Raw genomic sequence first — 115,343 nt, 5'->3', positions numbered from 1 at the left:
CAAGACGCGCATCGTAGCCAGCAACGACCTCGAAGAGAACCTCATTACCAGCCTCAAGCTGCAAGGCGCCCGTATCGACACATGGGGTATTGGTACGCAGCTGGTTACGGCCTACAACCAAGCCGCGCTTGGCGGCGTGTACAAGCTGGCCGCGTTGCGCAACGCCGACAATACGGCTTGGGACTTCACCCTGAAGCTTTCCGAGCAGCTCGCCAAAACCAGCATCCCCGGCATCTTGCAAGTGCGGCGCTACCTCAACGACAAGGGCCACCCCCGCGCCGACATGCTCTACAATACCACCGAGCCTCTGCCCGAGCAACTCACCATCGTAGACCCGCTGGACCCAACGCGCCGCCGTCCTATCCGCTCCACCAACTTCCGGGAACTGTTGGAGCCCGTGTTCCGCCAGGGCCGCCGCATACTCGACCTGCCTACCTTGGCCGAAAGCCGTGCCCACGCCCAGCGCGAAGTGCAGAGCCTCGACTCCAGCATCCGCCGGTTCCTAAATCCGCATACCTACCCCGTAGGCCTAGAGGAAAGCCTCAACACTTTCCGCACCAACCTGATTCTGGAAAAACGCCCCCTGCGGCCGGCGTAGGAAAGCAGCAGAATGAAAAGCAAAAGGGCTTGACCAATCAGGTAGTCAAGCCCTTTTGCTTTTCATCTTAGCGTGATTGTTCGTGGATCTTCTACAATAGCAGTTCTTAAGCTATCCTCATGCTGGAATAGTGGATATGCTAGTTCAATACAAGTGCCGCCTCGCATCACATGACGCTTTATTACATCATAGGCCAGGGCAAGAACTGACGCATAAAAGCCACTAGTATGAATAAAGATTGGTGCACTGTTGCAAGACATAGCATATAAGAAAACTACTTGCTTCTGCTGAAACCTCAGTTCTTGCAATACTGAATCAATCTTTATGGATTCGTTATGCTTGTTTTCTATAGCGAAAAAATTCTGTGCTTGCTCATCTGTTAGGCCTACTGCTCTGAAATAGTCGGCTACTTTCCAGGGCTTGAAAAATCTAAAGAGGTTCTGTGTTTGCAGTGGCCGAACAGGGCGAATTTTAGCTTGTACTGCATTCTTCAGTATACACTTTGCTACTGCCTGCCGTAAGTCATACTCAAGAAACCCCATTTCTATTCTGACGAACTCGCCCTCTATAAAACTGATAGGCGGAATTGTTACGAGATTAACTCTGGTTTCAGGCAATTCATAGATCTTCATTCAATGTCTTTATAGTGGATAATCTACAACGGGTACCGAGATGCAACTCTAAGACAGTAAGCATACTACTGCCACCTGCATTCGGCGTGTAGACTTATGTATTGAACTTAGCCCACAACCGAGGGAACATAGTTGGTAGTTGTTCTTCAGTCCAGTCATCTCCTTTGGTAAAAGAGCCAAAGTCATAATCCAGACCACGAGCAGAGGCTACTCCTCTAGGGAAGACATCCTCTTTATCATCATTTTCTTTTTTACCGGTGCGTTGCTCGTATGCCGCAGTAGCGACGTAAAGCAATTCTTCAAAGTCCTGATACGGTTCGTCCATGACATCTGCTAGCGTGTCAGGGTCATGAAGCGCACTCATAAATACCTCTCGCCCTTGCCCGATTAGCCAGCAGCGGAAATATAAGTAAGGATCATCTATTACGTATCCATCAATAATTTTCTGTGCAGCAATGATTTTGAAGTCATCGGCCTCAATTAAGTACTCACGAAGGATACATTCAAACTCCACTATCTCGTCAAGCAGGCATTCTGTTAAGCTGCTAATAAGCAATTGCTCTTGTAGTGTTCGGTTGCCTTTTGACTTTTCCTTGGCTTTGTCAATCAACCACCAAAATTCATTGTTATCCATTTTTTGTATTTGCTCGAGCTGACGTATAAGTTGTAATTACCACTAGCTAAATACACCAAAACTCTACACTTCGGCAACCAAAGCGTATACCTCTCAACCCTGCACTCGCAGCTACTTTTGCTGTGCTTTTCTATTTTAGCAGTACTTCATACACCCCTAGCCGCTTCCAGTCAGTTAGGTTCAACTAGCCATCCATCATGCCTACCCTACAATTCAAAACCAGCATCAACTGCGCCAACTGTTTGCGCGCCGTTACGCCTTTCCTCGACGCCGAAGCCAGCGTAAAGAAGTGGAACGTTGACACCAACAATCCCGATAAAGTGTTGACGGTGGAAGGCGAAAACGTCATTCCCGAACTAGTAATGAAAGCCGTAGCGCAAGCGGGCTTTGATATAGAACCTGTGGCGAAATAAGCGCCCTGACGTACTTTTGCGCGGTCTGATGGCTACTTGGGTAGCTGTCAGACCGTTTTTGTTTTTATGTCGTGTAGCCAAGCAGTTCTTAAAAATTTGGTGGAAACTGGCTGACCTTCAGGACTGCCAGCTAGCCTTCTGAAGCTAAACTATACACCAGTAGCACGAGCTAGCCGCTTTGTTGAAAGTGCTGGCTTATGGTATACCTCCTGTTCTGTGATGCGTAAAAAGCTGCAAACGCTCTATCACATGTCTGCCCCCACCCTCTTTCCCTCTCTCGCCCATGAAAGTTTACCTTCTCTTCTTGCTGATGCTGCTAGGCGGCACAGCAGGTGCCCAAGAAGCGCCGTTTAGGTTTTCGCCGCTTCCCCTAAACACGACGACCAATACGGCAGTCTACACCGCCGTCATACCAGTAACCGACACTACTAAAGATCAGCTTTTCACACGGGCCAAACAGTGGGTGTCGAAAGTGGCTCCAACTTACAAAGCGTCGGCCCACCACATTAATCCGGAAACTGGCGCCCTACAGTTCCGCGGTAGAATCAAGAAGGGACAGGAATCGTTTGGGTTCCAACTGGCGGTTGCGGTCGAAGATGGTAGCTACACCTACCAACTCGACAACATCACGCACACGCAGCCCCAGAATGCCCGCCAAGGCAAGTACAGCTCACCCGACCCAGTAACCACCCCCATTGAGGCGCTCGTGTATACTAGGCCCCGCAAGAGCCGAGACAAAAAGCTCACGCAGATTGATACGCATCTACGGGCAGTGCTCGACAGCCTCAACTTAGCCATGCAAGGCAAACCGACCGGCCTTACTACGCAACTGTAGCCATAATTCAACTAGACGCACAAAGCCAGCACTCCGAGCGGAATGCTGGCTTTGTGTTGATAGCTAAGTTTGTTGTAGTGATGGCCGTAGCAACGGCCGTTGAGGTTGCCTCAGCGCGTGTACTTCTCGATAAGCGCTACACCAGCTCTTTGCGGTAGGTTTTCTCGAATTCCTCGTCCACGTGATAAGTAGATTCCTCGTGCTGGCTCAAGTCGAGGCCGAGCTCTTCGTCGGCTTCTTTCACCCGCAGGCCGAATAGCGCGTCGGTTAGCTTTAGCAGCACCCACGATACAATGGCCGTGTAACCAATCACGATAGCCAGGCCTATCAGGTGATAGTTGAAGATGGTGGCCGTGCCGTTTACCAAGCCCACTTTGGCCGCAAACACACCGGTCAGCAACATCCCAACGATACCGCCCAGGCCGTGGCAGGGAAATACGTCCAGTGTATCGTCGATGCTCGTGCGGTTGTTTTTCCAATGCACGCCCATGAAGCTGATGGTAGAAGCCACCACCCCAATCAGGATGCTTTGCCCGTAGTCTACGTAACCGGCGGCAGGTGTAATGGCCACCAAGCCAACTACTGCCCCAATGCAGGCGCCCATAGCCGTGGGCTTACCGCCGCGGGCCACTTCAATCAGCATCCAAGCTACCAGCGCCGCTGCCGATGCCAAGTTGGTGTTAACAAACGACAGCGAAGCCATTTCATTAGCACCAAGGGCCGAGCCGGCATTGAAGCCAAACCAGCCAAACCACAGCAAGCCCGTGCCGAGCAGCACGAAGGGTACGTTAGGCGTAGAGAAAGACTGCCCCCGGTGCGTTTTGCGCGGACCAAGTACCAAGGCCCCCACCAAAGCCGCTACCCCCGCCGAAATGTGTACTACCGTACCCCCAGCGAAGTCGAGCACGCCCCACTTGCGCAGGAAGCCTTCGGGGTGCCAGGTCCAGTGGGCCAGCGGGCAATAGATGAAGAGGCAGAACAGAATGATAAACGCCAAATAACCCTTGAACCGCACTCGCTCGGCAAACGAACCGGTGATAAGCGCCGGCGTGATGATGGCAAACTTGAGCTGAAAAGCGAAGAACAGAATCAGCGGAATGGTGGGCGACAACGTAGGGTGCGTAGCCGTTCCCACATTTTTTAGCAGCAGGAACGTGCGTGGGTCACCAATGATGCCACCGAACGAATCGCCGTAAGCCAGCGAAAAACCCACGAAATACCACACCAAAGAAATTACGCCGAGGGCCACAAAGCTCTGCAGCATTGTGGAAATCAGATTTTTGGGCCGCACCATGCCGCCGTAGAAGAACGACAAACCCGGCGTCATGAGCAGCACGAAGGCCGAAGCCGTCAGCATCCAAGCCACATCAGCCCCGTTGATGGTGTCCGGCGCTGCCGCAGGGTGTTCCACTTTCACAAACGCCGCAATGCCCCCCAGAACGAATAAGACGAGGAGTGCCAGCGTCCCGTAATTGAATTTAGATGGTAATGACTTTTCCATGGTCAGTGAATTGGGTAATGTACTACAGGCTTTTCAGGTGAAATGAACTGTTTGTGTGAGGGTTACGCCATGCTGAAGCAGGCTTTTGCTTGCCTTGCCAACTAGAATTTGTAGACGGCTGCCAGCAAAGCACTCACCGTGGTTTTCTTGAGGCTGCCCGATTTATTGATAAATAAATCCGACTCTACATCGCCATTATCGAGGCGCAGTTCCGGGATGATAGTGAGGTTATCAATCTTGAAATTCGAGGAAAGCGTGGTTTCAAACACGTTTCCATTGAATCCTATTAGAGCCTTTTTGTCGCCGAAGTACTCGCCGCGTAAGGTCATCCCGAACCAGGGCGCCGGGTCCAGATTCACATATAAGGCGCTGCCCCACCACGCGTTGTAGTCACCCCAGCCGGTTTCGCCCCGGAACTGCCGGTACTGCACGGTGCCATTGTAGGAGAAGCTGAGCTGGCTGGACAGAGCGTATGTTAGTACTAAGTCGCCTTGCTGCACGCGCAGCGAATCGTGCTGCGCACCTCCCTGGTAGTTGAAATAGGCCTTTATCTTGTCGTCAGGTGTACCGGTGGCCAACTGCGCAATAAAGGTTTTGGGCATGCTGCTGGCGCTTTTCAAGTCGGTTGGGTTAGCTACGCCCACCATTAGGTTTGTTTTCTCGCCAAGCCCGAAATCGGCTTTTATCCCCGTATGAAAAAAGGGACCATACGAGAACATATAGCTCATGCTGTAATTCCTGTTCAGGTACGGGTCCACCGATTCGTACCCAATATGGGTGGCCCAGCTACCACCCGTCAGCTTGATTTTGGCCGTGGGCGAATAGGTGATGAACAGCTGCTTGATGGCAAAGCGTGTGTTGTCGTCGTTATAAGAAAATTCTTCGGCCCGCCGCCCGAAGCCCAAATCCGCCACCAAGCCTACTTTACCAATGGTGTGCTCGGCTTTCACCGAAATCATACCCAGCTCAAAGGATTTGTGGCTGTTCGTGAAGCTCGTCAGGTTGTTGTAAGGGGCCTCACCAGGGTTGTTGAAGTTGTAGCGATAGTACGCGTCGGCGTAGCCGGAAATCTTAAAAGCCGAAGTCTTAACGGAATCTGGCGAGGAAGTCTTAACAGAATCCCCCGGTTGGGAGGCAAGCGGTGCGCACAAAGCAATGGCAGCGGTAAAAAGCAGCATACTATTCGGATTATGAGTGATTAATGGCAAAGTGTAGCGCGAATGGGCATACCGGCATAAGCCACTCATGCGTGCGTGTTACTTTCATCATTACTCCCCGAAAAAACAGGATGCGGCGTAGCAGTTGCTTGTTCTACCACACCCCGTACCTAGTTCGGGAAGCACACTTATTACTCTCCTTGAAAACGCTTCTTCTATTGACTCACGCAATTGGGTTGTGAGTCGGTAGCCGTCATTTCTAGCGCTTGCTAGAAGTACCAGCGTTACTGTTAAGCTAGAGCGCCTAGTTTGCTAGAGCAGCTAAAACAATAACAGTTTGTGCAACACATTCTACTATCCCCTATAATTCTAAGGCCAATATATACAAACGTCATATTAAATACAGCATATACCTATGAAATTTTAGGTATATCACGCCGATTGTTGCAATAAAAACCAAAAACACCCCTAAAAATTGAACCTCGTAGTATAGGCTCAGTGCTTTTCTAAAGCTTCGTACTCTCTTTGTACATGTTGCCTGTTGCAAGTGCTCATGCCATGTAAAAGAAGAAGCCTGACATCTAGTAGATGTCAGGCTTCTTCTTTGAGAGACAATTTTCTTAGTAATCAAACTTACTGCCTTTACTAGCCGTGTCAGATACTCATATCTTATCTGATCTTGCTAGCTTAGTTCAGCTGATACAGGCTCTCGGTGCAGGCTTACCCTTCGTAGCTCAACTCGCCAGCTCCTACCCGCAAGCGGACACCCGGCTCAGCGGTAATGCGGCCAGCTACTTGGGCTTGATAGCCACTTGCTTGAAGTTGGGCAGCTACAGCTTCGGCTTGGTCTTCGTCCGTCACAAGCAGCATGCCGTTGCCCATGTTCCAATAGAGGTAAGCCTCTGTGGGCGTGATACCGGCCAGCTCGGCCAGTTGCTGCATAGCAGGCAGCGGCTCGAACAGATTCGTTAGCTCAGCCCCCACTCCATTTTTGAGCACGCGCTTGAAGTTGTCGGCAATGCCACCGCCGGTGATGTGCGCGGCGGCGTGCAGGGGCAGGCCTGCATCCAGTACCGCTCCTACACCAGGCGAGAAGATAAGCGAGGGAGCCAGCATCACCTCACCCCACGTGTTGCCCATTTCGGCGGCATCGGAGCCGGTGTAGGGAGCCGTATGCCACGCTTCACCGAAAGCTTTGGTGAGGGCCCGGCGGGCCAGCGAGTAGCCATTGGAGCGGAACGAAGGCGAGCGAAGCGCCACCACCGCCTGGCCGGCACGCACATTGGCTCCGCTGAGCGGACGCTCCAAACTAGGATGCAGCACGCCCACAGCCGTCGAGCACCAGTTGAAGTTCATGCGGGCGCCAGGGTAACCGCCGATGCGGTTGCCCAATTCGGCAATTTCGCCACCCGTTACAGCAATCTGACTGAACTGTGCCGCGTCGTGCAGGCCACGCATGAGTTCATCCACTACCTCGTAGTTGAGCGTGTTCACGTCGATGATATTCGACAGGTTGGTGGGAATGAAGCCCGCTACCACCAAGTCGTCGGCCACCATGGCAATCAGGTCGTAGCCTAGCGTGTCGTAGCGGTCCGTACGTTCAGCTACTTCAATCTTAGTCCCAATTCCATCAGAACCGATACCCAGCCGCTCACTGCCAAAGCGGATTTCATTGGAGAAGCCTCCGGCCAAGTCCTGAGCTGGCTCGCCTGGCTTGCCAGCGCGGGTACCGAAGGTTTTCTGCGCCCAATGGTATGCATTTTTGGAAGCGGCATTGCCTTCTTCAATGGAGTAGCCGGCGGTTTCTTTAATGTTGGGTTCGGCAGAAGTCTGGCTCATGGCGGGGTAAAGTCAATGGGAATGCTTTGTCTGTTTCGTTTGGCATCCGGAGGCGGTAGCCGTAGGACCTTCTCACACCTCGACGTCAGCCATTGCAGCGGCTTGTTCCGTGGGCATAAGGTCCTTCGGCTACCGCCTCCGGATGACAGATTCCAGACAGTAAGAATTTTGGTTTAATGTTCGGTTGGCTCAGGAGCCTTGGCGCTTACAGAAGTTATGGCTTCGGTAGGCTCTTTCTTGCGGTGGCTCTGGCGCTCTTCCTGAATGTGACGCAGGTACTTCGTAACGTCGCCGGTAGGATAGTTGCCGGTGAAGCACGCGAAGCAGCTGCCGCCGTGGCCTTTCTCTTCCGAGAACAGCTCCTGCAAATCTTCCAGTGACTGGTAGATAACCCGGTCGGCCTCGATGAACTGGCAGATTTCCTGCTCGGTGTAGTTGGCGGCAATCAGCTCGGTGCTCATGGCCATATCGATGCCGTAGATGCAGGGGCTCACGATGGGCGGCGCGCTGGAAATAAAGTACACTTCCTTGGCACCAGCCTCGCGCAAAATGCGCACAATGCGCCGCGAAGTGGTGCCGCGCACAATGCTGTCATCGACTACCGCTACCTTCTTGCCTTCCACAAACTCCCGGATGGGGTTCAGCTTCTTCTTTACCACGTCTTCGCGGCCAGCTTGGCTGCTCACGATAAAGGAGCGCCCCATGTGGTTGTTCTTTACCAGGGCGCGCCGGTACGGCACGCCGATAGCCTCCGCCAAACCCGACGCCGCAAAGTACCCCGACGACGGCACGTCAATCACCATATCCGGCTGGATACCTGACTCAATCACCTTGCGCGCCAGCATCTTGCCCAAGCGCACCCGCTCCCGGGCCACCAAGCGGCCGTGGATAGTGGAGTCTTCGCGAGCAAAGTAGATGTGTTCGAAAACGCAGAAGTTCTTAGGCTGATTGTACGGGTTCTTGTAGTGAACCTTGAAGTCGTTGTCGATAAACACGGCTTGTCCTGGCCCAACGTTCTTAATGAAGTCGAAGCCCAAGTAGTCGAAGCAAGTGCTTTCCGAGGCAAAGGCATAAACCGGGCCCCGCGGCGTTTCGCGGCGGCCGAGCACCAGCGGCCGGATTCCCAACGGGTCGTTGAAGGCCAGCAGGCCGTGGCCGGCAATAATGGTGATGGTGGCGTAAGCTCCCTTTACTAGCTCTTGCGTGGTCTCAACGGCATCGAAAATATCTACCACCGAAAGGCGGTCGAGATTCTTGAGGCGCAGCTCCGACGCAAAGGTGTACATGATGAGCTCCAGGTCGTTGCTGGTTTTGGGCAGCACGTGGTACTTCTCGTGCAGGCGCTTGGCTACCTGCCGGAAGTTGATAACGTTGCCATTGTGCACCATGCTTAGCCCAAAGGGGTAGCTGGTGGTAAACGGCTGCGCCAGCTCGGTATCGTTGGAGCCTTGGGTGGTGTAGCGCGCGTGCCCAATGCCGATGTTGCCCTTCAGCTTCTTGAGCTGCTTGGGTTTGAACACGTCATTGATGAGACCGTTGCCTTTATGTAAATGGAAATTATCGTCGAAGGTGGCGATACCCGCGGCATCCTGCCCCCGATGCTGGAGGGCGGTGAGGCCAATCACGATGTCCTGAACAACGTTATCGGGGCCGTAAAAACCTACTATTCCGCACATGGCGAGTTCAATTAGAAATTGAGAGTTAAAAACTAAAAATTGAGCGGTGAACTGTGTCTTCTCTGACCGTCATGCTTCGGCTGCGCTCAGCATGACGGTCTTTAATGACCATTTTTCATTTTTAACTCTCAATTTTTAATTCACTGCGAAGCAGCTTAGCAAGCGTGTTAGCGTACAGTTCGTGTTCCACTATCAGCCCGCGCCGCTCCACTTCCGACAACGTGTCGGCCCCGCGCAAATCCACTGTGCGCTGAGCCAGGATGGGACCTGTGTCGAGGCCCTCATCAACCATATGTACCGTGATTTTGGTTTCCGAAAGCTTGTTATTAAATGCCCATTCGTAGGCGTGAAGTCCTTGATGCTGATGCGTATCTGCCGGGTGTATATTCAGGATGCGTCCCGCAAACGCCTGAATGAACACCGGCGACAAAATCCGCATGTAGCCGGCCAGCACCACGTAATCGGGTTGGTAGGTTTGCAGCAGTTTCACTACCTCGGCATCGTATTCGGCACGCTTGAGACCTTGGGAGGCGAGGCTAGCTGTTGGGCAGCCTAGCTCTGCCGCCGTGGCTAGACCAGGGGCATCGGGCTTGTTGCTGAACACGACGGCTACTTCGGCCAGCCCGTGTAGCTCGCCGTGCTGCACAGCTTTTACCAAGGCCACCATGTTGGAGCCCCGGCCCGAAAGCAAAATGGCTAAGCGTTTGGGTGCGTCCAACTGTTCCCCTTCTTTGACGAGAAGAGAGCCGGGAGCCGACGTTTCAGCAGCGCTATGGTTTGGTAACTGGCTCAACGTACTTGATTGAAAGCAATTTCGGGAGTGGGCCGTTGGCCAATATCACTCCGAATATAAGCATCTTGAAAGTTAACTTTTCCTACTTCGCTGTACACAAGCTGCACTGCCTCTTCCAGCTCCTGCCCATGGGCCACTAGCACCATTACCCGGCCGCCGCTGGTCACCAGCTGGCCGCCTTGCTGACGGGTGGCGCCGTGGAAAGCAAGAATGTTGGGGTGCAATTCATCGAGGCCGGTGATGGGGAAACCGGTAGGAAACTTCGCGGCCGGATAGCCGCCCGAGGCCAGCACCACGCCCACATAGTAACCGGGCCGTTGCCAAACAGTGGTTTGGGCCAGGTTGCCATCGAGAGTAGCTTCAATGAGTTCGAGCAAGCTGCTTTCCAGAGCAGGCAGCAGTACTTCCGCTTCCGGGTCGCCGAGACGGACGTTGTATTCCAGCAGCTTCGGGCCCTGCGGCGAAAGCATGATGCCGAAATACAGGAAGCCTTTGAAATCAAACGGCTCACTTTGCAAACCGAGCAAGGTCGGATCTACTATGTCGGTGCGGATAGCGGCCAGTATGTTGTCGTCGGCGAAGGGCACGGGGCAGTAGGCGCCCATGCCACCAGTGTTGGGGCCTTTGTCGCCGGCCAGCAGTTGCTTGTGGTCTTGCGAAGGTGCCAGCAACCGAATCCGGTTGCCATCGGTGATACCAATGATACTGATTTCGGGGCCAGTCAGTTTTTCTTCCAGCAGGAAGCTAAACCAGCCGGTGTGCTCGGCCTGCAAATCGGTAAGGGCCTGCTCGGCTTCCGCAATAGAGGAGCACACATACACGCCTTTGCCAGCCGCTAAGCCGTCGTACTTCACTACTACCTGCCCGTCCAGCTCCGCCGCTTTAGCGCGAGCCTCGTCCAGCTGGTCGCTCCGGTACTGCCATGACATGGCCGTGGCCACCCCGTGCCGCCGCATAAAGTTCTTGCTCCACACCTTGGAGCTTTCCAGCACTGCTCCCGCCCTGCTCGGCCCGAACACCCGAATGTCGGAACCAGCAAAGTAGTCCGTCACGCCTGCCGCCAGCGGCGCCTCGGGGCCCACCACAATCAGCTTCACGTCGTGGGCTTCACAAAAGCTTTGCACGGCCGGAAAATCGGTGGCGCTGATGTCGGGGTGGCTGTTGGGAATGCCGCCATTGCCGGGCAGCACGTGCACCGTGGCCCCGTCGCGGGTCAGCTTCCACGCCATGGCGTGTTCACGGGCCCCGCCGCCGAGGAGTACTATGGTTTTAGGAGTTGCTGACTTCATGTTGTGCCGAGAGAACCAGTTGGTACGTCAGTTCTGTGATGTTCTGTATTTTGAAACCAAGCCTTTGGTACAGCTTTAATGCGCTTTTGTTCACCTGTAATACATCCAGGCGAACCGACTTATTAGCTGCCAAAGCCTTCGTTATAAACTCGTTTAAAAGAGCAGTGCCAATTCCTTTACCCTGAAATTCAGGTGTAAGTAGTAAGCTCTGAATGAAAAAGCTGTCAGGTTCTTCTGCCGCTTCCACAAGGCCAATTTCTCGTCCTTCGTGTAGGAGCAGCGTGGTGCTATTGGGCTTAAAGTTCTCGGAGTGAAAGGCTTGTTGGAACTCATCCTCCCATCCCCACACCTGCTCTATATAAGGACCAAGGGCTTGCTTCTTAATAGCTAGCGTAACCTCGAAATCTGCGGGTGTGGCCGGACGCCGAGCAAGCTGAACCAGACTCTCGGGCCCTGTGGCCTTTAAGACTTGGGTTTCCACCTGCAACGCGTCTTTCTGGCCGCTCATCCCGATTAGCTAATGTCTTCGATTGAAAGAATCTTGCCGTCTTCCAACTCGAAAACCGACTTGCCCTGCATGCGCAAGGTGTCGCCGGGTTTCAAGCCGTTCGGAAATTCGATGGCTGCCACGCCGGTGTAGTCAATCAGCACTTCCACGCGGTTGTCAGCTATTTGCCAATCGGTGACGCGCTGCTCCCGCTGAGAGAAATACTGCTTGGCCTGTTCGGCTTGCTGCCGGAAACTTTCCTTGCCGGTGGTCGTCAGGTCTACTTCGCCGCCGGTGATGTTTCTGAACACCACCTCGTCATGTAGGTCCGCCACCATGCTGTCCACATCGAAGCGGTTGTACGCTTCGATGTAGGCTAGCACAATTTGCTTAGGAGTAGCGGCGGTTTCCATGACGGCTTAAGAAAGTTCAGGCATCTTTCATGATGCCGGCGCGCACTAGGTTGCTTATGAGGCGGGCCTGTACGTCGCCATCGGTAGTGGTTCCGTTGCCGGTTTGCAGCGGAGCACCCGTGATACGCTCGTAGATATCGAGGTAGCGGCGGGTGGCTTCGGCCGATACTTCGGGCGTGAGGGCGCGGGGGTACTGGCCGTCCTGCTTGTTGGCAATCAGCCACTGGCGTACGTACTCCTTGTCCATCTGCTCGGCCGTTTCCGGGTTCTTGGAGTAGTCTTCGGCGCTCCAGAACCGCGACGAATCCGGCGTGTGGATTTCGTCAATCAGAATCAGCTCACCGTTCAGCAAACCGAACTCGTACTTGGTGTCCACCAGGATGATGCCGCGCTCCGCCATCCACTGCGAAGCGAAGTTGAACAGCTCCAGCGCCTTCACCCGCATCTTCTCGTACAGCTCAGCCGATACCCACCCTTCCGATACCAAGTTTTCGGGCGTGATTTCACGGTCCGACTCCTCTTTGGTGGTCGGCGTTACAATCGGCTCGGGGAACTGCTGGTGCTTGGTCAATCCATCCGGCACGGTTACGCCCGAGAACGTGCGCTGGCCATTCAGGTAGCCGCGCAGCATCGAGCCCGTGAGGTAGTTGCGCACCACCATCTCCACCCGAATCGGCTCGGCTTCCTTGGCCAACGTTACGTTGGGGTCGAGCAGGCTGATAACGTGGTTGGGAATGATGTGCTGCGTTTTGTCGAACCAGAAAGCCGCCAGCCCGTTCAGCACCGCGCCTTTGTGGGCAATCGGGGTTTCCAGCACCGAGTCGAAGGCCGACAAACGGTCGGTAACGACGATGAGCCGCTCGCCCGAGGGGGCCCGGTACGAATCACGGACTTTGCCGCGGTGCAGGAGCTCGAGCTGAGGGGTATCGAAGTGGTTGAGGGTGTTCATAGAAAAGGTGTCAACGGGAAGGCCGATGAACTGCGAGGGAATCTTAAGATGAAAACTGGCTGGCTTCCTGCGGCGAAACGGCGGTCTGGCGCTGGCTCTGCACGTGCTCCACAATGTTGCGGAACAAGCGCAGCCCGTCACCTTCCTCACTCAAACCGAGGTTGAGGCGCTTGCGCCGGGCCCAATCGGGGTGGTTATACAAGGAGAGGAACGCCTCGGGGTGCGGCATCAGCCCGAATACCTGGCCGGTGGTATCGGTCAGGCCGGCGCAGTTGAGGTCGGCACCGTTAGGGTTGTGCGGGTACACGTCGGTTGGCGAACCGTCGAAATCGGTGTAGGACAGGCAGTTGAGCGCCTGCTCTTCGATATGAGCCAGCGTGTCGGTGCCCGAGATGATGAGGCGGCCTTCGCCGTGGCGCACAGGCACTTCCATGGTGTCGAGGCCCTTGAGGAAAGGCGAGTTCGACTTCGGGTTGACTTTCAGCCGCACCCACCGGTCTTCGTAGCGGCCCGAGGCGTTGTGCGTCAGAGTTACTTCGGGGGTCACGTTGCCGCTCAGGTTGGGGAGCAGCCCGAGCTTCACCAGTACCTGGAAGCCGTTGCAGATGCCCATCACAAACTTGCCATTGGCCACGAACTCCTTGATATCATCAAGCAGCGTGCGGCCTTCGGCGTTTTTGCGGTAGCGCAGCTTATTGGCCAGTACCACGCCGGAGCCCAAATCATCACCGAAGGAAAAGCCGCCGGGGAAGTTCAGGATGTCGTAGTCGTGGATGCTGACGTGGCCGTGCAGCACTTGGTTGAGGTGCACGATGGTTGCTTCGGCGCCCGCTAAGCGGTAAGCCGCGGCGTATTCTTCTTCGCAGTTGATGCCGAAGCCCGTGAGAATCAGGGCCTGGACTTTCTGGCTGGTATCGTTCATGTGTTGGTCGTTCATCGAGCCGACTCCTCTCCTACTGGCTGGCCGAAGCCAATGATACGGTTCACCGGGCCGTTGGTCCACTCGTGGCGCAGTACGGCCGTGCTGGCCGCAAGTACCGGCTGACCCGCGTGGCGCACCGTCAGTTGGCTGTCTGGCGTAACTACCCCGAGGCGAGTAGCGCGGGCTCCGAAGTGCTGCTCGAAAGCCACCACATCTTCGGGTGCTACCGTGGCCACAAACCGGGAGTGCGACTCCGAGAACAGCTGCACGTGTACCGGCAGGCTTTCCGGCAAATCAACCGTAGCACCATAGCCGTGGCCGAACGTGGCTTCCGCCAGTGCCACTGCCAAGCCACCATCCGACAGGTCGTGGCAGGACTGGATGAGGTGTTGGTCGTTGGCTTGGCCCATGAGGGTGTAGAGCTCCTTGGCTTTGTCGAAGCGCACTTGCGGCACGTTGGCGCCTAGCTCGCCGAACAGCTGGTAGAACTCCGAGCCGCCGAGTTCGTCGTAGGTTTCGCCTAGCAGATAGACAACGTCGTCGGCCTGCTTGAAGTCCGAGGTGATAGTCTGACGGACGTCTTCAATTTTGGCCGTCATTGAATACAGAACGGTTGGCGGCACGGAGATTTTCACGCCGTCGGCCTTGAAGTCGTTCTTCATCGAGTCTTTGCCGCTGGTGAGCGGGATGCAGTAAGCGGCCGTAGCGTCACGCAGGGCTTCGCACATCCGGACCAGCTTGGCTAGCTTGAGCTTACCATCGGGGTTGGTGGTGGCGTCGTACACCGAATCGGGTACGCAGAAGTTGTCGTTCACCGACCAGAAGTTGCTGTCGCCGTAGCTCAAGTTGGGCAGCTTGCCACCCACGGCTACAATCTGGCGCACCGCTTCATCGAAGGCACCAGCCGACATATGATAGGCGTCCAAATCACCGAAGCGGGGCAGGATGCCGTTACTCACGGCCACACCTTCCCAACTCTCGAAGTTGAAGCGCACCACGGCGGCATCTTGTGGGGCTTGGCCCGTGGCCCCCATCAACGGCTTGATGATGGTGCGGCCCTTCACCTCGTGGTCATACTGCCGAATCACCGACTCGCGGGAGCAGATGTTGAGGCTACCGAGCAGACGAGTCAGAACATCGGTGTAGTCGGTAGTGGCGGGCAGCGTTGGCTCCGCGGCTTGGGGCTTGCTCCACTCGGCTTCCAGCACTTTGCGCGGCACGCCGTTGTGCAGGAACTCCATGTTCAGGCGGGCCACTGAGTCGCCATCAAAGCGTACGTCAAGGTAGCCATCGGCGGTGAAGTACCCGATATCGGTCAGCTCCACTTCCATTTCGCGGCCCAACGCCAGCAGCTCGTCCATCTTAGCGGGCTCCACGGCCAGCGAGAAACGCTCCTGCGACTCACTCACGAAAATCTCCCACGGCCGCAGCCCCGGATATTTCAGTGGCACTTTCTCTAGCTCCACCACGGCCCCGCCGCTGATGGTGGCCAATTCGCCAATGCTGGACGACAAGCCGCCCGCACCGTTGTCGGTGCTGCACTTGATTAGGCCGCGGCGCGTAGCCAGCACCAGGAAATCCATGGCCAGCTTCTGCGTAATCGGTGAGCCAATTTGCACGGCCGTAGCCGGTGATGTTTCGTCTAGCTCGATAGAAGAGAACGTGGCGCCGTGGATACCGTCTTTGCCCACCCGGCCGCCAGCCATGATGATGCGGTCCTGTGCGTCAATCTTCTTCTCCCACGAGTCCAGTCCGGCCAGCTGCATCGGCATCACGGCGCCAGTGCCGCAATACACCAGCGGCTTACCCGCGTACCGGTCGTCGAACACGATGGCGCCGTTTACCGTTGGTACGCCCGATTTGTTGCCGCCGTCCTCAATGCCCTTGCGCACGCCTTCAAAAATGCGGCGTGGGTGCAGTTGGTTGCTCAGCAGTGTACCGTTGAACTCAGGGTTGCCGAAGCACAACACGTTGGTATTGAACAGCAACCGCGCGCCCCCAATACCAGTCGCCAATGGGTCGCGGTTGTTGCCCAAGATACCGGTAATGGCCCCGCCGTACGGGTCGATGGCCGAAGGCGAATTATGGGTTTCCACCTTCCACACAAACAACGACTCGGGATTGATACGCACCGCGCCGGCGTTGTCGCTGAACACCTTAATCAGCCAGTCGTTGCCGTTGGCTCGCAACTGGCGGTCTACTTCGGAGGTGGCGTTCTTGATATAGGTCTTGAACAGGCCGTCGATTTCGTGCTCTTCGCCGGTGTCCGCGTCCTTGTACTTGATAACGGCGCTGAACTCCTTGTGCTTGCAGTGCTCCGACCAGGTTTGGGCAATGATTTCCAGCTCGCAGTCAGTGGGGTCAGCGGGCAGGCCAGCGGCTTGGCGCTCGGGGGCAATGGCCACATAATGGTCACGCACCACCCGCATCTCCTCTAGGTTGAGGGCGTACAGGTTGTCTTTCGACAGCTGCACCAATTCGCTGTCCGCCAAGTTGGTGAGCGGCACCAGGTTGGTAATGGATTCGGCCCCACCACCGGGCCGCGGCGTGTAGTCGCGGATGTCGGTTATGGGGCCGGATTCGAAGCGGTTGATGAGCTTGTTGCCGAGCAGTTCTTCGGCTAAGCGGCGCAGGTCGGCGGCGGGCAACTCGTGCTCCAGAAAGTACAGCCGTTTGCTGAAGATGTGCTGCGTGTGCGTGTCGAGGGGCTGGTTCAGGAAGTCGCCGAGGGCATTCTGCGCCGATATGCCTTCGTCGTCGGTCACGCCGGGCAGCTTGGCTACCAGGATGTAGCTCTTGTACGTGGGCTCATGGCGGAACTCGTCGAGCGCCACATCGTGCAGCACCGGGTCTTGCAGGCAGTGGGTCGCGAAGTCGCGCAACTGCTCGTCGGTTACGGGGTAGCGCACCGTGTAGAGGGCGGTGCTTTGCACCCGGCCAGTCGTGAGGCCAAGGTGACGTTGGGCAACTTCTGCCACACGTTGGCCCTCGCCATCATGTTGGCCGGGCTTGAGCAGAAGCTGAATAGTTCTTTGGGTAGAGTCCAAAAGGAAATGGGTTATCTATTTTTCGGGTTTCCCACGCGCCGCAACTGGCAGCCGTGAGGAAGCATACCCGCGCAGAGTACGCCGAAAATGCCTTGCTCCTGCGCCGGTTGCGCCGAAGTAGGTTTAAGAAAACGCTTTTTCCGGCCGACTGCCGGGCTTCACCACCGGAATACCTGCCCGACACAGCGGGCAATCATCGGGTGCGTAGGTGGCCGCCGTTACCGGCAGCAGTGCAAAGTTCGGAAAAGTTAGCTCAGCTTTCCCACCCGTCCGGTCAATTAAACTTACCACGGCCAAAACTTTCGCGCCCAAGCCTTCCAGCACGCGCGCTACTTCGTTGGTGCTCTTGCCGGTAGTTACCACGTCTTCGGCAATAACTATTTTCTGCCCCGGCTCCACCGTGAAGCCCCGGCGCAAGGTCATCTGCCCGGAATCGTCGCGCTCCGTGAAGATGCCCGGCACGCCGAGTTGGCGAGCCAACTCGTAGCCAATCACCACGCCGCCCATGGCCGGACCTACCACCACATCGGGCTGCAAGCCAGCGGCCCGCAACTGTTCTGCTAGCTCAGCCGCGGCCGGTCCGGCCAAATCGGGGCGGCGCAGGAAACGGGCGCACTGCACGTAGGTATCGGAATGCAAGCCGGAGGAAAGCCGGAAGTGGCCGCGCAACAGGGCATCTTCCTGCACTAGTTGCTGCTCTAGGGTTTCGGGGGTAAGGGTGGTAGTCAAGAGGTGTTCAGGTATATAAATTCAAGAAGTTACAACGGCTGGCACTCAGCATTCCAACTGAAGCTAGACGCCTACCGGCCGCAGCTGGTTAATTTGAGCGGCCAGTTCTTTAGCCGCGGCTGCGGCATCTGAGGCTTGCCAGATAGCTCGCGAGGCGTTAATCAGCAGACCCTGCCCGTCGGCGCGCAAACCAGCATTCAAGGTGGCTGCCAAGTCGCCGCCCTGGGCACCGATGCCGGGTACCAAGAACCACTGCTGGGCACTGATGCTCCGGATGCGGGCTACGGCTTCGGCATTGGTAGCGCCTACTACCAGCCCGATGTTGTGGTGCTGCTCGTTGAGTTCCTGCGCCACACCGGTGGTGTAGTCGGCGAGGGTGCCGCCCTGGGTGAGGGTTATATCTTGCAGGGAGTGCGCAGGCTTGTTGGACGTTTTGGCCAGCACGAATACCATCTTGCTTTCGCGGGCGAAGGGAACAATGGAATCATCACCCATATAGGGGTTGACCGTCACCGAATCGGCCCCGACTACGTCGTAGGCGAAGCGGGCGTAGTGGTCGGCGGTGTTAGCAATGTCGCCGAACTTACCGTCCAGAATCACCAGTGCCTCCGTCGGAATCCGCTGCACTGTGCGCTGCAACAGTTCCACTCCACCCGGCCGGCTCAGAAAGAAAGCCAGGTTGGGCTTGAAGGCCGCTGCGTATTCCGCTGTCTGCTCAATGACTTCGGCCAGGCGGTTTTCCACTTGCGCGTCGTCGCCGACGGGGTCGAGCCCCACACAAAGCAGGGAGTTAACTTGCTGAACGCGGGCAGTGAGTTTGTTCATTGGGTGGTAACTGAGAAGGTGACTGCTCTGATTGAAGCTTAGCGGTTTACCATATTCGGGTTAGGCACTACGTGGGCACACTCGTGCGCCAACCGGGCTGATAGGCCAGGCTCCAGCCATTCGCCGCTGGCAATCTGCACGGCCGAAGCGCCGCACCGCAAATAATCCGTGACGTGGGCCGCCGTAAATACCCCGCCCGTTCCGAAGATGGGTAGCGTAATCCGCTCATCATGGGCCAGTTCCCACACGCACCGCAAGGCTACGGCCCGCAATGCCTCGCCCGACAAGCCCCCTACTAGAGGCTCGGCCGTGGCATCATCAGGTAGGTGTAGGGCCCTGAGCAGGTTGGTAGCGGCTAGCGCAGTAGCGCCGCCCTCCTGGGCACCTAGCGCGAGGCTGCGGATATGCTCGGGCCATGGGGGTAGCTTCACTACCACGGCGGCAGCGGGCCCTAGCTCGTTGCGCACTGCTTGGGTGGCTTCGCGCACAAACTTGGACGTGAGGTCTTGTCCGTTGGCGGTGTCGGGCGAGGCTATGTACACCTCCACCCCGGCTATCTGGTCGCCTACTTCGCGGGCTAGATACCGGGCAATCTTGCGGAAGCCAGGGATGCCCGGTGCCGTAATGCTTACAAACACGGGCACGCCAAAGCGGCGCAAATGGGGTAGGTGTTCGTTGGCCAGAATTTCTGCGCTTTCGGTGCGCATGTTGGTTGCGTTGAGCAGGGTCTGCTCGGCTACTTGCCAGACACCTTCCTCATACAGCCCAGGCTTGGGCTCCATGGTGACGGTTCGAGTGAAGATGCCGCCCAACCGCTCATACCCGAGTCCGTCGGGTAACTGCCAGCTGGCAGCGGCCAAACAAACGGGATTTTGCAAAGTGAGGGAACCGAGTTGCATAGCGTAGAAATTAAAAAGTCCGTCGGGACACGAAGGACTTTATTTCAAATATTGTTGTAGTGAAAATCTACCAGGGCCCAACCCAACCTAGAGTGGTTTAACGGCGCAACTTGCATCGAGCCATTTTCAGCGAAACACCCTGCCTTACTACCGCTCAGTAGCGGCACCTAAGTTAGCACTAGACTACTGCACACGTGCGACAAGCACACGTTACGCCTACGGTGTGCGACATGCTGTGGATGGTTACAAAGCCTTCCTGCTCACCGTACTTACGGGCACCGCGCAACATGGCATTCCATACGTTGACCACCGCCATCCACTTAGGATAGGCGCTCAAGTTGCGGTTGCCAGCGCGGGTGGCGGCAGCTACTTTGGAAGCAAGGGTGTTGGTATCCATTAAGCTTAACTGACTGTGAAGTAAGAGCTAAAAAGAGCGGGTGTGGGTGCTTTTTGCCGAGCATCCAAAATGGATTGGGCACAAAAAAACCGCTTCGGAAACCGGAGCGGCAAACGGGCTTAAAACTAGAAAAGCGAAAGAGTCAATGGCGGAAACAACCTTTCGGTTGTCTCGCAGGATAGCTTTTCGCTCGGTCCCGCGCTTCATCAAGCAAGTTTGATTTAGGTGAAGCACGTCGCAAAAGTACCAAACCATTTTACTGCCACCAAACAATCTGATTAATTATTTAATGCTCTAACAGTACTTTACCCCCTGTGAGGGCCTAGAAACGCAAGTAATTCAAAAACCCAAAATCATGTACATTCACTTGAATATCAATACTTTCATACGCATTCATTATTCATTCACCTAGCCACAGAATCTTCTCATGGTTTAAGAAAGATTCTTGCAAAGCCTAACCCACATTTTGAAAGCCCAAAACAGCTCATTAGATTTGTACAATTTAAAATCATACGTGCTATTATAGTATAGTATAGCGCATGACCAGAAATAACCAAGGTGCAACTCCACTATTAAGCACCATTAACTGAATTGTCAGCGGCGCATTAACAAAATGATAACCAACTCCAATAAATTCAATCCGCTTCTTAAACGGTAACTTTGCAATTACAGTCTTGCGACTTTTCGTTTTTACTATGAAACATTCTTTACTCAGCTTTCTATTTGTTGGCCTGTTGCTTTTCTCGAAAGCGGCTTATGCACAAGATTCTACGTCGGGCGGCCCCATCCAATACATTGAAAGAGTAGTGGACGACGAAGCTGAAGCGTCGGCACTTTACAAGCGCACCATAGACTGGAGTGAAAATCACTTTGCTTACACGCCCAAAGCCACGCTTAAAGCGGATGCCAGCAAAGGAGAAGTACGAATGACGGGCACTGTAAAAGTCAAGACCACTTCTACCTCAGGCCAATTACAGGAGCACCCAGTTCTTTTCGAATTTAATTTCCATGCGCTTCCTACTGGCGGCTACGAGTACAGCGTAGGGTTCTTTCGGGTGATTCTGGATACTCGCAAGCCCGACGAGATGCTGTCGGTCGAGGAGTATGTGACGCAGCTTGCCATGGACAAGAACAACGAGCGCACCCACAACGACCGGCGTATAACGGCTCAATCTAATTCCTTGGCCAGCGAAATAGCTATGTCGTTTCGTTCGTACATGAACAGCCGCCCCGCTGCTGGCGCCGTCGAATAAGCGGCTAAGGGACAAGTAGTGGAAACAAAGGAGCCAACGTGGCTAACTGTAATTCTTATGCAGTTAGCCACGTTGGCTCCTTTGTTTTTTAGCGTTCAAGAAGGCGGTGGGTCCGGGCGGGTAGTTCGCGCGCATCAAGCAGCAAAAGCCCGTCGAGAGCATTGCTGAAGTTGGGGTCGAGGTTGAAGCCGAGCAAGCGGGCGTTTTGTTTGAGGTACTGACGCAGCAGCACCGGAACCCCACTTCCCCCGGGTTCTAACCCACTAATGAACTGCTGCAAATCCTGCAAGCTGGTAAGCCCGGTTTGAAGCAGTTCGGGTGCTTCTCCTGTGTCCAAGGGCTTGTACCGAAACTGCTTGCGTGGCCTCACGTGTTGCGCCAATTCCACATCAAAGAAGTGGCGCGTTAGATAGTCGACCATCACAGCTTTCGAAGTAGCTGAGAACCGGTTGCTGATGCTGACCGGACCAATCAGGTAGCGGTACTCGGGGTGGGTGGCTAGGTACTCGGCAATACCTTTCCAGAGCAACGACAATGGCAGCGCCTGCCGCTGGTACTCCACCCGCACAAACGAGCGGCCCAACTCCAGCGACTGACGCAACAGCGGATTCAACTCTTTCTTTAACCGGAACAAGGAATGCAGATAAAAACCTCGACGGCCGTACTGCCGCAAAATCGCCCTTCCTAGCCCCAACCGATAGGCGCCAACAAGCAATTTCTTTTGACGGTCGTACAAGAACAGATGGCGGTAATATTGGTCGTAGGCATCGAGATCGGTGGGTTGTTGGGTGCCTTCCCCCTCGCGCCGAAATGTAAGCTCCCGCAGGCGGCCAATTTCACGCAACACATTGGGTATCTCACAGCGCTTCGCCACATACACTTCCCACCGGCCGCTCACGAGCAAGCACCGATCTGGGCGCAAAGCGGCAATATCGGCCTCAATAAGACTTGGCGAAGTTTCGGCAATGACGGGCAGCACAGGCAGCGGTGGCAGCATGGCGGCCAGGTAGCGCTCTGCCGAATTGCCGAGCGCATACACACGTGCCCGAAGATACGCTAGGCGGTCGGTGGCCGGTAGCCGATCCAAAACCACTGGGCTCACGGGCAGCCCAATTCTTACCTGAATGGTTTGACCGCGCTTATTGAGTAGTTCGGCTGGTAGCCGGGCCGTGCGCAGCAGTGGGTGCACAAGCCCTAATAAGCTAAAACCGGTGCTGTTTTGCCCACTCAGCCATATTGGCACCACTGGCACCCGAGCCGCGTCTAGCAACCGACCAGTTGTAGGGTTCCAGGCAGAATCAATGGCTGGGCGGAAAGGAATAGAGCTGTGGGCAACTTCGCCTGCGGGGAAGAAGAGCAATGGCACGTCGTTGTGCAAGTGGCGCAATAGGCGACGTACTCCCGGCACGTTCCGACCAGCTGCGGCCCTCTCGGGGCTAACCAATACTAATTGTGCCTCCAAATGCGGCAGCAACGGAGCTAGAAGCTCGTTGGCCACCGCACGCAGTTCAGGCCGCACCTTGCCTAGCACGTGCAACAGTACCATGCCATCAATTAGCCCGCACGGATGGTTGGCTACGGCTACGAAAGCCCCAGCAGGCAAGCGCCTCAATTCATTAGCATCATACTGAACGGTGATGCGAAGTTGCAGCAGTAGTTGCTCAACAAAAGCAAGTCCATTGTGCTGGCGACATTGCTCGTAAAGCTGCTGTAAGTCACGTAGATGGGCAAATTGCTCCCACAATGGACGCAGGAACTCGCGCGAACGGCGCAGAGCTCCTGGTAAAGACAAGTAGTAAGGGGGGAGCAATTCCATATAGAATATTTCGGGTAGAAGCAGATAGGGTAGCTTCTCAAACTTCCGAAATACAAATTAGTATCGCATTATGAGTTGATTACTAAAATATTAAGAATGGCACCTACTTTATAAAATCGAATTTAAAATGCAGAGAGCCGCGTTGCAGCGCGGCTCTCTAGTTTTTTCACCTTCTTATTTACTTCACTCACGACAAAAGTACGTGTTCAAACGATGATAAGTTAGGATAAAGAATTGGATAATAAAATGTTAATATCTGCTAGCTGTTACTGGGTTTGCCACTAAACTAGTTCTGCCGATGGTCGGCAAACAACTGGTGAAATAGAACAAATCAAGTTATGACCTTCTGACGAACAAGCACTTAACTTGTGGGCCCGGCGTCCACGCGGGCTTCAATAGTGCTCTGTACTGTGGCGTTTACCGCTGAGAGTAAATCGTAACCTGTTGCCTGCTCGATGGCGTTGATGGTAGTTCGGTAGGTACCCCAACTGGTATTCAGGTTGTTGTCGTTGGGCGTATCAATGGCGATGACTCGAGTGCTGGTGCTAACACGACTAGCATCAGATGAGCCGTTAGGCAGCACCACTATTACTTTCCAGCAACGTGCGGGTACTGTTACTTTACCGCCTGCCACCGTAGTGGCGTAGCCATTAGCCCCGGTTCCACCGCGTCCATAACTGCCGCAGATGATATACAACTCATTGCCCGCGTCGGCTAACGTGCGGCAGTAGTTTTCGAGGCCTGCCCAAGTACGTTGGTTATTGTTGGGAGCCTGCGGCATCATATTACTCATCAGAAATGTAGCCGTGTTGTCGGCAACCGAGCCAGTACGATCGGCAGACGGACAGTTATGGCCCCGATCGAAGCCTGAGCCGCTATAGCTACTGCTTATTGCTTTAAACCACCCCGTAGGCAGCGAATTATCGGGTGCGAAATTGTCTTGGCGCCGGGTACTACCCAACCAAGCGCTGCTCAAATGCCAGCTTACCCAGTTGGGGATGGCCCGGTCGCGGTGGTATGACATCGTAAACTGCGGCTTTACAAGCAAGTAGTTGGTGTACTGGGTAGTACTGGCTATTGCGCCGCTAGGATTACCCATTGCCAAGTTGCCGTCGCGCGTGGCCAGCACATCCGACGACTGAACCACCGTGTCGACCTGGGGAGTAACTGATTCGTCTTTGGCGCAGGAAACCGCTAGTACAGCAAGTGAGCTAATCGTTAGGAGTCGGTAAAGCGTACGATGCATGAGCTAAGTTGTTGAGGTTGGTGATAGTGAGCGGAATAGACGCGGCAAAGGTTGTTAATTACTCATGCCCAAACGTTATGAGCATATTACCATTGACTATCTATTGTCTCACACCACCCCTACCGCAGACTATATCCCCGACTTAGCGCGGTGCCTACCTCCTACTGCGCTCCTCAATTGGGTAACCAGTCAACAAACAGCCCATACCTAACTGCTACTACATCGCAAGGCCCCTGCCGGGAGCAACCAGCAGGGGCCTTGCGATGTAGTGGATACCGAATTTACTCGGTGGCCGGAATACCGTTGAAGGCAGTAATCGGCTGAGCAATACCATACGATTTGCCCGATGATCTTTTGCTGTATTCTTTCTTTAGATTTTTCAGGTCCGATGCAGCCGCCTGCAACTTAACTCTGAGTTCCTCAGCCGTGCGGTTGTACGGACTACGCTTGCCAGTCCAAGCCAAAAACTGTTTTATTTCCGCCTCAGCGAAGCCGAGCATGGTGGTGGCGTTTTGCAGGAACTCTTCTTCTACTTCCATAGGGTTAGCCAGCTCGTTTAAGCAGCTCGTATTGTTAAAACATATTGCAATATAAGAAGTCAATATGTATCTAACAAGGCCTAAACACGCATTTTATTACACTATATTTTTGAAAGTACAATTTCAAGATGCTATGTAATTATCGACCTGTAACTACCAGCTTTTGGGTGCCAAGGCGTTGGCCATGAGCTCCGGTTAGTACCAGATGGTAAAGCCCAGCCGGTAGTGAGGTATCCATTAATCGCACAGTCGATTCTGTAACTGAGATCTGCCGAAGCAAGTTTCCGTGCATGTTATAGACCGCTAGGGAAGCCGCTTTGCTTTCGAAAATACGTACCTGCACTTCGGCGAAAGTAGCAGCAGGGTTAGGATACACTTCTAGCTTCGCAGTCGCGGGCTCGCTTAATTCTACTACCGCTACTGGCGAGAAACTTTCCTTGCCGTCGGTGTCTACTTGGCGGAGGCGGTAATACAGCGTGGTAGCACCTAAGGTGGCGGTCGTTTCATCGTCGAAGCTGTAGCTCTTTCCGTTGGCACTCGTGCCAATTCCTGCTACTTGGCCCACAACTGTGAAGCCACCTTTCGTTTGCTGGGTACGCTCTATTACAAAGTAGCTGTTGTTGGCTTCCGAAGCCGTTTGCCATGCCAGCTCTACTCTGCGTCCAATAGCTTTGGCCTGAAAGAATTTTAACGTCACGGGCAAAGGAGCGGCCAGCGCGTTGATGGTAGTAGGAAAGCCTAGAGGCCGGTCTTGTGCAAATGCATAATAAATCCGCGTTTGGTCGAGGGCACTAACAGCATTGTTCACCTCGATTTCTACGCGCTGGAAATCTTGTGTGGTGCGGAAGAAAACCTCAGTACGGCCATCTGGCAGTAGCCCTTGTTGAAGTAAGCTTGCTCCGCTAGCCGTCTCTAGCAACTGATTTCCATTGGGGCCGCCGTAGGTACGCAAGGTAATACCGTTGAGTAGTTGTGTGTTGAGTAAGCCACTACCCTGATTAAGCACTACTCCCGCCGAATTGCCTGCCGCTCCTGCTCCATTCAAGTTCAAGCGAAGAGCTGTAGAGGTGAGGGCCCCAGCCAAGCCCGTACGCATAGTAGCATAATCGTTGACACTCATATTGTTGTCGGCAGCTCGCTCGGGGTTGAGGACGCTGGTGTTGGCGCATAACACACACACAACACCGTTAGAAGAAACATCAAACTGACCGGCACCACTTGAGAAGTTGGATAGAATCGGAGTTTGGTCCCGGAAAGCGCTAGGCTCTAACCCAAAGCCGTAATACAAGCTTAGGTTATCGAGGGCGCTAACAGCTGAGGAGCGCGTTATTTGCACCTCGTCGAAGGCCAATGTGGTGGGGAAGCTTACCTGTTGCTTGCCATCTGGCAGCACGGTTATTTGCAGTAGTTGGGCACCAGTAGCCGTTTCCTGTGCTATACCATTTTTGTAAGTGGTGATACGTAACCCGGTCAGGGCGCTCAAGTCAAGTACGCCCTGCTCGCCCACTACAAAGCCCGCGTAATAGCCAGCAGGCGAAGGCGCCTCCAACTTCACACGTAGCGTGCTAGGACAACTTACCCCGGCCAAGGTGGTGAAACTAGCATAGTTGGCCAACGTCTGATCTGCCGCATGCTGGGGGTTTAGCACGCCCGAGTTAGCACACACCGTTATGTTATTATCGATTACGGCCGTACTGTAGTTAACACCCTGAGTTGGCGTTGCGAAACGGGATACCACCCCACTAGCAGTTTCCACCAGATTGGCATCGATGCCATACGCATAGTATACCTTCACGTCGTAGCTCAGATTAAGCAAAGAGCCAACTTCAAGTTCGATTTTATCGAATGCTTCGGTAGCTAAAAACTCAATCCGCCCTGGCTGCGCCGAGCCTAGTACAGCTTGCGCAAGAGAGGTAACATCTAAAGTTTGTTTCTGGCTGGTTCCTAAGTAGGTATGTACCTTCACCGTACCGATAGCCGATAAGCCTGTAGCAGCCCCTATTACTACACCGGCCCGGTGGTTTTTGGGCACGATGCCGGACATATCCATCCGTAGCGCAACGGGTCCAAGCAAAATAGAAGAGCGTAATGTGGCAAAAGTGTCGAAATTTGCGTCTACAGCGCCAGCTTCATTGCTAATGCCTCCACAGGTAGCACCGCTGAGGATAGTGAGAGGGCATGTGCGGCTAAAGCTAGAGCGGCCCGTGTTAGCGTAATAGGCAGTATTTGTTTGTTGAGCCCGGACTTGCGACTTCCCAAACAGGCACAATACCAAAATGGGTAGAATGCGATAGTAAAGACCGTATTTCATTGCAATAGGGGTAGGAACTATAAATTTGATGTCCAGCCCTTTATAGAATACAAGTGAGTTGCCAGATTACAATTAATAATAAACGTATCTGACTGTCAGAATTTTACGTACATATGCTTTATCATATATTTTCTCCTTATTAGACACCATCTCCTAATTCGGGAAAATATGGTAAAGCCCACTTTTCCCTGTTATACTCGCACACTTCCTGCTTCACTTTCCCACCACCCCCCAGCTACGGAAACTTCCACAATCGTAATGTTACCTCCCACCCCTAAGCCTGTCTGCTGACAGTTTACAGACCGATTGCTTTCACTATTAGCTGGTAAAGCTTTTCCTCCCACAATGCCTACATCATTACCTGTTAACATTTTTATAGTAGAGGACAACGCCTGGTATGGCGAGTTGCTCGAATATAAATTAGCGCAGAATCCAGATTATCAGATTCAGCGTTTTACTACTGCTCAAGCTTGCCTTGCTCACCTCAACGAGCAGCCTGACCTCATCACTCTCGACTACAACTTGCCCGATGGCAAGGGCGACGAAGTGCTACGCCAAATCAAGGAGCGGCTACCCGACGTGGCCGTTATTGTCATTTCCGGCCAAGAAGATGTTCGTACGGCTATTGGCTTGCTCCGGCAGGGCGCCTACGACTACTTAGTTAAAGACGAAGAAACCGCTGACCGCCTATGGAACGTGGTAGGCAACGTGCGCAAGCAATTGCAACTACGCCGCGAAAACGAGCGATTGCGCGAGCAAATTGGCCTGAAGTATGATCCTAGCCGTGCCATCCTGGGCGAGAGTCCACAGATGCAACAGCTAGCCTCGCTTATCGAAAAGGCAGCCCGCACCAACATCACCGTTTCAGTTAGTGGCGAAACCGGGACCGGTAAAGAACTGGTAGCCAAAGCCATCCACTATCAGTCGGCTAGGCGCAACCGCGCTTTTGTAGCTGTAAACGTGGCGGCAATTCCGCACGAACTGCTAGAGAGTGAGTTGTTTGGGCACGAGAAGGGCGCTTTCACAGGGGCCATCAGCCGTCGGATCGGCCGGTTTGAAGAAGCGCACCAGGGCACCCTCTTTCTCGACGAAATTGGCGAGTTGCCTTTGGATCTGCAGGCCAAGCTCTTGCGCGTGTTACAAGAACGCGAAGTTCAGCGTGTAGGCGGTGGCCAACCTATTCCTTTCGATGCGCGCCTGATGGTGGCTACTCACCGCAACATGGCCGAAGAAGTGAAGAATGGTCGTTTTCGGGAGGACTTGTATTATCGCTTACTTGGGCTACCCATCGTGCTGCCTCCGTTGCGGGAGCGAGGCCAAGACATTTTGATGCTTGCCGAATCGTTCTTGAAAGACTTCTGCAACCAAAACAAAATGGCGCACTGCACCTTCTCGCCCGAAGCCCAGGAGTTGATGCTGCACTACCCTTTTCCGGGTAATGTGCGCGAACTGAAGGCCGTGGTGGAACTAGCTGCCGTGCTAGCTGAAAACGACACCATTCAGCCCCAGGACTTGTCGCTCCGTGCCCAAGCCAGTTCTAATGGCACTAGCCCGGCACCAACGAGCAACGAGTCGTTGCGGGTGCAAGTAGCTACCATTGTGCAGCGGTACCTCGATGCGCACCAAGGCAATATTTTGCAGGTGGCCGCTAAGTTGCAAATTGGGAAATCTACCATCTATCGAATGGCGCAAAACAACGAAGTCCGGCTTCGGTAGATTCGCCCCCATTATTTAGTGATATTCTATTCTCCTGTGGAGGTTTAGCTCTATAGTTATTGCCGGGCAGCGCCTATTTTTGTAATGGCTCCGCTACCCCGGGAAAATTCTTTTTGCCCTAGTGTTAGCGGAGCCTGACTCTACGTGTACCTCGTTATCGTATAATAGAAATAAGGTGCACCAATTTCAGTGACTATATACTATGACCTCTATAGCATACCGTCAGCAGCAACGTCAATTGCGGCAGGCACGAACTATGTACCAAGCTGCTCAGCAACAACTGCAGGAACTGCGGGAACAGTTGCGGCAGCAAAGTGAACAAGCAGCTAGCCAGCTAAAAGCCTTGCTCCAAACGATGAGTTCGGGCATTCTGGCACAGGATGCAAGCCTGCGTATAGTGCTCGTGAACGAGCGGTTGTGTGAACTACTGAACTTGCCAGAGCCTGCTGCTACGTATATCGGGCTAGAGCAAGAAAAATTCTTTTCGCAAGGAACCGAGTTTTGCAATGCCGAGCAGGTACGGCAGCAGGCTTGGCAGGCAATGCTAAGCCAACAGCGCGTTACGGAACTGATTCCGCTCACCAATGGCACCATCCTGCAACGAGAGTATTTGCCGTTGATGCAAGACGGTAATACCGTGCTGCACTTGTGGAGCTATGAGGACGTAACCGAACAGCAAAAAGTACTGGCGCGGGTGCGGGAACTCTCGCAACTAGCCGAGCAAAGCCCGGCACCCATTATTTGTTTTGGCAACGACGGGCAAGCGCGCTACGCCAACCCGGCGGCCAGCCATGTGTTAGAGGCGCTGGCCCTTCCAAAGTGGCGCGCTACGTATGACTTTATGCGGCAAGAGGTAGCAGAAGCGTTGGTAGACAACACGCCGCGCGCGGTAGAACATGGCCTCGCCGACCAGCATTACCTCTGGACTGTAGTGCCACTAGCAGGTGAAGAGGCCGCCAATATTTACCTCACGGATATTACGGCTCGCCGCCAGGCCGAAAGAGAGTTGCGGCACAGCCAGCTGTTTGCGTCCCGCATCAACGACACCCTCCCGGTTATTGTGTTGCTGTTCGATGTGCATGAGCAGCGCATCGTGTACGTCAATAAGCAGGTAAAGCGGGTAATGGGCTACTCCGAACAGGAGGTGCTGGACCTGGGAAGCGGCGTTGTCCCCTTTTTGCTAGATGAGGACGGTCAGCAGCAACTGCTGAGCTTGCCGGAGCGGGTTGCCACCCTTACCGACGATCAAACGATCAACTACGAGTTCTGGGTGCGGCACAAAAACGGCAGCTGGCGCTGGATGCGCATCCGGGGTAGCGCCTTTTTGCGCGACGCCGATGGCACAGTTAGGCAGTTGATAGGCAGCGCCGAAGACATGACGGAGCGCAAAGCCGCAGAAGAATCGTTGCGGCGCACTCGGCTGCGTCAGGAAAAAGTTGCCAATACCATTCCTAACCTAGTTTACATCTACGATTTCCCGAGGAAGCGCACAGTTTACTGCAACCGCTATATCGAAACCATTACGGGGTATACGGAAGCCGAAATTGTGGCCATGGGCGACGATGCTTTCCTGAAGCTAATGCCCGAAGCAGAAGCTCAGAAGCTGCGGCAACACATCATGCAAATGAGCGATGCCGAAGATGGGGAAGTGCTTACGCAGGAGTATCACCTAACCCACCTCAACGGCTCGGTACGCTGGCTACGCCTCACCACAACCCCATTCGAGCGCGACAAGGAAGGCCGGGTCCGACAAATTGTAGGCACGGCAGAAGACATTACTCGCTGGAAGGTAGCCGACGAGCAGCGGCGCACTGCCAACCGCCGCTTAGCCGAGCAAAACCGGCTGTTCCGCCAAGTAATTGATACCACGCCGCACCTTATTTATTTAAAAGACACGCAGGGTCACTACTTGCTGGCCAACCGAGCCACGGCCGAGTTGTATGGCATGACCCCGGCCCAAGTGGTAAACACACAGCTTGGCCAGCGGCCCATAAGTATGGCCGACAGCCAACGCTACCGCCGCCAAGACGAGCAAGTGATTCGCACGGGCAAAGAGCTGGCGCAAGAGGAAACCTTCACCCGCCCCGATGGTACGCTCGTGTGGTTTTACAGCGTGAAGCGGCCCTTTGTGTTGGCCGACGGCAGCGTGCAGGTGCTAGGCATTGACAGCAACATCACAGAGCTCAAGCGCATGCAGTTGGATCTGCGAGCGGCTAAAGAAGCGGCCGAAGAAAACGCGCAAGCCAAGCAGAACTTCTTGGCCAACATGAGCCACGAAATTCGGACTCCGCTTAATGGCATTCTTGGCATTGCGGGGTTGCTAGCCAAGACGCCACTCGATGACCAGCAAAGCCAGTATTTAGGCCACATTCGCCACTCCGCAGACCATTTGCTGGTGGTAATCAACGATGTGCTGGCCATGGCGCAGCTCGGCGCCGGAAAGATTCGGACGGAAACTATTCCGTTCGACCTGCGCGACGTGCTCCAGGCCAGTCAGGAGTCGTTGTTGCCGCGGGCACAGGAGAAGGGCATTACCCTTACGCTGAACCTCCCGCCCGCCGATGTGTCTACCACGGTTCTCGGCGACCCATACCGCTTGCGTCAGATTTTGCTTAACCTGCTATCCAATGCCGTCAAGTTCACGGAGCGAGGCCAAGTAAGCTTAACGTGCCGCCAATTAAGTGAGCCGGGCGAAAAGCAGTTCTTTCAGTTTTCGGTACAAGATACTGGCCCAGGTATTCCGGAGCACCAGTTGCAGGATATGTTCGAGCCCTTCACGCAGGCTTCCGCTAGCACAGCCCGCGAATACGGGGGGTCGGGCCTTGGCTTGAGTATTTCGCGCGGCCTTGTCGAGTTGATGGGCGGTACCATGACCGCCGAAAGCCAGTTGCATGAGGGCAGCACCTTTGTGTTTACGCTGCCATTCTCTTCTACAAAAGTTACCATTACCCAAGAACCGCACGTCCCTGCCCTTGACTTCCGGAGCCTAGGCCCGCGCCGGGTGCTGCTCGCCGAAGACAATGCCATCAACCAGTTTCTGGTGGAATCACTGCTGCGCAACTGGGGCTGGAGCGTAGATACGGCCAGCACCGGCCCGGAGGCGCTGACTTTGTTCGGGCGTAATTTCTATGATATTGTGTTGATGGACATTCAGATGCCAGGCATGGACGGTGAGACGGCCATGCGGCTACTGCGCCAACACCCCGAACCGGCCCGCGCTGCAACGCCCATCTTGGCTCTCACGGCCCACGCCTTGCGTGGCGAGGCGGAACGCTACTTGGCTTCCGGATTTTCCGGCTACCTCTCCAAGCCTTTTCGCGAAGAGGAGTTGTTTCAAACTATTTCCGCCGCGCTGGGTCAGCGACCAGCAGTACAGCCTGTTACCAAAGACGAAGCGCCTAAGGAGGCGGCTCCGGAGGCCTCGCTTTACAGCCTGAGCGGCATCCGGCGGCTGGCCCATGGCAACGAGGAGTTTGTCCGGCGGCTGGCGCAGCTTTTCGTTCAGACCACACCGCCGGCCGTGGAGGGTATGGAGCAGTACGCTTCCTCCGGCGACTGTCAGAAGCTTTCGGCCGCGGCGCACAATCTGAAAAGCTCGCTCGATGGGCTGCACATCCGCCAACTACACGCTCCTATCCGCCGGCTAGAAGCATGCCGCGACACCCCACTACCCGCAGAAGAGATTCAGCAGCTCGTGGCATTGGTTCGCAACGTGACGGAGAAGGTAATGGAAGGGCTACGGCAAGATTTCCCGGGGTTATAACCCTAGCTGCTAATAGCAAGTTTATGACTTACTATGCAGCAGCGCCGTAAGCTTTACCTTTCGCTGATTGTGGGGTTCAATAACGAGGCATGAGAAATATTGAAGTTCATACCCTTGTTGTTGGAGCAGGGCAAGCCGGCTTGGCTGCGGCCTATTACCTTCAAAAGCAGGGCGTAAACTTCGTAGTGCTGGATGAGCGCGCGGCTATAGGTGAGGTATGGGCTACTCGCTTCGATGCGTTGCGTCTCTTTTCGCCGGCTTGGGCTAGTGGCCTGCCTGGTCTTCCATGGTCTGGCTCTAAGCTACGCTACCCTTCTAAGGACGAAGCCGCTGCTTATTTGCGCGACTATGCTGCCCATTTCCACTTCCCGATTCACTTAGGCCAGCGAGCGGTTAGTTTGGTACCCGCTACTGCTGCTGGCTATATGGTCGAGACGGCGGCTGGGGCTACGTATCATGCCCAACACGTTATTATCAGCACGGGTGCTTATACGGCGCCCAAAATTCCCTCGTTCGCAGCTGACTTGCCGAGGCAGGTACAACAGATCCACAGCAGTCAGTACCACCGGCCTAGCCAAATTGCAGGCGCGGGTCCGGTAGCCGTAGTGGGCAGCGGTAACTCGGCGCTGCAAATAGCAGCCGACCTAGCCTCTACCGGCCAGCCGGTTTATGTGGCTTTTGACGAGAAAACCGGCGCTATGCCCAACAACCAGTTGATGTGGGTGCTGCTAAAGAGTACGGGGCTGTTGCGTCTGTCGCGCTCCAACTTTTTAGGCCGCTTTATGATGAACAGTCCCGAACCGATAGTAAGCGGCGACTTACAGCGACTACGGAGTTACACCAACGCCAAATTTATTGGCCGGGCCACGGGGGCTACGCCCGAAGGAGCTTTACAGGCTCAACGCAAAACTACGCCCCCATTGGAGGCTGTGGTGTGGGCCACTGGTTTTCAACCGGCTTACAACTGGGTTAAGCTGCCTATTTTCGATGCTACGGGAGCACCACGCCATCAGCGGGGACTAACCGACGCGCCGGGAATTGCCTTTCTCGGTTTGCCCTGGTTGGATAGTCGCGGCTCGGCACTTATGGGTGGCGCTGGAGTTGACGCCAAGTTTGTAGTGCAAAACTTATGAAAAGCACATAATTATACTGCAACTACTTATCCGTGTTTATGGTTAGCTTTACAGATGCCAACAACGGTACTGTGCGGTTTTGCAGCTTGAGTTGGTTGTTGTGTTTCTTTCGTCTTTTAATTCAATTCGTATGTCCCTGTTGATCTTTTTGGGCATTGCACTTGTCACTGCCTTACTTGCAATGAATACTTTCGACCAATTGAAAGCCTCATTGAAGCCTGTACCCGTGCGCGCTAAAAACAGCCGCTAGTTTTTGTAATACACTGCTTGCTCTCAAGGAGCAACCAACAAAAAGCCCCATCTGCTTGCAGACGGGGCTTTTTGTTGGTTGAGCGCCAACGTGGTAGCGGCACTCTAGCGGATTACTAGCTTGCGCATTTGGCTGGCATTGTCGCCTTCGAGCCGTACGTAGTACAAGCCAGTAGCAAACTTGCTTAGGTCGAGTGTTTTGGTGAACCGGTCGTTGAGCTCCGTAATGGCTTCGCGGTAGATAACCGAGCCAATTACATTTAGCACACGTAGCTCAAGTTTACGGCCCTCAAAACCATTGATGGCAATATGAACAATACCAGTGCTCGGGTTAGGATACACCAATAGATTCCGTTCTTCGTTGGGTTTACTTGTAGGCCTAGTACCCGCAACGCCGGGCTTGGCGAAAGCAGAAGGCAAGCTGCTGCTCAAGGGGCCAAAGGCCAGCAGTAGCGTTAAAAAAATGTAGCGTAAGCGTCTCATCATAAGGGGAATTAGAGCAGAAAAAATCAGCGCGCTCAGATAGTACCATAAAACGTTGTCTATCTGATTTGGTTTACAAAGATACCGGGGCAATCTTAATTAAGCACCTAAAATATAACACTTTCGCTACTAATCATTGTTTCTAGACCGATTATTCACCTCTTTTCTGGACAAAAAAAGTTGGACGTTCTTGTTATAGGTGGCGGACTTGGGGGGCTTACAGCAGCGCTCGACTTAAGGGCGCGGGGCCATGCGGTGACGGTGGTCGAAAAAAAGCAATATCCCTTCCATCGGGTGTGCGGCGAGTACGTCTCCAACGAAGTATTGCCGTACCTGCGCCGCCTCCAAGCCGATCCTGCTCCGTTGCGGCCGGCCCGTATAACACGCTTCCTACTTTCGTCGCCGGCTGGCCGCACGTTGTCGGCACCGCTCGATCTTGGTGGCTTCGGTATCAGCCGCTTCGCCCTCGACCATTATCTGTTTCAACTTGCCGAAGCACGCGGCATTACGGTGCTGCAGCGCGCTACGGTTGCGGCAGTAGCGTACAACCCAACCACGGATTCGCACACCACTACGTTGGCCGACGGCCGCACGCTAACGACTCGTGCTGTGCTTGGCGCCTACGGCAAGCGTAGTGCCCTCGACCGGGAGCGGCGCTTTTTCCAACAACGCTCGCCCTACCTCGGCGTAAAGCACCACCTGCGGCTCGACTATGCACCTGACTTGATTGCACTGCATAATTTTGCTGATGGGTACGCGGGAATTTCGGCGGTGGAAGATGGGCGCTACTGTTTCTGCTACCTCACCACCCGCCAAAACTTGAAGCAGCAAGGCACTATTGCGGCCTTGGAGCAGAACGTGCTGGCGGCCAACCCACTCCTGCGGGCTATCCTTACCGAAGCAGAATTTCTGTATCCGCAGCCCGAGGTCATCAATGAGATTTCCTTTGCTCCTAAGAGCAGCGTGGAAGACCATATCTTGCTGTGTGGTGATGCCGCGGGCCTGATTACGCCGCTTTGTGGCAACGGCATGGCCATGGCCATGCACGGGGCTCAGCTAGCCAGTGCCCACCTCCACGACTTTTTGCAGGGCCGAACTACCCGCGCTACTCTGGAGGCCCGCTACCGGCGCGACTGGCAAACGCAGTTTGGGCAGCGGCTGCAGGTGGGCCGGCTAGTACAGGGTCTGTTTGGCAAGCCATTGCTCAGCGAAGCCGTAGTAGGTAGCCTACGGCACTGGCCGGGTGGCGTCAGGGCATTGATGCGCCGCACCCACGGCCAAGAGTTCTAATGGCTAGTGGCTAGCAAGGCCCTAACGGGAATTAGCGAGTAACTACCCGTTGCCGCCCATGCTATATCTCGACCGTAGACAAGCCCTTGACATTTCTGTTAGTGTCAAGGGCTTGCTGCTTGGTTGGTGTCGATGGGCTATCTGGCCAGGATACTGCACATAGTTCCTCAGTCTCTCGCCCAAGTATTTCCGTATACTGCACTTAATGACCAGCTACCTTAGTGCCATTGGCACGGCCAACCCCACTCACCGTCTTCCGCAGGCTTCCATTGGCGAATTCATGGCGAAGGCCCTGCAATTCGATGAAGCGGCCACCCGCAAGCTGCGGGCCCTATACAGAGTTTCGGGCATTGGGCATCGGTATACAGCCCTACCCGACTATGGGCGCCAAAACGGCGACTTCACCTTTTTCCCGAACACCCCAGACCTAGAGCCCTTTCCCACGGTAGGCGCGCGCATGCAAGCTTACCGGCGCGAGGCGCTGCCCTTGGCAACTGCCGCGGCTGAAAGCTGCCTCCAGAACGCTCCTGAAATTGCGCCCGCCTCGCTCACGCACCTAATTTCGGTGAGCTGCACGGGTATGTACGCTCCCGGCCTCGATATTGAATTGGTAAACCGCCTCGGGCTGCGCCCAAATGTGCAGCGGACCTGCGTGAACTTCATGGGTTGTTACGCAGCTTTCAACGCCCTCAAACTAGCCGATGCTATTTGCCGCGCCGATGCAGAGGCGCGGGTGCTGGTGGTGTGCACCGAGCTATGCACCCTGCATTTTCAGAAGCACCACGAAGAAGACCATCTGGTTTCCAATGCGTTGTTCGGGGATGGTGCCGCTGCTGCGCTGGTGCTTGGCCGCCCCTCGGGCACAAGGCCGCACTTAGCTTTAGAAGCCTTTCACTGTGGCCTTGAGCCCGACGGCCACGCGGATATGGCCTGGCACGTCAACGACTTTGGTTTCGAAATGACGCTATCCTCGTACGTGCCCAAGCTGATACAGCGCGGTATCCGGCGGCTTACCGATGATTTGCTACGGCATCTGCCGGTCAAGCTTGCGGATATTCGGCACTTTGCTATTCACCCGGGTGGGCGGCGCATTCTGGAGACTATCGAGAAAGAACTCAACCTGACGCGGGCTGATAACGCCCCGGCTTACCATATCCTGCGAGAGTATGGCAACATGTCGTCGGCTACGGTACTATTTGTGTTGCGCGAGTTGCTGAATAGCTTCACCGCTTCCGACGTAGGGGCGCCTGTTCTTAGCTTTGCCTTCGGGCCAGGCCTGACACTGGAAGCCATGCTCTTGCGCGTGGTGTAGGTGGCAGAATAGGACCTGTGTAAGGAGCAACACAACGACTTGAAAATGCCAGATTTCACGCGCCGGGCCACGGAAGAAGAGCTGATGGACGACCACTCGCTGGCCACGGAGGCGTTGCGCCAGAACCTAGACGAGCTCGAAACCATCAACACCTGGCTTGGCGGCTATGCTCCCGTGCTGAATGCCTTGGAACGCCTGCGTCCGCAGTTCCCAACAGGACGGCCGCTACGCCTCGCTGACCTCGGTAGCGGCGGCGGCGATACCCTACGGCACATGGCCCGCTGGGTCCGCCGCCATAAGATCCTAGTCGAGCTAATTGGCATTGATGTCAATGCGTTCATGCTTGAGTACGCCGCTGATAAAGCGCGCGAATTCCCTGAAATCAGCTTCCAGCAACACGACATCTTTTCGCCTGCTTTTCAGCAACAGTCGTTTGATGTCATCACCTGCAGTTTGTTTTTGCACCACTTCCCTGACGGGGCTCTGGTGCAGCTACTTGCGCAGTGCCGGGCCCAAGCCACTACCGCCGTTATCATTAACGACCTGCACCGGCACCCGCTGGCTTATTACAGCATCAAATGGATTACGCGGCTGTTTGGTGGCTCGCACTTGGTACAGAATGACGCCCCGTTGTCGGTAGCCCGCTCCTTCAGCCGGCAAGACTGGCAGCGGCTGTTGCAGCAGGCAGGCATCAAGCGCTACACCTTGCGCTGGCGCTGGGCCTTCCGCTGGCAAGTGGTAATATGGTAAGCGGTGCAGATATGTAGCGCCGTTTTGCCTACAGTATCAAAACTACTTGCGCGGTCATTAGGCCACAAACCACCGGTTCAGCTCCACAGGTCGGCGGCTATGCGGAAGGTGTTGGCGTGGGCTTCGATAATATCGGCTATTCGCGGCGAGTAGCCGCCTCCCATGCACACAACTACGGGCAGGGCGTGACGGTGGCAGAGCTCGAGCACAAACTGGTCGCGCTGGCGGCAACCTACGCGGGTTAGCGCCAAGTGACCGAGCTTGTCGGTAGCCAGGACGTCGACTCCACTAAGGTAGAACACGAAGTCGGGCTGCACTTCGGCGAGCAGGCGCGGCAAGGTGCTAGTGAGCAACGCCAAGTAAGCGGCATCATCGGTGTTGTCGGGCAGCGGTAGGTCGAGGTCGGAGTGCTCTTTGCGGTGCGGGTAGTTGCGGGCGCCGTGCATCGAGAAGGTAAATACCCGGGGTTCGTGCTGAAAGATGGCCGCCGTACCATTGCCTTGGTGCACATCGAGGTCAACGATAAGCACTTTGCTAACGCCCAGAGCAGGGTTGGCGAGCAGGTAGTCGGCGGCGGCAGCTTGGTCGTTGAGCAAGCAGAATCCTTCACCACGGTTGCGAAATGCGTGGTGGGTGCCGCCCGCAATGTTGAGCGCAATACCACTACTCAGTGCCCGACGCGCGCATTCGAGGGTGCCGCCCAGAATAGTTACTTCCCGCTTAAACAGCTGCGGGCTCCACGGAAAGCCAGTGGCTCGTTCTTCCTGGCGGGTTAGGCCACCGGTGCGCAGCTTCTGATAGTACTCTTCGTCGTGGGTGCGCAGAATATCGGGGGTGGGTGGTGCCGAAGGGGCGAAAAAGGCGCTTTCGGGTACCGTGCCCTCACGCACAAGCTGCTCGGGAAGCAACTCATACTTCAGCATCGGGAAGCGGTGGTTATCGGGCAACGGATGGGCGTAGAGTGGTGCCCAAGCAATAGAAAGCATGCAGTAACAAGGGAGAGACTATGAGGCAACAGGCAACAGAGGAATATGGATGAGGTGACAAGAGAAATTAAGCAGGTTCCGTGTCCTTGTTGCTTGTTGCCTGTCTCCTTGCTCCCCCTCTGGCACTTGTCACTTCTTCCTCTAGCGCCTGAAGATTAACTGCCTGAAAACGATAATAACCGCCTTTTCAGACGGTTATTTCGGATTCGGTGCGATTTGCGTGGGGCGTACTGGGCTCGAACCAGTGACCCCTACCTTGTCGAGGTAGTGCTCTGAACCAACTGAGCTAACGCCCCGCAAATCGGCTGGCGGCGGCCGTAAAGAGCCAAAGATAGTAACTGTTCTTAGAGATGCTATCTACTTGGCGAAAACTTTTATGGCATGAAAATAAATGCCGCGCAACCTTACGTAACGCCCCTAGTATAGGCCCTTAGCTGGGCCCACTTTTCTCCACCCCTATGGGTTGGCCCAGCTTCATATTTTAACTGATGCCACCCATGAAAAAACTGTTTCTCTTACTCTCTATTTGCAGCTTCGGCTTTGCGGCAATGGCGCAGCAAAGTGTTGACGGCGTGCGCTCTTCCACCGACTACGCCCCTTCTACCAGCGACTCACGCAACAACGGCTTCGGTATCAAAGGCGGCCTCAACCTGATTGACTTACACGGCAGCGACACCGAGAACTACAGCGACCTATCCAACCTGAAGACCTACCATGTGGGCGTGTATGCCCAATTCGGCCTCAACGACAAGGTTTCTATTCAGCCCGAAATACTTTTCAGCCGCAAAGGCTTCGACGACCGGGCCAGCAGCACCGGCAGCTCCAACAACCCGGTGCGTGAAACGCGCCTCGACTACGTTCAGGTACCGGTGCTGTTCGTGTACAACTTCCTCGACAACGTGAGTGTGCATGTGGGGCCACAGGCTTCGTTGCTGGTGCGAGTTAAGGACCAGGATGTCGAGAAAAGCATAGACGGGGCCGGCTTTCACAGCCTCGACTACGGCGTAGTAGGCGGCCTCGAAGCCCGGGTAGGTCCGGCCCGCGTGGGCGCCCGCTATGATTTGGGGCTAGCCAAGATCTACGACGACCCTAGCGCCTCTGGCCGACAAGCTTTTAGCAACGTTAAGAACGGAGCCTTCCAGGTGTACGTGGGCATAGGCTTCACCAACTAATCTTATCTACTTGCTGCAACAACAAACAAAAGGGAAGCCGCACCGGCTTCCCTTTTGTTTGTTGTTGGGCTGTTGTACGTTGCTATCCTATGACCTTTCTTTTCCTCGATTTGTTGCCTGCCATCAACCACGGCCGCGAGCTGCTTGCCGAGCGTGGCATGGCTGTGCTCGGTACCTGGGCCCTACTCAACTTATTGATAAGCGGTTACTACGTGAACCGCTCGGGTGTACGGACCGAGGCCGTTTACTTTCACCAGATGAACCTGGGCTGGAACTTCGTGAACGTGGTGCTGGCAGTCTGGGGAATGTTGCAGGCGCACCCCAATCAGGTAGCAGGGCTCACGCTGGCAGACAGCCTCACGGCGCAATTCAACTTCGAGAAGATTCTGCTGTTCAACGCGGGGCTTGATGTAGCTTATGTCTGCGTGGGGAGCTGGCTCCGAGCACGGGCGGCCACCGCTCTTAAACTCCCTGAACGGCTTCTTGGCTTTGGCCGTTCATTGTGGCTCCAAGGCGCGTTCTTGCTGCTCTTCGACCTGGGCTTCTACTTTGTGTATCATCAACAGGCAGCCCGGTTGCTGGAGCTGCTGCCCTAAAGCAGAAAGACCTTGCCCAGTGGGGCAAGGTCTTGCAGTGTCATGGAGCCGTTGTTGCGCCGGCTCAGCGGGAATCGTAGGCTAGCTACGGGGGGCGTGGGCACCTTCCAGGATTTCCTCTACTATCTTCTTGTTGAAGGCAGGAATATCGTCGGGGTTGCGGCTGGTGATGAGGCCTTTGTCGACTACCACTTCCGAGTCTTCCCACTGGGCGCCGGCATTTTTAAGGTCGGTTTTGATGCTGGGGAAGCTGGTCATTCGCTTACCGTGCACGAGGCCCGTTTCGATGAGCGTCCAGGGGCCGTGGCAGATGGCGGCCACTACTTTGCCGGAGCGCATGAACTCACCCACAAAATTCACCACGTCTTGCTCGACGCGTAGCTTGTCGGGGTTGATTTGGCCGCCGGGCAGCACCAAGGCGTCGTAGTCGGCTACGCGTGCTTCGCTAATTACTTTATCCACGTCCACTTTGTCGCCCCAATCGGTTTTGTCCCAGCCTTTGATGGAGCCGCTTTTCAAGGAAATAACCTCTACCTCGGCGCCTTCGCCTTCGAGGTAGCTTTTAGGTTCGGTAAGCTCTACTTGCTCGAAACCATCGGTGGCTACGATGGCTATTTTCTTGCCTTTTAGTTTGTCGCTGCTGAAGATACTCATGCTATGTGTCCTTTAGAAAAAACGAGGCGGCGGTATGTCCGCGCTGGTTTTTCTTACGCCCAGCTTCTGTAGCAGGTTTACCTTAGGCGCCTTTCTGCCCGAGTTATGCACTCCTCTTGGCGCGCTACTCTTGGCGAAGTTGCTTGAGCTGTTTGCGCACCCGCTTCACCCGCTCATCGAAGCCGTCGGGGTCGTACTCAATGCCAGGCGCATCAAGTTCTTCCAGCATGTCCATCAGGTCGTCGGGGTGCTCGGTGCGGGTACCCGACTTCACCGACACAAAGGCCATTTCCGACCAAAGCAACGCCTTGAGGCGTTGCCCGTCTTCGCTCAGCATTTGCATTTCCACTACTAGGTTGGAGTTGTCGTAATGGATGAGCTGGCTGCGCACAAGCACTACTTCGCCGTGGTTGGCGGGGCGTAGATAGCTGATGTGGTGCTTAGTAATAACCCAGCTGGTTCCTAGCTCCCGCGTTAGCGCTCCGAGGTTGAGGGCGTAGTGCTGCGTGGTGTGTTCTTCGCGCGCATTCAGGAAATAGTCGAGGTAGCGGGCGTTGTTGAGGTGGCCCATCATGTCGCAGTCCTGGAAATGAATACGATGCGTGGTTTCGGGAGTGCGCAATAAAGGCATGAGGTCGGGGCTATGAGTCGGGTAAAAGTATGCGCTGGCAAAGAAACGAATACCAGGTGTCACCTTATGACAGGCTATGCACTCGACAACGGTAGACTCTGAAATAGAACATAACAAACCGTTGCTGCCAAATTCAATTTCAAGCCAAACAGCTCGCTTTAGATAGGGTACACGTCGGCCACAACTTGGTGGGCGGCGGGTTTACGGTCGTCGGTTGGGCTGTCGAACACGATAAGCACGTGTTTGTCGTCGAGCAGGGCCATGCCTTCGGCTTTGTCTTTGCCAGCCGTGGGGCCGAATCCGTGGGGCACATCGAAGAGACGCTGCAACTTATCGGGGCCCACAAGGCTATCTTCCTCGCAGCGGAGCGCGTCGGGCCAGCAGTACACGGCAATGGTACCGTCGAGGTCCATGGTAGGGCCGGCGAGCAGTAGCAGGTCGGAGCCACGCTGGCGTAGCTCGCGCAGTCCCATGCCGCCCAAGGCTAGGAAGTGTTTTTTATAATACTTCTCGGTGGCACCCGCTAGCTCGGCGAGGCGCAGGCGGCCGTGCTTGTCTTCGCGGGGCAGCAACTCCAGCACCACGGCCCACCCGCGCAGCACGGGGCCGCGCAAACCCACAAACAGCCGGCCGTCGGGAGCTACGGCCAGCCCCTCAATATCGAAGCCGTTGTCTTTGCCCGGAATCTGCATGAACGGTTTCAGGTGCGGGTCTTGGGCAAGGATTTCCAGCAGCTCGTTGCTGGTATCGGAGCCGTGAAGCTGGGCAGCACACAGCGTTTTGCCGGGTTCAGTGGGGTGCGGGGCCTCCCGAAACAGCTCATAGTCGCCGGTAGTGGGATTCTGCAGCAGGGGGATGCGGGCTAACAAGTAGCGGCTCGGCTCTTCTTTCACTTCGGCCAACCGGGCAATCTGCTTGGCCATGTCGTCGTCTTCGGGCTTGGGCTGCTTGCGCTTACGGCTGTGCGAGCCAATCACCCAGAGGTAGTGGTCGGACTCGGCCATGCCTTCGATGTCGATTTCCTCTTCGGCGTCTTCTCCCAGATCCAGCAGCTCACTTAGCTCGTAGCGGCAGTGGCCCTTGAACTCGTTTGGGGCGCTTAGGCGCAGCCGCTCGATGCTGGTGCGCTCGTCGCAGCTCACCCAGATGTTGTCACCGGTGCGTAATACCGTGGAGAGGCCGTCGCGGACGTGCTTGCCGTCGGCGTTGAGGCTGAGCTTGGGGTTGAAATGGAGCAGAGCTGACTGGCGGCGCACAGGTAGAATACTTAAGGTGGACGGAAAAGCTGTGCGAACGGCCCAGCCGCGTGGAATGTTGCGGGCGGGCTGCTAAGCGCCTGAAGCGGAGCACAGTTTGTGCTGATGCTAGGCGTTTTACCTGAAGTTAAGTATCTTATTTATTCTATCTTATGAATGTGCACACCTGAAAAGACGCATTCTGTTTCGCTTTGCCTGAATTGGTTGCGTAAAAATCTATTAGCGTTTCACATACAGTTGCCTTGGCTATGAATTCCGCTACTTCTTTCCACGCAGTGCAAGCTATTTTCGTCACCCTTAGCAAATCCTGCCAAGCTTCGGTGGCTGCTGGTTGCTTAGTTGGGTTGCTCTTTCTCTTCGGGTGTGACCGAGCTACCGCGCCTGCCAGGAAAGGGAAGCCATACAAGGCGCTGCAACTACAGGACCCGGGAAACCACGTGCGCAAGTACATGGCTTTGAATGAGCAGTTTTTAACCATTATGAGGCGTAACAGCCAGAACTCTCCTGAAGAGCAACGACGCCAAACAACTCGCCGTGACAGCCTTACCCGCCTACCTCGCACTCCTGAAGTAAGAGACCAGCTTGCTCAACTCATGGGATTTAGAAATGACCTGCAACAACAATACTTGTTGAATCAAATAAAATTGGAGCGCTACGAGATATACAAAACCAATCCTTCCTTCTTCACAAAATCCAGGCAAGCCCAGAAGAAATGGCTGCTTCTGTCGCAGGCGGGTAGCGGCAGTTACCGCGGCACTCCGGACTACGTGGACGTAGAATAGGCTTGCAACTACCGCTACGGCAATACTTGCGGCCTTCCCTGTTCTTATCAATACATATGATGTTTAGCCAGCAAGTGGTTTAGATTACGGGGGCTTCCACGGGTATCGGGGAGGCACTGGCTTTGGAATTTGCCCGGCAAGGCGCGCGACTGGTGCTATCGGCGCGCAATGTGGAGGCGCTGGAACGAGTGCAAGCCGCTTGTGCACCCGCTCAGGCGCTGGTGATTCCCCTGGACCTAACCGATGCTGCTAGCCTTCCGGCAGCGGTGGAACTAATGCTAGCGCATTACGGCCGCTTGGATGTGTTGGTCAACAATGCGGGCCTGAGCCAACGCTCTTTGGCCTTGGAAACCACTCTGGCCGTAGACCGGCAGCTCATGGAAGTAAACTACTTCGGCACAGTTGCGCTGACGAAAGCGGTGCTGCCGCACTTGCTCCAACAGGGCAGCGGGCGGATAGTAGTGGTGAGCAGCCTAGTGGGCAAGTTTGGCTCGCCATATCGGTCGGCCTACGCTGCTTCCAAGCATGCGCTCCACGGCTTTTTTGATTCACTACGGGCCGAGCTGACGGATACCGGACTAGGTGTTACTATCATCTGTCCGGGCTTTATCCGAACCAACATTTCCGTTAATGCCCTTACCGGCGACGGGGCACCCCTCGGAACCATGGACGATGCTACCAACCGCGGCATGGCGCCCGCCACGTTTGCCCGGCACGCCTTGCGCGCCGTGGCAAAGGGCAAAAACGAAGTGTATATCGGGGGCCGCGAAACCCTGGGCGTACTACTGAAACGACTAACCCCTGGGTTGTTTGCACGGCTCTTGACGAAGGCGAAAGTGCGCTAACCCATAGCAACTTAGCCCTCCACGCAGAGCAGCTGGCACCTATATAGCACTCGCCGCAGCGGCTACCAAAGTAGAAGCCTACTGACCCGACTTGCGGCTTTGCATTTCGGCTTGCATCTGGCGCTGCTTGGTTTTGAGCTGCTGGTATTGGGTAGGCGTGAGCACCTGCTGCATCTGTTGGTTGGAAGCCGTATTGATGCGCTTTAGCTCGGCCATCAGGGCTGGCCGGTTGGTGGCGTACTGCTTTTGGGCGGCATTGGCTTGCTCGGCGGTACTGGTCAGGATGGCTCGTACTTTCTGCTGCTGGTCGGGGCGCAGCTTCAGCTCGTCGGTCATCACGTCGGTAAGGTCGCGGGCGGCGGTGGGGGCTACCGTGGGGGCGGAAGCAGGAGCTACACTTACTGATTTAGCTTCGGGAATATTCTTGTTGCGACGGGCACAGCCAGTGGCCAGGGAAGCCAGCAAGCACAGGGCGAGAAGAGGGCGAGAAATGGACATAGAGCAGAAAAAGTATGAGTGTGTGTGGACCCCATACGCGAAAACCGCACCACTCGTCTATTTCGAATGCTCTATATCTTCTACCTCGACACTCAGGAAGCCGCAGCCGCAACAGACGCCGCCGCAGAAGAGCCAGCCATTGAGCCCGTTACTCCACTGGTTTTCAGGTGTTGCGCCGTGAAGTGCGCCAGCGCCATGGTGGTGAGCATAGGGTTTACGCCGCTGCAAGCCGGAAATGCCGATGCATCGGCCACGAACAGGTTGCGGACTTCGTACGTTTCGCCGGTCGGGCTAACGGGGTGGGTAAACGAGTCGCCACCCATGCGGCAAGTGCTCATTTGGTGGGCACTGTAGAGGCCGTACTGGTTGGGTCGCCAGCTTAGATGAGGCAGCCGTTCGAGCACTTCGGGATTCTGAATCTGGCCTTGCTTCGCGTGCAACGTAGGCAACGTACCGTGCGGCAAAAAGATGGTGTGTGCCCCGGCCGCCGCATGAATTTCGGCTGCCCCTCGCACACCTGCCAGCATATGCGCCCTGTCATACTCACTGAGAGCGTAATCGACCACCACATGACCGTGTTTGTCGATGTTGACCCGGCCCCCTTCCCGGTCCCGAGTCAAGACGATAAACGAACCCATGTGCGCCGCCTGCTGCATCAGTTTCTTGTGCTGCGCCCCCGACAGCCAGGGCAGCACCATGCTCATCAGGCCGGCGTGAGCGGGCGGCGTTTCCAGTTTGGCGCCGTAGTTGGTACCGCCCAGTTTCGTGAAGCTGTCGTTCACCACCGACATGCTGGGGCCAAACCACGGGTTCATGGCCTGCTCGTAGAGTGCCGATACCACCACCGTGGGGTGCAAATTGAGGTGGCGGCCCAGGTGTGGGTGCTTCAGGCCGCTGCGCAACAGCAAGGCTGGCGTTTGGATGGCGCCGCCTGCCACTACCACCCGCCGGGCCCGCACCGTTACACTTACTTCCCGGCCATCGGCCGTGGTATGTACGGCCACCGCACCCGTAGCCCGGTTGTTGGCTATGGTCACGCGCTCCACCCGGGTGTCGGCCAGCAGCCGGGCGCCGTGCTCGAACGCCTGCAATAAATAAGTGTTCAGGGTGCCTTGCTTGATACCGTAGGCGTCGCCCATGGTGCTGTAGCCCAGGCCCCGGAAGTGCGCTTCAGAATCGGTGAGACCCTTTTCGTTGCGCGGAATCAGCTTTACGTGCTGCCCCAGCTTGGTCGAACCATCCCACAGGGCTTGGTTTTGGCCGTTGTGGCGCGGGTAGTCAGTATTCACACTCAGCGCCTTACTTACGGCATCTACGCTTCTTTGAAAATCAGACGACGTGAAATGCGGCACCATATGCTCGCGCGCCCACTCCTGTAGCACGTAATCGGGAGTGCGGAAGGCGCCGGCCCAGTTGACGGTGGTACCCCCGCCCAGGCAGGACCCCGCCAGCAAGCTGATGCCGCCATCTTGGGTGCTGAGCGCGCCTTTACCGTCGTAGAGCTTGCCGAGCATATCAACCTCTCGTTGCGTGAAGTCGCAGCCGTGGCAGTACGGACCTTTCTCCAGCACCAGCACATCGTGGCCAGCGGCGGCTAGCTCGCCTGCTACCACGCCCCCACCCGCGCCACTCCCAATTACCAGCACCTCGCAGTCGTAGACTACATCTTCAGTCGGCTGCAAGGTCCGGATGGGTTTGGTGGTATCCACCACGGAATCAGAAGGCAGGGGGCCCGCGTAGCCGATGCTTTCCCACACCGGGTTGCCCGCTTCAGCCGAGGAGCTGCCGTAATACAAGAACACAAACAGCTTGCGCAACGCGTGAAAGCCTTTGCGCAGCTGCGGCAAGTTGCTCTGCGACCAGCTTTGCAGCATTTTCTCGCGCTGGGCGGGCTGCAAGTGGCTGAACGGCCGCAGCGGCCCAAACCAGGTCAAGCCCAGCGTCACGGTATCGAGCAAGTCCAGCAGCTTCAGAAACTCGGCTTGCGCCCCGGTGGGCTGCTCGTCTAGCACCTCCCCTATCTTATCGAGGTCCACTCCGTCGGAACCCCGACGCTGCCAGTAAGCGGCGTGTTCGGCGGGTCCGTCCATGGATGGAATGAAGGTATCGGCAAGGGCACGTAGCGTAACGCGCTGGGCTTCGGTGAAGAGCATACTATTTGAAAAGGCGAGGCGGGGAATTTGCCAGCTTCTGATAGCCGACCGGGTCTGGAAAATATAAGACCTTTTCGCCACAAATACTCGGCTTGCATACAAATAGCGTAGCGTTAAGCAGCGAACTGGCACATCAGCTGCCTTGGCTACGCAAGCTTGGCAGTCAGCACGTTAAACAGACCGCTTCGCTACTTCACCTCGTCTTCTCATAGCCAGCGCAGCAGCCAGCCCACCATGCGCTGCACCTTGGGCGTGTAAGGCGGGTAGAAGCTCTTAATACCCGTAAGGCCAGTGCGCTGCTTCAGCACCGATTTTTCGTTGGAGAAGGCCAGAAAGCCCGCGTAGCCGTGGGCCCGGCCGATGCCGCTGTTGCCGGCCCCACCGAAGGGCAGCTCTGGGTGAGCCAGTTGCAGAATGGTTTCGTTGACGGCCGCGCCGCCCGCCGGAATATTGCGCAGCAAGTAGCGCTGGTTTTCCTTGTTCTGGGTGAACACATACAGCGCCAGCGGCCGGGGCCGGGAGTTCACCTCGTCGGTGGCTTGCATGAGGGTGCGGAAGGTGCGAATAGGTAGCAGCGGCCCGAATATCTCCTCTTGCATCACGCGGCTGTCGGCGGCGGGGTTCAGCAATACGGTGGGTTCGATGAAGCGCTGCCGCGCATCGACGTGGCCGCCCATGGCTACGGTGGCGCCGTGTTGTTGCGCGTCTTCCAGCATGCCGGCCACCCGCTCGAAGTGGTGCTGGTTCACGATGCGCGCAAATGAATCGGAAGTGGCTACGCCTTGGCCAGTTGCATTGTAAAAGCGCTGCACTACGGCTTGCATTTCGGCCAGTAGGGGCTCCTGCACTGCTTCGTGCACCAGCAGGTAGTCGGGGGCCACGCAGGTTTGGCCGGCGTTGATGCCTTTGCCCCACACTATTTTTTCGGCCGCATCGCGCAGGTCGGCGGTTTCATCCACGATGACCGGACTTTTGCCGCCTAGCTCCAGCGTGACGCTGGTGAGGTGCTCGGCCGCGGCCCGCATCACTATTTTACCAACCTGGGGGCTGCCCGTGAAAAAGATGTGGTCGAAGGGCAGCTTGAGCAGTTTGGTAGCCACTTCTTTGTCGCCTTCCACTACGGCTACCTCTGCCGGATCGAACACCTCGCGGGCCATGCGGCTGAGCAAGGCGGCCACGCTAGGCGTCATTTCCGAAGGTTTGATGATGGCGCAGTTGCCTGCTGCCAAGGCCGAGATAAGCGGGTCGATGGCGAGGTAGAACGGGTAATTCCAAGGTGCCATGATCAGGCACACCCCTTTGGGCTCAGCTTGCTTCCAGCCGCGCGCGCCCATCAGTGCCAGCGGCGTATCTACCGGCTGAATGGAAGTCCACTGCTTGAGGTGTTTGAGCGTGTGCTTCAGCTCGGTTTGCGACGGCCAGATTTCGGTAACGTCGGTTTCGGTGGCGGGCTTGCGGAAGTCAGTATACAGCGCCTCCTGAATAGCCGTGCGGTTTTGCTCTATCCACTCGCCTAGTTTGCGCAGGCGCACGGCTCTTGGGCCGGCATCTTCGCGGCGCAGCGCCTCCGAACGAGCCTGCTGCCGTTTGAAAAGCTGCTGCAAGTCGGGCGTTTCGGACGAAGAATAAGGGGAGGCAACAAGAGGTTCCATACGAAGAGGTTGTGGACCGAGCGGTGGGTTGAGGTGCTACGTAAGGTTGGCAGCTTTTACTGAATTGCCAACTATTGTCTACCAGTCAAAGTTCGGCGCCTTTGTTAGCTTCTAGCCTAGACTTTGCGGCCACTATTTCACGGCGACAATTCCAGTACTCTAAACGCGCAAACAAAGTATTGTTCTGACCGTGAGCCAACTCCGCCAGGCAGTGCACTATTTATGTGGGCAGAACGTTTAGACAGCTTGTCTTTCCTTTTTTGAATGCCCGTTTTGCCTTTACGCTTCCTGTACCCTTTGCGCCAGCTTGGTCTGGCAACCTTCTTTTTAGTTTGTTCAGTATTGCTGTCGGCCGGCGCGCCCCCTCGCCCTAAGCTGGAACCCCTGCACCTGCGCGTACAGCGCATTGCCCCGGATGTATTTGTGCACACTTCCTACCGGCGCTACCCTGGCAACCCGGTGCCCGTGCCATCCAACGGCCTTATCATCAAAACCAAAACCGGCGCTCTGGTAGTGGACACGGCCTGGGACCCCGACCAAACCATGGAGCTGCTGCGCTGGGTGGCCGATACCTTGCACCAGCGGGTGCGCCTAGTGGTTATCACCCACGCGCACGAAGACCGACTAGGCGGCTTGCCCGTGCTAGAAGCCAACAATATCAAGGTGTACTGCACACCACCTACCGCCGAGCACGCCGCCACGCTGCCGTTCGGGGTACCCACGCCAGCTATCAAGCCCTACACCGTAATCCGGGCTGGTCGTACCCGGCTGGAGTTGTTTTATCCCGGCCCCGGTCACTCCCCCGATAATATGGTGGCCTGGCTCCCCAACCAGCACGTGCTTTTCGGGGGCTGCCTGATAAAAGGTGCCGACGCCACCACCCTCGGCAACATCGATGATGCCAACCTGAAGCAGTGGCCGGTGGCAGTTCGCGCGGTGGCAACACGCTACCCGAAGGCAGAGCTGGTGGTGCCCGGCCACGGCCAGTGGGGTGATGCCAGTATGTTCAGCCATACCCTAGAGCTATTACACTCGCCGAGCAGCAAACCGCAAACTGCACTCAGCGGCCAGCCGTAAGTGCTAGACTTATTTATAGAGAATAAAGCTCAGTTGCTCCTGCTACTAATAAAAACGGCGCTTGGTAAATACCAGCGCCGTTTTTATTGAACATATATTTCAGCTATTAACTAAAGCATACACCTCTTTCAAGTATAGCCTAGCAGATACCTAAATGGCTGGTCTTTACTGAATTCCACTAAGAAGCGCTGCTGAACATGGCTGTACAAAGCAGGTAAATACCCCGCGCCAGGCTAGCGGTGCAAATAGGGCCTACGCAGGTTTCTTAGTTTTTCACTTTCACTTTTCCGTCGTCGGCGTCGCGCTTCACTTTCGTGCCGTTCGGGTACTCCACTTTGGTGTCGCCGTCTTTGTCGATTTTCACGGTTTTGCCATTGGCGTACTTGATTTTGGTTTCGCCGTTGGCCTTCTTCTCGTACTTCTCAATGGCTGGGCCACGGCGGCGGGCAGGCGCCTCTGCCGCTGAGGCAGTAGCTGGCGCGGCGGCCGTGTAGGGCGTGCCATCGTAGTAGGTGGCGCGGTTGGCGGTGTAGGTGTCGTACTGGCCGGGGATGATGGTGCGCACCTGCTGGTCGGTTTCGTCGTTGATGGCGCGTAGTGCGGCGTAGCGGCCGGTGGTATCGGTGCTGTAGCGGGTGGTGGCCTCGTTGAGGCGGCGGCCCCGGGTGTAGTAGGTTTTCTCGATGCGCGTTACCACAACCGTATCCGTCAGCTTGAGGTCTTCGGCCACACGGGCAGCCAAAGCATCGGCATCGGTGCGGTAGGTTGCCGTATCGGTGTCGGCACCGTCGCGGCTTGCCACTACGGCCGTATCCGCCGACGGCGTGGTGGCAGCATCGACAGCAGCGGGTTTGTCTTGGGTGCATGAGGCAGCCGTGAAGGTGGCAGCGGCCGATAACAAAAGCAGGGTCTTCTGCATAAGTGTAAAATTCAAATGAAGTTGGATATAGCGGAGCAGCTATAGTGCCGGCTGTTACGGTGCAGCTTCAAGTGAGGTTGTGATGCCGCATAGCCGACCGTGCAACTCACTGAGTACTAAGCAGCGCAAATGGGCTTCCGTAAGGATTTCAGCAAACGGCGTAGGCAGCAGAAACACGACGCTCAGCTACACCGCTGCACCTGTGTTGAGGACAAGACAAATGGCGAAAGGGGACAAGCTGAACTTTCCGTATTTGCCGCAAACTCACTGAGTATGAATACTTAAAATCAGAAGGAAGCGAGTATTTCATCCGGCCTCTTACTGCTCGCCTTGCGTAGGGAAGCGTTCCAGTTCTTTGTTCTTACTCTTGCTATGAAACGCTTTTTACTTCCATTACTCGTTGCGCTGACCAGCTTGCCCTTACTAACCAGTTGCAACGACGACAACGACGAGCAGCCCGACACTCCTACCCTACCGGGCGCCACGCTGGCCCAAACGGCGACTTCGCAAGTTCAGTGGACTGGCGTGGCCGTGATGCGCGACGGCCGCATCTTCGCCAACTTCCCGCGGATGGAAACCGATACCGTCCCTTACTCAGTGGCCGAGATTCGCAACACGCAGGCTATTCCTTTTCCTGACACCACCTGGAACAACTGGAAATCCTCGTTGCCAGCCCAGAACCGCTTTGTGTGCGTGCAAAGTGTGTACACCGACCCCAACAACTTCTTGTGGGTGCTCGACGCAGGCTCGCCCCAGATGCGAGGCGTGGTGCGCGGCGGCGCCAAGCTGCTGAAGTTCGATTCCAACACCCGGCAGCTCGTACAGCGCATCGACTTCGATGAAACGGTGGCCTACCCAACCAGCTACCTCAACGACGTTCGAGTGGATACAGAACGCAATTTTGCGTACATCACCGACTCCAACCAAGGCGCCATCATTGTGGTGAACCTTGCCACGGGCCGCAGCCGACGCTTGCTAAGCAACAATCCGTCAACCAAATCCGAGAACCTGATTCTGACGGTTGAAGGCCGGGTGTGGCGCAACCGCAGCGGAAAGCTGCCCTCCCTCGACTCCGATGGCATTGCGCTTTCGCCGGACCGCGAATACCTCTACTACCACGCCCTCACGGCCCGTACGCTCTACCGCATTGGCACCCAATACCTGCGCGACGAGGCGTTGCCGGCCGCGCAGCTAAGCCAGCGCGTGGAGTTAATAGGTGATACTGGCCCCACCGATGGGATGATTTTCGACTCGGCGGGCAACCTGTATTTCACGTCTATCGAACTCAATGCCGTAACGCGGCTTACCACCGATGGCAAGCTTCAGATTGTAACCCGCGACCAACAGCTTAAGTGGCCCGACAGCTTCTCGTTTGGCCCCGATGGCGGACTGTACGTCACTACCTCGCAGCTGCACATTCCCCGCTCCCAGCGGACAGAGCCGTTTCAAATTTTCAAAATCACCCTGCCGCAGTAACCGCTTTTGGTGGCACTACACAGTAGCTAGAGGCTCGTGATGCGCAGCCGTGAGCTTCCCTCCCAACGAAAGGCGGCAAACGGCTAGTAGCTTTACAGCCTAGTCGGCAGCTTATTATGATAAAAACAGAAGTTTCGGAGAGTCCTACGGCCCAGCGGGCGCGCATTGCTATTGCGCTGTTTTTCTTTCTATCGGGGTTCGGCTTTTCAACGTGGGCTTCGCGTATTCCGACCATCCAACACCAATTGGGGCTTGATGAAGCCGAACTTGGCGGGGTGCTGTTTGCCTTGCCAATGGGTCTAATGCTCACGTTGCCCGTGACCAGCATTCTTTTGCAGCGCTTCAACAGCCGCCAAGTGATGTTGGTAGGCGCAGTGCTTTACAATGTGGCGCTGGCCTTGCTCGGCTTCGCGCAGGAAACCTGGCAGTTGGTCGCGCTGCTGTTTTGCTTCGGCTCTTCGCGCAATCTGCTCAATATTTCGGTGAACGCGCAGTCGGTGGGGGTGCAGGCCCTTTACGATAGGTCCATTATTGCCAGCTTTCATGGGGTGTGGAGCGTGGCCGGCTTTGCTGCCGCGGCCGTGGGTTCTGGTTTGGTAGCTGCCGGGGTGTTGCCGAAGTACCACTTTCTGGTGGTGGGAATAGTGCTTACGGCCGTGGCTGTGTACTTTTTCCCAAACACCCTCGACATTAGCCCCGACCCAGAGAAACGCAAGGCCGGCTTCTCCTTGCCCGACAAAACCTTGCTGAAATTCGGGATTATTGCCTTTGCCTCCATGGCCTGCGAGGGTACTATGTACGACTGGAGCGGCATCTATTTCGAGAAGGCCGTGCACATGTCCAAAGAAACGGCCACCATTGGTTTTGCCGTGTACATGGTGGCCATGACTACCGGCCGCTTCAGCGGCGACTGGCTAGCCAACCGCTACGGCGTGAAGCCGATGCTGCACTACAGCGGCTTGCTCATGACCTGCGGCTTGGGACTAGCCGCGCTGGTTCCGGTGCCACTGGTAGCAGGCTTTGGGTTTGTGTTGGTGGGCCTGGGAGTGTCCTGCGTCATTCCGATGGTGTTCAGCATGGCTGGCCGCACCTCGGCACTAAGTTCGGGTTCGGCTATTGCGGCCGTTTCGATGGTGGGCTACTTCGGGTTTTTGGTGGTGCCACCGGTAGTGGGCTTCGTGGCCAAGGCGGCTGATTTGCGTTGGTCGTTTGGGCTGGTGGCCATGCTCGGGGCCGTGGTGGTGGCGTTGGTGCAACGAGTCCGGGAACCCCAGCCGCAAGTGTCGTAGCTAGAAGCGAAGTGTTGGCAAGAGCATAGCCTCGGTGGAACGGCGTCCGTCATCAGTCATGGTGGCGCGGCGGTGTTCTACCGAGGCTACCTGTTTCTATGACTTGTAGCCTTCAAGAGTGGCTGTAAGGTTTCCCGAAAAAGTGCTTTGCAATCAATTCATAAATCAATATATATGCAGTGGCAGGCAACGGCTTGCATGCATTGCGCATCTACGAAAGCAGTAGTCCTCCTTTCACTTTGTAAGCTTGAATCCGATGAACTCCTTTACGCTTCTTAATGCGCTGGCCGTGTCGGCGCTGGTTAGTTTATCTGCTTGTTCTACGTCGGAGGCCCAGCAAGCGCGGCAAGTCGGCACCTTCGAAATCGTGAAGGCCAGCGGCGCAATAGACGTCTACCTGCGCCAAGGGTCAACGACCGAAGTTAAAATAGATGCGGCGCCAGAACTGCTGGACTACATCAAAACGGAAGTATCGGGCAACACCCTCCGAATTTACCGCGACAAAAAATTCTCTCTCAGCGAGTTGATGCGTAGCAAGTCGGTGAAAGTGTACGTTACCACGCCCAAGCTGGAAGGCATCGAGGTAAGCGGCGCTTGCGACGTGAAAGGCGAAACGCCCATCAAGGCCGATGACTTCCATATCAATGCCAGCGGCGCCTCCGATGTTACGCTCACCCTCAACGCCAACTCTATAACTGCCGACGCCAGCGGCGCCTCCGACATCCGCCTCGACGGGCGCGTAAAGCGCCAGCAAGTACAAATCAGCGGCAGCAGCGACTACCGCGCCTCTGACCTGCGCAGCGACAAGGCTGACATCGATGCCTCCGGCGCCAGTGATGCCTACGTGTTTGTTGATGAGGAGCTATCCTCCCGCAGTTCCGGCGCCTCCGACGTGCGCAACAAAGGCCGCGCCCGCAGCGGACGCTAGCCATCATCCTTACTTGTGTTGCAGAAGCAGAAAGAGCAGTTCTTCGGGCAGCTCTTTCTGCTTCTTTATTTAAATCCAATTGTCAAGTACCACCTACCCACTCGACTGCGGCAAACTCCAGATACTGGATTTGGATGCCGATGAATACGGCAACTTTATTGCCCTTATGAGTAACATGGAAGTCTGGACCAATGGCGGACGGTTGGCCCTCACGCAGCAGTTTCGATACGCCTGTATTCGGAAACTAGATGCCGAGCGGTTTCTGCTAATCGGCCATCAGGTAGGTGTAGCAGATACGGGTCACATTTTCGATTATACGGGCCGCAAACTCCTAACTTTTGATGCTGGCAAATACCAAGCCGACGTGCTGGTTCAAGCTGACCAGATTGTTGTTTCCTACTTCGACCAAGCCGCGGGTGAGAAGCCTCCTAGCGGAGACGGTATAGCGGTATTTAACTTTACGGGCCAGCAGCTTTTCGGTCATACGTCCGGCGGCCACGGCTTTATTCTGGATTGCTATTGCATGTGCAAGCTGGGCAAGGACTCTATCTTGGCCTACACTTACACCGGCTTTCCTCTTCTCGAACTTCGCCTCACTGACTACCGGCTGACTCAACAGGCAACTCTTACTGACTTCGAAGGGGCCCACGCATTGACCTTCGACCGTGGCAATGTCGTTTTCTGCTCTTCCTACGAGGATAGAACGAGTTTCTTTTGGTGGAATAGAAAAGATAAAGTGAAACGATTCGGACATTACGAACAGACTGGCCGAATTCGGGGCATTGGCGGTGGTAAGTTCTTGATTTACGACGCCAATAGCTTCAGCATTATAGATGCTATGGAGATGATGCGTCAGGAGTTTATGCGTTGACGACTAAGCCCCTGCATCAAACAGAAAGCGGCGGTTGCCCTGGAGCAACCGCCGCTTTCTGTTTTAGCGAATTCAACACGAGAATAAAAAGTATGAAATGCGCACTAGCGGAGGGGAGTAGCGGCCGTAGTTTGGCGCACGAAAAGCAGAGCGTCGTAGGCTTCTGTGAGCTTGAACTGCGAGTAAGTATCCTTACCGCTTTGGGGGCTGTAGCCGACGAAACGGTGGGGGCGCTTCAAGTTTTGCACTCCGAGCTGCTGGGTTTGCAGAAAGAAAACCGGGGCACTTACGGCACCTAGTGTAGCTTCCCAAGAACCGGCCAAAGGTTTTTCGAGCGGATAGCTGGCCATCGGACTAGTGCGCGTGATGTGCCCATCGGTGGTGGCGGCAAAGGTGCCCGTAGCGGTACTAGTGCCAAGCACGAAATACTGACCAGGGAACATCCGTTCCAGAAACGCTCCTGTGCCCCCGCCGTTGCCGGGGTCTTCGGCCATGGCAATCTTGCGCGATACGTGCGCATCATGCGCCCATACAATCACTTTGTTGTTTTTGCCCCGTACCAGAAACTTGGTCATCTCCGCCATCAAACTGTCGCGGGAAGAGTCACGCTTGTTGATGGTGAATTGGTAAAACACATCAAAAGCCATTTTCGCATCCAGTACAAGTCCTTTCGCAAGTTCCCGCTGCCGACGAGGCATTCGGGCAGCAGGCAGCGCTTTCTGAATTTTTTCGGCCACGTAGTAGCCTTCTAGACCGCTCGATAGCCACCGCTTTCGAGGCATTTTATAGCCTTTCGTATTGATGCCGGCCCACACAGAATCCTGAAGTTGAGCGGCTTTGGTTAGCTGCGCGGTGAGCGTTTGCAAGCCGGCCTTGGGGTAGCGGGCGGCTAAGGCATTAAGGGCCAGCGCTTCGGGCATCACGTACGCAGCATCGATGCCGCGTAGCGCCAACTGCCGACGATGCGTGCGGTTGTGGGTTTGCAGCCAGGTTAGCAGTTCGGCTGTTTCCTGGTTTTGCCAGATGCTGTACAGGTGGGCTCTCATTAGGGGCGCCACGGCGGCGTTGGGCTGCCGCAATGCTTCGTTGAGCTGATAAGTGTCGGTGTAGTCGTTTTCCAGAGCCACCTGCGTGAAGCCATGCTCCTCCATCAGAATGCGGGTGAGCCAGAACCGAAGCTTGTAGAACTCGGCCGTGCCGTGGGTGCCTTCGCCCATGGCCACCACCTTTTTGCCCGCCATTTGCTTGACCAGGGGCTGCACTGCTGCCCGGAACGCCTCGTAGCTTTGTGTACTGACGGGGTTAATCAAACGGGCATCGAGGGTGATAAGCGCCGTGTCGGCGGCTGCTGGAGCAGCAGGGGCGGCAGTAGGTTGAGCGTGGGTGGCTAGCGTAGCAGTGGCCAGCAGGGCCGTGGCCAGCAGGGAGCGGAAGATCTTTTTCATGATAGGAAAGCAAGTGAGTGTCTAGTAAGGCCGTCGAATAGCGACCGGCAACGACACAAAGCAACTGGCTTCCCGAGCTGGATTGAAGAGTTATTAGACCAAGCCCGGCTTGGCAACGACGAGTTGCGGACCGCGGATTTTTGGTCGAAAAAACCACCCGTTTAGTCGAAATAGCCGCACCATGAGGCGGCGGGCAGCAGGAAAAACCATGAACTTGCTGCCATGCAAACCACCTCTGCCGACCGGCCCAGTCGTTTCCCGTTCGTCTTCGAAATCCTGATTTGGGGCCTCTATGTGGGTCTCTACAAGTACGACGTGTACATGGAGGCCGTGCGGCCCAAGCCTACCGCGCAGGCTAATTTTCCCTACCCGCAGTTGATTCTGTTTGCATTGCTGGCGACGCTGTACGTGCTACCGTATTACCGCGGGCTAGTACCGTTGCTGATTCGGCAGCGGCGCTACGCGCTGCTAGGCGTGGGCTCGGTGCTATACATGTGGTGGGGCATCAAGCTGAATGTGGCCGTGGCTAGCTGGCTGTTCCAGTTTATGGCCAATCCGCCACTGTTGGCTGATTTCTACCACCACACCTATACTGAGGCGGCGGCGCAGCTGCTGGCCTTGCGCAATACCTATATCGGGCTGCTGTTCACCGATTTGCTGGCCTTCAGCTGCGTGGCGTTTGTCCGGTTGGCCTTCGAGCAGGAATACCGGCGGCGGCACCTCGAAAAGGACCACTTGGCGCTGCAACTAGAGCAGCTAAAAAGTCAGCTGCAACCGCACTTTCTGTTCAACACCCTCAACAGTATCTACGGCCTAAGCTTAGTTAACTCACCAGAAACCCCGCGCTTTATCCTACTGCTTTCCGAGCTGATGCGATACGTGCTCTACGACAGCGGCAAGGAGTACATCGGCTTGCCGGAGGAAGTGGAATTTCTGGAAAACTACTTTGAAATGGAGCAGCGCAAATATCCTGGTGCCCACATCCAGCTAACTACCATTGGCTCAACTACTGGCACGCAAGTTCCCCCGCTGCTACTGCTACCCCTGGTGGAGAACAGCTTCAAGCACGGCCGACACCACTACTCCGACCAAGCCAGCGTGCACGCCACCCTCAGCAGCCAGCCGGGCCGCCTGCACTTCCTCATCGAAAACGACATGCTGCCCGCAGCCCCGGCCACTACCACCAAACGTAGCGGCGGCATCGGCCTCCAGAACATCCGGCAGCGCCTCAACCTCTATTACCCTGGCACGCACGAGCTGCACCTCACCGAGCACGCCGGCCGTTACCGCGCCGAACTGACACTACAGATTAAGTAGCTGCGCCATGTCCACATTACCTCGCTTCACACTCTCTACAATACACGTATGACCACCACGCCTGCTCCCGTTCGTTGCCTGATTGTAGATGATGAGCCGCTGGCCCACCAGGTACTTTCGCAGTTTATCGGCCAGACGCCGGGGCTTACGCTCACGGGCAAATGCCGCAACGCCATGGAAGCCTACGAGCACCTGGCGCAGCAGCCGGTGGACTTGCTGTTTCTGGACATCGAAATGCCCTTGATGACTGGCCTCGACTTCCTGAAGAACCTGCGTAACCCACCCAAAACCATCCTGACGACGGCCTACCGCGAGTATGCCTACGAGGGTTACGAACTCGATGTGCTGGATTACCTGCTCAAGCCATTTTCATACGAGCGGTTCGTGAAGGCCATTTCGCGCCTGCCCGCCTTGCAACCGGTGCCGCCAGCCGACACCACTGCCGAAAAGCACTTGCTGGTGAAGGAGCGCCAAGGCCTGCTCAAAGTGCCGCACCGCGACATTGTGTACGTGGAAGGCTGCAAAGACTACGTGAAGCTGATGACGGCCACCAAGACCTACTTGCTCCACCAAACCATGAAAGAAATGGTGGAAGTTCTTGGCCCGAGCTACCTGCGGGTGCATCGCTCTTTTATTGTAGCCGCTGCCCACATTCGCCTGCTCCAGCCCGACCATGTGCAGTTGCTGGACGCTACCCTGATTCCGATTGGCAGTTCCTACAAAGCCGAACTGCTGGCTTATTTCAAAAAGTAACTCTGGCCATTAGTTGCAATGCGAAATTTTGGTAATCAAGCCATTGGACAGCAATTCTCAGCAACAAGAACGCATCGCCCAATAAGTTGTAATGCAGCGAAAGCTCTGACGATACACGCTTTAAACCTTTACGCTTCTACTACTTCTCGCTATGCTTACCAAGAAATACGCTGGCTTCCTGTTGCTGCTTCTAAGCGGCTTATGCCACAGTAGTTCCGCCCAAACTCTGAACAAAGCCAAGCTCGACAGCTTGTTCACGGCCCTAGCCACCCACGACAAAGCCATGGGCAGCCTGACTCTCTCGCAAAACGGCAACGTGGTGTATAGCCGGGCCATTGGGTACGAGAGCATTGGTGCTACTACCAAAACGCCGGCCACCACCGCCACGCGCTACCGGATCGGCTCAGTCTCGAAGATGTTCACGGCTACCATGGTTTTCCAGCTTATCGACGAAGGCAAATTGGCCTTGACCACGCCGCTGGCCACGTACTTTCCGGAGTTGCCCAATGCCAAGACCATTACTGTTGGCAATTTGCTCAACCAACGCAGCGGCCTGCACAACTTCACTAGCGACGCTGCTTACCTGACCTACCTCACGCAGCCCCAAACGCAAGCCGAGATGGTGAAGCTTATTGGGCAGAGCAAGCCCGATTTCGAGCCCAACGCCAAGTTTGCGTACAGCAACTCCAACTATGTGCTGCTAGGCTACATTATCGAGAAAACGACCAAGCAAACCTTCAATCAGGCGCTGCAACAGCGTATTGCCACTAAAGCCAAGCTAAAAGACACCTACTACGGTGGCAAAATAGACCCGAAGCGCCACGAAAGTTTCTCTTACCGCTTCGTCGCTACTTGGCAACCCTCCACCGAAACCGACATGAGCATCCCTGGCGGCGCTGGTGCCGTTGTGTCAACGCCTACCGATTTAGCCCGTTTCGTTGAAGCCCTATTCACCGGTAAGCTGGTATCAGAAAAAAGCTTGAACCAGATGAAAACCATTACTGATGGCTATGGCTACGGCCTGATTCAGTTCCCGATAGGCAACAAGCGCGCGTATGGTCACAACGGTGGTATCGACGAGTTTTCGACAATGCTGGCGTATTTCCCCGACGAAAAGCTGGCCGTCGCTTATTCCAGCAACGGCCAAGCTTACCCCTTGAACGATATTATGATAGGAGTGCTCAACACCTACTTCGGTGCTCCCTACCGCATTCCCGACTTCAAGGCTTCGGCCATCAAGCTTTCGGCGGCCGAGCTTGCCCAATACGCAGGTACTTACACCAGCACCAAAATCCCCTTGAAAATCACAGTGTCAGCGACGGGAAATACGCTACAAGCGCAACCCACCGGGCAGATGCCTTTTCCGCTCACCCCAGTAGGCAAAGATGCTTTCACGTTCGATGGCGCTGGCGTCCGGATGGAATTTGCCCCGGCTCGCCACGAGATGCTTCTCAAGCAAGGAGGAGGCTCTTTCCTGTTCACGCTAGAATAGAGCTGTACTCCGAGCTGCTTATATGACCGTGTTTCTGCATTGGCTAAGGGCTAGCAGCATGCCGAAGACCAATTCCAACAAGCGGGCGGCATAAGCCTTCGTACCTTTGGGCTCTTTGGCTGCACACAGGCAGCTGTTGCTTAGTTGGCTTGTTGACCCTGCTCATGCTCCATCGTCATTTCCTTGTTCATAAGCCCTACGGCTACCTCAGCCAGTTCATGAGCAACAACGCCCGCGAAGCTCGCAAGAAGCGTTTCCTAGGTGAGCTGCACGATTTCCCCGAGGGCACCATGTCCATTGGCCGTCTCGATGAGCACAGCGAAGGTCTGCTCCTGCTCACCACTGATGGCAGCGTGAGTGAGGTAATTCGGCGCAAAGATGTAGAGAAGGAGTACTACGCCCAGGTAGATGGCCTCATCACCGACGAAGCCGTAACGCAACTTCAGCAAGGAGTAGAAATTGGCCTTTCCGATGGCAAATACCAAACCCTTCCCTGCGCCGCCTACCGCCTGACGGCACCGCCCAACATACCGCCCCGTACCCGCCATATCCGCTCCGACCGCCACGGCCCAACCAGTTGGGTAAGCATCACCGTCACGGAAGGCAAGTTCCGCCAGGTGCGCAAGATGACGGCCGCCGTTGGATTTCCCACCTTGCGGCTGGTGCGGATGCGCATCGGCAGCATCTGTCTGGCAGATTTAGCGCCCGGCGAAGTGCGGGAAGTAACAGAATTAGAGGTAAGAGCTGAATTGGTAGCACCGGAAAGCTAACGGCAGGAAGTTTAACTGCTTTTGACCTCAGTGTACCAGATCCTATGTCTCCGGCGGGAGAGAGGTGCCAGTTGAAAACTGAACTTGTGCAAAGGAAACACAACGCCTCACACAAAGCCAGCCTCGTCCTTACTTGGCAGCGGCAACTGGCGTGGCGAGGCTGTTCAAATAGACCTCCAACATCGTGTAGCCGCTTGCATCTAGTTTGGCGCGGTCGGCAGCATCCTTGGGGTTGAGGCGCTGCTTGGTTTCCCAGGCGTCGGGCATCCCATCGTGGTCGGTATCGGTGGGAGCTGGCTTTGAAGCCAAGGTTGGCCACGCTTTTTGGGAAATAGTGTACGGCGTTCCGTGTGGATAGCCGCCCTGCACATCAATGATGCGGCCAGTGCGGTTGACCACGTTGCGAATAATACGCTGGTCGAGCGTATCGCGCTTGGGCAGGCTGGCCCCAACATGCTGCAACACCGCTTTGTAAGCTTCGGCGGCGGTTTGGGTGGTTACGGGGCCTAAGTCGAAAGGTACAGTGGCTTTGGCCTGCACTGTATCGGCAGCAGTACCGCCGTTCATGGTCACGCCGAGCCAGTTGTGGCGGGTTACATCGGCGCTGGCGTCCACGTAGTTGCCGGCGAGGTAGAACTTGCCGTAGGGCAGCGGGTTGGCACCTTTCTCAAGCTTGTAAGGATTCAATACCCGCGCCTTCACGTTGTCTTTGGTGGAGGGGCCGTGCTTGTAGTAGTTATTGACTAGGTTGTAGTTGCCGCCTTCTCCCGCGTACACATTGTTTTCGCCCCAATTGTAGAGCACGTTGTTGCGGAAATCCACGTTTTCGTAGTCGGCGGCATGGGTGTAGCGGCTACCATTGAAGCGGGGCGTGCGGTTTTTGCAGCTCGCAAACAGGTTGTGGTGCATGGTGGCGTGTTGCCCGCCCCAGATGCCCCCAAAACCATGCTGCTCGAAATCTTTGTCGCCGGTTTCGAAGTGGTAGGAATAGTTGAGCGGCTCACTAATTAGGTTCCACTGCAAGGTGGTGCTGTCGCCTTCGTACACCGAAAAGCACTCGTCCGTCGACCAGCTCATGGTGCAATGGTCTATGATGACGCGGCTGTTGCGCATCCCGCCGAATGCATCGTCGCCACCGGCCCCATCTACCTGCCCCTTGTTCTGATTTTTGTCGCCCATGCGGAAGCGCACAAACCGGATAACAACGTTGTTGGCCTTCAAACTCACCGGATAATCCGCTAAACAAATACCGTCGCCAGGTGCCGTTTGCCCGGCAATGGTGGTGTTGGACTTGCTGATGGTGAGCGGCGAAGCCAGGTGAATAGTACCCGACACCCGAAACACGATGGTGCGCGCCGCAGCTGCTTTGGTTAACGCGTAGCGCAAGCTGCCCGGCTGGTCGTCGTCCTTGAGGTTGGTGACTTCGAAAACGGTAGTTGGCACGGCCACCGAGCCACGGCCACCGGAGGTATAACGGCCTGCTCCTTCTGCACCCGGAAATGCTACCGGCGGTGCCGCCACCGGACCGGCTCCCATTATTGCCACGCCTCCCAAGCCAACCACTATAGCCGATAGATAATAACCCCGATACGCGCGGCGAAACACAGAAACAAAAGACATAACAGCGGACTGATAGCGCAAGTAAAAAGTAGAAGCCAAACAGGGCAGCAAGCCGCTGACGGTCCCATAAGTGCAGCTTGATATTACTGAAATAGCAAGCCGCAAGGACCGTAGCAGGCACATTTCTTTGCGCAATCGATGTCGGCAACGTTGCCAGAAAGCACCGCGCCGAGAGGATTTACCTCTTAGGGAGTTAATAGCACGGATGCGGTGTTGGATAAAATGTATTGGCGCAGCAGCATCACAACTCAAGCGCAAAGACCCTAGCACGGGCACTCGGCCCTTATTACGGTTGTGCTTAAGCGCACGGTGTTGGTTGGATTGAGGGTCTTTTCCTGAATCCATCGACCTCATCAGCAAGCGCGCCAATACCAGCATTCTGCTTACCTTGGAAGTTAGCATGCTGCGTTTACAGGCTATTAGACAGTTGTTTTGGCTTATTCGATGAAGCGTTTTTTCTTTTTCCTTCTACTGTGCTTACCGCAGGCAGTACTAGCGAGTCTGCCATTAGAGCCTCTGCAAATTGCCCGCGAATTTGTGGACAAGGACGGTTGGCCCGAAATGAAGGAACATCTGTGCTGCGAAGCCGAGCAGCAAGCCAAAAACCAAACGCTTGGCCAGCAGATTCCGGCCCGCCTACAACGCAGCTGTGAGCTGATACAACAGGGCGCTAGCACCGCCGTAGTAGCGGTGGAGCTCCGTGACTCCTTGAGCCGCAACGACTTCTACCTCCACTTTGCCAAAGAAGATGATGCCTGGAAGCTGCAAGCCATCCGGAGCTTGTCGATGACGCAGCTCGGGCCCCCCATGCTGAAGCTGCTCACCACCATGCCGCCTACCGAAATAGCCCAATACAACCAGAAGCACCCCGACGCCGACCACGACTTTACGGTAGGCAACCTCAAGCTCTGGATTGGCGCCGACGCCGACATCATCGACCATTTCACGCACCACCAGGGGGATTTCCAGAAAGCCCTCCGCCTAGTCCAGACGCGCAAGTACCTCTCCGCCGACACGGCGACGGCCAACGAAGAAGCCGCCAACACCGACCCGGAAGTGCGCACCTTGCTCCGCAAGCTCTACATCAGCCGCGTCACGCAGCAAGACACTGACTGCAACTCCTGCATCGAGTTCATCATTGGGGGCCGCATCGACAACACCGTTGGACTTCTGTACCAACCCAAAGCCGCGGACGTACCCAAGATGAACCCCGACCGGCTGATTGTCGTCAAGCCCATTGCGAAAGGTTGGTACCTCTATAAAACTACCAGCACCAACAACTCCCGGTAGCTAAAAGTCAATCAACTGGTTGCTGACAAAGCCATGCTGGTTTTAAAAACGAAGCCAATACCAACACTCATTACTGCGTGAGCAACAGGGTGTCGTCTTTCAGTTGGACGCCGGACAGCTGGCGTCGGAGCGATTCGCTTATAAGAAAAAAGAGCCGGTCTGCTGCCAGATCGTAGTTGAGGCCTTCGGGGCGAATGTTGGAAACGCAGTTGCGCGCTTCATCGGTTAGGCCGGGCCGGGGGCGATACGTGAAATAAGCGCCTAGGCTGTCGGGCGAGCTGAGGCCGGGCCGCTCCCCAATCAGGATCAAGACGAGTTGCGCCCGCAGTAGCTGACCTACTTCGTCACCAATGGCTACGCGGGCCTGCACTGCTAGCACAAGCGGCGCTACCTGAAACCCCGCCTGTTGCAGCTTTGGCAGCAGGCGTTGCAGCAGCGGTACGGCGTGTGCGTTCACCGCTTCTGCTGATAACCCGTCAGCTAGCACAATAGCCACATCGTGGTCTTGAATGCCGTGTTCTTGCAATACCTCCCGAGCATCATCGTGTAGTTGCCGGCCCAGGTCGGGGCGTTGCAAATATTCTTGCCGATCGTGGGCTTTGCTATGGACTTGCAAAATAGGCAACTGCAAGGGCGCTAAGTCTGCGAGTAGCTTGTCGGGGGCTAAGGCGGAGTACACAGCGTCGCGGGCGTGTGCATGCGCCAACCGAAAAGCCAGCGCCTCGCGCAAGGGCACGCTGGTACCGGTGCGGCCCAGCGCTATGCGAGCAGCCGTATGGGCTTTTAGCGTTGCCCACGGATCGGGGGCCGGGTTTTCGGGTTGATGAGGCGCAGGTAATTCGGCCATAGCTTTCGTAATGCTCTCCTCTCAGTTATTTGATAACCGGGCTGTAAAGGAACCAGCTTCAGCTTTCTACAGGTGGCAAGGATAAAAAGCTAACCTATGCTACTCACGCAGCCCTAGCTGCCAGACCTACTGGTTGTTGGGCTGCGGACGGGCAGAGCGGTTGAGCAGATTGAGTAGCACGCCATTAGTCCAGCCGAAGCCGTCCTGCAGAGGATACTCGCCGCCCCCAGCGGGCAAGTGCGTATTGGTAACGTTGTATTTCTCTAGCAGCTTACCGGTTTGCTGAAACACGCGTGTGTTCAGGCGCACCCAGCGGACGGTAACCGTATCAGCAAGCGGCTTTTGGTTGTAGCGGGTGAGGCCCTGTACGGCCATGTACTGTAGCGGCGCCCAGGCGTTAGGCGAGTCCCACTGCTGCCCACTAGTGTTGAGGGTAGTAAGCAGTCCGCCGTCTTTCAGGAAATCAGCTTTGAGACCAGCCGCCACTTGGCTGGCTTGGCGCGCAGTAGCCACCCCAAAAGCCAGCGGAAACACTCCTGCCAAGGTGCGAATAGCAGCAGGGCGCTTCTGCGTGAAATCGTAGTCGGTGAACCACCCAACGGCTTTGTTCCAGTGGTAGCGCTGAATGGCATTGCGGCGTTGCTTGGCTTTCTGTAGCCAAGTACGAGCCGCACTGCTCTGACCTTGTGCGGTATAAGAGCGGGCCAGCGTTTCTTCCAGCGCCAGCATCAAGCAGTTCAAATCAACAGGCACTAGCTCGGTGGTGCGGATAGAGCCCAACGTACCGTCGGCGCCAAACCAACGGGTGCTAAAGTCCCAACCGGAAGCCGCCGCGGCCCGAACGTCGCGGTAAAACTGTGAGGGCGGGCGGGTGGTTTTGCGGGCCGCATCCACATCAATGCCATACGATTCCTCGCGCGGCTCGGTACTTTCGTCCCAATACCGGTTCAGCAGTTCACCGCCGGGCATGCGCATTACGCGGCGCGTAGCGGTGCCGGGTTTCAGCGAGTCGGCACCGGCCATCCAGTAGGCATACTCGCGCAATAGTTGCGGCTGGTATCGCACCAACACCGAGTCGCCTTGCTCCTGAGCCAGCAACTGCACCATCAACGAAAAAAACGGGGGCTGCGAGCGGGTAAGGTAGTAGGTGCGGTTGCCGTTGGGGATGAAGCCGTAGCGGTTGAGCAGGTAGGCAAAGTTGTCGGTCATGTTGCGGATCAGGGTAGTCCGGTGGGCTTCGCGCAAACCAAGCATCGTGAAGTACGAGTCCCAGTAGTACACCTCCCGGAACCGCCCGCCCGGCACCAAGTACGGCCGCGGCAGCAGCAGCAACGACGAATACCGAGACACCGAATCGAGGGGGCGGCGTTGGAGCACCCGCCACAGCGTATCGAGGTGCAGGCGCAGGCCCGTCGCTATGTTGCTGCGGTAGGTGGTGGTATCGGTGGTAGGCAGCTGGAAACGATCCTTCACGAAGGTTGCCAGGTTGAAGCCCGGCTGGGTGCGTTGCTGCTCATAGTCCGCCACGATGCGGGCGGGCGTATCGCGGCGGGGCACCATGTCCACGAACGTTTTATTATCGGGAAATATCCGGCCTAGCTGCACGGCCTCAAACAAGCCAGGATACAGCTGCCGGGGAGTGGGCGGTAGTTGGGCTGCTGCCGGCAAACAGAGGCAGCAACAGCAGAAGCAAACAAGCAACAAGTTTCGCACGGCACAAGGTGGGAATGGTGTACCTTAAAGTACGAAAGTAGAACCGTTGTTGGTCACATAACGCGTAAATCTGCACCCCAGATCCAGCTTGGATCTACCTGAATTACTTGCTGTTGAATCAATATGAAATCAGGGCTGGCCAGCAATTACTCTTCTTCTGCCGCCCTTTCCTCACACCAACTTAGTGCAGCCCTGGGTGCTGCTGTTGCAGCCATATATAAGCCGATGCCACGTCATCGAAAGTGCCAATGACGGGGCGCTCAATACTCGACAGGACGGTTTCGGAAGCTTGCCGGGCAACAAAGTCGCGCGGGAAAACCCACGCAATATGCTGCAACCCAGCCCGGAGCATTTCCTCCAGCCACCAGGCGCCCCACAACGACAGCTCCACGGTAGTACGGGTGATATTGGAATTATCGTTAAGGATTTTGTGACAAGGCCATGCCCGTAGAGCCTCCAGCATTAGCATGCAGGCGTTCTGTGAACTTTCTTGGTTGTGTTCCCCTTGCCAATCAACATATAGCCATTGGTTGCTGAAATCAAAACTAATGGCAATCCCCTCGGTAGCAAGAACTGGTTGAAGCTGCATACACTGCCCTTACAAACCAGCAAACACGATTGAGCTGGTGCGGCGAAGGCAAAGATAAACAGTTGAGCTTTGAAAAAACCAATGGCCGTAAGTCTGCTGTTTTTGCCTCTTCCTAACCCCCTAGTAGTTAACCCAAAACACCACGCATAGCAGTCAGGCGGTGGAGTTGCTGCCAAGCTATAGTTTGAAAAGCAACCTGACCCCGTACCTTATGCACCGTTTTGTACTTGCGAGGAGTAGTTAGCTGAAAGGTCGGCGCAGAAAACTGCCGGCCGGTTTCAAACAACTATTCTGCTAGCTGTTAAGTATGAAACAGCAACTAATGCGCAGCTCAATGGAAGAACTAGCCAAAATAGAACACGTTGGCAAACCCCGGGTGGTAATTGTGGGAGGCGGCTTCGGCGGCTTAGAGCTCGCCAAAGCCCTGCGCAACACCAACATGCAAGTGGTGCTGGTAGACAAGCAGAACTACCACACCTTTCAGCCCCTGATGTACCAAGTGGCTACGGCCGGCCTGGAAGCATCGGCTATTATCTCGCCGTTTCGCAAGATTCTCAAAGACCAAGAAAACCTTAGCTTCCGCATGGCCGAGGTGCTCCACGTGGATACCGCCGCGCAGATCTTGAAAACCTCGATTGGCTTAATTCACTACGACCACCTGGTTATTGCTACCGGCGCCACCACCAACTACTTCGGCGACGAGCAAATGGCGCGGAACTCCGTGGCCATCAAGAGTGTGGAAGACGCAGTAGAGCTGCGCAACACCGTGCTTTCCAACTTCGAAAAAGCCCTGCAGGTCGACGACCAGGAGCAGCTCAACAGCCTGCTCGACTTTGTGATTGTGGGCGGCGGCCCTACCGGTGTGGAAGTGGCTGGTGCTTTAAGTGAGCTGCGCAAGCACATTTTCCCCAAAGACTACCGGGATATCGACTTCCGGCAGATGGACATCTGCCTGATTCAAAGCGGCGATTCGCTGCTCAAGGGCATGTCCAAGGAAGCTGCGCAAAAGGCGCAGGAGTACCTCGAGAACTTTGGGGTGAAGGTGCTGCTCGAACGGCGAGTGAAGTCGTACGACGGCTACACCGTTACGCTCAACACCGGCGAAAAGCTAATTACCCGCACCTTGATTTGGGCTGCGGGCGTGGCCGGCGCACCCATTGAGGGTATCCGGCCCGAGAGTATCCGCAAAGGCAACCGCTACCAAGTGGACGTCTACAACCGGGTAGCGGGCTACTCCAATATTTACGCCATCGGCGACATTGCCGCCATGGTTACCGAAGAATATCCCGAGGGGCACCCCATGGTAGCGCAGCCGGCTATCCAGCAAGGCAAACTGCTCGGCGAGAACCTAACGCGCCAGCTAGCCGGCGAGCCAATGCGGCCCTTCCATTATCACGACCAGGGCGCCATGGCCACCATTGGGCGCAACCATGCCGTAGCCGACCTGAAGCTCGCAGGCAAGGAATGGAAAACGCAAGGATTCTTTGCCTGGCTGATGTGGGTATTTGTGCACCTGATTGCCTTAGTAGGCTTCCGCAACCGCCTAGCTGTGTTCATGAACTGGACGACCAGTTACTTCAGCCAAGAACGGGGTTCGCGCTACATCCTGGGCAAGCGGCGCGAACCAGTACCCGCCGAAGACCCTGCCGCCAGCAAAGTGGTTGCCTAACGAGTTAGCACACAGCTTAAACCTTAACCGCAGCTTGCTCCACAAAGCTAGGCTCCACAAATACGTGCCGCACATCCGGGTAACGTTCCTGAACGGTAGATTCAAGGCGGCCAACGGCTTCAGTGAGCTGCGTAGCCGTTAGGGTTGGCTGAAATTCTACACGCAACACCAGCAGAATTTCGTGCGGGCTCAGGTACGAAGAAAGCGGAGTATCGGTAGCCACTACGGCAGCATCGGCATTTACCAAAGTAGTTACGTCTTGCAGCATGGTTGCCTCGGCAGGTTCGCCGAGCAACAAGCTTTTGTTTTCGCGCAGCAGCAGGCCCGCAACTACCAGCAGAATCACACCGATGAGCAGCGACGCCACACCGTCGAGCGAGGGATTGTTGAAATAATGACTCAGGAAGACGCCTAGAAAGGCCACCATCAGGCCAAGCAGATCGGCAGCATCTTCGAAGAGCACCACGAAAGTAGAGGGGTCTTTGCTGCTACGGAAAGTTCGCCAGAAGCTCCGCCCTTTCCGTTGAGCATTGAAAGTGCGGCGAGCCACCAGAAAGGAAGCGCCATCGAAAAGAAAAGCTAGGCCCAGCACCACGTAGTTCCACATGGGGTTGCCCATAGGGGCTGGGTGGCGCAGGTGCTCGATGCCCTCATACACCGAAATGCCGCCCCCAATTGCAAAAATGCAGATCGAAACGATAAACGACCAGAAGTATAGCTCTCTGCCGTAGCCGAAGGGCCGTCCTTCGTGGGCCGGTCGTTGGCTTTTGCGCAAGCCGAGCAGCAACAGCCATTCGTTGGCCGTATCCACCACCGAATGAATGCCTTCGGCCAGCATGGCGGAACTACCCGTGAAGCCGGCCGCTACAAATTTGATGATGGCAATAGCCAGGTTGGCCGCCAGCGCCGCTACAATAGCAACTTTTGAAGAGGGCGGCTCGGCAGTAGTAGCGGTAGGTACAGGCGCGTTGGACACGAAAACAGCAGGTAAACAGAGAACCACAAGAAATTAAAAGCGGAATGCCATTGCCCCGCCCTCAGCTACTACGGCTTCCGCCGCGCCAGAGGTGTAGTCGAGGTGACTTTCCAGCACGTTTCTGTTTCTCGTTTACCAGCCTTCTACCAACGCATGATGCCGAGGCTACGCAAGCAATACGCCCACATGGGCAATTGCTTGCGTAGCCTCGGCATACTATGTTGAGACAGAAAGGAAGCTTATTCTAGCGGCCGAAATCGTCTTGCACGCGCACGATATCGTCTTCGTCAGAAGGGTTGGAAGCGTCGGTGTGCTGCCAGATTTCGGCCAGCACGCCCCACGAATCGAGGCCAACGAGGCGGTGCCGCTCGCCTTGCTTGAGCGTAATTAGCTCGCCGGGCTCATAGATTCTGAGTTCCCCTTCCTCGTCGGTGTTGCTGGTTACTACGCCAACGGGGCCTTGCAGCACCTTCCACACTTCGGCACGGCGGTGGTGGTACTGCCACGACAACCGTTTTTGTGGGGCCACAATCAGAATTTTGGGGCTCAGCTTGCCAGAAATGCGCAAATCATCTACGGGCAGTCCTTCAAAATACGTATCGGCGAAAGCAGGAGCCTGCGTCTCGTCAATCACGAAAAAACCACCCCATGGCCGGGTCTGGTCCTGCTTGTCGATGGAGAAGCCTAAACGCGTGAGGCGTTCTTCCATGTCCTGAAACAGCATTTGCTTTTGATTATCGCTACTCATACTCCGGGTGATAGTGTGGTGTGAGGAAGTGGCTGCTGCGCTAGGCGCATTTTACTTGTACGCTTCAAAAGTACGTATCCTGAGGAATTAAGAGTTACCTATTCTATTTTCTACCCTGGCCGCCTAACCGTTTTAGCCTTGGCGGCCAAGCATATAGCTTGCAAGTCACACTCCTTTAGGCAATTCGATATAGAAGGTAGTGCCTTGATTTTCTTGGCTTTCAAACCAAATGCGCCCTTCGTGCAGCAGCACAATGGTGCGCACAATGGACATGCCAAGGCCGGTACTTTTCTCGCCGCGCAAGCCCGGCCGGCGGGCCCTGGTAAACTTTTCAAACAATGCGTCCTGCACGTCAGCAGGAATCCCAATGCCGTCGTCCGCAACGGTTACCAGCACATGGTCGGGGCTTTCGCTTAGGCCGACCCGAATGTGGCCACCCGACGGGGTAAATTTGATGGCATTGCCCACCAAGTTGTTTAGCACCTGCATAAACTTGTTTTCGTCGATGCTGGCGTAGATAGCCGGGGCCGATGACTCGAGCGTAAACGTCAGGCCTAGCGTTAGCTCGGTGCGGGAGTAGTTGTCGACCATGATGCCCACGCGCTCCACCAGGTTTATCCGCTCCCGCTTCAACTCTACGTTGGACGACTCGAAAAACTCGTTGTCCACAAAGTCGTGGATCAAGTCCACACTCTCGCGGCAAGTAACCGTGATGACGCGCAACAACTCGTGCAGGTGCGGGTCGGGGTAGGTTTGTAGCTGCTGATTGAGTTGGCCGGTCAGGCTCTGCATCAGCCGCAGCGGACCCGCCAAGTCGTGCGAGAGGATTTCGAGCGTGGAATTTTTCTTGGTGTTAAACTTCTCTGCGTTTTGATTATACGCCTTCTCGACCGTAATGTCGTCGATAAAGCCCGACAGGGTGCTCTGGCCGCTATCGGGGCGGTAAGAGGCCCGCACGCAAAGCCATTGCACTTCTTCCCCAGGGCCAAGCAGCCGCAGTTCCACATTCTCGCGCAAAAGGCCTTGGCTGAGCCGCACAAAGCAGTCGGCCGCGTAGTCACGGTCGTCGGGGTGCAGGCGCGCGAGCAACTCGGGCAGTTCTTCGTTTACTTGCTCCCGGTGGCCGTTCCACATCCGCTCATAAGCCGGGTTCACGTACGTGATACGCTGACTGGCTAAGTCGAACACGAAGAAGACAGAAGGAAATTCTTCTATCAGATGCTGAAACTGAACGACGTGGTCGGGCATTGCAGCCGAAAGTGAAAATGGGTGGAAAGTAGAAGTTACTCTGGCGCTTACCAGATTTCAGACAAACCAAATCTTGATGTGGAAGTTGCCGCCCTACTCCAAAAACTGTATGCCGTTCCTACCCGCTAAACGCCGTAGAAAAGGCCACAAGAAAAGTAAATATAGTGCAGCTTACGCAAACGAATTGATAGCCGGTATGGCCATCCTAGATTTCGGCACCTGTTCGGCAAGCCGTTAGCCACTCCAGAGCGGTGCGCTCCTCTATAAACCGACCAATGTGGTAGGGCCGGTTGTCGAAGTAGGTTAGCGGCGGAATGGCGCTGTTGGCTTCGATGTCGATGAGGTGGGAAGGAGCAAATAGATACGCAATGAATACCGGCTGGCCCAGGCGCGCTGCTACTTGCGGGAAGAAGGTTTCCAATATCCAAGCCGTATCCTGCTGGTTGGCAGTGTGTTCGCGGCGCCGAGCGTCAATCAGCCAGTAGGCGCAGCGCTGGCTTGCGCCCTCGTCTATTATGAGGCCGTAGCCAGCGCGCAAGTCTTGGGGTGTAGTCTGCTGCATCCAACGGCAGATCAGTACCCGCAAGTCGGGCCGATAGACGAGTTGCAGATAGTCAGAGGAATGGGCTGTAGGCAGCATACGTAACGGGCTTTCTTGGTACAGCCTTAGCGGCGAAGTGAAGCAGCAGAATGTGTTTCGCCGCTTTACCTCTGACTGAAATTTCACTGTAAGTTTAATTAGGCGCAGTGGCTACGCCTAACGTATTTGTTTGTCGTTGCACCTAAGCCGCACCAGTTGTCCTGCTGAATTAACAACGACCTACTACAACAGCCTCGTACTTAGCGTTTAACGCGCTTTAGATAGCAGCCCTACCCTTTACTCTTTTGTAGCACCAAGCCGCTAAGAGGCGGCAACGCAAAATCACGACCCACCGTCACGGAGCTGTTGTCGAGCAGGTTGCGGTAACTGCCGGGGGTAAGAGGCCGAAATTGCTGAGGGCTGGCTTCGAGGTTGAAGAGCACAACCACTGTTTCGGGGCCAGTGCCACGGCTGTACGCCAACGTGTGCCCGGCAGTAGGCAAGAACTGTATACTCCCGGAGCCAAAGACAGGGGTGGCTTTGCGCATTCGGATTAGCTGCTTGTAGTACGCAAAATGCTGCGCATTGAAGCTAGCGGCGTCATAGGTTTTGGGGCCGGGCTGGTAGTTGGTGCGGGTTTCGGGGGCGAATTTCATGCCTGGCCACCACAGCGGTTTGCGGCAGTCGGGGTCGTCGGAGCCCCACATGCCTAGCTCGTCGCCGTTCCAGATGTGCGGGGCACCCACGCTTGTGAACTGGTGGAGCAAGTAGAGGCGCACCCGCTGGTAGGTGTCGGGGGTGGGCCGGCCGGTGTGGTAGGCGGGGTTGTCGTTGGGAGTAGCTTTATACTTATAGATGCCCGGATTGGCAAAGCACGTAAGCAGCCGCGGCGAATCGTGGCTGGCCGACACGTTCATTTGGGCGGCGGGAAAAGCCGCGGGCAGGCGACTCCACTGGCGCTCCAGGCTGTCTTGCAGCTGCCGACCCGTAAGCGGAGCCGGCACCGCCGCAAAGAAGCAGCGCGCCGGCCGATACACTTGATAGAACATCACACCGTCAAACACGTCGCCGCTGAGGTAGGGCACTGGGTTCATGAGGCGGTTGGGCCATTCCTCCCACCAAACTTCGCCTACCAAATAGGCTTCGGGCTTTATACTTTTCACAAAGGGGCGGTAGTCGCGCCAAAACCCCATCGGCACTTGGTCGGCCACATCCAGCCGGAAGCCGTCTACGCCGTTTTCGGGCTTGCCATCCGGCGCCAGCCAGCGACGCGTCACGGCCTCGACGTGCTGTTTAGCCCCTTCATTGAGCTGGCCCTCGTACGGGTGGCCGGCTTTGCGGGTCGTGGTGATGTTTACTTTCTTGATTTCCGGCAAGCTCTTGAGGCCCAGCCACCCGTTGTAGTCGAACTCGTTGCCGGGAGTAGCGGGGTCGTTGAAGCGCACGATGTCGTACCAGTCTTTGTAGGCAGATTGCTGCTGTTTCTTAAGGATGTCTTGCCAGGCCCAAAACTCCACGCCCGTATGGTTCCAGGAATAATCGACGATGATGCGCATGCGCCGGCGGTGCACTTCCTGCACCAGTTGCAGAAACAACCGGTCAGCAGCGGTCCACTGCCAAGTGGCGGGGTCGGCAGGATTTTCGCGGGCAATCAACAGGTTGTCGCCCACCGGATCGGGGCCGAAGTTTACATCGATGTGGTGGTAGCTGCGGGCATCGTACTTGTGCAGGGAGGGCGCATCGTTGACGGGGTTGAGGTAAAGCGCCGTCACACCTAGCTCTTGCAGATAGTCTAACTTATCGAGCACGCCCTGCAAGTCGCCCCCGTAGCGCCGCAAGTTGATGTTGTCGTTGTGGTTTAGATTTGCCGCTTTGGCCCAGGCATCGGGCTCATACCAGTTACCGGTCCAGGGTGTAGGCGCCCAATTGGCGGGCACCTTAAATGAACCTGCAAAATTCACTGGCCTCGGGTCGTTGGTTGGGTCGCCGTTGTGAAACCGCTCCACAAAAATCTGGTACCAGATAACATCGCGCGCCCAAGCGGGCGGCTGAGCTGACGAGTCGGCGGAGGCAGTAGAACTCATGAGAAGCAGTAAACTGAACAGGAGGCATAGTGCATAAACACTTCTCATATAACGCATTACAAAGAAAGTGAAGCGGATTATTTAAGACTGATAGGCAAGGTTACTAGGCAATGGCAACCTGCTAATAGCTAATTTACTCTATATTAATCTATCTAATATTTACTTATAATATACCTAGAAGTAGGTATTGACATCGCCTCCTGCATCCACTAGTTTCGATCATCTGCTCTGACGGCAATTGGAGGCAAAACCAGTGCTGTCCTCTTCTATCACACCTATTCCATTCCTACCCATTAGCCGCCTCCGGGCAGCTGCTTTACTGTGTGCCTATTCTACATCTTTCCGCCAAGCCATGCTTTCCCCCACCGACTTCTACTCTGCCAACGTACTCGTTGCGGCCCCGCCATCCTTGCAGCGGCAAGGTCTATTATCCACTCTTCACGACAAGTGGCCACTGCTCTCCTGTAGCGTCACGGCTGATACCAGCCAGCTACCTAAGTTGGTACGGCAGCAATCCTACGCGCTGATTGTGCTCGACAGTACGCTAAGCGGCCTGCCCGTCTCGGAGCTGATCCGGCAGATCCGGAGCATTCGTAGTTGCCAGCCTTTGCTTGTGCTCACTGGTCCCCGCCTCACTCCAATTCAGCGCCAACAGTTGCTGCTCGCCGGAACAGTAACCTTGCTGCCACACACGGTAGCCCCAACGGCGCTCCTATCTACTATTACGCCCTTTGTGAGTGGTGCTATGGGCTGGACACTCCCGCCCTCCATAACTCCTACCCGCGTGGCGCCACCCACGCCCTTCAGCAACCGCGAAGTGGAAGTATTGCGCCTGGTAGTAGCCGATTATTGCAACCAGGAAATAGCTGACAAACTGTGCTTAAGCGTACGTACCGTGGAAAGCCACCGCCGGGCCCTGTTGCAAAAAACGGGTGCCAAAACCTTGGTAGGCCTAGTAGTGCAAGCTGTTCGTGAAGGTTGGGTGGGCGTGGCGTGAAGTTCCGCAGTAGCACAGGCAATAGCTACTCGTATGTGCCTTGCTAAGTAGGCTACCGGCACTTGCCTAACCTAGTGATACTAAATCGTTATTTGAAAGCCGTATCTAGCTAGTGCTGCCGCTTGTTATGCAGCAGCATTAGTTTATGACGTCGCCTTGATGGTAGCCACACCTGATAAGCCATTGGCTACCAATAGGCTACCTCCGCAATTAATTGGCACTTTATAGAAAAGCGCAGGCAGGCGTTGTGCTCTGCCCGCAACCTGATTTACCACTTCACCTTACCCGTGGAGCTCGTTTTTTTGATGCGGCCGTCACGCTTGAAGCGGGTGCCGGGTGTCAGGCGCAAAGCTACATCGGGGGGAATGCACGTGTTGAGCGCAAATTCTTCGGTCTCGTACCCTATTGCGCTGATTTTCAGACGAGCGGGACGCGGTAGTGGTTTCTTGGAAGTAAGAATATACCGGCCTTCGGAGTTGGTGCTGAATGCATCGTTGATGCCTTGTATTTGTACCGTAGCACCCGTTAAAGGCTGAAAATTCTCGTCGGTTACTAGGCCGGTTAAGGACATGCACCCTGTTGGAATGGCGGGCTTCGCCACTGAATCGACCGGCGCAGTAGCGGGCTGTTGTGCCAAGGCTGTGCCTGATATACCTAACAAAACAAAGCTTAAGAGGAAAGGTAGTAAGCGCTGCATAAAATGAGTGGGTATAAACGAATACAACTTTATTAAGCAGAGTAAGCTACCAATGTTTTGGCTACCAGCCAAGGAATCCTATAATTTACGCCTATTTTATGTACAAAAGCCATTTCAAGGTTAGCTATATCCTATAAAACAGCAACAGATAATTTATTGGTAATATATAATTCTTGTACTACAACCTTGGTTGGCTCATTATGAATTTGCTCTAATTAGTTGCTGCCTAGTTCTTCGTTCAGCTCTTCACCCTACCTATCAACTCAGGATAATTTTCTAATAAAACAGCTTAGGTTTTCTTGGGTAAGGCTACCTCACCGGTACGGTTGAGCGTTGGTGCACAACAAGCTTGGCGAGCTACATCAGGTAGAAGGCTTCGGGTACTGATGGCTTCGGAACCTCCTGCTCATCCAGCAGTTGCTTGATGTTGATTTCGATGGTGCGGGCAATGGCTGTGACGGGCGTGTCGGTGGGGCGGTTGCGGAAGGGGTCTTGCAGATACGTAGCTGTTTTCTCAAGCAAGAAGAACGAGGACGCAAAAACCAGCAGAATTGGTAGTTCCAGCAAACCAATGGTTTCGACCAGTGCCAACGACAACACAATCAGAAACAGGTAGATAAACAAGTGAATGAACATCCGGTACGTTACCGGAAACACCGTGCTATTGATGCGCTCGGCCTTACCCATGGAGTCGCAGAGCCGGACCAGTGTGTTGTCGAGTTGCACATGCTCGAACGAATGGAGGGCATCTTGCCGGCGCAACACTTTGAAATCTTCGGTGTGCAAGGCCAATAAGGCCAAAGGCTTGTTGTTGTGCTTCCGCAGGTAGGCTAGCTCATCGGCTGATACGTAGTGTTCTAGATTAGCCATCGGGTTTAGGCCGCGCAACGACTGCCCCAAGCTATAGCACCATGCAATCTGCCGATTCCCGATTTTGCGGATCACCTCCTGTGCGGCATCGTAGCCAAGCAAGTCATCCTCCAGAAAACCTTTCAGTTGGAGTACCAGCGAGCGAGAATCATTGACGATGGCGCCCCATACCTTACGCGCTTCCCACCATCGGTCGTAGGATTGATTGATTTTGAATGCCAGAATCAGGGAAATAGCGCTACCCAAAATAGTGGGCAGCAAGCCCGGCACTAGGGGTATGTACTTGGCAAAAAACCATTCCAGTAGCTGGAAAGAAACGGAAAAGAAAAACACCCGCGCGACGTCGGCACGAATCTGCTTGAATATGTACTTGAATGGAATTCTTTTGTCCGTGAGCATAGGAACCTATCAAAACAAGATGTCTGGCAACACTATCCGCGTATCCTTATGGCGCAGTTTGCTCTTTTTGTCTAACTGCAATACAGAAAACTCTTATAACTGAAGTTGCTGCAGGGGGGTTTACTGTTCACAATAATTAATATTGTTTTAATTCTATTCCGCTCTCGTCACTAAGCTGCTGCCTGATGATCTTTACTGTGCCATCAGACTCAAGAGCAGCTTGCTTTACTTGGGTAAAAGCAGGGTATTCACTTAGCAGCCAAGCAAAGCTGCCATCTTAAGCACGGCCGTTATTTCCGGTAAGGCGACCAGAAAAACTACCTTTCTGACTTAACTGCGCTGGAACAGCTCCAACCTGACTATCGGTGTAGCGTATGTTTACGGCTTACCTTGTGCCACCACGCCTGCTCTTTTTCCGCTTATGCCCCCCTTCACTTTCCGCCATAGCTTTCTGCTCGCTGGCCTCGTGGCCACGGCTGGTTTCACGCTCGCTGTTTCCGCAGTCATGGCTCAAAGCAACCCTAGCGCGGGCATAGTGGCCGGCGAAGCAACCCCAAAGCTGGTGGCGAGGCAGTTCAAATTCACGGAAGGCCCCGCCGTAGACAAAGCCGGCAACGTGTATTTCACGGATCAGCCCAACGACAAAATCTGGAAGTACAGCACTGACGGTAAGCTTAGCGTCTTCCTCGAAAAATCAGGCCGCGCCAACGGCCTCTACTTCGACAAGCAAGGCAACCTGTTGGCCTGCGCCGACGAGCAAAATCAGCTCTGGTCGATAGCGCCAAACGGCAAGGTAACGGTGCTCCTGCAAGACGTGCAAGGTCACCGCTTCAATGGTCCCAACGACCTCTGGATTCATCCGACCAGTCAGGCCATTTATTTCACCGACCCCTATTATCAGCGCGACTACTGGACCCGCAAAGCCCCCGACCCTAACCTCGGCGGCCAGAAACTATACTATCTGCCCAAAGGCCAGCAGCAACCCCAAGTAGCCGACGATCAGCTGCAACAGCCCAACGGCATCATCGGCACCCCCGACGGCCGGCAGCTCTACGTGGCCGACATCAAAGCCAACAAAACTTACCGCTACCAAATCGGTGCCGACGGCAAGTTAACCAACCGCCAGCTGTTCGTAGAGCAAGGCTCGGACGGCATGACCATCGACAACCAAGGCAACGTGTATCTCACCGGCAAAGGTGTGACGGTCTACAACTCCGCTGGTCAAAAAATCCAGCACATCCCCGTGCCCGCCGAGTGGACTGGCAACGTCTGTTTCGGCGGCAAAGACCGAAAGACCTTATTTATCACGGCCTCGGAGTCGGTATTTGTGCTACCCATGCAAGTAAAAGGCGTACAGTAATTCAAAGCAATCAGGCGTTTAGTGCAGCACAATACTGGGCTAGAGGACCGATTTCTCGAGGCGAGAAATTTAGTTTTCTCTACTCATGCTTGCCCAATTAGCCGCTCACGGAAGCTTTCACGCCTGGGCCACCATTCTGGCTGAGGGGGCAGGCGAAGGTACTGGCCCTCAAACTGGCTGATTCCGTGTAAGGACCCATTTAGCTCCTCAAAGCCATCAGCTAGTTGCACGCGGTAATCTTGATCGATGCGAAGTAAATGGCGGTCAAAGGCGCGGTGCAAAGTGGGCGTGAGAGCTATGCCGTTGCCGATAGTGTCATCGTGACTCACGGCCCAGGGAATGATATGGCAGGCATCGAGCAAAGGTGCTATAGTGCCTCGGGTGTTTAGTAGCTTAAGGCCGGAAATGGCGCAGGTGTAATCGTACACGCGCAACACTTCACGCTTGAAAACCGCACTGCGTACAGCTGTTTCCACTTCATCGTTGACATTAACCAGCGTTTGGTAGAGAGCCACAGGCTCTTCCAGCATTTGGCGGCCAAGATCTTGTAAAGCATCGGGGCCTGCGGTGGGCCGATAACGGAAACGGGTTTGTGGGAAATACCGGTCGAGCAGCGCGTCACGAAAGAGCTGGCGGGTTGCAGCTTCCTGTAGCAGTAGCCACAAGGGCGCGTCGAGTGCGGCATAGGCTATGGTTTCGCGCAGGTGCCCCAAGCTGCGAGGCGAGCCGGAAGATGTAAGGAGTAGCGCATAGCCCGGAAAAGGCTGTAAGTGCCAAAACCTATCACCTTTGAGGTGATAAAACGGCAAAGCGAAGTTATTGGCCCGGAAGCGGCCAGAAACGCTTAAGTCACGACAGTTGCTTTGGAATGCTGCCAGCAATTCAGCCGTAATGACAATGCGGTTGTCAGAAATAGTACCGTTCTCTACCCCTTCGAGCACTGCCAGCAGAAGGGCTGGCTTATAAGGAGCTTCCTCACCGCCAAGCCGGCTGGTTTTGAGCTTGCGGAAGCGGACGAGGTATTGCGTGAGGTCGGTCATGCGTGGTACAAGATAAGCAGGACCCTATTAGTTGTTTGGGAAGTATACCCCATAGCCCGACTATAACATTGCCCCTACCCCGCGCCGTAGAGCCTGTTAACCTTTTGTATTGCTCATGGCTTCTCTCCACCAACTGCCGGCGCTTGTAGCGCACTCGCGTACTCTTGTTCATGTCGTGGTTGAAACGCCTAAGGGCGGACGCAACAAAGTGGCATTTGACCCTGACCTAGGGGTGTTCGTGCTGAAGGGCGTGCTACCGGAAGGGCACAGCTTCCCGTATGATTTCGGTTTTGTGCCGTCCACGCTGGCTGAAGACGGCGACCCGCTCGACGTGCTGCTATTGCTCGATGCACCCACGTTTGCGGGTTGCGTAGTCGAGGCCCGCCTGATTGGGGCGCTCGAAATTGAGCAGCTTGAAGAGGATGGCTCTAGGGTGCGCAACGACCGGCTGCTGGCCGTAGCGGCCAATGCCCGCTTGCACAAAGGCATCAAGGAAATAACCGACCTCTCCGACGAGATGCTCCACGAAATCGAACATTTCTTTAGCTCCTACAACTCCGTCAAGGGTGGTGAAATTAAGGTGCTGCACCGGGTAGGCTCCGAGAAGGCTCATGCCCTGCTAACACAGGCCCTGCAATAGTTGCCAGCTGTTGACAACGTTAGTATGCATGTGGGTTTCCCGTTAGTGGTGTCGCAGTATGCGGCAGTGAAGCGACGGACTGCCTAACCACCGAAACGGCGGTGCAACCGCCGAGCTAGCGGCACCGCCAGACAACCTCGACTATTAACTACCTATCAACCAGCACGTATAGCCAAGGAGTTTGCTTACTATTTCCTTCCTATCCTCTTAACCACCCTACTCATGGAACAGAACGAGCACCGCCGCACCCAAGCCCAGATAGCTAACGACGGCTCCGATACTCCCCGCGTTGAAAATGCCAACGGCGTTGCCGGTCAGCAACAAGGCGCAGCTGGCCTCACGCCCGACAAACCCAACGATACCACCGGCCGCCACGGCGGCAACCACGGCAACGACGGCGGCGAGCTAGTGCGCGACGCCAAAGGCAGCAGCCACCGCGGCGACGAACCCAATGCCGAATCTAAAAACACCGGCGGTGGCGACGACAACACCGGCAAACACCACACCCAGCACAACACCAAAGACCGCACAGCCTACAACAACGGCAGCGCAACCCCTAGCACCGCCAATGATGGCGGTAAAATAGACGACGCAGCCAATCAATAAGTAGACTGATTCCTACCTGTTGCACAATCAAGGCCCGCTGGTGTACACCAGCGGGCCTTGATTGTATACACTATCCGTGCACACTTGCTTTAGCAAGGCAACTAGTATAGCAGGAGATAAAGGCGGCAGTCGGCCTTGTTCGTAGACTTTTTGCTGACGAGCGGCTACCTTCCGGCTGCGGTCCGTAATGGGCCGCTCCGTTTTAGCTCCTTCTACCGAATGCACCATAATACGCTGCACGAAACCATTCTATTAGTGCTGGGCCTTCTGTTTGCCATGCTGCTGCTCGTCATGTTGAGCCAGAAGCTGCGCATGTCTTACCCCATTTTTTTGGTGCTGGCTGGTTTGGTCCTCAGCTTCATACCGGGCTTACCGCCCATCACCATCAATCCAGATTTTATTTTTCTGATTTTCCTGCCGCCTTTGCTCTACCAAGCTGCTTGGGATACTTCGTGGCAGGACTTCTGGCGGTGGCGGCGGCCCATTCTGCTGCTGGCTTTCGGGCTGGTGTTCTTCACGTCCACCATTGTCGCCTACGTATCGAGGGCCATGATTCCGGGGTTCACGCTCTCGTTGGGGTTTCTGCTAGGGGGCATCATCTCCCCGCCCGATGCGGTAGCCGCCACCTCCGTGTTGAAGGGCATCAAGGTACCTCGCCGGGTGACGGGTATTTTGGAAGGCGAAAGCCTGATCAATGACGCTAGCAGCTTGATTGTGTTCCGCTTTGCCCTGACAGCCGTGGTGTCGGGTACGTTTGTGTGGCAGCAGGCAGCTACTAGCTTTTTGCTGGTCAGCGGCATGGGGTTGGTCATTGGCTTGGCCGTGGCGCATCTGTTCTACTTGATTCACCGCTACTTCCCCACCACACCCAGCATCAACACGGTGCTCACCTTCATTGCGCCTTACGTGATGTACTTGCTAGCCGAAGAATTTCACTATTCGGGAGTACTGGCCGTGGTCAGTGGGGGGCTGCTACTGTCGTTTCATTCGCACCGAGTGTTCGATGCCGATACCCGCCTGCAAGCAAACAGCGTGTGGACCAGCGTGGGCTTCGTGCTCAACGGGCTGGTTTTTATTCTGATTGGCTTGGAGCTACCGGTGGTAGTAAAAGGGCTGGATGGCTATTCTATTCAGCAGGCCATTATGTATGGCCTCACTATCAGCGTCATCGTTATTGTTATCCGCCTTGTGTGGATGTACCCAGCCGCCTTTATACCGCGTTTGCTGTTCCGCAGTATTCGTACCTCCGAGGTTAGCCCTGGATGGCAAGGCACCCTGATTTTGGGTTGGGCTGGAATGCGGGGCGTGGTGTCGTTGGCGTCGGCGCTATCGGTGCCCTTGTTGTTAAGCAACGGCCAAGCCTTCCCGCAGCGCAACCTGATTCTGTTTATCACCTTTATTGTGATTCTCGTCACGCTGGTGTTTCAGGGCCTCACATTGCCGGCCATCATTCGCTTTACGGGTGTAGCAGAAAAGGAAGAGCGTATCCCACCCGAAGAGCAAGAAGCCGGCATCCGCCTCCGCCTACGGCGTGTCGCGCTGGCCCATCTAGCCAGCAACTACGAGTCGGATATCCAAGACAACGAGTTGATCAGCGCCCTCCAGCACCGCATGCAGGCCGAAGCCCAACGCACAGGCACGCTACTAGAATCCCTCGACTACGACGAATCCAAGCGCTTGGCCTTGCAACGCTACCATCAAGTGCTGCTCGACGTGCTGCAAGTGCAGCGCGAGGAATTGTTTGTCTTGCGCCGCGAGGATGTGTTTGAAGAAGAGATGCTCCGTCACCAGGAAGCGCAGCTTGACCTAGACGAGTCGAAAATCCATCATATGCCGCACTAAGCCACAGGAACACGTGCAGCGGACAGACCCACACTAAATAAAAAGAGGCGGCCGGAAGTACCTCCGGCCGCCTCTTTTTTGTTTGCTAACGATACTACTTAGCCGAGCTTCTTATAGCGCACGCGCTTGGGCTCTACGTCGCCGAGGCGCTTCTTCTTGGCTTCCTCGTAGTCCGAGAAGTTGCCTTCAAACCACACCACTTCCGAGTTGCCCTCGAAGGCCAGGATGTGGGTAGCTAGGCGGTCGAGGAACCACCGGTCGTGGCTGATGATAACGGCGCAACCAGCGAAGTTTTCCAGCGCGTCTTCCAAGGCCCGGATGGCGTTTACGTCCAAGTCGTTGGTTGGCTCGTCGAGCAGCAGCAGGTTAGCACCTTGCTTGAGCGTGGTGGCAAGGTTCACACGGTTTTTCTCGCCGCCCGACAGCATGGCTACCTTCTTCTCCTGGTCGCCGCCGCGGAAGTTGAAGTTGCTTACAAAGGCCCGCGAGTTAACCGGCCGGCCCGCCAGCAGCATGGTTTCGGTACCGCCCGAAATGGTTTCAAACACCGACTTGTTGGGGTCCAGGTTTTCGTGCTGCTGATCCACGTAGGCGGCTTGCACGGTAGGTCCTACCACAAAGCTGCCGGCATCGGGAGCCATTTGGCCAGTTATCAGGCGGAAGAGTGTGGTTTTGCCGGCGCCGTTTGGCCCAATGATGCCCACAATACCACCCTGCGGCAAATTAAAGCTTAAGTTCTCAAACAGCAGCTTGTCGCCGAATGCCTTGGTTAGACCTTCAGCCTCAATTACTTGACCACCGAGGCGCGGGCCATCCGGAATGAACAGCTCCAGCTTCTGCTCTTTCTCCTTGGCGTCTTCGTTCACCATTTTGTCGTAGCCGGCAATACGGGCCTTGCTCTTAGCTTGGCGGGCTTTGGGGGCCATGCGCACCCACTCCAGCTCGCGCTGCAAGGTTTTCTGACGCTTGCTCTCGGTTTTCTCTTCCTGCGCCAAGCGGTTCGACTTTTGCTCCAGCCAGCTGCTGTAGTTGCCTTTCCACGGAATACCTTCGCCACGGTCCAGTTCCAGAATCCAGCCGGCTACGTTGTCGAGGAAGTACCGGTCGTGGGTTACGGCGATGACGGTGCCTTTGTACTGCTGCAAGTGCTGCTCCAGCCACAGCACACTTTCGGCGTCGAGGTGGTTGGTAGGTTCGTCGAGCAGCAGCACGTCGGGCTCCTGAAGCAACAGGCGGCACAACGCCACACGGCGCTTCTCACCACCCGACAGATTGCCAATAATGGCCTCCGAGGGCGGCGTGCGCAACGCGTCCATAGCGCGCTCCAGCTTGGTGTCTAGGTTCCAGGCGTCGAGTTGGTCGAGGCGCTCTTGTACGGTGCCCTGGCGCTCCAACAGTTTATCGAAGTCGGCATCTTCGGCCCCGAAGGCTTCGTTGATTTCGTCGAATTCCTTGAGCAGCGCTACGGTTTCGGCTACGCCCTCCTGCACCACTTCCATCACGGTTTTGGTGGGGTCGAGTTGGGGTTCCTGCTCTAGGTAGCCCACCGAGTAGCCCGGCGACCATACCACGTCGCCCTGAATCTGCTTGTCGACGCCCGCAATAATTTTCAGCAAGCTCGACTTACCGGAACCGTTGAGGCCGAGCACCCCAATTTTGGCACCGTAGAAGAACGAGAGGTAGATATTTTTAAGAACCTGTTTTTGGGGCGGGTAAATCTTGCTTACCCCCGCCATGGAGAAGATAATGGTGGGCTGGTCGCTCATGCGGAAAGGAGTTGAAATAAACCATAAGCTCTGCTTACACCAGAAAGGTAGCGAATGAGCTTATGCTGAAAGGGAAGTGTGGTGTGTTGGTTGTCAGGTGCGAGTTGTTGGACACAAGCCTACTACTTTACTGGCAGCTAGCCATCAACAACTCGCAACTCATTTTCAAAAGTGCTATTTTTAAGAGGATTGGCACCATACGGCAAGAGTCCGCTCAACCTTCCGAACCGGCCTTACGTTCGGCTGAACGGGTATTTCGCAAATGCCAAGCTTGCCAAAGGTAACCAGCTGCTGCTTGGTTTGCCACCTATGCGGAATGCAGCATATATTGCAACAAGACGTAAACTTGCACATCTTTCGATTTTAGGTACTACTACCGCGCTCTTTCATCCCACCACCACCGATTCGCCTTCGCGTTATTTGAGTTTATGGAACAACAAGACCACCTGCTGGCAGAAGCCCGCCGCTACGGCTACATCGAGGGCGACGAGGTGTGGCTCAAATCCTTTATGAATCTGCCAGCCCGCAAAGTGGGGCAAGTCAAAGAATCTGCTGATGCTTCCTTGCTGTATTTTGCCAACCGCTTCGAGCTATTCCGGGGCAAAGTAGAAGATCTGCTGCAGAAAATCGAAGAATCCGAGAATAAGGGGTCGTTTTTGATGAAGGCCCTGCACCTCAAGGAGCAAGTAGCCAGCTACGACGCCCTCGGCGACTTTGAGAGCCTGCACCGTCGCCTCACCGAGGCCGAGGAAGCTATTAAAGTAACGGTAGCCCGCAACCGCGAGAAAAACTTAGCCACTAAAATCAGCCTTATTCAGCAGGTAGAAGCCCTGCACAATGCCCTCGACTGGGCTACCGCCGGCGACGAGCTGCAAGAGCTACGCCAAGCCTGGATCAAGACTGGCCCCGTCGACAAGCAGCTGACCGACGAGCTGGAAAACCGGTTTCGGGTGGCCGCCGACGAATTTTTTGTGCGGCGCAAAGCCTTCCAGAACGAGAAGAAGGCCATGACCAACCGCGCCGCCGACCAGTTCCGGAGCCTGATCCGGCAGTCGGAGGCGTTGCAAGACTCCACCGATTTCGAAGGCACGACGGCCAAGCTCAAAAAGCTGCAGCAAGACTGGAAAGAAGTGGGTGGCTCCTTACCGCGCAAGCAAGCCAACGACCTCTGGACGCAGTTCCGAGCCGCGCACAACCACTTCTTCGAGCGGCTGAAAGTACACATCGAGAGCAAGCGCAACGAGACTAGAGAAAGCTCCACCGACGACAACCTCACTCGCAAGCGTGCCTTGGTAGCCGAGGCCATCGAACTGCTCAACCGGCCGATGTCGGAGGCGGTGGCCCGTGCCAAAGAGTTGCAGGCGGCCTGGAAGAAGGTTGGTCCTGTGCGCGGTCCGGAGTCGGACCGGGTGTGGGAGCAGTTTATTTTGGCTTGCGACCGGGTGTTCGAGCTAAGTGCGCTAGAGCACTATATCCGCAAGCGTCCCGAGAATGCCACTGCCAAACCCGACGAGCAAGTGAACATGCGCGTTCAGGCCCTGCGCGACTTCATCAAATACGACCAGCAAGAGCAGTTGACCTTGGAAGAAAACCTAGGAAAGCTTAGCTCCGCCCCCGCCAATGATGCATTCCGGCAGATGCTACAAGGCAAAATCCGCGCATTCGAACGAAAAATCCGCACAAAAAACGACTTAATCGAGATGTTGCGCCAGCGCTTAGTTGCGTAGCCCAACCTTCACGGCTATCTTACGTTGCTGCCAACTACAACAAGACGCAGTTAGTCACGTTGTCAGTTATGATGCTCCGGCCGGATTTTTGATGGCCGATGTTACCTTTCTTTTGACCACCATTTTAAGTACCACACACGCTTATGTACTGGACGCTGGAACTCGCTTCGTACCTGGAAGATGCTCCCTGGCCCGCCACCAAGGATGAACTCATTGACTATTCTATCCGTTCGGGTGCGCCCATGGAGGTAGTAGAAAACCTGCAGGCTCTGGAAGACGACGGGCAGCCGTACGAGAGCATCGAAGAAGTATGGCCGGATTATCCGACCAAGGAAGACTTCATGTTCAACGAAGACGAATATTAATTGCTGTTTGTTGAGTACTGATTGCTACTTGAAAACTTTCTTTCCTAGTTAGTTGAACAACCAACAGTCAGTCGCCAGCAATCAACAACCATTTGCATTACGCACAGAAAATCTGGTTGCGGGGTATGAACGACGCGTTCTGCTCCGCAATCTTTTTTTGGAGGTGCCAGTTCCCTCCTTTGTGGCGATTGTGGGCCATAATGGATGCGGCAAAACCACGCTGTTTCGGACCCTAACCAAGCAGCTACCGTACGAGGGCCATATTTGGTTGGCGGGCCGTGAGTTGCGCACTACGCGGCGGCCGGCAGCAGAAGGCTCACTCGCTTACCTGCCCCAACGGACCGTTGTGGGCTTTCCGATTCGGGTGCGCGAGTTAGTGGTAATGGGCTGCTACCGTCAACACAGCTTCTTTAGTGCTTATTCTCCAACTGATTACCAATCGGCCGATGCTGCGCTTGCCCGCGTGGGCGCCAGCCACTTAGCTAAACAAGACTTCACCTTACTTTCGGGCGGAGAACAACAGTTGGTATGGCTGGCGCAGCTTAATCTGCAAGAGGCTCCCCTCTACCTCCTCGACGAACCCACGCAGCAACTCGACGTCTACTACCGGCGCCGGGTCTTCGATTTGATGCAAGCCTGGGTGGAAGAACAGCACAAGACTGTGCTCTGCATCACCCACGACCTCGACAATTTGCTGGCTTTATCGGGCTACTTGCTTAACCTATCAGCTCCCGAGCCGCGCTTGGAGCCCTTAACAGCCGATGCTGTGCGGACTGCCAAGGAGTTTCTGGAAGCATCACCGGTGTAAGGCTGCGCTATCGGATTTGTTCTAAGGCACAGTCGTTACTGCATGAAGGCAAGCTGCGCCACGGGTTTTGCCGTAGCTAACCCAAGCTTCCTACATTTGCAACTTGCATCTTCAGCTTCTGGTTGGCTAACTACCTACGCATCTTACCGCGACAGTAGCAAGCATTGAGAGGAAATTGTTGGTAGCAAGCAAGTTTCTGAAAACCTCTGTCTTCCCGATGAGTTCTTTGTTCTATCACTGTACCACCCGTTATGTCAGCCAGCTTGATTGAAAGTGAGTCACGTTTTTTGGATATTTTGCTGACGAGTTTCTACTTATTCGGTGGAGCCTCGTACAACCTCGCGGAGTAAAAGCTCCACAGTTCATCGCGCATGATTCACATTATCTATATCAGCCGGGCCGTGCGCCCGCTCTCCGACCAGGATTTGCAGCTCTTGCTAGATCAGTGCCGCCGCGATAATGCCCAGCACAACGTAACGGGCGTGTTATTTTACAGCCACGGTAATATTGCGCAACTGATTGAAGGCGAAGCAGAAGTATTAGAGCCTTTGTTCGAGAAAATTTCCCGCGATGGTCGGCACTCCAATGTTATGAAGCTAGTCGACAAGCCAATTAACATCCGTAGCTTTTCAGAATGGTCGATGGCCTTTCATCCTTTAGAGCCGGCCGGATTCGAGCAATTGCAGGGCTTTTTGCTACCTAACCGAGTGCCCCCAGTTCCTTCTTCTCTGACAATTGCTGACGCCACACTAATAGATTTAGTGCGATTAGCGGTATTCGGTGCCGACGCCGCGGCCACTTCAGTATTGCCACAAGCATAGATGCCTTTACGTGAGTCGGCTTTAGCTTTGTTCCGCATCAAATGATGATGGCGCACCCTCTTTGTATTCCCAATTCCTGATTATGCGTGAGCAGCAATTAAAAGACATTCTGCGGCATATGCCGGCTGGTGTCGCTACTCTGCAAGGTCCCGAGTTGCGATACGGCTTTGTGAACGAAGCCATGCAAGAGGTTTTAGGTGCATCCGTCACGGAAGGTTTTCCAATAACCGAGTGCCCCGGCACATTACCAGCCGATTTGCTGGAAGTGATGCAGGAAGTTTACCGTCGGGGCCAGCCGTATGTAGCCAAGGCTTACCGGCTCGCTTTATCGAGCGAAGGGGACGAACCGGGTCGTCCCCGCTATTTCGATATTGCGTTAGAGCCTGTTCGCGAAGGAGGAGGGGAAGAAGTAACCGGTTTGTTGCTGTTTGCCGTAGATGTGACGGGGCAGGAAGAGGCCCGGCAGAGGACGCATGAATTGGCCATTGAAACTCGCCGGCTGGACACACGCCTTCGGGTATTAACTGAAACTGTGCCCCAGATTACTTTCACTGTTGATGCCAAAGGCAATTACGAGTACGTAAGCCCACAGTGGTACTACTTTACGGGTCAGCCCCCGACTGCTGACCTCAATGCCATGTGGCCGCTGCTCATCCACCCCGACGACAGGCTACGGATCTTGTACCAGACCGACGCTGCCCGCACTGCGGGTATCGGCTGGAGCTACGAATACCGTCTGCGCCGCCACGATGGCCAGTACCGGTGGGTGTTGAGCCGAGCCTTGCCCGAGTTGCACGCTCCCGATAAGCCTGTTTTCTGGCATGGCGCCCTTACCGAAGTGCACGACCAGCGTGAACTAGCCGAAGCATTGCGCCGTGGCGAGGCCGAACTACGGTTTCTGGCCGATAGTATTCCCGAGCTTATCTGGACGGCTACTGCCGAAGGATTTGTAGACTATTACAACCAATATTCCGAGGAGTACTCCGGCCTGTTAAGCAAGGACCTCGGGCCTACTGGCTGGATCAATTTGTTGCACCCTAGCGAACAGGCCAATGCCGCCCGGCGGTGGGTACACAGCATAGCTACTGGCGAGTCGTACGAGGGCTTGTTCAGAATGCGCCGGCACGATGAGCGCTTCCGCTGGCACATTATCAGGGCCCGGCAGCTAACCGACGCGCGGGGCCTACGTTGGTTTGGCGCCTGCACCGATGTAGACGACCAGCACCGCCTGCGCGAAGTGCTCCAAACCCAGTACGACGAGCTAGCCCGCACCAACCGCGACCTAGACACGTTTGTGTACACTGCCTCCCACGACCTCAAGCAGCCTTTGTTCAACCTGCGCGGCTTGTTCGATGAACTACGCCGCAGTGCTTCGTTTGATGACCCGCAGGAAAGCCAAATCCTGACGATGGTAGACGAGGCCCTGCGTCAACTCGACCTCACGCTACAAGATTTAGCTGCTACGGTGCAGGATCAGCGGGGCCTCTCCGCACCTACCGAGTCGCTGGATTTGCGCAACGTAGCCGACGAGGTGTTGTTAGGATTACGGGCTCAAGTACTGGAGTCGCAAGCGGAAATAGAGCTAGACTTTGAAGCTGCTCCTACGCTTACTTATGGCCGGGCCAACCTGCGCTCGGTGCTGCACAACCTATTAAGCAACGCCCTCAAGTTTTCCCACCCTGGCCGTCCGCCGCACATCAAGGTACAGAGCAACCTTTCCGATACAAATCAGCCCATTCTGACCGTACATGACAATGGATTAGGCATGGAACTGCCGGATATGCCAACGCCGGTTTTCCAGCCGTTCACGCGCCAACATCCTCACGTAGCCGGGGCCGGGGTAGGCATCTATCTGGTGCAGCGCATCATAACCAGCCGGGGCGGGCACCTGGAAGTAACCAGCACAGTGGGGCAAGGCACCGCATTCTCGGTGTACTGGTTCGACGCATAGCACATGAAATGACCTACTGCTAGAATGCAGCAGACTGTAGCGTAGAGTGAAACTGCTATTTAGCTACTCGCTGTCCTGGCCGGCCACGCAACACATGGGCAATAGACCGTAGAAACGGCCAAGGCGTGACAGAATTCATTACCTGGAAGTTTTCCTTCCACGACGTGCGCTCATCCAGAAAATCGAAGATGCGCTCTGGAGTGTTGCGGGTGAACATCTCCGTGAAAATGTCACGTGTCTGTTCACCTTTGCGCTGCATAATATCGAGGAGCAGCGTATCGAATAGCCCAAACTGCCATTGGTCGCCGGTGAGGTTGGCCGGTGGTTGCCCTGTGGTAGCCAGTGCCTGCACTAAGTGCGCTGAGTGGGCCTGTATCCGCTTGAAGGCATACCCGGTGCTTGGTTTAGCTCGCCCCGCCCGAGTGCCAAGATTAATGATGTGGCGCCCCGCTGCGGAAGCCAACGGATGATCGGTCATAGGAATAGCGCCTACTTCCTCGTACCCAATCTGGTACTCGGTTACGCCCAGTTCCCGCAGATATTCCCGCATAGCCGCTTCATATGCTGCTTTAGGCAGAAGCTCGGCTGAAAACAGCGTGTACTCTACGAAAGCCTGACGTTTGCTAAAAGGCAGCACATACATGAAGCGGGCTTCCTGCTGCTGCTCGCCTCGGAAATCCATAAACTCCACCGTTTTCGGGTCAAAGACATCGTGCGTGGTTTCCACCTCCCATCCCACAAAATGCTGGAGCAGGTAGCGGTACTTATCGGGCTGCTTCTGGAACTGCGGTGGGCGACTATCGAAGGCGTAACGGGCCGTGAAGGTCCCCACACTGGTTTGCGCCACTATGCCAGTAGGAGTATCCTCTAGCTTTTCCACTGTGCCTTGCACACGCACTATTTGTGGCACAGCAGCCAGCGTCTGTCCTACAAAATTATAGAAGTCTAGCCCCTTTATCATTTTGTACCGGTGGCGCGCCAGCTTGAAAACCTGCTCGAACTGCGGGCTCCTGAAGGCAATCTGCTCCCACTCGTGCGCCACAATACCATCAAACGGCGTGGGAGCATCGGCCCAAAACGACCAGGTCCGGTCGTTTTGGTTTTTAGTTTCCGGCTCAATTAGCAGCACCCGTTTGTCGGCCAGTCGAGGGTCCTGACTGATATGGTACGCTAAACTAAGCCCCGCTGCGCCGCCGCCCGCTATTAGGTAATCGTAGTCGAAAGTTGCTGCCACAGGGAGTAACCGCTTAAACAAAGTAGTTGTTGCAAGTTAGTGTAGCAGCCGTACAGTTGTTCGGCTAGCTAGGAAGCCAAGGCAGGCATCGCGCCCGCAAGGTCACGGACCGCGTCGCGCACGTCGAAATCGAGCTGAGCGCTAAAATGCTGCCGGCCTGGCAAGATGCTCACTTGCGAATGCAGCCGTTCCACCCAAAGGCGTTCATTTTCTTGATAACCCGAGGTATACGGGTCGTCATCGGAGAGCAATACAATCAGCTTGTTCTGCGGAATAAGCCGCCGCGCCGCTTCGTAGTCGATGGGCGCATCCATCCAATTCAGAATATCCTGCCAAGGGCTATCCACTGAAAACCAGCCTGCTACGCACAATACTCCGCCCACCTGCTGCGCTTTGGGGTTTGCTTTAGCTACATTAGCTAGGTAGTGTAAAATTGCCAAGCAGCCTACACTGTGCCCTACCAGTATCACATTGGAATTCAATGCGGCGGGCGGTAGCACTTGCTGCAGATAGTCCACCGCTTTTTCGATAACTGGCAGGTCCCAAGAAGGCATGGCCAACTTATGGATGCGGTAATCGAACCCATCTTCGGCGGCAATAGATTCTAGTTGCTCGGATAACCAAGGATACCAATCGTCATGTGGTGCGCCTGCCCACCGTGGTACAATATATATGTCGCGGACTTCACGGGTGGTAGAAGTTGGTTGCATAGCTTTGATAGATGTAGCGTGAACTCTAAAATACCATTTATTTGGTTTTATCCAATTTTCTCGTGAACAAGTTTGGTTTAGAATGCATATAATACACTGAATATAAACAACAAAGCCAGCTCCTCCTAAGAATGAGCTGGCTTTTGAAGCGAGAAGGATAATACTAGAAATTGGGCGAAAGCAGGTATTTAGAGTAGAAATCATCGATGATTTTCACTGCCGACGCAGCATCGTCCACTAGTTGCACCAAGTGCAAGTCTTCGGGCGAAATGTTGTGCTCGTCGTTTAGCATCACCTGCTCGATCCACTCGAACATACCCTTCCAGTAGGCCGTGCCTACCAGCACGATGGGGAAGCGGCCGATTTTCTTGGTTTGGATTAGGGTAATAGCTTCAAACAGTTCGTCGAGAGTACCAAAGCCACCGGGCATGCCAATAAAGCCTTGGGCATATTTCACGAACATCACCTTGCGCACAAAGAAGTAGTCGAAGTTGATGATCTTGTCTGGGTCGATGTAGATGTTGTTGAACTGCTCGAATGGTAGCTCGATGTTCAAACCAACCGAGCGGCCTCCCTCAGAGCGGGCTCCTTTGTTGCCTGCTTCCATGATACCCGGACCACCACCCGTAATGACGCCATAGCCGTGGCGCACTAGCTTAGCCGCAATTTCCTCGGCCATCTGGTAGTAGGGGTTCTCGGGCTTGGTCCGAGCCGAACCGAAAATAGACACGCACGGCCCAATTTTCGACATCTTCTCGAAGCCTTCCACGAACTCGGCCATCACCTTGAAGATTTGCCAAGAGTCGGCAATCTTGATTTCGTTCCAGTCTTTATCGACGAAAGCTTTGCGAATACGCTGCTCGTCGTCTAGCTGTAGCGTCCGCACCCCATGGGTCTGCTCGCGGATGTCGCTGATGCTCTTGACTTTGTTGTTGTTGACATCCGGCTGCCGGATGGTTTGGCCGCTACCGGCATTCAGGGCCTCGTCGGAGGCTTTGGTACGGCTGGTTTTTTTGAGCTTAGACATTACTAGTAAACTTTCATAAAAGGCAAGGCTGGTAGAGAAACCAGGTTGCTAAGGTTGGGGAATTTGGAAAAAGGAAAGCCGCCCCACGCAGATAGAGCGGCTAAAAGTACAGGCGTGCAAATTAACATTTTGTTAACATAGCGTGATGGTTGTGCTTCCGAAAAAGAACACCACGCTGTAGCTGTAATCTACGCTGGCTGCTGCATTGCCGAGGCACCTGCCGTATTACGAAATCAAGCTTTAAAGCTCTTCTAAAGAAATTTCTAATCCGAAAGCAGCACGCAGAGTGCCTGAGTGGTTCAGGATAATACGACGCCTGACCAGCGGATATTAGTTCATGAAAAGTTAGGTGGGACTCGCTATTTACTCCGAATAGCAATGACGGGGTCCAGATTGGCTGCCAGCACGGCCGGAATAATACCGGCCAGCACCCCAATCACCACTGATACGGTGAGTCCAAGCGTGATGTTAGAGCCAGAAAGATGGATGGGGGTAATGTCCTGCGGCACCAGCGTAATGAGCCAAACCAGAAAGATACCGGCCGCGCCTCCGATGAGACACAGGAAAATGGCCTCAAACAAAAACTGAAACAGAATAAAGTAGTTCTTGGCACCCAACGACTTCTGAATGCCGATGATGTTGGTGCGCTCTTTCACCGATACAAACATGATGTTAGCAATGCCGAACCCTCCAACCAGCATGGCAAACGACCCAATGACAGCTCCCGCGACCCCAATAACAGAGAAGAGTTTGCCGATCATATTGGTCAGCATTTCGGGACGGTTGAGGGCAAAGTTGTCTTCCTCGCGAGGCTTGAGAGTGCGAATGTTGCGCATCAACCCCTTCATTTCATACTCCAGGTCTAGCAGGCCGGCATCTTCCTCGCGCCCCTTCACCGCAATAGTAGGCGTGACGCCCGTTAGGCCATTGGTACTTAAGGTAAACAGCTTGGTGAATGCGCCAAACGGAATAACACAGTTGGTGTCGTTGCTAGGCGTATCGAGAATCTTTTTGCCCTCCTTTTTTACTACGCCAACTACCGTAAACGTCAACCCCTTGGCTTTAAACTCCTGACCTAACGCCGAGCCATTAGGAAATAGATTAGCAGCAATATCGGCCCCGATAATAGCCACGTTACGAGCCGATTCCATTTCCTGCGTGGTGAAATAACGTCCCTCCTCGATGGGCAAGTCGGATACGTTACGGTAGTCGTAGGTGACGCCCATGAGTGCGCAGTCCTGCATGCTGTTAGAGCCCACACGTAGGGTATTGCCGCCCGTTGCGGCATAAATAGCCACTCCGCGCTGGTTGTTGGAGAGGCTGCGTTGTAGCAGTTCAAACTCGCGTACGGTTGGGGCCGGCCGCTGAAAGTAGCGCCACCACGGATAATCGGGCTGGTCGAAAGTCCACGGCATTTTCATCACGTATATCACCTTGTCGCCCACAAAGCTCATGCTCTGGCGCACGTTAGCTTCCAGCGAATCGACTACGGTGAACACGGCAATGATGGCGAAAATACCCACCGTCACGCCAAGCAGTGAAAGCACCGTCCGCAGCAAATTAGATTTGAGTGCTTGCCACGCAAAGCGGAAGCTTTCTAAAGTCAGGCGCAGAACTTTCATAAGGTGAAATAGTGAAGTTGTGAAATGGCGAGTTTAGTTTTTACAGTCAACACAAATGGCGTAGATAGAACATCGAATTCACCATTTCACATCTTCACAATTTCACCTTTTCGGGCGAAAAGTAACGATAAATCAAGCTAGGTTACGTACTTTCGCCGACTCAAATTTTCTTTAGCTTCCCTAGCTATTGCCTTTGCCTTACCTGCCTCTATGAAGCTTTCCGAGTTTAAGTTTGATTTGCCCGAAGCCCTGGTGGCCCAACACCCGGCCAAAAACCGCGACGAATCACGCCTGATGGTGGTGCACCGCGACAGTGGCAAGATTGAGCATCGCACGTTCAAAGACATTATTGAATACTTTGGCGAAGGCGACGTATTCGTGGTGAACGACACGAAAGTATTTCCGGCTCGCCTCTATGGCAACAAAGAGAAAACCGGCGCTAAGATCGAAGTGTTCCTGCTTCGTGAGCTGAACAAAGAAATTCACCTGTGGGACGTGTTGGTGGACCCTGCTCGTAAAATCCGGGTTGGCAACAAACTTTATTTCGATGACGAAGGCGAAGTAGTAGCCGAAGTTATCGACAACACCACTTCCCGCGGCCGGACCATCAAGTTCTTGTTCGACGGCTCCGACGAAGAGTTTTACAAGGCTCTACACAACTTAGGCGAAACTCCCCTGCCCCGCGAATCCATCACCCGCGACGCCGAGCCCGCCGACAAAGAGCGTTACCAGACTATCTATGCCAAGCACACGGGTGCCGTGGCAGCTCCCTCTGCCGGGCTGCACTTCACCCGCGAAGTACTGAAGCGCCTCGAAATCAGAGGTGTAGAAGTAGTTCCGGTTACGCTGCACGTAGGCTTGGGCACCTTCCGCACAGTAGATGTGGAAGACTTAACCAAGCACAAGATGGATTCCGAGAATTTCATTGTGCCCGCTGCTTCGGCCACCGTTGTAAACCGCGCCCTCGATGCCAAAAAGCGGGTGTGCGCCGTAGGCACTACCTCAATGCGCGCCATGGAATCGTCGGTGTCGGCCAACTCGCGCCTGAAGGCCAACGAAGGCTGGACCGACCGGTTTATCTTCCCTCCGTACGATTTCAAAATTGCCAACACGCTGCTCACCAACTTCCACACTCCGGAGAGCACCCTGATGATGATGGCCGCTGCCTTTGCAGGGTATGAGCTTCTGATTGAGGCGTATAATGTGGCAATCAAAGAGAAATATAAGTTCTTCAGCTACGGCGACGCCATGCTTATTCTGTAAGCAACAAGCAGCTCAGTAAAACCAAGCCCTACTACCTTTCGGTGGTGGGGCTTTTCTTTGTGCTTCCCTTACCCATCCATTCCACGAATACTATGCCTGCTACTTCTCCCGACGCTGCTCCGCTATTCAATACTCCTGCGGCAGTACCGCGCTTTGCCGTTCTGGTAGCCGGTGGTAGTGGCACACGCATGGGAGCCGACCGGCCGAAGCAGTTTCTGGATTTGAATGGCGAGCCCGTGCTTTTGCATACGTTGCGCCGGTTCGCCGAGCCTGCATTGGGGGTAACCGCTATAGTAGTGGTGCTTCCACTCGACCAGTTCGAGACGTGGCAACAGCTGTGTACGGCCCATAAGGTGCAGATTCCGCATACTACGGTGGCGGGTGGTGCGTCGCGGTGGGCTTCGGTGCGCAAGGGCCTTGCGCAGTTAGCCGAATACCATCATGGCGTAGTGGCCGTGCATGACGGCGTACGCCCGCTGACGCCAGTAGCGGTAATTGAAAATACCTATGCGGCTGCTGCCGAGCACGGAGCAGCTATAGCCGCTGTGCCACCCAAAGATTCAGTAAGAGGGCTGAGTCAGCAGGGGTCATACGCGCTAGACCGCACCCGGCTTCGATTGGTACAGACGCCGCAATGCTTTGAAATAGAATTGCTCCGCCGCGCCTACCAACTGCCTGAGCTACCCACCTTCACCGATGATGCCAGTGTGGTAGAAGACTTGCACCCTATTCGGCTTGTACCCGGTGATTATTGTAATTTGAAGATTACCACACCTGAAGATTTACTATTGGCGGAAGTGCTGCTGCAGCGCGAAAATAAACAGGATTCGCGCAGTTCCTGAAACCCGAACTGTAGCTTATCATCATTGACAACAAACCGCAAGGAACTCGATTTCAACCGAGCCCCTTGCGGTTTGTTGTTTACTACATTATCGGCTAGCGGCATTCTACTTAGTGCTTACCGCGGTTCAATTTCACAGTTGGGTCTGCTTTGCAAGCTCAATTCCTCTTGCACCCCAACCGCTAGCGGAGCTTACCGTATATCCACACACTTGTCACTTGCACAAAAGCCTGAAATCATGCGTTGTTTCCAATTTTTAGCGCTGGCAGCGCTGCCATTGTTCACCGCTTGTTCGGGAGGTGAAAGCAACAAAGATCCGGTTGCTGAAGCCAAATTTCAGAACGAGAAGCGCATCGGAAATGAAGCAATAACCGAAAAGCAGGAGCGCGATGCGGAATTTATGGTAACGGCTGCCAGCAGCAGTATGCTGGATCTAGAGCTGAGCCAGATAGCACAGCGCAAAGCCACCTCGCCCGATGTGAAATTCGTGGCGCAAACCATAGTTGCGGAGCATGCGCCCATGCAAGCCGACCTGAAGGCCGTAGCCAGCCGCAAGAGTATTGTACTGCCCGCCAGCTTAGGCAAAGACCAAGCAGAACGGGTAGGCGAATTAACGGCCCTCAATGGCCCGGCTTTCGACCGCAAATACCTCGACCTGCTGGAAGACAGCCACAGTCGTGCCGTCAACGACTTCGATGATATGAGCGACGAAGCTTACGATGGTGACATCCGAGCCTTTGCAGCGAAATACCTCCCTGCCTTGAAAAAACACCGGGAAGCCGCCGAGCAAGCGGCCGACAAGTTGCCTAAATAACTCCTCTCACATACCACTTACCACTACACCATGAAAACCAACTTTCTTTCTTTGCTGGCCTTGGCCGCAATCCTTTCTTTTAGTAGCTGTGGCAACGCCGAAAAGCGTACGGATGGCACTGCCGGCGAAGCAGTGAGTGATATTGACAAAGCGGCCGATGAAGGCGGAGTGGAAGCTGATGCTACCGTAATCGACAATGACGCGGGCCCGACAGTGTCGGCAGATGCTGACTCGGCAATGTCGGCTGACTCGGCTGGCCAAGCTCGACCATAACCTAAGCTCGTCAAAGCGAGTACGTTCTACCATCAAACACCTCAACAGCATCTGCTATGAAACGCTTTCTTTTTAGTGCCTCTTGCCTTGGCCTTTTGGCCCTCGGCTCTTGTAGTCAATCTGCCGACACTAACGCTACTACCGCCGACAGCGCAACGGGTAGCGCCCCAACCAACACCGAAGCCGGTGCTATGGACTCTTCCGCTACTGGCGGCATGAGCGGCGATAGTGCTTCAGCCGGTGCGGTTGGTGGCGGGGCTATGGCTGACCCTAATGGTCCGACTGCTCCTCATACCGACGACCCAACCTTTATGAAGTCGGCGGCGCACAGCGACCAAAACGAAATGCAGCTCAGCAAGCTCGTACTAGAGAAGGGCGCAACCGGCATGGCCAAAACTCACGCCGACATGATGATCACCGATCATACCAATTCGACAGCCAACCTGAAGGCTATAGCACAGAAAAAGAACGTGACGCTGCCCACCGACATGGACGCCGAGCACAAGGCTATAGCCGAGCAAATGCGCAAGCTCTCGGGCAAAGAGCTAGAGAAGAAGTTCATGGATCAGATGGTAATCGACCACCAGAAGACGCTGAATACAATGGCTGCGCACAAGGCCATGACGAAAGACACGGATTTGCAGACCTTCATTACGAAGACGACGCCCGTTATCGAGAAACACCTAACCATGTCGAAAGAACACTCGGGCATGATGTAGGACGAGCTTCGGCTTTCACGAAATCAGCAGGAAAGCCGCTACCCAATTGAAGTAGCGGATTTTCTATTGCCGAACAGTTGAACGCTGCTACAAAACAAGAGCCCGATACGCCTAGCGTATCGGGCTCTTGTTTTGTAGCAGCGTTATCTTCTGGTTCTATGCCTCCACGTATTTGCTGGTACGCAGTTCCTCGGCCAGGAAGCGGCTGGTATGGCCCTTGCCCGACTTTGCTACTTGCTCAGGCGTGCCTTGTGCCACAATGGTACCGCCCGCCGCACCGCCTTCGGGCCCGATGTCAATAACGTGGTCGGCTACTTTGATCAGGTCGAGATTGTGCTCGATAATAAGGACGGTGTTGCCTTTATCGGCCAACTTTTGAAGCACATCGGCGAGGTGGCTGATGTCCTCGAAGTGCAGACCGGTGGTGGGCTCATCAAGGATATAGAACGTCTTGCCAGTGTCCTTCTTGCTGAGCTCGGTGGCTAGCTTTACACGTTGCGCCTCACCGCCCGAAAGCGTGGTAGCCTGCTGGCCTAGTGTGAGATAACCAAGGCCTACTTCGTTCAGTGTTTGAATCTTGCGCAGAATCCGGGGCTGAAACTCGAAGAAGTCCACGGCCTTTTCCACCGTCATGTCAAGCACGTCGGTAATGGACTTGCCTTTGAAGCGTACTTCCAGCGTTTCACGATTGTAGCGGCGGCCTTTGCAGGTTTCGCAGGGCACGTGCACGTCGGGCAGGAAGTTCATTTCGATGGTCCGGATGCCGGCACCTTCGCAGGTTTCGCAACGTCCGCCTTTCACATTGAACGAGAAGCGGCCCGGTCCGTAACCGCGAATCTTCGCCTCCGGCAATGACGAGAACAACTGCCGGATTTCCGTGAACACGCCGGTGTAGGTGGCGGGGTTCGAGCGGGGCGTGCGGCCAATCGGCGACTGATCTACCTCTATTACCTTATCAATCAGTTCTAGGCCTTCGATGCTGCCGTAAGTCAGCGGCTCACGCTTGGCGTTGAAGAAGTGCTGATTAAGAATGGGGTAAAGCGTATCGTGGATGAGCGACGACTTGCCCGAACCTGACACGCCCGTAATGGCGATAAGCTTCCCAAGCGGAAACTTCACCGTCACGTTCTTCAGGTTGTGGCCCTTGGCGCCTTTCAATACCAGTTCATTGCCTTCCCCAACCCGCTTTTTCTTGCGTAACTCGATGTGCTTCTGTCCGCTGAGATACTGCGACGTGAGGCTACCCGAATTGAATATCTCTTGCGGCGTACCCGAGGCCACAATGTGCCCACCGTGGATGCCCGCGCCCGGACCAATATCGAGCACGTAGTCAGCGTGCAGAATCATGTCCTTGTCGTGCTCCACCACAATCACCGAGTTGCCGATGTCGCGTAGGTGCTGCAAGGCCTTGATTAGCCGCTCGTTGTCACGCTGGTGCAGGCCAATGCTGGGCTCATCCATGATGTAGAGCACACCCACGAGTTGAGTACCAATCTGGGTGGCGAGGCGGATGCGTTGGCTTTCGCCGCCGCTCAGGGTTCGTACCGAGCGGTGCAGGTTCAGGTAGTCGAGGCCCACTTCCAGCAGGAAGCCGATGCGCTTACGAATTTCCTTGAGCAGTTCGCGCGCAATCAGGTTTTGGCGGTCAGTGAGGCGCGTTTCTAGGCCTTCAAACCAACCGGCCAACTCGTTCAGGTCCATCACCGACAGTTCCCCAATGTGCTTGTCGTCCATCTTGAAGTGCAACGACTCTTTCTTGAGGCGGTAACCGTGGCACTCGGGGCATTCCTTAGCTTGGGTATACTGCTGAATCCACTCCCGGATGTTCTCGGAATCGGACTCCATCTGGCGCCGCAAAAACGGGATGATGCCCTCGAACGGCTCGGCGTAGTTGGCTTTCTTAGGGTCAGCCTCGTCGTCTTCGGGTATGCCGTAGAGTAGCCGCTCAATCAGGTCGTCGGGAAGCTTTTCTAGAGGCGTGCTCAAACTAAACTTCTGGCGTTTCAGGATAGCGCTGAGCTGCTGGAAAATCCAGATGTCGCGGTACTCGCCGAGCGGGGCAATACCGCCGCGGCTGACGCTCAACTTGCGGTCCGGCATCACCGATTCCTCGGTTATTTCCTGCACTTCGCCTAAGCCGTTGCACACCGGGCACGCACCGTAGGGCGAGTTGAAGCTGAACGTGTTCGGCGCCGGGTCGTCGTAGGCAATGCCCGTGACGGGGTCCATGAGAAAGCGCGAAAAGAACTGCGTTTTCTTGTCTGCTTTCTTCTCGTCGGGGTCAAGCACCAGCATGGTGCCTTTGCCGTGAGTTAGCGCATTCTGCACTGAGCCTGACAAACGGAACCGGTCTTCTTCCTTCACCACCAGCCGGTCGATTACGATTTCGATGTCGTGAATCTTGTAGCGGTCCACCTGCATTTTGGCAGTGAGGTCGAGCAGTTCGCCATCGACGCGCACTTTCGTGAAGCCGAGCTTGGCAATCTGCTGGAACAGTTCGCGATAATGTCCTTTGCGGCCTTTTACCACGGGGGCCAGCACCACCAGCTTCTTGCCGTCGAAGTGCTGCAGAATGTAGTTGATGATCTGGTCGTCGCTCTGCCGAATCATCTTGGCGCCGGTGGCGTAGCTGAAGGCTTCGGCCGTGCGGGCGTAGAGCAGACGCAGAAAGTCGTATATCTCGGTGATGGTGCCCACCGTGGAACGAGGGTTGCGTGAGGTGGTTTTCTGCTCGATGCTAATAACCGGCGACAACCCTTCAATCTTATCGACATCGGGCCGCTCCAGCCCACCCATGAAGCTGCGGGCATAGGCCGAGAAGGTCTCCATGTAGCGGCGCTGCCCTTCGGCGTAAATCGTATCGAAGGCCAACGACGACTTACCCGAGCCGGATATGCCAGTGAAAACCACAAGCCGTCCGCGCGGAATCTGAATGGAAACGTTCTTCAGGTTGTGCTCCCGGGCACCGTATACTTCAATGAAGGGCGACTCGATGCTGCTAGCGGAACCAGCAAGCTGCCCGTCGGCAAAAGCTGGGGGCGCCAGTGCAGGCAACGAAACCGGAGCTACCGCCACCGTCGATGCTTTCTGTGGTGCCGCCGCAGCCTTGGGGGCCTTGGGTGATTTTGGAGCTTTAGGCGATGCAGCAGTCGATGCCGCGGTTGATTTTTTGGCCATGCACTAGCGATGCGAATAAGTCTGCAAAGGTAGGTAAAACCCGACCTTCTTACTATCCCGAATAGCTTATTTGCCAAGGGGTTTGGCTAACATAATTCGGGATAATCAGCCGACTATAGGTGTGGGCAGACTGCCTATAACAACAATGCTAGCTTAAAAGTCTCAGCTTAGTTGAACTTCTATATTGCGCGCTGAAATTGTGTGGTTTACGTTGCTCAAATCCGAGAAATGGCGCTGTTATTGTATGGTATGTATCAGAAACATTTTCCTTTTGACTGCATGAAACTCCTAATAAAATCAGGCTTGCTTTTGCTGCTAGGGTTGCTGCTGCAAAGCGGCGCTGCTCAAGCACAGGTGCGGGTAAGCGTCAACGTAGGACGTCCTGCTTGGGGCCCAGTGGTTGGCCCCGGCGTGGAGTACTACTACATCCCGGAAATTGATGGCTACTACGACTTGTACACGCAGCAGTATGTGTACCTCGACCCGTATGGCTACTGGGTTAGCACACCATATCTGCCGACTTACTACGCCAATTACGATCCGCGCTTTTTCCACCCTGTTGTAATCAACTATGTGGGCCGGCAGCCTTGGGGCTACATCCGCGACCACCGGGCGTATTGCAACCAGCGGGGCTGGCAGCCAGGGCGCTACTACGGCAACAATGGCTACTATGGCAACGGCCGGGGCAGCTATGGGCCGGCACCAAGCTACCGCCAGGCTCCTGGCCGTTACGACAACTCGCCCTACAACAACCGAGGCTACGCCCGCGGCAACGACTACGACCGTAACAACCGCGGTAACTACGGCCGCGACGACCGGTATGACCGTGACAACTACCGCCGTGATGAGCGAGGCAACTGGGACAACCAAAACAACTCTGGTCGTAACGACCGTGGCTTTGAAAGAAGCCGCGACGAGCGAGGCACCTTTGATGGTAGAGGTCGGGGCCAGTAAGTCAGTTCCTACTAAGCAACTTTCGAAAGAGCGTCTTCATTCTGAAGACGCTCTTTTTTGCTATGTCGGTTACAATCCGCAACTGTTTTGGCGACATGCACAAATGAGCACAACCGTAGTTTGGCCTCTTTCTTGCTTTTATTCAGCTACCACAACGAAATCCTAATCCTACTATCATGAAAACTGTTTTGAAACTTGCCTTGGCATTGTCCCTCACAGGCCTATCCTATACCACGCAGGCGCAAGGCCGCGGCAATGCTGTACGGCCTTCTTGGGGTCCAGCTATACCGGCAGGCAAGCAGTATTATTATATCCCAGAAGTTGGGGGCTACTATGACCTTAGCGCTCAACGTTACGTGGTGCAACGCGACAACCAGTGGGTGCGCGTAGTCAATGTCGACGGCTATACGCCTTCCTCGTTTCACCCCGTCGTTATCGACTATGTAGGCGCACAGCCATGGGGCCAGATCAGCCAGCACCGCACGTTATATCCCGTTAGCCTACCGCCCGGCCAAGTGAAGCGCTTGGAAAAAGGTAAAGGCCTGCCTCCCGGACAAGCCAAAAAGCTAGGTGCTGCTCCAACTCCAGGTGGAGTGTATGTAGTAGAAGGCAAAAACAAAGGAAATAACGGCCATGGCAAAGGCCACGGCAAGCACTAAACCCACTTGTTCTTGATGCCAATGCGCCGGACTCCTTCAATGGGTCCGGCGCATTTTTGTGTTCGGCCAAACAACAAAGCCTTATTTTCGAGGAAGTTTGCATTCAGCCTATTCCTCATCATATGGTTTTTAGTAGTACACTCTTCCTGTTTTACTTCTTACCAGGCTTTCTGCTACTCTACTTCCTTACTCCTACTCGCTTTAAGAATACAGTGGCATTGGTGGCCAGTATAGCTTTCTATGCTTGGGGAGGGCTCCATTTTTTGGCGCTGTTTGTGGCTTCGGTTGTAGTCAACTTCTTTCTGATTCGTCTTATGGATCGGGCAGAAGGCTGGCAGAAGCGCATTTACTTGATTATGAGCATCATCATTAATGTGGCGATGCTGTTCTACTTCAAATACGCTAACTTCTTTCTCGAAAATTTTAGTGCTCTTAAAACGTCCTTAGGTGGGGAGGAATTGACGTGGGAAAAAGTGGTGCTACCCATTGGTATTTCTTTTTTCACGTTCGAAAAGCTTACCTACACCATTGATGTGTACCGCGGCGTGAACAAGCCTTTGCGCAGCTTTTGGGACTTCATGCTCTATATCATGCTATTCCCAAAGATGATAGCTGGCCCTATCGTGCGCTTCCACGAAATAGCCGGCCAACTCACCGACCGACGAGCCTTTGATACCGTCGACCATAAGCTAGCGGGCCTATTTCGCTTTGGGATTGGCTTAGCAAAGAAGGTACTTTTTGCCAACATCATGGGGCAAGAAGCCGACCGTATTTTCGGGCTAAATCCCGACGACCTATCGGCGCCGTTGGCGTGGCTGGGGGCACTGGCGTACACCTTTCAGATCTACTTCGACTTCTCGGGCTATTCGGATATGGCTATCGGGCTAGGCCGGATTATGGGCTTCCAGTTTCCAGAAAACTTCAACAACCCTTACGTTTCACGTAGCATCACCGAATTTTGGCAACGCTGGCACATCACGTTAGGCCGCTGGATGCGCGACTACCTGTACATCCCTTTGGGTGGTAACCGGGTAAAACCTAGCCGGCTTTACATCAACCTCTGGACTGTGTTTATTCTCTCGGGCTTCTGGCACGGAGCAGCTTGGAATTTTATTGCGTGGGGCGCTTTCCACGGTTTGTTTCTAGTGCTTGATCGGCTGTTTCTGCTGCGCATTTCCAAGCGTTTAGGTGTTCTTAGTATTGTTCCTACTTTCTTGGTTACAGTAGTAGGTTGGGTGCTGTTCAGGGCTGAAACGCTAGCAGGGGCTTTGGCTTATGTGAAGCGTATGTTTAGCGGAAGCTTAAACGAACTACCTTACTTCAACAACGAATTTTGGATTACGCTGACGCTAGCAGGCCTGTTTGCGTTTATGGCTGCTCTACCGCGTGTGGAACGCTGGGAGGTAAGCATGCTATTTGGCGAAAAACTTAGCTTGCCCCGCGCGGCTAGTCTTACTTTGGCTACGGCGGCATTGCTTATACTGAGTGCCGGTGCCATCCTTGGCAGTTCGTTTAATCCCTTTATTTATTTCCGGTTTTAAGTACTTTCTTCCAGCAAGCTCGGCCCATGCCTATTTAGGCACTACGTCTAATTTGTGGGGATTTTCCACTTGGCCTTGTCTTTCTGTTGATTGTTTCTTGTTCTGACCGAGCACCTTCTGGCCAAACTATTGAAAGCTTACGCACCTAAACTTTTAAAGGGCTTTTTCCTGAGCCTAGTGCTAATCGTATTGATTTTGCCGGGGTTCCAAACCGTTTTTCCCGTATTCAAGATGGGTAGGCTCGGCGGTTATGCCGAACGTGCTCCCTACCCGGAGCTTCAGTGGTCGAAATTGCTCGACAGTAGTTATCAGTTGGCGCTGGAGAAATACACCGAAGACCGACTTGGCTTTCGTGTGCTGCTAATTCGCTTACGCAATCAGGTAGCTTACTCCTTTTTCAATACCGCTAAGGCCAACCAAGTACTTATCGGAAAAGACAATGTTTTCTTGGATGAGGCGGCTATTCGATCTTACGCAGGCCAAGACTACCAAGGCGACCAACATATCCGGGCCAATGTGCGCCGGCTCAAAGCTGTGCAGGATACCCTAGCTCGTAGAGGTATACTATTAGTTTTTGCTATTGCTCCTTCCAAGGCAAACTTTTACCCCGAATACCACCCCACTTACTTTCAGAAGTTGCCCCGCACGCAATCTAACTACACGGCTTATGTGCAGCAGATGCAACAGAAAGGCGTGAATTTGATTGATTTAGCGGCTCTGTTTCAGCAGTGGAAAGACACAGTTTCTTACCCATTATTTACGCGGGGCGGCATTCACTGGAGCGGCTATGGCATTACGCTAGCGGCCGATACGCTCTTCCGCTACATCAAGCAGCGAGGACACTTTAATTTACCTGATTACCAGGTTGTCAGCCGCACAATTACTCATGAGCCCCAGGATAGCGACGATGATATTACCAGATCCTTGAATCTGCTTTATCGGCCCTCTGAATTCGAAATGGTGTATCCCGATATAAAATTTGAATTGCCAAAACCAGGTCAGAAGAAACCCAGCATGCTGTTGATAGGCGACAGTTTCGGATGGGGCCTAATTGGCTTTTACCCGTACATACCCAACTTATTCAACGAGAAAACACAGTTCTGGTACTACAACACGGAAGTACAGGTTGGAGCCCGAAGTGAGATGCCTTCCGACAAACAAGTGAAACTACTGGATTATAAAGCAGAAGTACTAGCGCAAGATGTTGTCTTGCTTTTATTTAATCAACAAAACTTAGCCAGCTTCGACTATGGCTTTACTGCCACTGCACACGAATTATTCTTTCCATTTACTGCTGCCGATCAAGCACGCATCCAAGCCATCGAGCAGAAGCTGAAACAGTCGCCTGCAGTGCAAGATAAGCTGTGGCAACAAGCTAACACCAACAATGGTAATTACGACCAGTTGCTTCGTACAATGGCCCTTGAGGAGTATGAACTACAACGGCAATAACTCCTAACGCCTCAAGCTTTAGAGGTCTTATTCTACCAGTATCAGAAGTACCCCTGCAACGCCTGTTCACACTGCTTATTGGCTTTGCTCCTGCTGTCAGTTCTGCAAGCCGAATACCATGTAATACAACCGAACCCATTGGGAGGTAAAGAAGATGTAGTGCCATTTCCCGTAACCTTGATTCAGGCTTGCCATCAAATTGAGCCTGATTTCCGTACTAAGCTTATAGCCAACCACACTCCCACCGCCATGCCAACTTCCTACCAACCTATCAGCTGTTCTTTCTACGATGAGCTAGAGGCTCGCGCTACTACCGGCCAGACCTGCACGCTCACTTACCGCACCGAACCTGATACACCCCCGAGTACCTATACTGGCACTATACAAGACCTTTATATCAAAGACAAAGTCGAGTACCTCCGCCTTGCCGACGGTTTTGAGCTGCGCTTGGATGCCCTGGTGGCTGTGGATGACAAGGAGCTACGGAATTACTGCTAGAAACAAAAAGGCGGCCTTACAGCCGCCTTTTTCACTTAAATAAATTTCACTTTTTAAAACTCGGCGCTCTTAGGGAAGCGCGGGAAAGGAATAACGTCGCGGATGTTGGACATGCCGGTGACGAAAAGGATAAGGCGCTCGAAGCCTAGGCCGAAGCCTGCATGTGGGGCGGTGCCGTAGCGGCGGGTATCGAGGTACCACCAGAGGTCTTCTTCGGGCACGTGCATCTCGCGCATCCGAGTGACAAGCTTTTGCAGGTCTTCCTCGCGCTGCGAGCCGCCGATGATTTCGCCGATGCCGGGGAAGAGGACGTCCATGGCACGCACGGTGCGGCCGTCGTCGTCCAGCTTCATGTAGAACGCCTTGATTTCCTTGGGGTAGTTGGTGAGGATGACAGGCTTTTTAAAGTGCTTCTCCACCAGATACCGCTCATGCTCTGACTGCAAATCGGTGCCCCAATCAACAGGAAACTCGAACTTCTGCTTGGCCGACTTCAGGATTTCAACGGCCTCAGTGTAAGTCAGGCGCTGGAACTCGTTGTCGATTACAAATTTCAGCCGGTTTAGCAGTTCCTTGTCGTATTGGTCGTTGAGGAACTTGAGGTCGTCGGCACAGTGCTCTAGAGCGTAACGGACCAGGCTACGGAGGAAGTCCTCAGCCAGATCCATGTTATCGTGCAGGTCGTTGAAGGCCACTTCGGGCTCGATCATCCAAAACTCGGCCAAGTGGCGGGCGGTATTGGAATTTTCGGCGCGGAAGGTGGGGCCGAACGTGTATATTTTCCCTAGAGCCATGGCCGCCAATTCGCCTTCGAGCTGGCCCGAAACGGTAAGGTTAGTAGGCTTACCAAAGAAATCCTGCTTGTAGTCCACTTGGCCCGCTTCGTCGAGCGGCGGGTTCTGCTCGGGCAGCGTGGTTACGCGGAACATCTGGCCAGCACCCTCGGCATCGGAGCCGGTGATGATGGGCGTATGGACGTAGAAGTAGCCGTTGTCGTTGAAGTACTTATGGATGGCAAACGCCATAGCGTGCCGGATGCGCAGCACGGCCCCAAATGTATTGGTGCGGGGGCGCAGGTGGGCTATTTCCCGCAGAGCTTCCAGCGAAATGCCTTTCTGGTCGCTGCCACGCTTTTGTAAAGGGTATTCTTCGGGGTTGCTCGTACCAAGCACTTCAATTTCCGAAGCCTGAATTTCCACAGCTTGCCCTTTGCCCTGTGAAGCCACCAACTTGCCGCGCACAGCCAAGCAAGAACCGGTGGTTACTTCTTTCAAATTTTCCTCCGGGAACTTCTCGGCATCGGCTACCACTTGCAGATTATGGATAGTAGAGCCGTCGTTGAGGGCTATGAATTGCACGTATTTGTTGCCACGGCGGGTGCGTACCCAGCCGCGTACTAGCACTTCACGGTCCAGGTCGGTGCTGCGGAGCAGATCCTGTACGCTGGTCTTTCGGAGGTCGGACATTGAATCGTTACTTCTCGGGGTTGATACTCGGTATAGAATCGGTAAAGGTAGGACTTTTGAAAAGGCAGTGAAAACCCTTCTAGATAAGTAGTCGGCAAGTTCAGCCACCTCGCCTTGGCCTCCGTGCAACCTTGATGGCACAGTGTGCTTCCTACCTTTAGCAAGAGAGACTTTTTTAGGCTGTAAAGGCCCGAAATTGGCTACGCCCTATTTATCCTTGCTTCCTTCTTATCGTTGTGTATTCGGGCAGATTATTTGTTGGCTGCGGCAACGGTCAGCCCAACATTTTACCTGAAACGCAAGTACAGAAAGGCCTATATTTGACCTAACCGCCTCCGTTTCCATCCTAACAGGGCGTACGAGTTTTTTGAGTATGCAAAGACTGGACATGAAGCAGCTTCTCTCGCAGAAGCTGTCGCCCCAACAGATACAATTCATTAAGCTGCTGCAAATTCCGACGGCGGAGCTGGAAGCTCGCATCAAGGAAGAGCTAGAAGCTAATCCTGCTTTGGAAGAAGGTGACGATGCCGACGACGAAGTAGAAGACCAGGAGCGTGATGACGATTCGGCCGATGAAGCCGATGATTTCGACGACCCCGATGCCGAGTTTGATAACCCAGACAATACGCTGGACGAAGACTTCGACAACGACAACCAAACCGAAGAACAACCCGAAATAGATTTGTCCGCCAAGGACGAGCCCCTGGAGCAGAGCGAGACCAGCAACGACGACCTCGACCTGAGCGACTACCTCAACGACGACGAAATAGCGGGTTATAAGATGCAGGGCGACGGCCCCGGCGAAGACGAAGACGACCGGGAAATGCCCTTGGCCGACACCAGCGGCTCCCTTATCGACAGCCTAATCGACCAACTAGGCTTTGCCGACCTCGACGAAAAGCAAGAAGCCATTGGGCGTCAGCTGATCGGCTCCATCGACAACGACGGCTACATTCGCCGTGACTTGTCGGCGATTGCCAATGACCTGGCTTTCTCACAAAATATTGAGGCGTCAGTGTCTGAAATCGAAGCAGTGCTGCATCTGGTGCAAAGCTTCGACCCACCCGGTATTGGCGCGCGCGACTTGCAGGAGTGCTTACTACTGCAACTCGAACGCCGTCCCCAAGACGAAATCACCGAGCATGCTGAACGAATTCTCAACGAAATGTTCGATGAGTTCACCAAGAAGCACTACCAACGCATTCAGCAGCGGCTGGACCTGGAGGACGACGAGCTCAAGGATGCTATTGCGCTCATTCTGAAGCTAAACCCTAAGCCCGGCGGGAGCGGCCCGGTAGGTGGCGGCAAGGCGCAATACGTCATTCCCGACTTCATCCTGACCAACGACAACGGCGTTTTTAACCTCACGCTTAACTCGCGCAATGCCCCCGATTTGCGGGTGTCTCCGGCTTACACCGAGATGTTCCGGGCTTATGATAAGGGCGCCAAGAAAGACAAGAAGCTGAAGGAGGCCGTCACGTTTGTAAAGCAGAAGCTGGATTCAGCCAAGTGGTTTATTGATGCTATTCGGCAGCGCCAGAACACGTTGCTCCGGACCATGGATGCTATTGTGCGCTACCAGCGGGAGTTTTTTCAGGAAGGCGACGAAAGTAAGCTGCGCCCGATGATTCTGAAGGATATTGCGCAGGAAATCAACATGGACATCAGTACCGTGAGCCGGGTAGCCAACTCGAAATCGGTGCAAACAGAGTTCGGCATTTATCCCCTCAAGTATTTCTTCTCCGAGGGCATTGCTACCGACTCAGGCGAGGATGCATCAAGCCGGGAAGTGAAGCACATTCTCAAGGAAATCATTGAGGGCGAGAAAAAAGACCGGCCCCTTTCTGACGATAAGCTCGAGAAGATGCTTAATGCCCGCGGCTACAACATCGCCCGCCGCACCGTCGCCAAATACCGGGAGCAGCTCAACATTCCGGTGGCTCGTTTGCGCAAGGAACTATAAAGAACTGGTTTGTCAGCTCCGCTCACTTGAGTTGTACGGTTTAAATCAAAAAGCCCCGAAGCAATGTGCTTCGGGGCTTTTTCGTAGTACTTAGTTACATCTTACTGCTTCACGACGCGTCGGGTAGCTGTCTGGCCATTGCCTTTCACTTGCAGAATGTAGGCGCCAGAAGCCAGGTTAGCCGGCGGCTGTACCTCGAGCTGCTGTGCGGCGGCACGAGAAGTGGTGCGGTGTACTACCCGACCTTGCATGTCGGTGAGGGTAAGCACGGTACCAGCCGCAGCGGGGCGGTCCAATTCTACGCTCAGCTTCTCGCGGAAAGGATTCGGATAGGCATTCCGCACGAAGCCGTTAGTGGCTAAGGCCGCGCCGCGGGTGCCGAGTACGCGTAGCGCATCGGTGGTGTAGAGACCCCGACCGTGGGTGGCGGCAGCCACTTGCTTGTCGGAGGTGCGCATACGCAGCATATCTACCCGAACATTGGCAAGGCCATTGTTGGCTGGCTGCCAAGTTACGGTGGTAGCGGCAAGGTTATCGGTGACCCACACGCCGAGTTCGGTGGCCAGCATGACGCGGGTACCATCGGTGGGGTCGAACAAAGCCCACCGGATGGGCATATCGGGTAGGTTGCCTTCCGCGCTGCGCCACGTTGTGCCGCCGTTGGTGGTTTCCCACACGCTGTTTACGCCGTAATTAGAATACGTTACAACCAAGTGCTGCTCGTTGCCACGGTCTACTGCCACACAAGACACGGAGCCTGGTGCAGGGCTAGCGGCCGGCACCCGAATCTCCGTAATGACTGGTGTTCGTGGCGCCACATTCAGCGTGGAATCGATACGTAGCACCTTGCCCGAGTTGGTACCCACGTATATTCGGTTTGCCACGCTCGGCGACACAGTAACGTGCGTAACAGTACCAGCCCCTGGCAGTGGCACCGCTGTAGCCGTAGTTCCGGCCGTAGTGGTAGCATCTAGCCAGCGAAACATTTGGTTGGCACCGTAGCCGCCATACATAGTATTGGAGCGGCTATCATAGTCGGTAGGGTTGATAAAGGACCCAAGCGTGGCGCTGATATTATGGTTGGAAAAGCTGGTTCCCCCGTTAATTGAGCGACGGTACTGTGCGTACACGTAGCTTGTAAACTGGAACTGCGGCTCGTCTTCGTCGATAAAGCAGAAGGCGCCATCACCGCCCGTGGCAGTAGTAGTACCCACCACGCCAGCACCGTTGAAGAGCTGCGTACCATTGTCTTGCGAGCCAGCCAAGAAGTAGTTTACGTTGGTAGGGTGTACCGCAACAGCATAGAACTGCGTGATGTTCAAGCCTTCTACACGCGTACTGAACACAGGAAGAGCCGGGGCTTCCACCGAAGCATTCATGGTCACGGACACGCCACCATCGTTGCCGAAATAGCAGATGTCAGGCGTGGCGAAGGCAATGGCATGGTGGTCGGCGTGCAAGTAGCCTGCCGAAGTACGAGCTGCCGTCCAGTTCGACACTTTCGTCCAGATAACCGGATCATCGGCTGCCGTAGTCGAACGAAACACGTCCAAGCCCCCCACATAAATCAGGTCGGGGTTGGTTGGCGATACGCCAGCCAGCAGGTCATACCAAGCTTGGCTACTAGCCAGCGCCGTGGCATTGCCACCGGGCAGGGTCATGGTTACCCAAGTATCACCGCCATCGTCGGAGCGGTACAGATTGAGCACTCCGCCCGTGCTGGCGCTTTCCATGATGGCGTACACGCGGCGGGCTCGGCTTGGCGCACAAGCCAACTCGATGCGCTCGTAGCCCGTGGTAGGCAAACCGGAGTTTGCCAGTGTGTTGAGCTTGGTCCAGGTAGTAGCGTCGCCGGAGGGCGAACGATAAATACCATCGGTCTGCCCTGCTCCGATACCCACGGTAGCAAACAGCGTTCCGTTGGCTGAAATTTCGATATCTGCAATGCGGTCGAGCACGGCTCCGACACCTGCGCCTAGCACTTTCGTCCAGGTGGAGCCACCATTGGAGCTGCGGAACAAGCCAGCACGCGTACCCGCGTACAAGTCGCCGTTGGTGGGGTGAACCAAGAGCTTCTGAACGTACTGAAAATTGACGCCGGTGGTGCTAGGTAGTTGCTCCCAAGTCCGCCCGTGGTTGCTGCTCTTCCAAATACCTTCTCCCCGAATAGCATCGGCGTTTGTGAAGCCTTCACCCGTGCCGAAATACATGATATCGGCGTTGCGGGGGTCCGCTGCTAATGCTGTAATAGCTAGGTTGGAAAAGAAGTTGTCTACGCTTTGCCAAGTGGCGTTCGGGTCGAGGCCCTTGGTTGTTTTCCAGAGGCCACCACCCACCGAACCGCACCACACAGTATTGCCGCTCGGGTCGCCGGCATCTACCAGAAGGGCACGCGTACGTCCGCCTACGTTGGCTGGCCCACGTTCTGCCCATTGGGTTAGAGTAAGGCTGCCCGAAGCTGGCCGCTGGTTGGCACGCTCGGCTATCAACCGCTGCGCATATTTCTGGGCCAACACCAACCGTTCACGTGGCACGGTACCCGTCGCGGGATCCATAGTCCGCGCTATTTCCTGTTCGATTGCCAGATCTGGCCGATCTTCTTTGTCTCTCTCCTCTTCCTCCTCTTCTTCAAATTCCCGCCCCTCGCGCAACTCTTGCGACAAGCTTGCATTGCTAGGTTGGTGCTGCCACCACCAGGTACCCCCCGCGAGGGTACCGGCTGTGGCCAATCCAAGTAAAAGTTGTCGCCCGCGGGGGCCCAATAGTGTACGCATTATACCATAGAGTGAAGTGAAAAATCTGTTCTGACAGCAATACGGCACACGCCATACGCACGAGGTTGCTAAAGATAGTATAAGCAGTCACAATAGCCAGCTAGTTCAGTGGCTTTGGTTATCATTTTCAGCTTAGTAGGGTCCTACTGATTCCTTGAACCACTCTATTGCTTTTTTCAGCTACATATCATCTCTTACTGCTTCCTAGCTACCTATTCTCAGCTTCGGCGCAGCCACGATGCTTGTGTATAATCTACTAGAAGCCGCTGATGCCTTATCGTGCTATATGCTCCTCGGTATGACCCTTGCCGTTTGCTTACCCCGCTCGTCTCGTTGCGCTGGAAAATAAGTACCTATGGGGTAGGGGCCGGCGGGGCAGTTGAGTTGATGGCAGTGCTTTATGGTCAGGACGCCCCTACTAGTACCAATGTTAGATAACTGTTAACCAGTATCTTAATAGCGGGCACAGTACTAAGCGTCCGACTGGTGCTGAATGCGCATATTCCAGCTCAGGTGTGAGCTGGAGCCGAATTAGCTTGCTGAGGGCAGTTCGGCACTAGTTTAGCTTGCTCATTTCCTCACGTAGTTGTTTCTGCACTTCATCTCGCTCGAAATCAGCTTCTGTTTGGATGTAGGGCATCAAGCGGCTCATAATGCGTTCCTGCCGCTGGCCGTTAGCCAACGCTTCGGCGTATGGAATGTGCGAGAACGTAACCTGCGAGTACAGCGGGAGCCATTGGCCTGGGTACCGCGCCGAAATCTTGCTTTCTATCTTTTTCTGCAGCAGAAACCGAGGATCAGCTACCCGGTCGCGCATCTCCTCGAAGTTGTAGATGGCTAAGTCCGCCATGGCGTCGGCATCGGGTTTGCGCATGGTTTGAAACCGTTGGAAGATGGTATGCCAATCGGTGCCATATTGGTCTAGCAGCGCGTTGAGGACCGAGCAGTCTTCGAAGCCAGCATTCATGCCTTGCCCATAAAAGGGCACAATGGCGTGCGAAGCATCCCCAATTAAAAGTACGTCATCCTGGAAAGCCCACGGAAAGCAGCGTACAGTGACGAGAGAACCGGTAGGATTTTCAAAAAAGTCGGCACTCAGTTCGGGCATAAGCGGCACGGCATCCGGAAACACTTCCTCGAAGAAAGCCTGCACTTGCGCTGGTGTTTGCAGCGCCGCAAAGGAGTGCTGACCTTCGTAAGGAAAAAACAGCGTACACGTGAACGACCCATCCAGATTGGGCAGCGCAATCATCATGTACTGACCGCGCGGCCAAATGTGCAGGGCATGTTTTTCGAGTTGCCAAGTGCCATCGGGTCCGGGCGCAATATGCAGCTCCTTGTAGCCGTACTCAAGGTAGCTTTGGGAATAATTGTAGCGGTCGGTTTTCTGCATTGCTCCCCGCACGGCCGAATAGGCTCCATCAGTACCGAACAACCGGCGGAATGGGCGTACCTGTTCTTCTCCCGTAACAGCATCGCGCAACTCAAGGGTATGCTCACGCAGGTCTACATTCAGGCATTGCTGGTTGAAGTACAGGGAAACACCCGGCTCAGCTTCCACTAAATCCAAAAGTTTGCGGTTTAGGCCAGCCCTCGATACCGAGTAAATGGCCTGATTATCCTGCCCGTACGGCTGATGGGTGAG

At 55.0% G+C, this 115,343-nt stretch carries 98 protein-coding genes and 1 tRNA gene (2 of these 99 cut by a window edge); 46 read left to right on the top strand and 53 right to left on the bottom strand.

Features of this window, described 5'->3' with window-relative positions; genetic code table 11:
* Window positions 1–598 carry the 3' end of a nicotinate phosphoribosyltransferase gene (locus tag P1X16_RS15705; protein ID WP_277230899.1) on the top strand. Its footprint begins 890 nt before the window's first position, so the window shows 598 of its 1,488 coding nt (coding positions 891–1,488); the start codon falls outside the window, past its left edge; its stop codon occupies window positions 596–598.
* A 62-nt stretch (window positions 599–660) separates the two neighbouring features.
* Here P1X16_RS15705 and P1X16_RS15700 read toward each other — a convergent pair whose 3' ends face one another.
* Both P1X16_RS15700 and P1X16_RS15695 read right to left on the bottom strand, forming a co-directional pair.
* Complete coding sequence (locus tag P1X16_RS15700) at window positions 661–1,230, bottom strand: hypothetical protein (protein ID WP_277230898.1); 570 nt, start codon at window positions 1,228–1,230, stop codon at window positions 661–663.
* Between the two features lie 94 nt (window positions 1,231–1,324).
* Entirely contained in the window at window positions 1,325–1,864 is a 540-nt protein-coding gene (locus P1X16_RS15695; RefSeq protein ID WP_277230896.1) for a DUF4240 domain-containing protein, read from the bottom strand.
* Between the two features lie 197 nt (window positions 1,865–2,061).
* On the opposite strand from P1X16_RS15695, the gene P1X16_RS15690 reads away from it, so the two are divergent.
* On the top strand, window positions 2,062–2,277 hold the full coding sequence (locus tag P1X16_RS15690; protein ID WP_277230895.1) for a hypothetical protein: 216 nt from the start codon (window positions 2,062–2,064) through the stop codon (window positions 2,275–2,277).
* Between the two features lie 283 nt (window positions 2,278–2,560).
* Window positions 2,561–3,112, top strand: a complete 552-nt coding sequence (locus P1X16_RS15685) for a DUF4468 domain-containing protein (protein ID WP_277230893.1) — start codon at window positions 2,561–2,563, stop codon at window positions 3,110–3,112.
* Window positions 3,113–3,248: 136 nt separating this feature from the next.
* On the opposite strand, the gene P1X16_RS15680 is transcribed toward P1X16_RS15685, so the two are convergent.
* The 15 genes from P1X16_RS15680 to P1X16_RS15610 all read right to left on the bottom strand — a co-directional run bounded on the left by P1X16_RS15680 (window position 3,249) and on the right by P1X16_RS15610 (window position 20,035).
* On the bottom strand, window positions 3,249–4,613 hold the full coding sequence (locus tag P1X16_RS15680) for an ammonium transporter (RefSeq protein ID WP_277230891.1): 1,365 nt from the start codon (window positions 4,611–4,613) through the stop codon (window positions 3,249–3,251).
* Between the two features lie 101 nt (window positions 4,614–4,714).
* The gene (locus tag P1X16_RS15675; protein ID WP_277230889.1) at window positions 4,715–5,791 is read right to left on the bottom strand and encodes an outer membrane beta-barrel protein; all 1,077 of its coding nucleotides are present in this window, start codon (window positions 5,789–5,791) and stop codon (window positions 4,715–4,717) included.
* Window positions 5,792–6,490: 699 nt separating this feature from the next.
* A complete protein-coding gene (locus tag P1X16_RS15670; protein ID WP_277230887.1) occupies window positions 6,491–7,609 on the bottom strand; it encodes an AIR synthase-related protein in 1,119 nt (372 codons plus the stop codon).
* A gap of 173 nt (window positions 7,610–7,782) precedes the next feature.
* Window positions 7,783–9,285 (bottom strand): amidophosphoribosyltransferase, encoded by a 1,503-nt coding sequence (purF, locus tag P1X16_RS15665; RefSeq protein WP_277230886.1) that lies wholly within the window; start codon window positions 9,283–9,285, stop codon window positions 7,783–7,785.
* Window positions 9,286–9,406: 121 nt separating this feature from the next.
* On the bottom strand, window positions 9,407–10,078 hold the full coding sequence (gene purN, locus P1X16_RS15660; protein WP_277230884.1) for a phosphoribosylglycinamide formyltransferase: 672 nt from the start codon (window positions 10,076–10,078) through the stop codon (window positions 9,407–9,409).
* A complete protein-coding gene (gene purD, locus P1X16_RS15655) occupies window positions 10,075–11,367 on the bottom strand; it encodes a phosphoribosylamine--glycine ligase (protein WP_277230882.1) in 1,293 nt (430 codons plus the stop codon). Before purD ends, purN begins: the two co-directional genes overlap by 4 nt.
* The gene (locus tag P1X16_RS15650) at window positions 11,348–11,875 is read right to left on the bottom strand and encodes a GNAT family N-acetyltransferase (protein ID WP_277230880.1); all 528 of its coding nucleotides are present in this window, start codon (window positions 11,873–11,875) and stop codon (window positions 11,348–11,350) included. Before P1X16_RS15650 ends, purD begins: the two co-directional genes overlap by 20 nt.
* 5 nt (window positions 11,876–11,880) lie before the next feature.
* Complete coding sequence (locus P1X16_RS15645) at window positions 11,881–12,267, bottom strand: nuclear transport factor 2 family protein (protein WP_277230878.1); 387 nt, start codon at window positions 12,265–12,267, stop codon at window positions 11,881–11,883.
* A gap of 16 nt (window positions 12,268–12,283) precedes the next feature.
* On the bottom strand, window positions 12,284–13,216 hold the full coding sequence (locus P1X16_RS15640) for a phosphoribosylaminoimidazolesuccinocarboxamide synthase (RefSeq protein ID WP_277230876.1): 933 nt from the start codon (window positions 13,214–13,216) through the stop codon (window positions 12,284–12,286).
* A gap of 43 nt (window positions 13,217–13,259) precedes the next feature.
* Window positions 13,260–14,138: a phosphoribosylformylglycinamidine synthase subunit PurQ gene (locus tag P1X16_RS15635; RefSeq protein WP_277230875.1), complete on the bottom strand. Its 879-nt coding sequence runs from the start codon at window positions 14,136–14,138 to the stop codon at window positions 13,260–13,262.
* 11 nt (window positions 14,139–14,149) lie between these two features.
* Window positions 14,150–17,185: an AIR synthase-related protein gene (locus P1X16_RS15630; protein ID WP_277230873.1), complete on the bottom strand. Its 3,036-nt coding sequence runs from the start codon at window positions 17,183–17,185 to the stop codon at window positions 14,150–14,152.
* Window positions 17,186–17,308: 123 nt separating this feature from the next.
* Window positions 17,309–17,914: an orotate phosphoribosyltransferase gene (pyrE, locus tag P1X16_RS15625; protein WP_277230871.1), complete on the bottom strand. Its 606-nt coding sequence runs from the start codon at window positions 17,912–17,914 to the stop codon at window positions 17,309–17,311.
* A gap of 63 nt (window positions 17,915–17,977) precedes the next feature.
* Window positions 17,978–18,739, bottom strand: coding sequence for an orotidine-5'-phosphate decarboxylase (pyrF, locus tag P1X16_RS15620; RefSeq protein ID WP_277230869.1), 762 nt, complete (start codon window positions 18,737–18,739; stop codon window positions 17,978–17,980).
* A 38-nt stretch (window positions 18,740–18,777) separates the two neighbouring features.
* The gene (locus P1X16_RS15615) at window positions 18,778–19,638 is read right to left on the bottom strand and encodes a hypothetical protein (RefSeq protein ID WP_277230867.1); all 861 of its coding nucleotides are present in this window, start codon (window positions 19,636–19,638) and stop codon (window positions 18,778–18,780) included.
* A 178-nt stretch (window positions 19,639–19,816) separates the two neighbouring features.
* Window positions 19,817–20,035 (bottom strand): hypothetical protein, encoded by a 219-nt coding sequence (locus P1X16_RS15610; protein WP_277230865.1) that lies wholly within the window; start codon window positions 20,033–20,035, stop codon window positions 19,817–19,819.
* 695 nt (window positions 20,036–20,730) lie between these two features.
* On the opposite strand from P1X16_RS15610, the gene P1X16_RS15605 reads away from it, so the two are divergent.
* Window positions 20,731–21,288: a hypothetical protein gene (locus P1X16_RS15605; protein ID WP_277230863.1), complete on the top strand. Its 558-nt coding sequence runs from the start codon at window positions 20,731–20,733 to the stop codon at window positions 21,286–21,288.
* An 88-nt stretch (window positions 21,289–21,376) separates the two neighbouring features.
* On the opposite strand, the gene P1X16_RS15600 is transcribed toward P1X16_RS15605, so the two are convergent.
* The 4 genes from P1X16_RS15600 to P1X16_RS15585 form a co-directional block, all read right to left on the bottom strand.
* Entirely contained in the window at window positions 21,377–23,104 is a 1,728-nt protein-coding gene (locus tag P1X16_RS15600) for a lysophospholipid acyltransferase family protein (protein ID WP_277230861.1), read from the bottom strand.
* 361 nt (window positions 23,105–23,465) lie between these two features.
* Window positions 23,466–24,350: a DNA/RNA non-specific endonuclease gene (locus tag P1X16_RS15595; RefSeq protein ID WP_277230859.1), complete on the bottom strand. Its 885-nt coding sequence runs from the start codon at window positions 24,348–24,350 to the stop codon at window positions 23,466–23,468.
* A 281-nt stretch (window positions 24,351–24,631) separates the two neighbouring features.
* Entirely contained in the window at window positions 24,632–24,889 is a 258-nt protein-coding gene (locus P1X16_RS15590) for a hypothetical protein (protein WP_277230857.1), read from the bottom strand.
* 139 nt (window positions 24,890–25,028) lie between these two features.
* Window positions 25,029–26,963, bottom strand: a complete 1,935-nt coding sequence (locus P1X16_RS15585; protein ID WP_277230855.1) for a T9SS type A sorting domain-containing protein — start codon at window positions 26,961–26,963, stop codon at window positions 25,029–25,031.
* Window positions 26,964–27,545: 582 nt separating this feature from the next.
* On the opposite strand from P1X16_RS15585, the gene P1X16_RS15580 reads away from it, so the two are divergent.
* The 3 genes from P1X16_RS15580 (at window position 27,546) to P1X16_RS15570 (ending at window position 33,812) form a co-directional block, all read left to right on the top strand.
* A complete protein-coding gene (locus P1X16_RS15580) occupies window positions 27,546–28,916 on the top strand; it encodes a sigma-54 dependent transcriptional regulator (RefSeq protein ID WP_277230854.1) in 1,371 nt (456 codons plus the stop codon).
* Window positions 28,917–29,118: 202 nt separating this feature from the next.
* On the top strand, window positions 29,119–32,679 hold the full coding sequence (locus P1X16_RS15575) for a PAS domain S-box protein (protein ID WP_277230852.1): 3,561 nt from the start codon (window positions 29,119–29,121) through the stop codon (window positions 32,677–32,679).
* An 89-nt stretch (window positions 32,680–32,768) separates the two neighbouring features.
* Window positions 32,769–33,812, top strand: a complete 1,044-nt coding sequence (locus tag P1X16_RS15570) for an NAD(P)/FAD-dependent oxidoreductase (protein WP_277230850.1) — start codon at window positions 32,769–32,771, stop codon at window positions 33,810–33,812.
* A gap of 354 nt (window positions 33,813–34,166) precedes the next feature.
* On the opposite strand, the gene P1X16_RS15565 is transcribed toward P1X16_RS15570, so the two are convergent.
* Window positions 34,167–34,547, bottom strand: a complete 381-nt coding sequence (locus P1X16_RS15565; RefSeq protein ID WP_277230848.1) for a T9SS type A sorting domain-containing protein — start codon at window positions 34,545–34,547, stop codon at window positions 34,167–34,169.
* Between the two features lie 177 nt (window positions 34,548–34,724).
* Here P1X16_RS15565 and P1X16_RS15560 point away from each other — a divergent pair, with 177 nt between their 5' ends.
* The 3 genes from P1X16_RS15560 to P1X16_RS15550 all read left to right on the top strand — a co-directional run bounded on the left by P1X16_RS15560 (window position 34,725) and on the right by P1X16_RS15550 (window position 37,896).
* The gene (locus P1X16_RS15560; RefSeq protein ID WP_277230846.1) at window positions 34,725–35,834 is read left to right on the top strand and encodes an FAD-dependent oxidoreductase; all 1,110 of its coding nucleotides are present in this window, start codon (window positions 34,725–34,727) and stop codon (window positions 35,832–35,834) included.
* 205 nt (window positions 35,835–36,039) lie between these two features.
* Complete coding sequence (locus tag P1X16_RS15555; RefSeq protein WP_277230844.1) at window positions 36,040–37,146, top strand: type III polyketide synthase; 1,107 nt, start codon at window positions 36,040–36,042, stop codon at window positions 37,144–37,146.
* 45 nt (window positions 37,147–37,191) lie between these two features.
* On the top strand, window positions 37,192–37,896 hold the full coding sequence (locus P1X16_RS15550) for a methyltransferase domain-containing protein (protein WP_277230842.1): 705 nt from the start codon (window positions 37,192–37,194) through the stop codon (window positions 37,894–37,896).
* A gap of 77 nt (window positions 37,897–37,973) precedes the next feature.
* Here P1X16_RS15550 and P1X16_RS15545 read toward each other — a convergent pair whose 3' ends face one another.
* Together P1X16_RS15545 and P1X16_RS15540 are read right to left on the bottom strand one after the other, a co-directional pair.
* Window positions 37,974–38,882 carry a histone deacetylase gene (locus P1X16_RS15545; protein ID WP_277230840.1) on the bottom strand — a complete coding sequence of 303 codons (909 nt, stop codon included), beginning with the start codon at window positions 38,880–38,882 and terminating at the stop codon, window positions 37,974–37,976.
* Between the two features lie 221 nt (window positions 38,883–39,103).
* Window positions 39,104–39,178: transfer RNA gene (locus P1X16_RS15540), tRNA-Val, on the bottom strand.
* Between the two features lie 201 nt (window positions 39,179–39,379).
* On the opposite strand from P1X16_RS15540, the gene P1X16_RS15535 reads away from it, so the two are divergent.
* Together P1X16_RS15535 and P1X16_RS15530 are read left to right on the top strand one after the other, a co-directional pair.
* Entirely contained in the window at window positions 39,380–40,054 is a 675-nt protein-coding gene (locus tag P1X16_RS15535) for a porin family protein (protein ID WP_277230839.1), read from the top strand.
* An 89-nt stretch (window positions 40,055–40,143) separates the two neighbouring features.
* On the top strand, window positions 40,144–40,650 hold the full coding sequence (locus P1X16_RS15530) for a hypothetical protein (protein WP_277230837.1): 507 nt from the start codon (window positions 40,144–40,146) through the stop codon (window positions 40,648–40,650).
* Window positions 40,651–40,731: 81 nt separating this feature from the next.
* On the opposite strand, the gene P1X16_RS15525 is transcribed toward P1X16_RS15530, so the two are convergent.
* The 3 genes from P1X16_RS15525 to P1X16_RS15515 form a co-directional block, all read right to left on the bottom strand.
* Entirely contained in the window at window positions 40,732–41,304 is a 573-nt protein-coding gene (locus P1X16_RS15525; protein WP_277230835.1) for a type 1 glutamine amidotransferase domain-containing protein, read from the bottom strand.
* A 124-nt stretch (window positions 41,305–41,428) separates the two neighbouring features.
* Entirely contained in the window at window positions 41,429–41,935 is a 507-nt protein-coding gene (locus P1X16_RS15520) for an acyl-CoA thioesterase (RefSeq protein ID WP_277230833.1), read from the bottom strand.
* 158 nt (window positions 41,936–42,093) lie between these two features.
* On the bottom strand, window positions 42,094–43,191 hold the full coding sequence (locus P1X16_RS15515) for a DUF3616 domain-containing protein (RefSeq protein WP_277230830.1): 1,098 nt from the start codon (window positions 43,189–43,191) through the stop codon (window positions 42,094–42,096).
* Window positions 43,192–43,640: 449 nt separating this feature from the next.
* Between P1X16_RS15515 and P1X16_RS15510 the strand changes: the two genes are divergently transcribed.
* Together P1X16_RS15510 and P1X16_RS15505 are read left to right on the top strand one after the other, a co-directional pair.
* Window positions 43,641–43,973 carry a hypothetical protein gene (locus P1X16_RS15510; RefSeq protein ID WP_277230828.1) on the top strand — a complete coding sequence of 111 codons (333 nt, stop codon included), beginning with the start codon at window positions 43,641–43,643 and terminating at the stop codon, window positions 43,971–43,973.
* An 83-nt stretch (window positions 43,974–44,056) separates the two neighbouring features.
* Window positions 44,057–44,818, top strand: coding sequence for an SDR family oxidoreductase (locus P1X16_RS15505; RefSeq protein ID WP_277232961.1), 762 nt, complete (start codon window positions 44,057–44,059; stop codon window positions 44,816–44,818).
* A 78-nt stretch (window positions 44,819–44,896) separates the two neighbouring features.
* On the opposite strand, the gene P1X16_RS15500 is transcribed toward P1X16_RS15505, so the two are convergent.
* The 3 genes from P1X16_RS15500 to P1X16_RS15490 all read right to left on the bottom strand — a co-directional run bounded on the left by P1X16_RS15500 (window position 44,897) and on the right by P1X16_RS15490 (window position 49,121).
* Entirely contained in the window at window positions 44,897–45,316 is a 420-nt protein-coding gene (locus P1X16_RS15500) for a hypothetical protein (RefSeq protein WP_277230826.1), read from the bottom strand.
* A 92-nt stretch (window positions 45,317–45,408) separates the two neighbouring features.
* Window positions 45,409–47,469, bottom strand: coding sequence for a GMC family oxidoreductase N-terminal domain-containing protein (locus tag P1X16_RS15495; RefSeq protein WP_277230825.1), 2,061 nt, complete (start codon window positions 47,467–47,469; stop codon window positions 45,409–45,411).
* A 206-nt stretch (window positions 47,470–47,675) separates the two neighbouring features.
* A complete protein-coding gene (locus tag P1X16_RS15490) occupies window positions 47,676–49,121 on the bottom strand; it encodes an aldehyde dehydrogenase family protein (RefSeq protein WP_277230822.1) in 1,446 nt (481 codons plus the stop codon).
* Between the two features lie 264 nt (window positions 49,122–49,385).
* Here P1X16_RS15490 and bla point away from each other — a divergent pair, with 264 nt between their 5' ends.
* Window positions 49,386–50,198 carry a subclass B1 metallo-beta-lactamase gene (gene bla, locus P1X16_RS15485; RefSeq protein ID WP_277230818.1) on the top strand — a complete coding sequence of 271 codons (813 nt, stop codon included), beginning with the start codon at window positions 49,386–49,388 and terminating at the stop codon, window positions 50,196–50,198.
* Between the two features lie 265 nt (window positions 50,199–50,463).
* Here bla and P1X16_RS15480 read toward each other — a convergent pair whose 3' ends face one another.
* A complete protein-coding gene (locus P1X16_RS15480; protein WP_277230815.1) occupies window positions 50,464–51,117 on the bottom strand; it encodes a T-complex 10 C-terminal domain-containing protein in 654 nt (217 codons plus the stop codon).
* Window positions 51,118–51,489: 372 nt separating this feature from the next.
* Here P1X16_RS15480 and P1X16_RS15475 point away from each other — a divergent pair, with 372 nt between their 5' ends.
* The 4 genes from P1X16_RS15475 to P1X16_RS15460 all read left to right on the top strand — a co-directional run bounded on the left by P1X16_RS15475 (window position 51,490) and on the right by P1X16_RS15460 (window position 55,681).
* Window positions 51,490–52,593, top strand: coding sequence for an L-dopachrome tautomerase-related protein (locus tag P1X16_RS15475; protein WP_277230811.1), 1,104 nt, complete (start codon window positions 51,490–51,492; stop codon window positions 52,591–52,593).
* A 116-nt stretch (window positions 52,594–52,709) separates the two neighbouring features.
* Complete coding sequence (locus tag P1X16_RS15470) at window positions 52,710–53,882, top strand: MFS transporter (RefSeq protein ID WP_277230808.1); 1,173 nt, start codon at window positions 52,710–52,712, stop codon at window positions 53,880–53,882.
* Between the two features lie 256 nt (window positions 53,883–54,138).
* Entirely contained in the window at window positions 54,139–54,810 is a 672-nt protein-coding gene (locus P1X16_RS15465) for a head GIN domain-containing protein (protein ID WP_277230805.1), read from the top strand.
* A gap of 79 nt (window positions 54,811–54,889) precedes the next feature.
* Entirely contained in the window at window positions 54,890–55,681 is a 792-nt protein-coding gene (locus P1X16_RS15460; RefSeq protein ID WP_277230802.1) for a hypothetical protein, read from the top strand.
* Window positions 55,682–55,785: 104 nt separating this feature from the next.
* Here the strand turns inward: P1X16_RS15460 and P1X16_RS15455 are convergent, their stop codons facing one another.
* Entirely contained in the window at window positions 55,786–57,126 is a 1,341-nt protein-coding gene (locus P1X16_RS15455; RefSeq protein WP_277230799.1) for an erythromycin esterase family protein, read from the bottom strand.
* Between the two features lie 222 nt (window positions 57,127–57,348).
* On the opposite strand from P1X16_RS15455, the gene P1X16_RS15450 reads away from it, so the two are divergent.
* The 4 genes from P1X16_RS15450 to P1X16_RS15435 all read left to right on the top strand — a co-directional run bounded on the left by P1X16_RS15450 (window position 57,349) and on the right by P1X16_RS15435 (window position 61,458).
* Window positions 57,349–58,443: a sensor histidine kinase gene (locus P1X16_RS15450; protein ID WP_277230795.1), complete on the top strand. Its 1,095-nt coding sequence runs from the start codon at window positions 57,349–57,351 to the stop codon at window positions 58,441–58,443.
* 48 nt (window positions 58,444–58,491) lie between these two features.
* Window positions 58,492–59,196, top strand: a complete 705-nt coding sequence (locus P1X16_RS15445) for a LytTR family DNA-binding domain-containing protein (RefSeq protein ID WP_277230793.1) — start codon at window positions 58,492–58,494, stop codon at window positions 59,194–59,196.
* A gap of 151 nt (window positions 59,197–59,347) precedes the next feature.
* On the top strand, window positions 59,348–60,688 hold the full coding sequence (locus P1X16_RS15440; protein WP_277230791.1) for a serine hydrolase domain-containing protein: 1,341 nt from the start codon (window positions 59,348–59,350) through the stop codon (window positions 60,686–60,688).
* A gap of 164 nt (window positions 60,689–60,852) precedes the next feature.
* Window positions 60,853–61,458, top strand: coding sequence for a pseudouridine synthase (locus P1X16_RS15435; protein WP_277230788.1), 606 nt, complete (start codon window positions 60,853–60,855; stop codon window positions 61,456–61,458).
* A gap of 129 nt (window positions 61,459–61,587) precedes the next feature.
* Here P1X16_RS15435 and P1X16_RS15430 read toward each other — a convergent pair whose 3' ends face one another.
* Window positions 61,588–63,078, bottom strand: a complete 1,491-nt coding sequence (locus P1X16_RS15430; RefSeq protein WP_277230785.1) for a pectate lyase — start codon at window positions 63,076–63,078, stop codon at window positions 61,588–61,590.
* A 444-nt stretch (window positions 63,079–63,522) separates the two neighbouring features.
* Between P1X16_RS15430 and P1X16_RS15425 the strand changes: the two genes are divergently transcribed.
* Window positions 63,523–64,368: a hypothetical protein gene (locus P1X16_RS15425; RefSeq protein WP_277230782.1), complete on the top strand. Its 846-nt coding sequence runs from the start codon at window positions 63,523–63,525 to the stop codon at window positions 64,366–64,368.
* Between the two features lie 70 nt (window positions 64,369–64,438).
* Here P1X16_RS15425 and eutC read toward each other — a convergent pair whose 3' ends face one another.
* From eutC to P1X16_RS15410, 3 genes are all read right to left on the bottom strand, one after another.
* Window positions 64,439–65,215, bottom strand: a complete 777-nt coding sequence (eutC, locus tag P1X16_RS15420; RefSeq protein ID WP_277230779.1) for an ethanolamine ammonia-lyase subunit EutC — start codon at window positions 65,213–65,215, stop codon at window positions 64,439–64,441.
* A 126-nt stretch (window positions 65,216–65,341) separates the two neighbouring features.
* Window positions 65,342–66,928, bottom strand: coding sequence for an alpha,alpha-trehalase TreF (treF, locus tag P1X16_RS15415; RefSeq protein WP_277230776.1), 1,587 nt, complete (start codon window positions 66,926–66,928; stop codon window positions 65,342–65,344).
* Window positions 66,929–67,109: 181 nt separating this feature from the next.
* Entirely contained in the window at window positions 67,110–67,391 is a 282-nt protein-coding gene (locus P1X16_RS15410) for a hypothetical protein (protein ID WP_277230772.1), read from the bottom strand.
* A 433-nt stretch (window positions 67,392–67,824) separates the two neighbouring features.
* Here P1X16_RS15410 and P1X16_RS15405 point away from each other — a divergent pair, with 433 nt between their 5' ends.
* On the top strand, window positions 67,825–69,186 hold the full coding sequence (locus P1X16_RS15405; RefSeq protein ID WP_277230769.1) for an NAD(P)/FAD-dependent oxidoreductase: 1,362 nt from the start codon (window positions 67,825–67,827) through the stop codon (window positions 69,184–69,186).
* A 16-nt stretch (window positions 69,187–69,202) separates the two neighbouring features.
* Here the strand turns inward: P1X16_RS15405 and P1X16_RS15400 are convergent, their stop codons facing one another.
* From P1X16_RS15400 to P1X16_RS15380, 5 genes are all read right to left on the bottom strand, one after another.
* The gene (locus P1X16_RS15400) at window positions 69,203–70,162 is read right to left on the bottom strand and encodes a cation diffusion facilitator family transporter (protein ID WP_277230766.1); all 960 of its coding nucleotides are present in this window, start codon (window positions 70,160–70,162) and stop codon (window positions 69,203–69,205) included.
* Window positions 70,163–70,406: 244 nt separating this feature from the next.
* Window positions 70,407–70,910, bottom strand: coding sequence for a phosphoheptose isomerase (locus tag P1X16_RS15395; protein ID WP_277230764.1), 504 nt, complete (start codon window positions 70,908–70,910; stop codon window positions 70,407–70,409).
* Window positions 70,911–71,075: 165 nt separating this feature from the next.
* The gene (locus P1X16_RS15390) at window positions 71,076–72,158 is read right to left on the bottom strand and encodes an ATP-binding protein (protein ID WP_277230761.1); all 1,083 of its coding nucleotides are present in this window, start codon (window positions 72,156–72,158) and stop codon (window positions 71,076–71,078) included.
* Window positions 72,159–72,363: 205 nt separating this feature from the next.
* Window positions 72,364–72,798, bottom strand: a complete 435-nt coding sequence (locus P1X16_RS15385; protein ID WP_277230758.1) for a hypothetical protein — start codon at window positions 72,796–72,798, stop codon at window positions 72,364–72,366.
* A 230-nt stretch (window positions 72,799–73,028) separates the two neighbouring features.
* On the bottom strand, window positions 73,029–74,822 hold the full coding sequence (locus P1X16_RS15380; RefSeq protein WP_277230755.1) for a glycoside hydrolase family 13 protein: 1,794 nt from the start codon (window positions 74,820–74,822) through the stop codon (window positions 73,029–73,031).
* A gap of 352 nt (window positions 74,823–75,174) precedes the next feature.
* Here P1X16_RS15380 and P1X16_RS15375 point away from each other — a divergent pair, with 352 nt between their 5' ends.
* Entirely contained in the window at window positions 75,175–75,819 is a 645-nt protein-coding gene (locus P1X16_RS15375) for a response regulator transcription factor (RefSeq protein WP_277230753.1), read from the top strand.
* A gap of 268 nt (window positions 75,820–76,087) precedes the next feature.
* Here P1X16_RS15375 and P1X16_RS15370 read toward each other — a convergent pair whose 3' ends face one another.
* Together P1X16_RS15370 and P1X16_RS15365 are read right to left on the bottom strand one after the other, a co-directional pair.
* The gene (locus tag P1X16_RS15370) at window positions 76,088–76,456 is read right to left on the bottom strand and encodes a carboxypeptidase-like regulatory domain-containing protein (RefSeq protein WP_277230750.1); all 369 of its coding nucleotides are present in this window, start codon (window positions 76,454–76,456) and stop codon (window positions 76,088–76,090) included.
* A 417-nt stretch (window positions 76,457–76,873) separates the two neighbouring features.
* The gene (locus P1X16_RS15365; protein ID WP_277230747.1) at window positions 76,874–77,785 is read right to left on the bottom strand and encodes a bestrophin family ion channel; all 912 of its coding nucleotides are present in this window, start codon (window positions 77,783–77,785) and stop codon (window positions 76,874–76,876) included.
* Window positions 77,786–78,290: 505 nt separating this feature from the next.
* On the opposite strand from P1X16_RS15365, the gene P1X16_RS15360 reads away from it, so the two are divergent.
* Complete coding sequence (locus P1X16_RS15360; RefSeq protein ID WP_277232959.1) at window positions 78,291–79,145, top strand: SMP-30/gluconolactonase/LRE family protein; 855 nt, start codon at window positions 78,291–78,293, stop codon at window positions 79,143–79,145.
* A gap of 83 nt (window positions 79,146–79,228) precedes the next feature.
* On the opposite strand, the gene P1X16_RS15355 is transcribed toward P1X16_RS15360, so the two are convergent.
* The gene (locus P1X16_RS15355; protein ID WP_277230744.1) at window positions 79,229–80,185 is read right to left on the bottom strand and encodes an HNH endonuclease; all 957 of its coding nucleotides are present in this window, start codon (window positions 80,183–80,185) and stop codon (window positions 79,229–79,231) included.
* A gap of 115 nt (window positions 80,186–80,300) precedes the next feature.
* On the opposite strand from P1X16_RS15355, the gene P1X16_RS15350 reads away from it, so the two are divergent.
* From P1X16_RS15350 to P1X16_RS15340, 3 genes are all read left to right on the top strand, one after another.
* Window positions 80,301–80,825, top strand: a complete 525-nt coding sequence (locus P1X16_RS15350) for an inorganic diphosphatase (RefSeq protein WP_277230742.1) — start codon at window positions 80,301–80,303, stop codon at window positions 80,823–80,825.
* A 222-nt stretch (window positions 80,826–81,047) separates the two neighbouring features.
* Window positions 81,048–81,431 (top strand): hypothetical protein, encoded by a 384-nt coding sequence (locus P1X16_RS15345; RefSeq protein WP_277230739.1) that lies wholly within the window; start codon window positions 81,048–81,050, stop codon window positions 81,429–81,431.
* Window positions 81,432–81,650: 219 nt separating this feature from the next.
* Window positions 81,651–83,273 (top strand): Na+/H+ antiporter, encoded by a 1,623-nt coding sequence (locus P1X16_RS15340; RefSeq protein WP_277230737.1) that lies wholly within the window; start codon window positions 81,651–81,653, stop codon window positions 83,271–83,273.
* Window positions 83,274–83,371: 98 nt separating this feature from the next.
* Here P1X16_RS15340 and ettA read toward each other — a convergent pair whose 3' ends face one another.
* Window positions 83,372–85,039, bottom strand: a complete 1,668-nt coding sequence (gene ettA, locus P1X16_RS15335) for an energy-dependent translational throttle protein EttA (protein WP_277230734.1) — start codon at window positions 85,037–85,039, stop codon at window positions 83,372–83,374.
* A 428-nt stretch (window positions 85,040–85,467) separates the two neighbouring features.
* On the opposite strand from ettA, the gene P1X16_RS15330 reads away from it, so the two are divergent.
* The 5 genes from P1X16_RS15330 to P1X16_RS15310 all read left to right on the top strand — a co-directional run bounded on the left by P1X16_RS15330 (window position 85,468) and on the right by P1X16_RS15310 (window position 90,711).
* Window positions 85,468–86,766 (top strand): DUF349 domain-containing protein, encoded by a 1,299-nt coding sequence (locus tag P1X16_RS15330; RefSeq protein WP_277230732.1) that lies wholly within the window; start codon window positions 85,468–85,470, stop codon window positions 86,764–86,766.
* Window positions 86,767–86,909: 143 nt separating this feature from the next.
* Window positions 86,910–87,131, top strand: coding sequence for a DUF2795 domain-containing protein (locus P1X16_RS15325; protein WP_022821757.1), 222 nt, complete (start codon window positions 86,910–86,912; stop codon window positions 87,129–87,131).
* A 52-nt stretch (window positions 87,132–87,183) separates the two neighbouring features.
* Complete coding sequence (locus tag P1X16_RS15320; RefSeq protein ID WP_277230721.1) at window positions 87,184–87,939, top strand: ABC transporter ATP-binding protein; 756 nt, start codon at window positions 87,184–87,186, stop codon at window positions 87,937–87,939.
* A gap of 371 nt (window positions 87,940–88,310) precedes the next feature.
* Window positions 88,311–88,760: a BLUF domain-containing protein gene (locus tag P1X16_RS15315; RefSeq protein WP_277230718.1), complete on the top strand. Its 450-nt coding sequence runs from the start codon at window positions 88,311–88,313 to the stop codon at window positions 88,758–88,760.
* An 82-nt stretch (window positions 88,761–88,842) separates the two neighbouring features.
* On the top strand, window positions 88,843–90,711 hold the full coding sequence (locus P1X16_RS15310) for a PAS domain-containing sensor histidine kinase (protein ID WP_277230715.1): 1,869 nt from the start codon (window positions 88,843–88,845) through the stop codon (window positions 90,709–90,711).
* Window positions 90,712–90,766: 55 nt separating this feature from the next.
* On the opposite strand, the gene P1X16_RS15305 is transcribed toward P1X16_RS15310, so the two are convergent.
* From P1X16_RS15305 to P1X16_RS15290, 4 genes are all read right to left on the bottom strand, one after another.
* Window positions 90,767–91,945 carry a lycopene cyclase family protein gene (locus P1X16_RS15305; protein ID WP_277230712.1) on the bottom strand — a complete coding sequence of 393 codons (1,179 nt, stop codon included), beginning with the start codon at window positions 91,943–91,945 and terminating at the stop codon, window positions 90,767–90,769.
* Between the two features lie 68 nt (window positions 91,946–92,013).
* Window positions 92,014–92,655, bottom strand: coding sequence for a DUF1749 domain-containing protein (locus tag P1X16_RS15300; protein ID WP_277230710.1), 642 nt, complete (start codon window positions 92,653–92,655; stop codon window positions 92,014–92,016).
* Between the two features lie 163 nt (window positions 92,656–92,818).
* Window positions 92,819–93,682 carry a TIGR00730 family Rossman fold protein gene (locus P1X16_RS15295; RefSeq protein ID WP_277230707.1) on the bottom strand — a complete coding sequence of 288 codons (864 nt, stop codon included), beginning with the start codon at window positions 93,680–93,682 and terminating at the stop codon, window positions 92,819–92,821.
* 359 nt (window positions 93,683–94,041) lie between these two features.
* Window positions 94,042–95,304 carry an ABC transporter permease gene (locus P1X16_RS15290; protein ID WP_277230703.1) on the bottom strand — a complete coding sequence of 421 codons (1,263 nt, stop codon included), beginning with the start codon at window positions 95,302–95,304 and terminating at the stop codon, window positions 94,042–94,044.
* Window positions 95,305–95,514: 210 nt separating this feature from the next.
* Here P1X16_RS15290 and queA point away from each other — a divergent pair, with 210 nt between their 5' ends.
* The 5 genes from queA to P1X16_RS15265 all read left to right on the top strand — a co-directional run bounded on the left by queA (window position 95,515) and on the right by P1X16_RS15265 (window position 99,214).
* Complete coding sequence (gene queA, locus P1X16_RS15285; protein WP_277230700.1) at window positions 95,515–96,567, top strand: tRNA preQ1(34) S-adenosylmethionine ribosyltransferase-isomerase QueA; 1,053 nt, start codon at window positions 95,515–95,517, stop codon at window positions 96,565–96,567.
* Window positions 96,568–96,659: 92 nt separating this feature from the next.
* A complete protein-coding gene (locus P1X16_RS15280) occupies window positions 96,660–97,409 on the top strand; it encodes a 2-C-methyl-D-erythritol 4-phosphate cytidylyltransferase (RefSeq protein WP_277230696.1) in 750 nt (249 codons plus the stop codon).
* Between the two features lie 237 nt (window positions 97,410–97,646).
* Window positions 97,647–98,222, top strand: coding sequence for a DUF4142 domain-containing protein (locus P1X16_RS15275; protein ID WP_277230694.1), 576 nt, complete (start codon window positions 97,647–97,649; stop codon window positions 98,220–98,222).
* Window positions 98,223–98,252: 30 nt separating this feature from the next.
* The gene (locus P1X16_RS15270) at window positions 98,253–98,495 is read left to right on the top strand and encodes a hypothetical protein (RefSeq protein ID WP_277230691.1); all 243 of its coding nucleotides are present in this window, start codon (window positions 98,253–98,255) and stop codon (window positions 98,493–98,495) included.
* 56 nt (window positions 98,496–98,551) lie between these two features.
* On the top strand, window positions 98,552–99,214 hold the full coding sequence (locus P1X16_RS15265; RefSeq protein WP_277230686.1) for a DUF4142 domain-containing protein: 663 nt from the start codon (window positions 98,552–98,554) through the stop codon (window positions 99,212–99,214).
* 156 nt (window positions 99,215–99,370) lie between these two features.
* Here the strand turns inward: P1X16_RS15265 and uvrA are convergent, their stop codons facing one another.
* On the bottom strand, window positions 99,371–102,391 hold the full coding sequence (gene uvrA / locus P1X16_RS15260) for an excinuclease ABC subunit UvrA (protein WP_277230684.1): 3,021 nt from the start codon (window positions 102,389–102,391) through the stop codon (window positions 99,371–99,373).
* Window positions 102,392–102,670: 279 nt separating this feature from the next.
* Between uvrA and P1X16_RS15255 the strand changes: the two genes are divergently transcribed.
* The 5 genes from P1X16_RS15255 (at window position 102,671) to P1X16_RS15235 (ending at window position 107,495) form a co-directional block, all read left to right on the top strand.
* Window positions 102,671–103,345, top strand: coding sequence for a hypothetical protein (locus tag P1X16_RS15255; protein WP_277230681.1), 675 nt, complete (start codon window positions 102,671–102,673; stop codon window positions 103,343–103,345).
* A 176-nt stretch (window positions 103,346–103,521) separates the two neighbouring features.
* Complete coding sequence (locus P1X16_RS15250; RefSeq protein ID WP_277230679.1) at window positions 103,522–104,004, top strand: hypothetical protein; 483 nt, start codon at window positions 103,522–103,524, stop codon at window positions 104,002–104,004.
* A 122-nt stretch (window positions 104,005–104,126) separates the two neighbouring features.
* Window positions 104,127–105,545: an MBOAT family protein gene (locus P1X16_RS15245; protein ID WP_277230677.1), complete on the top strand. Its 1,419-nt coding sequence runs from the start codon at window positions 104,127–104,129 to the stop codon at window positions 105,543–105,545.
* 177 nt (window positions 105,546–105,722) lie between these two features.
* Window positions 105,723–106,997, top strand: coding sequence for a hypothetical protein (locus tag P1X16_RS15240; RefSeq protein WP_277230675.1), 1,275 nt, complete (start codon window positions 105,723–105,725; stop codon window positions 106,995–106,997).
* A gap of 249 nt (window positions 106,998–107,246) precedes the next feature.
* Complete coding sequence (locus P1X16_RS15235) at window positions 107,247–107,495, top strand: hypothetical protein (protein WP_277230672.1); 249 nt, start codon at window positions 107,247–107,249, stop codon at window positions 107,493–107,495.
* A 53-nt stretch (window positions 107,496–107,548) separates the two neighbouring features.
* On the opposite strand, the gene asnS is transcribed toward P1X16_RS15235, so the two are convergent.
* Window positions 107,549–108,961, bottom strand: coding sequence for an asparagine--tRNA ligase (asnS, locus tag P1X16_RS15230; RefSeq protein ID WP_277230669.1), 1,413 nt, complete (start codon window positions 108,959–108,961; stop codon window positions 107,549–107,551).
* Between the two features lie 388 nt (window positions 108,962–109,349).
* Here asnS and rpoN point away from each other — a divergent pair, with 388 nt between their 5' ends.
* On the top strand, window positions 109,350–110,924 hold the full coding sequence (gene rpoN / locus P1X16_RS15225; RefSeq protein WP_277230666.1) for an RNA polymerase factor sigma-54: 1,575 nt from the start codon (window positions 109,350–109,352) through the stop codon (window positions 110,922–110,924).
* Between the two features lie 101 nt (window positions 110,925–111,025).
* On the opposite strand, the gene P1X16_RS15220 is transcribed toward rpoN, so the two are convergent.
* Together P1X16_RS15220 and P1X16_RS15215 are read right to left on the bottom strand one after the other, a co-directional pair.
* Complete coding sequence (locus P1X16_RS15220) at window positions 111,026–113,698, bottom strand: T9SS type A sorting domain-containing protein (protein ID WP_277230663.1); 2,673 nt, start codon at window positions 113,696–113,698, stop codon at window positions 111,026–111,028.
* 556 nt (window positions 113,699–114,254) lie between these two features.
* Window positions 114,255–115,343, bottom strand: the 3' portion of a protein-coding gene (locus tag P1X16_RS15215) for an NAD(P)/FAD-dependent oxidoreductase (protein ID WP_277230660.1). Its footprint extends 303 nt past the window's final position; only the last 1,089 of its 1,392 coding nucleotides appear in the window; the start codon falls outside the window, past its right edge; its stop codon occupies window positions 114,255–114,257.

The organism is Hymenobacter sp. YC55, from assembly GCF_029433095.1.
In the GTDB taxonomy this organism is placed as follows: domain Bacteria; phylum Bacteroidota; class Bacteroidia; order Cytophagales; family Hymenobacteraceae; genus Hymenobacter.
This window is presented reverse-complemented; position numbering and strand designations above follow the sequence as displayed.

What these genes read in the sequence shown, in the direction of transcription:
- P1X16_RS15480 (WP_277230815.1), bottom strand. Translation starts at nt 51,117, where the DNA reads ATGCAGAAGACCCTGCTTTTGTTATCGGCCGCTGCCACCTTCACGGCT.
- purF (WP_277230886.1), bottom strand. Translation starts at nt 9,285, where the DNA reads ATGTGCGGAATAGTAGGTTTTTACGGCCCCGATAACGTTGTTCAGGAC.
- P1X16_RS15265 (WP_277230686.1), top strand. Translation starts at nt 98,552, where the DNA reads ATGAAACGCTTTCTTTTTAGTGCCTCTTGCCTTGGCCTTTTGGCCCTC.
- pyrF (WP_277230869.1), bottom strand. Translation starts at nt 18,739, where the DNA reads ATGAACAAACTCACTGCCCGCGTTCAGCAAGTTAACTCCCTGCTTTGT.
- P1X16_RS15535 (WP_277230839.1), top strand. Translation starts at nt 39,380, where the DNA reads ATGAAAAAACTGTTTCTCTTACTCTCTATTTGCAGCTTCGGCTTTGCG.
- P1X16_RS15315 (WP_277230718.1), top strand. Translation starts at nt 88,311, where the DNA reads ATGATTCACATTATCTATATCAGCCGGGCCGTGCGCCCGCTCTCCGAC.
- P1X16_RS15345 (WP_277230739.1), top strand. Translation starts at nt 81,048, where the DNA reads ATGGAACAGAACGAGCACCGCCGCACCCAAGCCCAGATAGCTAACGAC.
- P1X16_RS15300 (WP_277230710.1), bottom strand. Translation starts at nt 92,655, where the DNA reads ATGCAACCAACTTCTACCACCCGTGAAGTCCGCGACATATATATTGTA.
- queA (WP_277230700.1), top strand. Translation starts at nt 95,515, where the DNA reads ATGAAGCTTTCCGAGTTTAAGTTTGATTTGCCCGAAGCCCTGGTGGCC.
- P1X16_RS15525 (WP_277230835.1), bottom strand. Translation starts at nt 41,304, where the DNA reads ATGAGTATCTTCAGCAGCGACAAACTAAAAGGCAAGAAAATAGCCATC.
- P1X16_RS15380 (WP_277230755.1), bottom strand. Translation starts at nt 74,822, where the DNA reads ATGAGTTCTACTGCCTCCGCCGACTCGTCAGCTCAGCCGCCCGCTTGG.
- P1X16_RS15465 (WP_277230805.1), top strand. Translation starts at nt 54,139, where the DNA reads ATGAACTCCTTTACGCTTCTTAATGCGCTGGCCGTGTCGGCGCTGGTT.
- P1X16_RS15490 (WP_277230822.1), bottom strand. Translation starts at nt 49,121, where the DNA reads ATGGAACCTCTTGTTGCCTCCCCTTATTCTTCGTCCGAAACGCCCGAC.
- P1X16_RS15675 (WP_277230889.1), bottom strand. Translation starts at nt 5,791, where the DNA reads ATGCTGCTTTTTACCGCTGCCATTGCTTTGTGCGCACCGCTTGCCTCC.
- P1X16_RS15255 (WP_277230681.1), top strand. Translation starts at nt 102,671, where the DNA reads ATGAAACTCCTAATAAAATCAGGCTTGCTTTTGCTGCTAGGGTTGCTG.
- P1X16_RS15235 (WP_277230672.1), top strand. Translation starts at nt 107,247, where the DNA reads ATGCCAACTTCCTACCAACCTATCAGCTGTTCTTTCTACGATGAGCTA.
- P1X16_RS15570 (WP_277230850.1), top strand. Translation starts at nt 32,769, where the DNA reads ATGAGAAATATTGAAGTTCATACCCTTGTTGTTGGAGCAGGGCAAGCC.
- P1X16_RS15280 (WP_277230696.1), top strand. Translation starts at nt 96,660, where the DNA reads ATGCCTGCTACTTCTCCCGACGCTGCTCCGCTATTCAATACTCCTGCG.
- purD (WP_277230882.1), bottom strand. Translation starts at nt 11,367, where the DNA reads ATGAAGTCAGCAACTCCTAAAACCATAGTACTCCTCGGCGGCGGGGCC.
- P1X16_RS15390 (WP_277230761.1), bottom strand. Translation starts at nt 72,158, where the DNA reads ATGCCCGACCACGTCGTTCAGTTTCAGCATCTGATAGAAGAATTTCCT.
- P1X16_RS15455 (WP_277230799.1), bottom strand. Translation starts at nt 57,126, where the DNA reads ATGAAAAAGATCTTCCGCTCCCTGCTGGCCACGGCCCTGCTGGCCACT.
- P1X16_RS15640 (WP_277230876.1), bottom strand. Translation starts at nt 13,216, where the DNA reads ATGAACACCCTCAACCACTTCGATACCCCTCAGCTCGAGCTCCTGCAC.
- P1X16_RS15290 (WP_277230703.1), bottom strand. Translation starts at nt 95,304, where the DNA reads ATGAAAGTTCTGCGCCTGACTTTAGAAAGCTTCCGCTTTGCGTGGCAA.
- uvrA (WP_277230684.1), bottom strand. Translation starts at nt 102,391, where the DNA reads ATGGCCAAAAAATCAACCGCGGCATCGACTGCTGCATCGCCTAAAGCT.
- P1X16_RS15350 (WP_277230742.1), top strand. Translation starts at nt 80,301, where the DNA reads ATGGCTTCTCTCCACCAACTGCCGGCGCTTGTAGCGCACTCGCGTACT.
- P1X16_RS15475 (WP_277230811.1), top strand. Translation starts at nt 51,490, where the DNA reads ATGAAACGCTTTTTACTTCCATTACTCGTTGCGCTGACCAGCTTGCCC.
- P1X16_RS15275 (WP_277230694.1), top strand. Translation starts at nt 97,647, where the DNA reads ATGCGTTGTTTCCAATTTTTAGCGCTGGCAGCGCTGCCATTGTTCACC.
- P1X16_RS15550 (WP_277230842.1), top strand. Translation starts at nt 37,192, where the DNA reads ATGCCAGATTTCACGCGCCGGGCCACGGAAGAAGAGCTGATGGACGAC.
- P1X16_RS15360 (WP_277232959.1), top strand. Translation starts at nt 78,291, where the DNA reads ATGGCTCAAAGCAACCCTAGCGCGGGCATAGTGGCCGGCGAAGCAACC.
- P1X16_RS15530 (WP_277230837.1), top strand. Translation starts at nt 40,144, where the DNA reads ATGACCTTTCTTTTCCTCGATTTGTTGCCTGCCATCAACCACGGCCGC.
- P1X16_RS15595 (WP_277230859.1), bottom strand. Translation starts at nt 24,350, where the DNA reads ATGCATCGTACGCTTTACCGACTCCTAACGATTAGCTCACTTGCTGTA.
- P1X16_RS15690 (WP_277230895.1), top strand. Translation starts at nt 2,062, where the DNA reads ATGCCTACCCTACAATTCAAAACCAGCATCAACTGCGCCAACTGTTTG.
- P1X16_RS15565 (WP_277230848.1), bottom strand. Translation starts at nt 34,547, where the DNA reads ATGATGAGACGCTTACGCTACATTTTTTTAACGCTACTGCTGGCCTTT.
- P1X16_RS15430 (WP_277230785.1), bottom strand. Translation starts at nt 63,078, where the DNA reads ATGTCTTTTGTTTCTGTGTTTCGCCGCGCGTATCGGGGTTATTATCTA.
- P1X16_RS15575 (WP_277230852.1), top strand. Translation starts at nt 29,119, where the DNA reads ATGACCTCTATAGCATACCGTCAGCAGCAACGTCAATTGCGGCAGGCA.
- P1X16_RS15250 (WP_277230679.1), top strand. Translation starts at nt 103,522, where the DNA reads ATGAAAACTGTTTTGAAACTTGCCTTGGCATTGTCCCTCACAGGCCTA.
- P1X16_RS15410 (WP_277230772.1), bottom strand. Translation starts at nt 67,391, where the DNA reads ATGCTGGAGGCTCTACGGGCATGGCCTTGTCACAAAATCCTTAACGAT.
- eutC (WP_277230779.1), bottom strand. Translation starts at nt 65,215, where the DNA reads ATGGCCGAATTACCTGCGCCTCATCAACCCGAAAACCCGGCCCCCGAT.
- P1X16_RS15510 (WP_277230828.1), top strand. Translation starts at nt 43,641, where the DNA reads ATGGCTTTGAATGAGCAGTTTTTAACCATTATGAGGCGTAACAGCCAG.
- P1X16_RS15220 (WP_277230663.1), bottom strand. Translation starts at nt 113,698, where the DNA reads ATGCGTACACTATTGGGCCCCCGCGGGCGACAACTTTTACTTGGATTG.
- P1X16_RS15645 (WP_277230878.1), bottom strand. Translation starts at nt 12,267, where the DNA reads ATGGAAACCGCCGCTACTCCTAAGCAAATTGTGCTAGCCTACATCGAA.
- P1X16_RS15670 (WP_277230887.1), bottom strand. Translation starts at nt 7,609, where the DNA reads ATGAGCCAGACTTCTGCCGAACCCAACATTAAAGAAACCGCCGGCTAC.
- bla (WP_277230818.1), top strand. Translation starts at nt 49,386, where the DNA reads ATGCCCGTTTTGCCTTTACGCTTCCTGTACCCTTTGCGCCAGCTTGGT.
- P1X16_RS15650 (WP_277230880.1), bottom strand. Translation starts at nt 11,875, where the DNA reads ATGAGCGGCCAGAAAGACGCGTTGCAGGTGGAAACCCAAGTCTTAAAG.
- P1X16_RS15500 (WP_277230826.1), bottom strand. Translation starts at nt 45,316, where the DNA reads ATGTCCATTTCTCGCCCTCTTCTCGCCCTGTGCTTGCTGGCTTCCCTG.
- P1X16_RS15695 (WP_277230896.1), bottom strand. Translation starts at nt 1,864, where the DNA reads ATGGATAACAATGAATTTTGGTGGTTGATTGACAAAGCCAAGGAAAAG.
- P1X16_RS15580 (WP_277230854.1), top strand. Translation starts at nt 27,546, where the DNA reads ATGCCTACATCATTACCTGTTAACATTTTTATAGTAGAGGACAACGCC.
- P1X16_RS15590 (WP_277230857.1), bottom strand. Translation starts at nt 24,889, where the DNA reads ATGGAAGTAGAAGAAGAGTTCCTGCAAAACGCCACCACCATGCTCGGC.
- P1X16_RS15310 (WP_277230715.1), top strand. Translation starts at nt 88,843, where the DNA reads ATGCGTGAGCAGCAATTAAAAGACATTCTGCGGCATATGCCGGCTGGT.
- P1X16_RS15405 (WP_277230769.1), top strand. Translation starts at nt 67,825, where the DNA reads ATGAAACAGCAACTAATGCGCAGCTCAATGGAAGAACTAGCCAAAATA.
- P1X16_RS15340 (WP_277230737.1), top strand. Translation starts at nt 81,651, where the DNA reads ATGCACCATAATACGCTGCACGAAACCATTCTATTAGTGCTGGGCCTT.
- P1X16_RS15440 (WP_277230791.1), top strand. Translation starts at nt 59,348, where the DNA reads ATGCTTACCAAGAAATACGCTGGCTTCCTGTTGCTGCTTCTAAGCGGC.
- P1X16_RS15680 (WP_277230891.1), bottom strand. Translation starts at nt 4,613, where the DNA reads ATGGAAAAGTCATTACCATCTAAATTCAATTACGGGACGCTGGCACTC.
- P1X16_RS15395 (WP_277230764.1), bottom strand. Translation starts at nt 70,910, where the DNA reads ATGAGTAGCGATAATCAAAAGCAAATGCTGTTTCAGGACATGGAAGAA.
- ettA (WP_277230734.1), bottom strand. Translation starts at nt 85,039, where the DNA reads ATGAGCGACCAGCCCACCATTATCTTCTCCATGGCGGGGGTAAGCAAG.
- P1X16_RS15365 (WP_277230747.1), bottom strand. Translation starts at nt 77,785, where the DNA reads ATGCTCACGGACAAAAGAATTCCATTCAAGTACATATTCAAGCAGATT.
- P1X16_RS15605 (WP_277230863.1), top strand. Translation starts at nt 20,731, where the DNA reads ATGAAACATTCTTTACTCAGCTTTCTATTTGTTGGCCTGTTGCTTTTC.
- P1X16_RS15495 (WP_277230825.1), bottom strand. Translation starts at nt 47,469, where the DNA reads ATGCTCTTCACCGAAGCCCAGCGCGTTACGCTACGTGCCCTTGCCGAT.
- P1X16_RS15610 (WP_277230865.1), bottom strand. Translation starts at nt 20,035, where the DNA reads ATGGATACCAACACCCTTGCTTCCAAAGTAGCTGCCGCCACCCGCGCT.
- P1X16_RS15545 (WP_277230840.1), bottom strand. Translation starts at nt 38,882, where the DNA reads ATGCTTTCTATTGCTTGGGCACCACTCTACGCCCATCCGTTGCCCGAT.
- P1X16_RS15330 (WP_277230732.1), top strand. Translation starts at nt 85,468, where the DNA reads ATGGAACAACAAGACCACCTGCTGGCAGAAGCCCGCCGCTACGGCTAC.
- P1X16_RS15470 (WP_277230808.1), top strand. Translation starts at nt 52,710, where the DNA reads ATGATAAAAACAGAAGTTTCGGAGAGTCCTACGGCCCAGCGGGCGCGC.
- P1X16_RS15355 (WP_277230744.1), bottom strand. Translation starts at nt 80,185, where the DNA reads ATGACCGACCTCACGCAATACCTCGTCCGCTTCCGCAAGCTCAAAACC.
- P1X16_RS15450 (WP_277230795.1), top strand. Translation starts at nt 57,349, where the DNA reads ATGCAAACCACCTCTGCCGACCGGCCCAGTCGTTTCCCGTTCGTCTTC.
- P1X16_RS15700 (WP_277230898.1), bottom strand. Translation starts at nt 1,230, where the DNA reads ATGAAGATCTATGAATTGCCTGAAACCAGAGTTAATCTCGTAACAATT.
- P1X16_RS15435 (WP_277230788.1), top strand. Translation starts at nt 60,853, where the DNA reads ATGCTCCATCGTCATTTCCTTGTTCATAAGCCCTACGGCTACCTCAGC.
- P1X16_RS15385 (WP_277230758.1), bottom strand. Translation starts at nt 72,798, where the DNA reads ATGCTGCCTACAGCCCATTCCTCTGACTATCTGCAACTCGTCTATCGG.
- P1X16_RS15635 (WP_277230875.1), bottom strand. Translation starts at nt 14,138, where the DNA reads ATGAACGATACCAGCCAGAAAGTCCAGGCCCTGATTCTCACGGGCTTC.
- P1X16_RS15425 (WP_277230782.1), top strand. Translation starts at nt 63,523, where the DNA reads ATGAAGCGTTTTTTCTTTTTCCTTCTACTGTGCTTACCGCAGGCAGTA.
- P1X16_RS15325 (WP_022821757.1), top strand. Translation starts at nt 86,910, where the DNA reads ATGTACTGGACGCTGGAACTCGCTTCGTACCTGGAAGATGCTCCCTGG.
- P1X16_RS15555 (WP_277230844.1), top strand. Translation starts at nt 36,040, where the DNA reads ATGACCAGCTACCTTAGTGCCATTGGCACGGCCAACCCCACTCACCGT.
- P1X16_RS15600 (WP_277230861.1), bottom strand. Translation starts at nt 23,104, where the DNA reads ATGGAATTGCTCCCCCCTTACTACTTGTCTTTACCAGGAGCTCTGCGC.
- P1X16_RS15245 (WP_277230677.1), top strand. Translation starts at nt 104,127, where the DNA reads ATGGTTTTTAGTAGTACACTCTTCCTGTTTTACTTCTTACCAGGCTTT.
- P1X16_RS15615 (WP_277230867.1), bottom strand. Translation starts at nt 19,638, where the DNA reads ATGCAACTCGGTTCCCTCACTTTGCAAAATCCCGTTTGTTTGGCCGCT.
- rpoN (WP_277230666.1), top strand. Translation starts at nt 109,350, where the DNA reads ATGAAGCAGCTTCTCTCGCAGAAGCTGTCGCCCCAACAGATACAATTC.
- asnS (WP_277230669.1), bottom strand. Translation starts at nt 108,961, where the DNA reads ATGTCCGACCTCCGAAAGACCAGCGTACAGGATCTGCTCCGCAGCACC.
- P1X16_RS15445 (WP_277230793.1), top strand. Translation starts at nt 58,492, where the DNA reads ATGACCACCACGCCTGCTCCCGTTCGTTGCCTGATTGTAGATGATGAG.
- P1X16_RS15520 (WP_277230833.1), bottom strand. Translation starts at nt 41,935, where the DNA reads ATGCCTTTATTGCGCACTCCCGAAACCACGCATCGTATTCATTTCCAG.
- P1X16_RS15375 (WP_277230753.1), top strand. Translation starts at nt 75,175, where the DNA reads ATGCTTTCCCCCACCGACTTCTACTCTGCCAACGTACTCGTTGCGGCC.
- P1X16_RS15685 (WP_277230893.1), top strand. Translation starts at nt 2,561, where the DNA reads ATGAAAGTTTACCTTCTCTTCTTGCTGATGCTGCTAGGCGGCACAGCA.
- P1X16_RS15270 (WP_277230691.1), top strand. Translation starts at nt 98,253, where the DNA reads ATGAAAACCAACTTTCTTTCTTTGCTGGCCTTGGCCGCAATCCTTTCT.
- P1X16_RS15295 (WP_277230707.1), bottom strand. Translation starts at nt 93,682, where the DNA reads ATGTCTAAGCTCAAAAAAACCAGCCGTACCAAAGCCTCCGACGAGGCC.